The sequence below is a fragment of the Microcystis sp. LE19-131.1A genome (assembly GCF_027532015.1).
In the GTDB taxonomy this organism is placed as follows: domain Bacteria; phylum Cyanobacteriota; class Cyanobacteriia; order Cyanobacteriales; family Microcystaceae; genus Microcystis; species Microcystis ichthyoblabe_A.
This window is the reverse complement of record NZ_JAPZSS010000054.1, coordinates 1-112726: the sequence shown is the minus strand read 5'-3', so window position 1 is coordinate 112726 and position 112726 is coordinate 1. Positions and strand designations below refer to the sequence as shown.

Genomic DNA, 112726 nt, shown 5'->3' with positions numbered 1-112726 from the left:
TTAGAAAAAACAAAAGACCACATTTCATCACATTCTATAACCAATTTACCTTTTGGTTTGTCCAAAACCTTTATTTGACGGGGGACAGCCGCCAGTTTATTGTTGACATAATTTTGTAACCATGACCAACTTACCCCTGTTACTCTAGCAATTCCTCGTAAGAAAATTCGTTCGAGCAGGAGTTTATCAATTAATTGTTTGGTTTCGTCAGAGACGGTTTTATTAGTGGGATTGATCACAAACGGTTGACCACAATTTTTACACTGACGTTTCGGCTTGCCATTATGTGTAGAACCATTTTTGATGGTATGATAATAACCACATTTAGGACAACAAGATGTTGAAGTTTGTGAATCTTTTGTCAGAAGACAATGTTCTAAATCTTCATCGTAATTGGCTCTTCTCGACTTTGTGTGATAATTTTTGCTTATAGAATCATGAAATGCTTACTGGGAAAGATTTTTAGGACTATTTTGCTGAAGAAACTATCAGTATAGACCCCGTTTCCACACAGAAACCAGAAGAGCCCGTAATTTAACCAAAGTTTAATTATCCAAGAGAAAATATTGATAAAAATAGCAATCATAAAAAGCAAATCCCCAACATTTATCAAGCAATTATTTTTATTAGTAAATATTCTACACGACTCAGGCCAGATAAGCAAGATGGCTTACCACTACTACCGAATCACTACCCGAAAAAGGACAAGTTTTTGCTCTCGGTGTCGGTGAAATAGTAGAAGATAACGGCAAAAAATATCACGCCTTTCAGAATGGCGTACAATTTACCTTTGAGTAGGCACTAAACTAAACTGGTAACTTGAGGCAGATAATCACGGCAAAAAAATGCGTGCAAACGTTGACGCTCAGAAGTTAGAACGCCTAATGCAAATCTTAGGTAAAGAAGCTCAGGGTTCAGGCACTATCTACTTTACACGTGGAGCGAGTGCCTTACTGGTGGGATGGCGGAATTCCACAGTCGATGTGGATATCCGTCTAGATCCCGAACCGCCGGGCATTTTTCAAGCGATCGCCAAGCTGAAAAAAGAATTGAACATCAACATTGAACTGGCATCTCCGCAGGATTTTCTGCCCCCTATTCCGTAGGGGGATGGCGCTAATCGTCTAGTTTACGGCGATCGCCTTCCACCGGCAAGGAATGCGTTTGGAAGGGTTAGCCATATCAGAACCGACAGCTTTTTCTGTTTATCTGGTGATCGCAACTTAATTTTCTGTCATGATAATTGAGGGTATCTTTACAGACGGCTGTTCACCTCAACGATGCCAAAGTTGCGGGGGAACACTGATCCATTGGACAATCGTATAACGTCGTCGTTCAATAAACTGGGCAATATTATCCAAAATCAAGGCAAGGGCGATAATCCCGATCGCTGCGGCAAAAGCTCTTGGAATATTGTACAGATTACTAGCACGAAGAATCAGATAACCTAAACCTTCATTTGATGAAATATATTCTCCAATAAATGCCCCCAATAATCCAAATCCAACATTTAACCGAATAGAGCTTAATACCCAATCTAAGGAACCAGGAATGATTACTTTTTGAAAAATCTGGGAACGAGACGCATTCATTCCTTTAAGTGTGTCAACATATTCTAGGGCTACAGAATCGGCTCCTTTATAAGCTTGGTTAAAGGCTACAAACACAGTTGAAAAAACTGCGATGGCTACCTTCATACCAAAACCAACACCAAACCAAACAATCATCAATGGAGCTAGAGCAAAGACAGGCAATGCACCAAGCGCGGTCACAAAAGGTTTAGCGATAAAAGCAGCCGATTCAGAAAACCATAAAGAAAGTCCAAGAACTGTCCCAATTAAAGTACCAATTAATAAGCCCACAACTGCTTCTGCACCTGTTATGAAAAAATTGCCGATGAAATTACCTGCAATGAGAAGTTGCCAAAACTCACCTGCGACAGCTAGAGGAGTACCAATCAGAAAGAAGATATTTTCAGAACTTCTGCCTAATCCTTGCCAGATCAGGGCAAAAAGTAGGATAATTAAAGTTTGAATAAATAGAATTTTCCATTTTTGATGTTTGTTATTCATAATTTCCTTTAAGATTTTCCCAGATTTTTTGAAACAAATCTTCAAACTCAGGGGATTCCCTACATTTAATAGCATCGTGAGCATTTTTTGATAATTTCGGTTCATAAATTTTCATAATTTGTCCAGGGCGTTGACTCATGACAGCAATTTTGTTACCAAGGAAAATCGCTTCTTCTATGTTGTGAGTTACAAAAACCGTAGTTGTTCTTGCTATTGTACAACGATGTTTAAATTCAGTATTTAATTCAAAACGATTAACAAAATCAATAGAGGCAAAGGGTTCATCGCAAAAAAGAAGTTGAGGCCCACTCGCTAAGGCACGAATTAACTCGACTTTTTGCTTCATTCCACCAGAAATTTCTGTAGATAAATGTTTTTCAAAATCACCCAATCCAAATTTACTAATGTCAAATTTAAGAGTATCTTGTCTATCTTTATTTAGTTTTCCTTTAATTTCTAAACCTAATGCGGCGTTTTGTAGCAAAGTTCTCCAGGGTAATAGAGAGGGAGACTGGGGTAAATAAACCATACCAGCTTTTTTCCGTTCTTCTGAAATATGGACTTCTCCAGTGGTTGGCTGTAAAAATCCTAACAGAGTTTTAAGTAAGGTAGATTTTCCGCAACCGCTAGGGCCAACAATGCAGAAAAATTCACCACGCTTAACTTCAAAATCAACTCCATCTAGCGCAAAAAAAGACTTAGAGTTTTTTTGAAATTTGACACTCAAATTTTTAACTTTAATATCAATTGTAGAATTACTCATTTAATTTTTCCTTTTTTGAAATTGTTTTTCAGGAATATTAACTTCATTCCCAAGATGAGATATTAAAAGTAAATCAAAAGATTCTATTTTGTTGAATAAATCTTGATGCTTTACTTCACATTTAATTGTCTTCTTAGGAAGAAATACTGTAAAATTCCCTTCAGAGTTAGTCCTTGTTGCCGCTTCTTCAATTGGTTTTGCACCATCAAAAAAAGTAATGTAAGCATTTTGAATTGGCTCGTTAGTACCTCTCCATTTTAGTCTCATAGAGACAGAAACCATCTCTTGTATTGGAGGAGAAAGGTCAGGATTTATCGGTGAAGGATTAGAAGGATTCAAAGTAAGAACCCAATTCTTAAAATCAATTATTATTGAATAAGAACCTCGAATAAGTAGTATTGCTAGAATCAACAATACCGGAATTAAAAGATATTTTAGATGATTTGGTAAGTTTGACATTATGGATAAAATTTGTCTCAGTGTAAAAGTATCATTCTGGATGGGGACTTTAGACATAGTTCTTAAAACAGCCTTAGTCGCGTTTCGTGAATAATCACAATAAGGTTGTATATTGTTTTCATAAATTCTCTTGGCTGTATTTTCTACTTCTTGTGTAAACTCCTCTCCTTTTGATCGCCAAAATGCCTGTGCAGCCCTTTTCCATTGAGCTTCTGTAATTGTAATTGCCGCGGGAAAAACACGACAACAGTTTGCACGGTTTAGCGCACTTCTAAGTATTTCTTCTGTTTCTGGAGTTTTTTGCTGCAAAGGATGAAGAGCCGCAAAATGATCAGCAAATTCTACTGAACCCTCATCATCAATTTGGACAAGATAGCAAGCCCTCTGAATACCCTTGAGAACTTCCTTAACAAGTTCTGGATGATGATCAATAACATCACGGCGGGTGATAAGAGCAGTAATTAAAACCTCATCAAATTCGGTCGTACTTCCAACATTCAACTTAACTTGGTATTCATTATTATTAAACAAAGTCTTTTCTAATCCTACAAGATCAGGAGTAAGAACTATAACACTTTCCTGTCTGTTACCTTGAGTTAAAACCTCTATTTCTGTTTTTGGAGGAACCGATTGTGTTTTTTGTGGATTAATAGTTCTAGCTATTCGATGACTTGTTGTTCCTTCTCCATAAGCAACAATTTTGTCAAATTGATCTAAGTGCTGTAAGTTTTCTACTGTATGATTATCATGATCGACTGCCCAGAATGCGGCATTGGTCAATAATGCGGCTAAAATAACAATATCTTTAGCGTCATGTTGAGCTTGATATTCAAAAATTGAAGCGGGATCAGCAATGGCAAAGACAATATCTGAGCCATTGCTATTCATAAGACGCTCAATTACCTGTTTATCTGTTTTAGCTAAATCATTAGTATAACTAAATCTATAGTTATCTAGCTTACTAGACCAGAACTTATTACTCGTGGCGTAATAAAAGGGTAAATAAACAAAGTAAAAATCAATTTGTATAATTTTAACTTCTCGATTAACTTCTTGAAGTTTTGCCATAGGTATCTCAAAAGGTAATGATTACAAATACAAAATTAAGGATTTGAAGGTGGAGAATAGCGACAATCTTTTTCCGCTTTTTCCGCAAATGTATTATCTACATATTCCCCAAAGGGTTTAGGATTTTTAATATCTCCAGCTTGAACCCTTAACTTAATTGCCTTATCCCAAGCAGTTTGCTGAGTAATAGCATTTGCGGGAATAATTTTTTCGTTGACTAGCCTTTTTAATGCTTCTTCTGCCACTTTAGGATCGACTTCTGGAAAGCGTTTTTGAAGAATTGCTAAAGCAGATTTAGGCTCTTTAAAAATTATTTCGTTAACCTACCAAAAGCCTCTCCTAAGCTTCAATATCTCCCTATGCAAGAGTCTTTTGCATCGGTATTGGCTATAATGTGGAGGCTTCTTTCGGCAGTGTGATGGAGCGGGTAGATAGGGATTTCACTACCCTATTCAGAAATCTTTGTCAAGTACAATTTATACCAAATTAGATGAGCTTACCCTGCATAAAGGGTGTCTTTTTCCTTTATCTTTCCGAAAGTCCTTGACTTGTTTCAGTTTTTCTATTAAGCTCAACATATATTTTAAAGGTAGGCGGTCACTTCTCATTTTACCTGACAGTGATCGCTTTTACTTTTGATATTCTGATGGGAGAATGAAACAGCCCTACCCTATTCCGGGATGGCGCGATCGAAGCGTATTCATTGGCAAACGAGGTCAAATCTCTTTCTATCACTATGATTTTACAGCCCAAGCTCTTTCTAAACTATCGAGAGGGTTTGACCGTGACTTGAAAGATATTGAGGCTATGTACGAACACAAATTATTCTCTTTGAATGAGCTAGGGGAATGCTTTGAAGCGATTGCACCGGAACTAATCCGATTCCCCTCCCTTAACCCTGATGTGCTGAGAAGCAGAGTCGAGAACTTCATTGAACGTTTTCAATATCCACCAGAGGAGAAACAATCATGAATCTCAATGAGTTGCCGGGGGCCGAGATCATCTTACCCGGACTGAGGGATCTTCACAATGGTGAGTCTAATACCATTGGGGCGTTGCTAGTTGCGATCGCAGCGACGCGCCTAACGGAAGTCGGTTTCGATATCCCTAAAAATCACCTAGCTGCAGAGCCAGAGCTAACCTTGTATGCCTATCTCCAAGAGGAACGGGATGATGCTTATTCTTACTATAATGCTTTGCTGAATCGCCTCAATAGCTTTTGCAATGCACTCGAACTCGGTTATAAAATATTATGACAATTTCCCCCAGTTTAATTTCTCCCGATCTCAGTTTGGCCGATATTCCCCTAGGGGAAACCCTCTCTTTAGGAGTGATGGCTTCTGGTAGTGGTTCCAATTTTGCTGTTTTGGCGGCAGCGATCGCCAAAAAACAGCTAAATGCCCGAATTCCTGTCCTCATCTACAATAATCCCGATGCCAAGGTAAAAGAAAAAGCCGCTGACTACAATATCCCTGCGGTTTTCCTCGATCATCGTCAATTTAAACCCAGAGAAGAACTCGATCGGGCAATAGTAGAAACTTTCCAGGAATACGGGGTAAAATGGGTAATTATGGCCGGCTGGATGCGAATTGTCACCCCGGTGTTACTGGATGCTTTTCCCGATCGCGTGATCAATATCCATCCTAGTTTACTACCCAGTTTTAAAGGTGTGCGCGCCGTGGAACAAGCTTTAGCCGCGGGGGTAAAAGTGACCGGATGTACTGTGCATATCGCTCGCGCGGAGGTAGATAGTGGCCCAATTTTAATGCAAGCAGTGGTTCCCATTCTCCCGGATGATACCGCGGCTAGTCTCCACGAACGCATTCAAGTGCAAGAACATCGCATTTTCCCAGTAGCGATCGCTTTAGCAGCGAAATTGAGCCTATAGAGATCGATTTCTGGACTTCCTTGGCGAGAATACTGGCAAAAAAACGAAAATTCAAGGCAAATCGTTGAATAGGGTTTGCGGCAAAAAGTTTGTTGGTGGAGTTAGGAGTCAGTAGCCAGTAGTCAGGCTTCGGCAAAAACACTACACGCGGCGGAAAAAGAAAGTGACAGGGTACAGCAAAAAAGAGTGGAATACTGGTCTCAAGTGCGGGAAATTGAGGCATCAAAACTAATTTTCATCGATGAATCGGGGGTAAATTTAGCCCTTTTAAGACTCTATGCTAGAGCCTTAATTGGCCGAAGAGCTTGGGGAAGAAAACCACAAAAAAGAGGGAAAAATATTTCAATAATTGGTGCTATAAGCTTAGAAAAAGTTGTGGCATCAGTCAATATATACGGTGCAGTGGATGCGGTAACATTTGAAGGATTTATTCTGAAGGAAGTGCTGCCAAAAATTAAAGAAGGAGACTGTCTGATCATGAATAACGCCAAGATTCATCTCGGAGAAATGGTCAGAGAAATAATCGAACAAGAAAAAGCTAGACTTATCTATTTACCTCCTTATTCTCCCGAATTCTCTGCTATTGAAAACTTTTGGTCAAAAGTGAAAGCGATGTTAATAAAACTGAAGGCGAGAACTTACAAAGACTTAATAGAAGGGATTGAATTGGCTATGTTAGAAGTTACTCAAAAAGATATTCGCAATTGGTTTACTCACTGTTGCTACTGTACCTCATAAGTTAGAGAATTGCTATATACTCACTGCTGTTGTTGTCTGACATAGGCATCTACAAGATTACGAATCAGGGATTGATAGGAAGCATTATGACGTTGAGCTTCCCGTTTAAAATACTCAATACTCTCCTTAGAAAATTCCATCGTTATCCTGACAGTATTTTGATTCGGTATTAGCTGCTCTGGTGGCGGTAAAAAGTCTTCGACAATTGTCACCTTACCAATCGGTTTTGCGGGATCAGGGGTTATGTTCTTCATAGAATTTTCTCCATTTACGCCATTCAGCTGCGCCAAATATACGAATCACTCCATCGCGGTAAGTAAAACGCACCGTTAAAACCCGGTCTTTTACCTTACCAATACAAAACCAACGTTCCTCTGAGTCACTATGTTGGACATCATGGACAATCAAACGATGTGGATCGAAAAACGCATATTGAGCAGTCTCAAAGTCCACACCATGTTTAGCCTTATTGTCAGCTTCTCTTCGACTATCCCAATCGAAAGTGCTTGTCATGTCACTCTAGCATATTTTAGTTTGTGTCGCTAAGTATAGAAAAATGAACCAGAAAATAAAAAACAAAACAGGAATAGAACGAGCCGGGAAAATCCCGACCCAATGAATCCAGGGATGTTTATTGTCAACAAACCTTGCTTTAAAAGTAGAAATATTTCCTAAATACTTATCCTGCTTAAGGATGCGTTTTTTTTCTGTCTTAAGTTGATCCATAGCTTTGATAGCCGCATAAAGCGAAGCTCCAATAATAAATGATGTCAGAATCCCTAGTATTGGTAAAAATATAGATAGAAACCCAAGTCGATAATTATTATTACCAGAAACTGCAAATGCTGCCATTAAAAAAGACTGGGAAGTGACATACCAGTTCATTCGATTGGCAATCAGATTGTGTTCACGATGGATCTCTTGGTCGATTAATCCGTAATACTCAATCGACTTGAGGTTTTCCTCGTCATTCCACCATTTCCACCAGTTCTCTTGCTTTTTTTTAGAGTCATTCCGCTTTTTAAAGTCATCCCACCATTTCCACCGGTTCTCTTGCTTTTTTTTAGAAGATTTATCCATTAATTCATCTCCCCATATAGCTTATTGAATTGAACTAAATCACCATCTTAAGTAGGTGTTTGGAATTAAATCCGACATTCCGCACATCTTCATATAGCTTTATATATTTTTACATTCCCCAAGATGTTTTGACGAAAAAGCTTCATTGTAGAAACTACTATTGAGAACATTTTCAATAATTGATTTTTTCTGAGAAAACAAATTACAATTCTTCACCTTGATGAAAATCGATCATTGTAGCTACAATCTTTACTGGCAAAGGGTTGTAAGCAATGTATTAGTAAAAATTATCAATTGAATGTTAAGAAGTGCGGAAGGTGGGTTAAATATAAAGATGAATCTCCTTGAAGGACTTGCTGCAACTCAATTTCCTAGAAAATTAGTTGCCCCATATTTTTCCAGTTAAATTGAATCAACAACGATTATCGAACCATTTAATTAGCACATGGCATAAAAGCAAGCTGTGACTGGGTCTAATTCTTGGAGATGTCCATTAATTATACCGCTCCCTGCTGTCAACTCCGACGCTCATAGACAGTCTTAACGAGTAATTTAGAGAGTCAACCGCTTAGTGGTCTGTCAATCTTGAAATTGTGGATAGGGGAATGCTGCCAAATTATTCGCCCCCAATCCCTCAAAATCATCTTAACAGACCAGTAGAATCACCCTTAATTTTTGTCAATTGTCGGACTCTAACTATATTCTTCCCCGACACTGAGATTAAAGAGCATTTGTAGGGATTGTAAACAGCGCTTACGCGCTTCGATATCCTGTTGGGCCCGCAGTTGTACCATGGGTTCGTGAAGGATTTTATTAACGATACCGCGGGTCATTGCTTCGATAACTTCTTGGTGTTTTTCGGCGAATTCCGTCCCCAGACGGGAGAGGGCCTTTTCTAATTCCTGTTCGCGAATATCTTCAATTTTGCTTCTTAAACAGCTAATTGTCGGTACAGTGTCCAAAGAACGCCACCAAAGCTCGAAAGCTTCCACTTCCTGCTCTAGGAGTGCCTCTGCTTCCCTGGCCATCTGACGGCGACTTTCCTGATTGGCGGCAACCACCGCTTTAAGATCATCGACGTTAAAAGCTTGCACTTGTGCCAATTCCTTCACGTCGGTGTGGACGTTACGGGGAACAGAAATATCGATTAACATCAGCGATGTAGCAGTAATCGTCACTTCTGTCAATAAATTTTTAGTTAAAATTGGTTCCGTGGCTCCGGTACTGGTGAAGACGATATCCGATGCCACTACGATGGACATCATCTCTTCTAAGCCATATAGTTGGATTGGTACGTTAGGAAATTCACGGGCCAACTCCTGGGCCCGTCTTTGGGAGCGATTGACGATCGCAATTTGCTGAGAACCCTTAGCCAGAAGGTGAGTAACTAATAATCGGGACATTTTCCCTGCCCCGATAATAGCGATTTTCTTGCCGCTGAGGTCTGCCACCTTAGCATGGGCTAACTCCACCGCCGCCGAACTGATCGATACGGCCCCCGTGCCAATACTGGTTTCCGTGCGGACGCGCTTACCGGCAGTCATCGCTTGTTTAAACAGGCGATCGAGTAATTGGCTAATAGTATTGTACTTTTGAGCTAATTTATGGGTATTTTTAACTTGAGCGAGAATTTGCCCTTCCCCGAGGACAAGACTTTCTAAACCGGCGGACACCCGGAGCAGATGACGGACAGCATCCTGATGCAGTAGGGTAAACAGATAACGACGCAGGACATTAAGGGGAATATGTCCGATTTCAGCGAGAAACTGGGTAATTTCCACCACGCCCTTTTCCGTATCCGTAACCACGGCGTAGATCTCCAAACGGTTACAGGTGCTGATAATCGCCACCTCTTGGATGTGGGGATAACCCTTGAGGTGGGTAAGAGCGGACTCGATTTTCGCTTCCGGGATACTCAATTTTTCACGAATTTCCACCGGGGCTGTCTTGTGACTCAAGCCCACTACAGCAATATTCATTTATGTTCTCCTACAAATGTTGCTCAGGCTACAAAAATTATTGATAAAGATCAGTGCGTTATGTCTCTAATTGTTGCAATTTAGTCCCAATCGGGATGCAAATAAAAGATGTTTGAAAAAAAACTTTATATATTTTTACCAATGGGGGCGAGGTGAGCCATACCCACCCCACCGCGTCAGGGAATTATCTCAGTTGAATGTATTTGGGTTGGTCGAACAGGTGAACGGTATCAACAAAGCGAGCGGTTTTCGATTGGGTGGAGATAACCAAGCTTTGGGTTCGAGCGCCACCATGAAAGAAGCGGACCCCTTCCATCAGGGTGCCGGGGGTGATACCACAGGCGGCAAAGAGGACGGTTTCGCCACTGGCTAATTCTTCGCAACCGTAAACGCGATCGGGATTGGTGATGCCCATTTCTTGCAGACGAGCGAGATTACCCTCGCGGCTTTCGCCGATTAAACCGGTTTTGACCACTTCGGGATCATAGATTAATTGTCCCTGGAAGTGACCGCCTAGACAACGCATAGCCGCCGCCGAGATTACCCCTTCTGGAGCGGCACCGATACCCATGAGAGCATGAATATTAGTTCCCGAAAAAGCGCAGGAAATAGCGGCCGATACGTCACCATCGCTGATCAGACGAACTCTGGCCCCGGCGTTGCGGATTTCTTGGATTAATTCCTTGTGACGGGGACGATCCATAACCACTACCACCAGTTCTTCGATGGAACGATTGAGACAATCGGAAAGAACTTTCAGGTTTTCCGTCGCCGATTTATTAATATCCACATGACCTTTAGCTGCTGGGGGAGCGGCTAATTTTTTCATATAAAAGTCAGGAGCGGCGAATAATCCACCTTTTTCGGAGATCGCTAACACGGCCATAGAACCATTTTGACCGTAGGCAACCAAGTTAGTGCCTTCGCAGGGATCGACGGCGATATCAATTTCGACTAATTCGTCGGGATTACAATATTGTTTGGCATCAACTTGGGTACAGATACCCACTTCTTCGCCAATATAGAGCATGGGAGCCTCGTCTCTTTCCCCTTCTCCAATAACGATGCGACCGCGCATATGGATTTTATTCATCCGTTCACGCATCGCTTCCACAGCGACGTGATCGGCGATATTTTTTTCGCCTTTACCCATCCACTTCGAGGAGGCAATGGCAGCCTGTTCGACCACTTCGATAATTTCTAACCCTAGCGTACTTTCCACTCGATGATCCTCCCTACAGCTGATCTATGATTTATCTAGTGAGTTTGTTTCCTTAACAGTCAAAAGTCTATCACCAGACGGGGATCATTCTTAAGTTTTTATGTAGATCATCTGGAGGAGACCGGTATAGCTAGGGAATTTTTGCCAGCACTGTCGCCCCCATCTCAGTTATGGAGAGCTTGTTCGCTGATTTGGTCTGGCGATCGCATGAAAGAAGGTTCTTACCCCTGTTGTGAATGCTAGACAAGGGCAGCTTTGTCAATACTAAACATCTGGTGCGGTTTTGCCGAGCAAAATTATAACGTTATCGGGTCAGGTTTTAAAATGAGCCATTTTAGTTGACTGTCTTTCTCATAAAGATGCAGTATAACCTAATTTGCTATCGACGACTGACTCCCCAAGGGGAAAATTTCCTACCTCATCCTTAAGATAAGCTAAGTAGCTGGTTATAATTAAATTGAAGATAGATTTTGGGTTCGATCCCCCCTGCCCCCTTGATAAGGGAGCATTTGATAATTTTTAACGCCTACGTACTTAAGACGCATTTTAACCGCCTATAACTCGGTTTGTTAACGAAGCCAATAAACTATAGCGATAATAATACTCAGAATTACCACAGTCTGGCGCAGATAACTAGGAGAGATAATTCTAGCTAGTTTTCCCCCCAATACTCCCCCCATTAAAGAGCCAATTGCTACCACTATCGCTGCCGACCAATATACATGATTAGAAAAGAGAAAAAACCAAGATGCGGCCACATTAACCACCAAAGAAAGCAACTGTTTTAAAGCATTTAATCTCGTGAGATTATCCTTGAGAAATAAGCCCAAAATTGCCAACTCAATTACCCCTAAACCTGCGCCAAAATAACCACCATAAACTGAAGCAAGAGCGATGGGTAAAACCGCCAAAATTTCTGGTATATGACCATTTTCGTCCCCTTGTTGCCGATGTAGCCAAGAGCGTAAAGTATCTTGAAAAGCCAATAAAGCCGCCGCTAAAAGAATCAGAAAAGGAATCAGGCGCTCAAATACTTTATCACTACTATTTAACAGCAAAATACCACCGATAATGCCGCCAATAACTGCCGGTGGTAGTAATAATCGAATCCGTTTTTGTTGCCCGTGCAGGTCTTTTTTTTGGGCGAGGGTTGCCCCCAGATAACCGGGACATAAAGCGACGGTATTAGTCACATTTGCCATTACTGGTGGGATACCCACCGCCATCAGCGTCGGAAAAGTAATCAGACTACCGCCACCGGCAAGAGCATTAATTAAGCCGGCAGCCACGGCAGCGATTACCAAGAAGCCATACTGAATAGGCGTGAGCATTTAGGTGTTAGGGATAGTAATTAGCGATAAATCAATTTTTTCCTCGTCAACTTGCTTAATTTCGGCTCTAATTCCTGGTCCAAAATATCTTTCGATTTTTTCCTGTTTTGCCAGCCACTTTTCTAGGGGTAAAAGGGGCGATTCAAATTCTAGGGTGAAACAATAGGCGGAATCAACAGCAGTTTCACGAATTGCCACTAAAGTCGGTCTTTCCTCGTCTGTGGGGCTTAATCCCAGCTTTTCTAGGGCTTCATCCAGATGCACTTCCTGTCCGTAGCGATAGCGGGTGACATCGTTGCGAAGTTTGGTTTGGGTGACAGTGGCCTGTTGTTGGCGCAATTGCAAGATTTCGGGGCTAGTGGGTTGACTGAAGGGTATCGGTTTGATTTCTGAAGCTTTTAGGGCTAAACCTCCCAATAATAACGGTAATCCGTAGAAAAAACCCGCTAAATTGACCGTGGCGTTACCTTGGGCATAACCGATGATCCCGATAACCGTTAAAATACTGCCTAAAATTAAGCCAAAGTATGATAGTCTAATTTTTCTGAGCATGAAATAATTTTTTTCTTGAGTACGCTAATCCTTTAGAGATTATACAACTCAAGAGAATCTTTTTTGCAGATGGGCAGTGGGAAGATTTTTCAGTTATCAGTAAACAGTCATCAGTCATCAGTGAAAAGAAAGCGGCGAACTTGACACTTAATAAGTAAGTAATCTCAATTTTGATGTTTTAATAAGGTCGAGGTTGAAAATTATCAGGAATATCTAATTCAAATACTTGGTCATGAATCCGAGCCACATAAAACCCTTCTTGCAGAATTTTTTCGCGTAATTCTGGAGATACATGAACCGCCGCTAATATGCCATAGAGTTTTTTATCTTTGTGTTCAGGGAAAAAGCTGCGAAACCGTTGCAAAATACTTTTTAATTGTGTAATAGATTCCTCTCTAGCATGACTTTTAACCTCGACGATATAGGCAGTATTTAGCTCACCATTAGTATAGGCAAGAACATCAATTTCTAGGTGTTTTCCATCTTCGCTTGCTCGGACACTGGGACTAACAACTTTCATGCCGAACCGTTGTCTGAGAATCGTTTCCATTGAGGGAAGGGCAAGTCCTTCGGTAAAGCTGCCGAATTTAGCACCGAGTCCCCCAATTTGCTGTCCTAATTCTTTGAGTTGTCGGTCAGTTTTCTTCTGTTGTTGGGCGTTTTCCTTCTGTTGTTGACTAACTTCCTTCAATATTAGGTCAGTCTCCTTTAGTTGTTTGTCAGTTTCTTTTTGAGCAGCAGTTAATTCGGCTTGAGCAGTGGCTAATTCGGCTTGAGCAGTGGCTAATTCGGCTAAGATTTGCCATACGTCTTCGGATGTAGTTGCCATAGATAATTTTTTCCTGATGTCACCTATTTACTATTTTATTGGATTTCTGCGCTTGCTGAAGGCACTGGGGAGCAGACTGCTGATTCAATTGGGTAAGGTGGAGGCTAATTCATAGAACAAGAATCACCGCCACCACTGACTAACATCCCTAATTCCCTGATACACTTCTCTTAAAGCGACCTCCCCCCCAAAATGAAGGATTAAAGGCGCTAAGTTGGGAATAGTTTCGAGGAAATTAGAACGAGTGAGAGTTCCCAAAGCTTGAAGGTTTTTTTCCAGAAGGATAGATCAACATGGTTAGGCGTTAACACCTGAGTTATAATTAGAACGAAAATTAACTAAGGCAGTTGTTCTCAAATGAAATTAAAGGAAAGGTGTATCACCGATGGGCAGGGTAATCGAATAGGTGTTCTTTTAGATAACCTAAGTTGCTACCTATGGGATTAAGCAAAAAAAGCTGCTACAAAAGATAAAAGACGAGTAGCAGCCAAAAAACGCACCCTCCGTTTTACTATTGCAAGAGTGCCTATTGCCTATGTACTCGCAATTTCTCAATCAATTGAGATAATTTCTCGTCAGAAGCGGCAGTAATAAAGTCTAATTTAAACTTTTGTCCCTGACTGAGATATTCTGCGTAACTAGACAGGAGAAAAGGACGAAACTTGTCATTATCAGCAATATAAACTTCAAAAAAAGAGACCAATAAAGCCCCCGCATAATCCTCGATTAAATTTTGATTGGGTAAAGTGATATCGACCACAGACTCTAGGGTTTTTTGCATTCCTGCATCCAATTCCGTAAAATTTACATGAGCTTGTCCCTCCACCATGGCCAGATATTTATCTAGCGTTTTTAACCAAGTAAAAGGAATGGCCTGTTCAAAAATCGGATTAGCTGCTGGGTCATAACTTCCGGAACCCAAGAGGACAGGAATCGAGATTTTACTTAAACCTTTTTCTCCAAAAATACTGCGGTTAACGGGATTAGCTGCAAAGACAGCCGCGACTCGTTCATCACGAAAATTATAGACCTGTCTAGGCAATTCCAGGGCGCGACATTCCAGTACAATGGCGATATTAATACCGGAGTAAGGAAGATTACAATCTTGGGCGAGATTATCAAAATCAATTTGTGCGCCAGCAACAGCTAGAGATGTATAACCTCCAAAGGAATGACCCGCTACTCCCACATTAGTGAGGTCAAGTTGACCTTGAAATTGACTAGGATTACGTCTTGCTAATTCATCGATGACAAAGCTAATATCTTTGGGTCGATTAATAAACTCATTGCCATCAAAAATATTGCGATAATACCCCCCTAACATTCCTTGTAGGTATTGGGTATCACTGCCGGGGTGTTGCGGTGCCGCTACTAAAAATCCGTAGGAAGCTAGATGTTCAATTGCTTGGGCATAATCTTCTGGTCGCGAGGCTAATCCGTGGGAAAAAATAATTACAGGTGTTTTACCTTCTCGGAAAGTTTGCGGGATATAAACATCCACATATAAACTGCGATTGCGACTGCTATCGGTTAGGTTCCAAACTTCTTTTTTTACCTGAAAGCTACCGCGCTGACGCAGATCGGGTAAACTGGTATAATTAATCGGTGGTTTAACGGCAGCGGCTTCCTCGGCTGTCCAGAGGCGCATATCTTTAATAAATATTTCCGCCACATAAACTGCATAATCGATGGTTTTAGCTAATCCGAGGATTTCTTCCCCCTGTAACTGGATATTATTGGGGAATTTTTTCAGCACATTTAAAAGGGTTAATCCCCCCGGCTCAAAAGCGGCACTAACAATCGCACCCCGCAGGGCATATTTACCATTAATTCCCCCTTCAATGGTGATGCCTTTGCCCAAACGAGAGAGCATATCAGCACCCATCACACTATTAAAAAAACGAGATAGTAAAACAGGATTAATGTCAATTTTTGTTAATAAAGCTTCACGAAACTGCTCTCTTGCTTCGGGAGTTACTCTGGCTAGAAATTGTTTTAAATTAGCATCAATTTTGCCTTCTTTAGCAAAGGTTTCTAGGGATGCTACCGATACAGAAAAGACGAGGGGAGTATAGACAAATTCAACTTCTTCGGCGGCTTTTAGGGGTAAAGCGGTCATAGTGGCGGCGAAAAGGCCTAGTAGAAAAGCTCGCAGCCGACGGGTGGGATTATTTCTGGGAAAACGATTTTGTAAACTGGTGATAATCATGGAATTTTTAGTTAGGGTAGATGACAGCAATTAAAGGAAAAAAGTCGCACGGCGATTGATGTCTAAGTTCAACAAAAATCGATAAAGTGCCAAGCAAAGTATAACCAACAAGCATGAGCAAAACCTCGATAGATTAATCTGAGCGATTTCGATTCTAAATTACGAGCTATTTCCTGAACATATTACCTAGTGTGGATTTTATATTAAAATTGTTTTTTTGTCAAGACACTGGTTATTAACAAAAAAACGATAAATACATAAATTCAATAAGTGAAAGTGATATATTTGGAGATGAAAATAATCAGATAAGGTTTTTGACCAAGATAAGTACCTAAGCAAAATTAACTAGACATTTTGATAAAGCTTTTTAACCAATAAATTAATTTTGCACGACTACTTAAATTGCTAATTATTGCGAATATGAATATCTTGCTGCGGAAAGGGAATCTCGATATCCTGTTGAGTAAACCTATCAAGAATAACACAATTAACATCACTAATTACTCGCTTTTTCCTGTTAACATCATCCAACCAGAACTTTAATTCAAAGCTTAAACTAGAATCACCAAAATTAATAAAAAAGGCTACTGGTTGCGGGTTTTTAAGTATGTTAGGATGTTGATCAGCAATGTCTAGCAATAAATTCATCACCTGTGGTGCGTTGGAATTATAACCAACTCCGATAACAATTGAACAATAAATCAAGTTATCACTACCCGTATAGGTGGTGACATCCTCAGTAAAAAACTTTTGATTGGGAATAATTTTTTCGGAATTGTCTGTGAGGATTTGCACTGTTGTCGCTCGAATACCTAGCTTTTTTACCTGAGAAGTCTGTCCTTCAATATTAATTATATCACCGGGTTTGAGAACTTTTTCAAATAATAGTAAAATACCGCTAATAAAATTACTTACCACTTGCTGCATACCGAAACCAATACCCACCGATAAACCGCCAGTAATTGCCGCTATTGCTGTTGCATTAACTCCCACATAACCCAAGATGAGAATAAAACCTAAGACGATGAAAAAATAACGTCCTAACAGTAAAGTTGCTTCAATTTCACCGCGACTAGCTTGCTGATTTAAATGAGCAATACTCAAAATTATAGTCTCTATAAGATCAACAACAATTACCAGAAAATAGGGAGCTATTATCAAAATAAATATGCTTCCCAATGTGATCGGACTATTGAATAAATTGAAAGGAGATACTTTGGCGATTTCCTGAATATTATTGTAGAAACCAATCATGATTCTCAGGAGAAATAACACCAATAAAGGTGCTAAAAGCCGGAAATGATAATATTTAATTTTATTGACGGAAAACTTGGCGTATAGTCCAGCTAATAAACCACGATAAACTAAATAAAACCACAGGAGTTTTATAGATAAACTAATCATTCCTCTTGTCCAATTTTGACTGAAAAAAATTAGATAATTTAAATTCAGTAAAATTATACTAATAACTGGAAAATTAAGAAACTCTATCAGAATAGCAAAATATTGACGGATGGTTAATTTTTTATCACTATGGATAAAAGTGGTGACGTGAGGAAATCTTTTTTCTAAGTAAGACCATAACCATTTTGACAATAACCAAGCAAGAATTAAACAGAGAAAAATAATCATTAATTGATTTTGAACATTTCTGCGTCCTAAAAATAATAATTGGTTAGCAATTATTTCCGAAAGAGAGGGAATATTGTTGTTCATAATTAATTCATTTTCTTGACTTCCTGATCAAGACCTGATTGAATATAAAGTGTCAGTTGGTGGGCTGCTGTTGAGGAAGATATTTCACCAGCGATCGCTCTTTCATACCAAAATTCTCCCTCTTCTAAAATTTTATTCAACTTTTCCCAATCATCCAGAGGAACTGCCACGGCATTGTGAGATTGTTGTAATAATACCGATTCGATCGGTAGTAAATTTCCTTCGATCTGCACCCGTCGATTAGTGGGAATAAAACTTTCTGTTTGGATAATTGCTTGCAATTGTTGTTCGGGATTAGTGAGAAATTTTCCTAAAGCTAATCCCAACCTATTTTCATTATCACTATTATTACGATTAAATACCATCACCCGTGTATAGAGAATTGGCGCTGCTTTACCTTGAGTGTCTTGGGGAAGTAAAGCGACTCTGAGATCATCTTGGAGGCTGTTTTTTAAATCGGCAATTTCAATAGAATTACACACATAATAGGTTAAGCGGCCTCTAGCAAAGGCCTCATGAAGCAATTCCCGTTGACGATTGAGGATAAAATTAGGCTGTGACGAGGCAAATTTTAGCCATTCTAGCCATTTTGCCCAACCATCCAAGCGAGGTTGCAGCCTACCCTGATCATCCCACAAATAGCTGCCAAAAATTGCCATTCCCCAAAAAGTATCTTCAAAAGAGGAAACTATCCCCACAGAATAACCTTTGCGCGCACGTTCTACTAATCCCTCTAAACTGGTGGGAGGTTGCTTCAGCAGCGGATCGGTACTAACTTGTAATTTTTTTTGATTGTAACACAGTACACGAGTACGAGAACCTAAGGGAATGCCATAGATTTTTCCTTGATAGCTAACTTGTTTCAGGGTTGGGGGATTATAGATAGATAAATCTAGATTTTTTCGGTCAATTTCCCCCAGTACTCCTTCAGATACTAATCTGGGTATATTTCTCGAAAAAATTAGAATAACACTCGCACCCAATCCGCTTTGAGATTGTTTAAAAAAACGTTCGGGTATCTCATCGATAGGAATAGCTTGTTCAAGAATTGTCACCTGCGGATTTAATTTTTCAAACTCTTGGAAACCGAGACCTACTAGTTTAGTTAAATTGCCCTCTTCTGGATACCAAACCAAAAGGGTTCCTTGCCGTTGCTCCGATGATTGGTTAGGAAGATCACTAAAACAAGCATAAAGAAAAATTGGCATCAAGATAAAAAGCAATAGGAACGATATAATCGTCCTTGCTTTTTTGCTTCTCCAAGCAGTTTTAACTCTGAGCCTTAGGGATTGCATCGATCGTGATCCTTCAAAAATATTGCCATAGATCCATAGTACATGAAAAGGTGACTAATAATCTTCATCAGAAAAATAATTAACATGATCTTTTCTCCATAGCCACCAGTATAGCAACAATCCCAGTTAAAAATTTGTGCGAGTTAAACTGCTGACCTATCTAAATTATCTGTTAAGACCAGATGAGAGTAGGGAAAGTCGAGTTTTATAGTTTATTTTCTAACACTCTAATACTCAGTTTAAATGGGTAACAGCTTAGGGAAACTATGCTTGGTATGAGTGAGATCTCTGTTATTAATAATTATGTCATGACGAGAGAGTGATACCTGCATTAAACTGTATCAACCAAGAACCCACCGAAGCAATTTTTACTGTGTGATTATACTCTAAAAAGCGAGGTACTTTATGAAACTATTTACAGCAATTATCGAAAGAGATATAGAGACTAATTTCTATGTTAGTTATGTTTCTAAGTAGTCGTGCAAAATTAATTTCCTAGTGAAGATAGGCAAGAGGCAAGAGGTGGTTAGATATGTGTAATTAATTTTGCTTAGGTACTTATCTCTCGAAATATTACAAAAACAAGATACAACAGAGTATGGCGATCGCTATCGTGCTTATGTTAAAATCAGGGGATATTCCGGTAAATTACATCAAATTCGTACTGTTTGGATTATCCTGACAGGAGAAGATGTGGTGAGATTTGTCACAGCAGTACCTTCTAGTTTCAATCAATAAAAGTTTAGAGTAATAAAAATGAGTAAGTTTAAATTATTTGATGATATTCAACTAACGGAAGATATTCCCTTAACCGATGGCGGAATTGCGCCTATCGGTACAGTTGGAGCAATTGTAGAAGTTCTGAAAAATAGGGAGGCTTATCTAGTAGAATTATTTGGGAATTGGGTTAAATATGATGAACAAGGAAATTTTGTCTCAGCCACTCAAGCAGAAAAAGAAGCATTTATGGAGACAATTGGCGTAGAAATTGTTTATCCTAATCAATTAGTGTTAGCTGTTCCCGCTAAAGAGATTATGCAAGTTACGGCTTAGATCATTACTAAAGTTGTCATATCGCCTTCTTCTCGATCAGAACCAAAAAGCCCAAAATAAATAATGAAAACGTCAGCCAAGAAGCAATTTTTGCTTTATTATAAGACTAATCCCCACAAACCGTAAGCGATTTATGTATCAAGTTACCGTTGATTACGCCAAAGCCAACCTAGAAGAACTCTGTGATCGCACTGAAAAAGAACCCGATGGAGTAGTGATCGTTCGTGAAAATCGCAGTTATATTCTCATTACTCAAGAAGAATGGGAATCCTTAGCTGAAACCTCCGAACTCATGCAAGATTCCAAACTATTACAACACATTGCATCAGCACGACGAGAATATGCCGCAGGAGAAACCCTCACAATGGAACAAGTATTTGGATGACAACCTACACAATTGTCTTTTCTAAACAAGCGCGAAAAGATACCGACGAACTCACCCAAAAACAAAAAGTCAAACTTAAAGAAATTTTAACTAACATAATTGCAATTAATCCCTATATTGGCAAATCCTTAAAAGGCGATTTAGAAGGCTTGTATTCCTATCGCCTAAATCGAAAAGATCGTCTGCTTTATGAAATTTATGAAGACGATCAAACTATTCTGATTATTCGTACCAAAACACACTAGGGAGATTAGGTAAGAGCAGTCATAACGCCTGAAGTCATCCCCGTTTAGAATATAAGTACCTAAGCAAAATCAATTACACATATCTAACCCCCCCTTTGCCTCTTGCCTCTTGCATGAGTGCCTTTCTGCGCTAGAAAATTTATTTTGCACGACTACCTACTTATTTCACATTTATTCAGCAAACCCTAGTTAAATAATCTTTGCAGAAAAGTGCTTTGATCCCGCAGAAAAACCTGAGCGCAATTACGCCCTGGCATTCCCGAAATTGAGCCGCCGGGGTGAGTTCCTGCCCCAGTTAAATAAAGGTTTTTAATGGGGGTTTTATAGTTAGCTATTTCCGGTAAAGGACGCAGGAAAATCATCTGATCTAAGGTCATATCAAGATGATAGTAATTACCTTTATAGGAACCCAAACGATTAGCTAATTCGGCCGGACTTTCCACCCGACGGGCAATGATCGAAGATTTGAGATTGGGAGCATAATCGGCCAGTTTATCAAGAACTCGATCGGCCACGCGATTTTTTAATTCTTCCGTCCATCCCGTGCCGTTTAATCCCGTTCCCTCGGCCCCGGCAATCTGATAGGGGGCAAAAAATTCGATCCAGAGGGTATGCTTGCCCTGGGGAGCCATGGAGGGATCGAGAATAGTGGGGACATCTAGGTACATCGAGGGATTTTCGTCGGGAATCTGCCCTAAAATCGTTAAAGCGTGGGCTTGTTCAACGTGACGCACGGAATCGGCGATGAGAATCGTTCCCTGTAAATACTCCTCTTTGTGATCGTAAGCCTCGAACCTTGGCGCTTCGGCGAGAGCGCAGTCAATTTTAAGAATTGTTTCATTGTTATTGACAATTCGCCGTTCTACCCTTTCTCGCAATTCTGGATCGGCGGCATCCACATCGGCGGGAGCGACTAACTGTAAAAAAACTCGTCTAGCGTCAATATTAGAGATAACACCCGCTTTTGCCAGATATTCACCTCCAGAGTCCACCCTAACCCCGATCGCTTGTCCTTCCTCGATTAGAATCTGTTTAACTTTCTGCTCGGTTAAAATCACCCCACCGAGACTGACAACACATTTCACCAGAGCCTCGGTTAGTGCGCCTGTACCACCACGAGGGCGGGCCACCCCGGGGGAGTGACGCATCGCCATCATCATCATCCCGGAGGTAATACCTTTTTGGGAGGGAGGAGCGCCAATTTCTGCCGCTAGACGAGCCAGGGGTGCTTTGACAAATTCGCTCTCAAACCACTCATTGAGGACATCTTCGGGGGAAGTAATCATCGTGCGGATGAAGTCGAGCAGTTTCTTTTTCGAGCCGATCGCTTTCCAGACACTAGCTAAGGCACTAGAGTTATAATTGCGGGCGATTCTGAGCAAATCTTGAGGTGGAGCGTTAAACCAAGGCCCGATCGCATTCATCAACTGTCCCCAATAGTCGATAAACTGAAGGTAGCGATCGGCATCTCGCGGACAAAACTGGGCAATTGCGGCGTGAGTTTTTTCCAGAGAGCGATAGGAAAGAAAATATTGGCCAGAAGGATGGGGACAAAAAACGGTAGGATCGAAGAATAAATACTCTAATCCGTGGCGTTTTAGCTCTAATTCCTCAATTACCGGCCCCAAAAAAATAAATTCGTGATCGATCGCACAGAGATTAAACTTAAAATCGGGGGCTAGATCTGGGATAACCGCTTCTGTGGTAGCCGCTCCTCCTGGTACGCTACGCTGTTCGAGAAGGAGGACGCGATAACCAGCTTTGAGGAGATAGGCGGCACAAACTAAACCATTATGCCCCGCACCGATGAGGATGACATCGTAACTTTCCATACAGTTTCAAAAATTCCTATTTTTAATTTTGCGCTTTTCTTGACCCTAATATGTTAAAAATAGTTAAAGATTGGCTGCTATCAGCAGATTTCAGCGAGCAGTTATCAGTGAGCAGGTAGAAAACATTTAATTTTTCCTTTTTTTTATGAGTTCTTCCATCAAAGTTATTCAACCATCCGGTATTTTAGATGGCAACCAAGCCAGCGAATTTCGCCAAGAAATTGCCGAAGCCGTGCAGGGAGGTTCCGAGGTTATTATCGTTGACTTTAAGGATGTCACCTTTATGGATAGTTCTGGTTTAGGGGCGCTAGTTTTATCCTTAAAAACCGTGCGTTCTGCGGGGGGTAAACTATTGATCTGCTCGATTAATGATCAGATCAAAATGTTATTTGAATTGACTGATATGGATCGAGTTTTTGAAATTTTCAATAACCGAGAAGAATTAGAACAAAAAATTTTAGGAAGTTAATCAGCGAAAATCCACCTGCATAATCGAAAGATCATCCTTAAAATTGCCATCAAATTGTAAAGCTTGAATTTCTCCAATAAAATTATCGAGATTTTTAGCCGAATTACCGTGATAATTTCGTAAAGATTGAATAAAGTTTTCTAGTCCCCACATCCTACCATCAGCACAATCGATCTCGTAAATTCCATCGCTAAAAAGATAAAGACTACTGGGTAAATTCAGGGATTGAACATGATTAATATATTCTGCTTCTAGAAACATCCCGATGGGAAAACCGGGGGTTTTCAGTCTGGTTTCAATCATCTGGCCAAAAGGTTTTTGAGTCAGGAGAACTGCTGGGGGATGACCGGCACTGGCATAGGTTAACTGTTGTTGTTTCCGATCATAAATTCCGTACCAAATAGTAAAATATTTATCATTCTTAGGACTGATTTGATAAACTTGATTTAACCCTTGTAAAACCTGATTAGGTTCATAGTAATTCACCTGACTTAACCCACGGGAACGGAGTAAATTAATTACGGAAAGGGAAGGTAAAGCCGCTCGTAAACCATGGCCCGCCACATCTAAAAGATATAACACCAAATGGTCATTATCTAACCAATAATAATCAAAGCCATCGCCCCCCAATTGACGAGAAGGAAGGAAGCGAAAATCGATAGCAAGTTTTGGAGAAATAAAAGGTTCTGGCAACAGCGATCGCACATAGTCCGCCGCCTCGGCTAACTCGATTTCTAGTAATTGTTTTTGTGCTTGCAGATCATGACTTAATTGATGCAAACGCATTCCCGCTCGCACACGCGCTTTTAACTCATTAATTTCGATCGGTTTACACAAAAAATCATCGGCCCCCGCATCCAATCCCTTCACCCGATCCTCCACCGATCCCAAAGAAGTTAAGAGGATAAAAAAAGTCGTTGACAGTTGGGGATTAAGCTTAATTTGCCGGCAAACTTCCAACCCATCGATCCCCGGCATCATCCAATCACAAATAATCATCGCCGGTTTTAGTTGCCCCGCTTGCTTTAATCCTTCTTCCCCATCACTGGCAACAAAAACCTCGTATTCCTTCTGCAAAGCTCGTCTCAGGAACGTTTGAATTACTCCATCATCATCAATTACTAGAATTCGTACCATCTTTTTTGTAACTCGACTATCTCAATCTTACTGCTTACCTCGGACTCCCTGACGGATGACTTTGCTTGTCCCTCAAGAGAAGATTAAATCCAGAATCGAGCTAACACATCATTCATAGTTAGGGAAAAATGGTATAACTTCTAGCGTAAGGCATTGCAGAGGTAAGCCGGGGGTGAAGATTTCTTTTCAGGTAGATAGCGATCTCAGGTCCTTAGATACCGTTTTAAAATATTTTCAGCAACTTGAACCGACGGGCATTCCCCAAAAAGACTGGCTCCAGTGTCAGCTTGCTCTTGCCGAAGGTTTTACCAATGCAGTCCGTCACGCTCACCGACACCTCCCCCCCGAAATCCCGATCGAGATCGAGATTGAGATTACCTCTCACCAGATGGAAATTCGCATCTGGGATCGGGGTTCCGTCTTCGATTTAGAGGACTTTATCGAGAAAAACGCCTATCATGACTATAGTTTCTCTGGTCATGGGCAAGGACTGCCGATCCTCCAAAAAATCGCCGATCAACTCAGTTATACTCGCAGCGAAGATCAGCGCAACTGTCTGTTAATTATTAAACAATTTTCCCGCCATGAATCCGATCGCACCCCTCGTTTCTCCTAGTTGGTTACTAACTAATCTCGATCGCCCCGATCTGATGGTTATTGACTGTCGTTTTCAATTAAACGATCCCGAGCTCGGTTATCAAGAGTATTTAGCCAATCATATTGAAAATTCCTTCTATTTACACCTCGATCGCGATTTATCGGCTCCCATTGCCCGTCATGGCGGCCGTCATCCTTTACCGAATCCGCAGACGATAGCCGCTAAATTAAGCTCTTTAGGGGTGATTTCTGGTCAAACCCATGTTATCGCCTACGATTCCTCCCGTTTTGCCTTTGCCAGTCGTCTCTGGTGGTTATTACGTTATCTCGGCCATGAACGAGTCAGCATTCTCGATGGTGGTTGGCAAAATTGGTTAAATGCCGGTTATCCCGTCTCTAATCAGATACCTGTGCCGAAAACCGGCTCTTTTCTCCCCCAAGTTCAACAGGATTGGGTAGTGACGATCGAAGAGGTAAAAAGGCAAAAAGAGCAAGGGGGAGTGGTGTTAATTGATGCCAGGGAAAGCGATCGCTATCGGGGTGAAAGGGAACCGATCGATCCGATCGCGGGCCACATCGAGGGGGCGCTTAATTATCCCTGGTTGGAAGTCACCGATAGTCAGGGTTTTTCCCAACCCCAGGACCTGCAAACACAACGTTGGCAAGAGCGGCAAGGCGATCGAGAAATTATCCTCTACTGTGGTTCAGGAGTGACAGCCTGTGTTAATATCTTTTCCCTGACCCTAGCCGGATACGAGAATGTTAAGCTATATTCTGGAGGTTGGAGTGATTGGTGTTCCTACCTGATCTAACCAGCCTTGTTGATGCTCATCTATCGAGAAAGATTATCAAAATGACCTAATTACTGTACAATCCCCCTATTATCACTTTTAATTATTCCGAAACTATTATCTAGTTTGTCTTCTAAGTGGGTGGGTGGAATTAAATATAAGATGAACGTAGGTTGGGTTGAAGCATGAAACCCAACGCCCGATTATGTTACGCTACCGCTAACCCATCCTACAAATAATTGTGCCTCCCTACTTAGACAAAAAAGCTAATTTTTATTTTAGTTGCTATCTTTTTGCTCTCAAATCACCGCTATTCCTCAAAGAATAGTTATTTTCCCCCGTAAAATTACTTTTTAGTAATTTTATAGTTAAACTCTATAAAAAATTAGGTATGTATTTTGTATGACAGAAGCCGGTCTTTGTCATTGTAATGGTGGCACCCGTCCGAAAGATCGCCTTTCGATTTTTGTGGATGGCAATAATATGTTTTATGCTCAACAAAAAAATGGTTGGTTTTTTGACCCGCGCAAGGTGTTAAATTACTTCACCAACGACCCGAATATTATGTTAATTAATGCCTTTTGGTACACGGGTTTAAAAGATTCCCAAGATCAAAGAGGTTTTCGCGATGCTTTAATTAGTTTGGGTTATACGGTGAGAACAAAAATTTTGAAAGAATATTATGATGATAGTTCCGGTCGTTTTTCCCAGAAAGCTAATTTAGACATCGAAATTGTCGTCGATATGTTTAATACCGTCGATCAATACGATCGAGTGATTTTATTTAGCGGTGATGGCGATTTTGAACGAGCGATCGAACTATTGCGCTCTAAAAATACTCATATTACCGTAGTTTCTACGGAAGGGATGATCGCTAGGGAATTACGCAACGCTACCGATCGCTATATTGACCTGAATGATATTCGCAAAGATATCGAAAAAAGTGATTATTAATCGGCCGTTTTGTCTTTAAACCGACTATTTATCCCCTTTTTCTTTATTGGTAGTCCTCACCCCAAACCTTCTCCCAGAAGGAGATAGGTGAGGCAATTAACCATCTCTTGTTTATTTTTCCTTGAGTCGAAAGAGTAAAAACTGATTGACCTGATTCGGATTAAAATTATCATCACTGACTAAAATCAAAGAGCGACTACCATCAGCTAATCTTGGACCGGGGGTCATTGCTTCCAAATTATCTAAATCAATCCCCAAAGTCCCTAAATCTAGTAATAATTTTTTCCGCAAGGGTTGCACCTGTAAAGCTTCTAATTCCCCCGGTATTCTGGCGATTTTCGAGGTATCAGTGGCACTCCCATTAACTACCTGAAATAGTTTCGCTCCAAAACCTTCTAAACCAAAAGTTCGCTCTAAACTAAGAAAATAACCCTCTTTTTCTAAAGCTAATAATTCCGTTAAACCGTAGTATCTCGCACTACTGGGAGGCTCATCTAAGACATACAACTGTTCCGATACTAACACAGGCGCACCAATCGGATCAATCACATAATGAAGAAGTCGCACTCTGAGATTTTCTGCTCTTTTTCCCGTGGGACTATCTTGAATTAAAGCGCTTTCTGTGGCAGTAAACAAACGAAAAGGATCGTCTTTGAGGGTGCTGGTAATCCCTAAAGTTAAGGATTCAAACCCTAAATTATCCTGTATTCCTTTTTGATTGGTATCATCCGGTAAAAAGCGATTAGGAATTAATAAAGACTCCTTTAATTGTCCCTGCAAATCAAATTCAGCAATAAAAGGAGCAATTCCCTCTTTAACCGCACCTTCACTGGAAATAAACAAAGTTTGTCGGGGCGAAAAAGCGATACCTTCCGGGTCGATCGATCCCTTTTTAAACGTTTCTCCCTTGCCATCTTTTAGGAACTTGACTGCCTCTAAATTCACTTTTTCGATTTTTTCATCATTTATCTGCAAACTAGCCCGATAAAAGCGGGCTGGAGCTTTCTGAGAACGATCATCACTGAGGAGATAAAAGCGGTTATTGGTGCGATCATAGCTAATTGCCGATAATCCCCCCACCCTTGTCCCCTGATAATCCGCTTGTGGTAATTGATATTCTCCCAAAAACTCGATCGAGAGGGGTAGAAACATTCGTTGTTCTGCCAAAACTTGTGGGGAGACACCACAAGCCCCCAGACTAAAGGTTACAATTAAACTAGCAATTAAACCCAAAATTGGCAAACGGCAATTTTCGGCAGTCAGTCTCTTATAGAATCGATCGATCACAAAATATCATCCTCTACTACGCTCTTATCAATCTATTATGCTACGTTTTTCTCTCAGTTTATGGCTCTGTTTGATCGGTACTTCCCTTCCTCTCCTAGCACAAACAGAAACCCCTGCACCCAATCCCCTCGAAACTCCCCTAAAAAGTCCTTTATTACCCGCAATCGATCGCCCTTTAACTCCCTTGGAGCATCGTCAACTGTTATTATACATCGAGCAACGGGATGCTGAAGCTCAAGCTAAATACGATGCGGGATTAAATGAGGAAGCTTTTCCTATCTGGTATGAAGTGATTAAATTAAATCGTTATTTAGGAGCCAAAGAAGAAGTAAAATCTTTGGGAAAAGTGGGGTTAGCAGCTTGGAATCGAGATCGAACCGAGGATGTTAAATTAATTACTGCTCGTTTAAAAACTGTGCAACAAACCGCAGAAATTAACCAGACAATGGACGGGGAATTATTAGCATTACTAGGTACATCCTATCAACAGGTACGAGCTTTTAATGAGGCGATAATTGTCTATGATAAAATCCTAGCTAATGCCAGAAAATCTGGGGATAATCTGGCAGTAGAAGCAACTTTAAATCAACTTGGTCAAATTCATTTATCTCGTTTTGATTATCAAAAAGCCGCCCCAGTTTACGAGGAATTATTAACTATTTCTAAGGCGCAGAATAATTCTTTAAATCAAGGAATTTATCTGCAAAGACTAGCAGAAATTTATCGAGAATCTCTGCAACCAGCTAACGCAGTAAAAATTAAAGAAGAAATAGCTGAAACCGAGATCAGAAATCAGCAAATACAGTTAATCCCCGATCTAAAAATTCAAATTGGTTTGGATTATCAAGCTTTAAAAGATGCAAATAAAGCCAGCCAAAACTTTCAAGAAGCCTATTCTCTCGCTTTTGCTTTACAACAGTACGGCACCGCAGGAGAAGCTTTAAATAAGTTAGCGGAACTTTATAAAAGTTATCAACAGGTGGATTATGCTTTACAAATCTATCAAGAATTAATTAAAGTCCATGAATTGGGTTACAATTACTACGGTTTAATGAACACCTACGATCAAATCGGTCAAATTTATCTAGAGAGAAAAAATTATTCCCAAGCTTTACTCGCTTTCCAAAAAGGTGCGGAATTAGCCCAAGCTATCCGTTATCGTGAACAATATTTTCAAACCCAAATCACTCAAATTAATCAAGCAATAAATAATCCTGATACTAAATCCAGTTATTAAAAACTGATTATTTATTCTCCGTTTTGCATGAGTGCATGAGTAGAAAACGGGTTTCTCGGAGAAACCCGTTTTCTGTGCGTTACTCAACGGATTTAGTATGAATAGTTTTGAAACCATGATCGCATATCACATTTGCAGAAATACCGACAATCAGTCAGCAATTATTAGTGAATCTTAAAACGCCAATTCAAAAATGAAAAGCATCAACCTCAAGATTTGACAAAGAAAGGCTCCTCAGTTACTGAAAGAAAAATCTTTACTTATGACAAGGCCAAAGAATTTTGTGGACATCAAGAGTTGAGTCAGAAACTAGGAGCAGATTTTTATTTTGCTACTCCTTATCATTCTTGGGAGAGGGGATTAAACGAGCCTACTAATGGACTATTGAGATAATTTTTTCCCAAGGGAACGAATTTGAAAATCGTTGAACCAGAGGAGGTAGAAAGAGCCGTAAACTTAATTAACAATCGTCCTCGAAAATGTCTTGACTATCGTACCCCGAATGAGGTATTCTATAAAGGTAGATTAGACAGGGATGCAATTCAGACTTAAATTGATCAATTTTTTGCCAAATATAATCTTTGTCAAGTTAGGAAATTTGAAAAGATTTGATGCCTTTTCACAACTCATTTAGGTTTGCTATATTATGACAAAAGATGCTAGTCTTTCCGACAATTACCAGTAGTTTTTGCTGAAATCATCACAAATTACTGACAAGTTTAATTATTAAAAGAGGGTGAGCGCCCATGGTCAAATCCGAAACCTAGCTGCTAAGAACCGAAAAAGTTGAGTTAGTATGAGGGGAGATTACCCTCTGAGGAGTTGCACTAAATTATATGGACATCAAATTAATCCTGTTGGCATTAACGGCTGTATTCACCGTCTCCTGTCTCTTTTTCGGCACCCGCAACGGTTTTTATGATAGCGATAACTACGATGGCAACGGTTCGGCTCACTAACCAGTCATCATAATCAGGGTTGCCATGGTTCAACGCTCTACTGCTGTCTGGGGGTCAAAATCCCTTTTATCCTGTTTACCTTTTGGTGTCGGTCACGCATCGGAAGGGGTTTGTCTCCTACTGAAAATCGGTTCCTATCGCATACTTTTAGATTGCGGTTTGGCCGATATGCAACCCCTGACCGAAAACAAAAAACCACCCGTAGATCTGGTGTTCTGTAGTCATGCCCACAGCGATCACATCCGTGGGTTAATGGCTCTCCATCAGACGTATCCCCAGTTGCCAGTTTATGCCAGTGAGGTGACAGTACAACTGCTGCCCCTACAATGGCCCGATTCTGCCGAGGAAATCGGCAGTTTCTGTCAGGGTTGGCCATGGCGATCACCGATCACTCTCTTTGATGATCTCACCGTCGAGATTTTTCCGGCCGGCCACCTACCCGGGGCCGCCGTGGTCTTATTCACCTACAAAACCCCCAAACGTACCTATAAAGTCCTCTATACCGGCGATTTTTCCCTATCTAATTTTCAACTGGTGGAAGGATTATCGATCGATCTGCTGCGGGGAATATCCCCCGATGTGCTGATTATTGAAGGCAGTTACGGCACAGAACGCCATCCCCACCGACGACAGCAGGAAAAACAGTTGATGAATCGCATCTATCATGCGATCGCTGAGAGGCAAAATGTCTTACTACCCGTCCCCGCTTTGGGATTGGGTCAAGAAATTTTAAAATTACTGCGATCGCATCATCAATTCACGGGTCGCGATATTGATATCTGGGTTGGGGGCAAGATCGCTAAAGCTTGCGATGCCTACCTAGAAATTTTACCACAATTTCCCGCATCTGTCCAGAATTTTGCCAAACATCAGCCCTTATTTTGGGATGAGCGCATCTGTCCCCGGTTGCGAAGGTTGCCAGAAAAACCGACACCTCTAGGGGGAACCACTCCGATCATTTTACTAATCGATCGCCTAGAGGAGGTGAGTAAATATCTGCAAGGGGATAAACCTTGGTTAATGTTAGTTCCCCAACACCTGCACGATATCAACCCGGAGAATCCCCGATTAAAAGCGGCACAGCGTTCGCGATTAATTAGCCAAGAAACCTATCTACTGGCTGAACATAGCGATAGTCGCAACACCACCCAACTAATCCATAACCTGCGACCGCAGCATATCATGTTCGTCCATGGCTCCCCCCTATATCTAGCGGATTTGACCAGTTTAGAAGAATTACAAAGCCGTTATCAACTCCATTCTCCGGCCGTGGGAACCCTGGTGGAATTGCCTATTGGCGATCGCTTTATGCAACCGACACCCCCGGCCCCCAGTCACTATGAGGGAGAATTAAATGAATCGGATTCGATCGTCACTATCACCTTACCAGAGTCGATCACCCGGGATCCCCGGTGGAGTAATTTCGCCGATACGGGACTGGTAGAAGCACGCTGGCAAGGGGAAGAATTATTATTGCGGGGAGTCTCCCAACGGGAATTATTAAGCGAGAGTCCCAATCGCATCACCAAAGCTTTAGAGGAGATGGATTGCTGTCGTGTCTGTGTCCACTACAAAAGTCAGCGCTGTTGGAATCCCGCTTCTCCCCTCTACGGTTTTAAAGTGGTTGCCGAAGGCTATTGTCCCGTTTTTGAAGCCAATATATAATTAGGGTTTGCTGAAAAAGTTGGTAGCTGGGGTTAGGAGTCGGTTTTTAGGAGTCACTATTCTGGGACTTCCTCCCTACAGAAATACTAAAAAACTAACAAAACCCTTAGATTTTAACTAAGAGGATGTTTGAAAAGGGTCACAGGTAGCCTAGTTGTCTAGGCAAGCCGCCTCAACATGAGTCGAATCATGCCGAGATAAATAAACGCCTCGAACTGTTCAACGTAGCTCAGGGGAAGAGTTTCGGGTCAATCCTCGTAGTCTTTGCTTAATCGTCGCCAATAGACCCCTTGCATAATTTTTTTATGGTAAAACAGACGGTTTGGCTTTTTTATTGATTTTTAGATAGAAGTTAAAAAAAGAATATAGTCATTTCAGATAAGTCTGATACAATCTAGACCAACAAAATCCTTATGAACTCTGGGATTGATATTCTCAATCTTAATTGAAATGACTATAGAACATATCTTCACATTTCTTAAAAGTTGCCAAACATTAATCCAGTGAAGGAGAATTGTAATTAATCAGGAGAATTTATTCTCAATTATAAAAATTAAGATAGTTTGTGCCGCTCAAATAAAGAGGTTTTGATAACCAAATTAAAGCATATCTAAAGAGTTTTGAGTTAAAAGTAAAACTTCAAGTTTTTATTTAAAACAAACTTAATAACTAACTAATTTTTCCAAAAAAATTAGTTAAACCACCACTATAACATATAATTAATTTACAATAATTCTACTGATAACTGATAACTGATTAAAGCCCACCCTAAAATACTATCTAAGCGATTAAAGATTTAACTTTACTAATGATACCAACTGGGTCAATACCTTGGTGGGGGAATTGTTCCCATAAACCGCCACAACCTTCATGGTGAGTACCGATGTAGGCGTATTTAGGAGTTAAACCGCGTTCGAGTAACCAAGAACCATAACGGCTACCTAAACCCGTGCGACGGTTAAATGCTTCTACCACTAAAACAAAGGGAGAATTACCAACTTTAGCGATAATTTCTTCATCCACCCCATTGAGAGTCGGTTTATTAATTAAACCCACGTCGATCCCTTCTTGTTTTAGACGTTCCACTGCATCTAAAGCGCGGTATAAACCATCGCCAAAGCTGATGATATAACCGGCAGTGCCTTCCCGAATTACTTCATCTTTTCCGGGAACAAAGGTGTAACCATCGCCAAAGAAATTATGGCCGTTAGTATCAAGAATATTGGGAGTTTTAGAACGAGTCGAGAAGATAAAACGTAAACCGGGTTGATGGAAAGTTGCCTCGACACAAGCGGTCATTTGTGCCGCATCGGCCGGGAAATAAAGACGGGTTTCGTAACCGTCATCGAGTCCATTATCGGCAAAGAAATTATTCAAACCAAAGTGACAGGTATTATCGGCCATGTCATCGATACCGGAATGGGAAAAATGACACAAAAGATTAGAATAATTCAAGCGGGCCATGGTGATTTCAGAAATACACATTTCTAGAAAAGCGGCAAAGGTGGCGAAAATTCCCTGTTTACCTTTTTCCATACCAAAACCAGCGGCTGCCGAAAGATTGCCCCGTTCCATAATACCAGAAGGAATAAACACTTCGGGATGTTTATCGTGGATAATTTTCAAACCACAGGAACCTTCTAAATCGCTATCTACTACTAATACCTTAGCCTTGCGTTCTTCCTCGCTCATTTTGCCTAAAAGACTGACTACTGCTTCGCCGAAAACATTGCGGTTAGAACCCCATTTATCCCCAGAACCGAGGAATTTATAGTCATTAGAAGGCTTCTTAATACTGTTGAGATATTCCACAGCGGCACTGTGTCCTTTTGCCTCTAAATATTTTAAAGCCAAGGGGACAGAAATCACATCATGACCGTGGTTAGAACCTTCTAAACCTTCAATACCGGGACACATGGGACGTTTATTAATAATCGCAATCGGGCCCGGAGTATTAATTGCTTCACAGATATTGCGATACAAACTATCGATATCTTCCCCATCTCCCACTAACACTTTTAGACCATGACCGGTGAGAGTTTTAGCCACATCATAACCGGGTAAATATTTGGAAGGATTACCGGCAATCGTCACATCATTATCATCAATAATCAGCTTAACATTAATGTGTTGAGCCACGGCTAAACGGGCAGCTTCCGCGTCATTGCCTTCCTGTTGAGAACCATCGGAACCTAAACAAAAAACGGTTTTTCCGGGGTTAGCTAAAGCGACACCGTTAACGTAGGGCCACATATGTCCTAAACGGCCAGAACTAAATTTGACACCGGGGGTTAATCCTAATTCCGGGTGTCCGGGGAGTTTAGAATTGGCCTCGCGGTAGTGCATTAATTGTTCTGCGGGTAAAGAACCTTCTAACGCAGACATGAGATATTGAGTACCGACGCGGTGTCCTGCTTCATCGAAGAAGATTGGTACAAATTGACTAGGTTGACTGCGGAAAAGAGCATCGAGAATCACCACTTCCGGGACGGTATCGTAGGGACCGCCGGTGTGTCCACCCACACCCCGGGCCGCACCCGTGGCAGTAAAAAAGATGATAGCATCGCGACAAAGTTGGATATTGGCTTTTAGGGCGCTTCTTTGGTCGTCGGTGAGGGTGGGGTTACTGGGGTCGAGACTGATGGGTTTATAGGCACTCAAATCGATGGGAAAGGTTGTCATCGTAGATTTTCCTTAATGTAGAGAAATAACTATAGTCAGGGAAATCATAGCCTAGAATGTCACCCGATCGATTGATTGAATAATTTCTTATCATTGGTGTAGTCCCTAATACAAAAGTTTTACCCCTGCTGGGATAGCGTCCACGGTCCAGGACGGGGGAAATCTTAAAAAAGATAGGAGAAAAAAAGCTGTTCTTGAGGGCAATAGTCCAGAATGGCAGCTAGGACCAAGTAAAAAGGATAACCTTTGACTCGGTTTTCCTTTTCGGGAGGCGGTCGTAGGTCGTCAATATCAAATTAGGTTATACTTCATCTTTATGAGAAGGGCTGTCAGTTGATATTAATGCAATCTCTAGCCCAAAAATCGGCGCATAATTAACAAAAACTAGATTTAAGGTAAAAACTATGTGTTTAGGCATACCGGGACAAATTACGGCAATTATTGATGAAAACCGTCATCTCGCTCTCGTCGATGTGGGGGGTGTAAAAAGAGAAGTAAATATCGCTTGTATTGTTGATGAAGACCATCCCGCTAATACTTGTGTAGGGGATTGGGTATTAGTTCATGTGGGTTTTGCCATGAATCGAATCGATGAAGATGAGGCGCAAGAAACCCTAAATTTATTAACACAATTAGCGGAATTAGAGTTAGAATTTAATCATAATTAATGTTCTTAAAGTAGTCACCCATAAATTAATGCTGTTGTCTATCTATAAGAAATGTAAATTACGGCAATTATCACTGACTACCGACAGCTAAAAATTATAATTAAAGGAGATAAACTATGAAATACGTTGATGAATTTCGTGATCCAGTTAAAGCGTCGGGATTAATTCAACAAATAGAACAATTATCGATAAGAATCTCTGAAAAGCGGCAAAAAGTTACTAAAATTATGGAGGTTTGTGGAGGTCATACCCACTCAATTTTTAGATACGGTATCGAGGCAATACTTCCAGAAACTATCGAATTAATTCATGGTCCTGGATGTCCCGTTTGTGTGATGCCGCGAGGTCGTTTAGATGATGCCATTTTTCTCGCACAAAAACCGAACGTAATTCTGACAACTTTTGGCGATACTATGCGTGTTCCCGGTTCCCATTTGAGTCTGCTGCAAGCACGAGCAAAAGGTGATGATATTCGCATGGTTTATTCTCCTCGCGATGCCTTAAAAATTGCCAGAGAAAATCTCGATAAAGAAGTAATATTTTTAGCATTAGGGTTTGAAACAACCGTTCCTAGCACCGCTTTAACCGTTTTAGAAGCACAAAGAGATGGCATCACTAATTTTAGTTTATTTTCTAATCATGTGGTGATTATTCCCGCTCTGAAAGTTTTGTTAGATAACCCAGATTTACAGTTAGACGGTTTTGTTGGTCCCGGTCATGTTAGCATGGTAATTGGCACAGAACCCTATCAAGTTATTGCCCAAGAATATCATAAACCTGTGGTAGTTTCTGGGTTTGAACCCTTGGATATTCTCCAATCAATTTGGATGGTATTAAAACAATTAGATGAGCAGAGATGTGAGATAGAAAATCAGTACGATCGAGTGGTACAAAATCAAGGAAATAGAGTCGCTTTATCGGCAATCAAGCAAGTTTTTGAACTGCGGGATCAGTTTGAATGGCGAGGTTTAGGAGAAATTGCTCAAGGAGGATTAAAACTGCGAGATGAGTACAGTAATTTTGATGCGGAGAAAAAATTTACCCTACCCAATCAGCGTGTTAAAGATCACAAAGCTTGTCAGTGTGGCGAAATTCTTAAAGGTGTTTTAAAACCCTGGGAATGTAAAGTATTTGGTACTGCTTGTACTCCCGAACACCCCATCGGTACTTGTATGGTTTCTAGTGAAGGTGCTTGTGCCGCTTATTATAAGTATGGCAGACATCGGTAAATTTTTTTACTGATTAGTGTCCTTTCCCGCGAGGAAACGCTAGACTTTTCAGAGAAAAAATTAACAATCTCTCGGTAACAAAAAAGGATGAAAATCAAAAATAATCTGGGTTTATTTAGCTTAACTACCTCTCTACTGCTAGTTATCGCTTCAGAAATCGTTCTTGCTTCCCAAGAACAAACCCTAGAACTGCCACCAAGTCAACCCCCCAGCGCCGATTTTTTCAAACCCGTCACCAATCTAATTAAAGATTTAAACCATCAGGGAGTAACCATCACCGATCCTAATGATCCCATGGCGGTGCGCTACCGAGTCAATTCCCCCTGTCGCGGTTGTGCGGTTTATCTAGGCACGGGAGTTGCCAATCCTCGCACCCAGACTAATAATAATGGCATGGGAATCAATTTTGGTCTTGGTTTCACCATGCCTTTTTCACCCTAAATACCGATGACATATTTACGCCATTCGTGATTGTGATTCCCCCTGGTGTGCTTTAATAGCTCAAAGTGGAGACTGCTGTAGGGACGACGTGGCTGGGCGAGTAGGGACATATTGGCCTCTTTTGGTGTACGATTGCCCTTATGCACATTACAACGCACACAAGCCGCCACTAAATTCTCCCAAGTGTCACCCCCTCCGCGAGAACGGGGAATCACATGATCAATGGTTAATTGTTCACCTCGGTAGAGACAGTATTGACAGGTGTGATGATCTCGTTCGAGAATATTACGACGGGTTAAAGGAATTTCCTTGTAGGGAACACGGACGTATTGCCTAAGACGGATAACGGAAGGTAGGGGTAAGTCACGACAAACCACTTTTCCGTTATGTTCTAGGGATTCAGCTTTTCCTTTCAATAATAAAACGATCGCACGCCGCCAACTGGTAATATTTAGCGGTTCGTAGGAGGCATTCAACACGAGAACCTTGCTCATAGGTGTCTGGAGATCGCTTGAATTTACCCCGAATGGTAACACATATCACTGGGATTGGGACCTATTATACTCAATCCGTTGAGCATAGGCTACATATCAGGACAGCCGAACGGCAAGAGGCACTCATGCAAAAGGGTCTTGAGGTTGATGCGTTTCATTTTTGAATTGGCGAAGCTAGTTCGAGAGTTTGAATGCTCAGGACGCTGCCAAAGCAGCAATGCCGACCTCTAGTTTAGAATGGGTTTGTAGGGGGAACGAAAAATACTCAAGAATCTGATTGAAATTGATGGTGCTAAACAAGTAATGATAAATCCAAAGAGGAATTATAGTGATAGATAAAATACTATATCTCCCCGATCCGTAGGCAATTTTGGACAATTAGGCATGGCGGAGAGACACTTGATTTTTAGCGACTATTCTATCATCATTACTTCTTGAGGACTACCGTAAAAAGCAAAAAGCGGCCAGATTTGCCTTTTGTTCCCTCTTATCTATTCCTCTCAATAATTTCGACTCAAATCATGAAAAAACGCTTACAATGGCTAGGTTTAATCCTGATCACCCTGATAGGTGTCCTAGCTTTTCGTTCCCCAGCAATTGCCCAAACCCCGCGACATTTTACCGATTTAACTTTTCCTCCCCTTCCTGAAGTTACAGTTCCCCAATACGAGCGCTATCAACTAGATAATGGGATGGTGGTTTATTTAGTGGAGGATCGGAGCTTACCTTTAGTAAGTGGTACGGCGATGATTCGGACGGGAGGAAGATTAGAATCCGGGGAAAAAGTCGGATTAGCCGATATTACTGGAACCGTGCTGCGTAGTGGTGGCACGGAAAAACATCCTTCTAATGTCTTAAATCAGTTATTAGAACAAAGAGCAGCCCTAGTAGAAACCTCGATCGATCTTAACGCTGGAACTGCTAGTTTTAGCGCTCTTAGTGAAGATTTAGAAACCGTTTTTAATCTCTTTGCTGAGGTTTTGCGTTCCCCAACTTTTGAAAATCAGAGAGTGGAATTAGCCAAAGTTCAGGAAAAAGGAGCAATTGCCCGACGTAATGATGATCCCAGTGATATTGCTAGTCGGGAGTTTAAAAAGCTAGTCTATGGTGATAATAGCCCCTACGCTCGTACTGTAGAATATAGCACTTTAGCTAATATTGATCGTCAGGATTTAATCGATTTTTATCGTACCTATGTCCGTCCCGACCAAATAATTTTAGGAATTATCGGTGATTTTGATTCTCAGTCGATGAAAGCATTAATCAATAAGACTTTTGGCGATTGGAAAAATCCCGCCACTGCCCCTAAAATTGTCACCCCTTCTGCAACCCAAAAAAATCTTCAAGGTGTCTTTGTTGTCAATCAACCCCAATTAACCCAGAGTAGCGTTTTATTAGGTCATCTTGGGGGTCGGTTGGATAGTCCCGACTATCCCGCTTTAACGGTATTAAATGAGATTTTAAGCGGTTTTGGTGGTCGTTTATTTAATGAAGTGCGCTCCCGTCAAGGATTAGCTTATTCTGTCTATGGTGTCTGGAATAGTCGTTATGATTATCCCGGTTTATTTATTGCTGGAGGTCAAACTCGCACCGATGCTACCGTACCTTTTATTAAGGCAATTTTAGGCGAAATCGAGCGCCTTCGCAATCAACCCGTTACTGCCAAAGAATTAGAAGACGCTAAAAATGCTATTCTCAATTCTTTTGTTTTTAAGTTTGAGAAACCTGCTCAAAATTTATCGCGATTGATGACTTATGAATATTATGGTTATCCCCAAGATTTTATCTTCCGTTATCAACAAGCGGTAAAAGGGGTGACAACTGCCGATATTCAACGAGTGGCCCAACAATATCTACAACCGAATCAAATTGTGACTCTAGTAGTGGGTAATGAACAGGAAATTCAACCTCCTCTATCCAGTTTGGGAACTACGGTTAAAACTGTTGATGTCACCATCACACAAATATAAATAACTGTAGAGATGTCGGGTGTGTTACATGACGCTAACACACCTGAGAAAAATTTCCTTTTAAATGTTGACAAATTGCCTATCATAAAAGCATAGTCTTCATCAATTCCCCAGAGACTTTTAGGGTTAGTATGTAATGCTCATCGAATTTAGTGTCGGTAATTATCGGTCTTTTAAGGATGTAGTTACTCTCAGTATGGTGGCTGCAGATGAAGCAGCAGATAATGATGAGCTTGATAAAAATAATGTTTTTAAGGTTAATCAGAATTTTAGTTTACTAAAAAGTGCTGCTATTTATGGAGCAAATGCTAGTGGTAAGAGTAATTTGATTCTGGCCTTATATTTTATGCAAAGTTTTGTCATTAATTCCTCGAAATTACAAATTACAGATAAGATAGATTTAGAAAAATTTCGATTAAGTTCTGAAACCGAAGATAAACCTTCTTTTTTTAAGATAGTTTTTTATCTAGATAATAAGACCTATGAATATAGCTTTGAAGTCACTCAAGAGCGAGTAATTTCTGAGGGGTTATCTTGCACGCCCAAAACTCGTAAAACTAATATATTTAGTCGTGAAAAAGATAAAATTAAATATAGTAAAAGTCTGATGAAGGGCAAAGATGTCAAAGATTTAACTAAAAAAAATACCTTATTTCTATCGATTGCTGCTCAGTTTAATGATCCGTTAGCAGGTAAGATTTTACTCTGGTTTAGTAGGTTAAAGATTATATCGGGTTCGCAACTTGAAAATTTAAGACAGCTATCTATTGACTATCTTTCTAGAGAGCAAAATCTTAAAAATGAAATCGTTTTCTTAATTAAAAAATTAGATTTGAGTATCAAGGATATGAGTATAGAAGTGGGACGGAAACCCCTAGATAATTTTCATAAGGATATTCCAGATACAGTTTACAACTCCATTGAAACCTATCATGAAAAGTATGATTTAGAGGGAAAGGTAATCGGGTTAGAAAGCTTTCAACTGAATAAACATGAGTCGCGTGGCACTCAAAAATTATTTGCTTTATTAGCACCTATTTTATCGGTTTTAAAAGCAAGTGAGGTATTAATAATTGATGAACTGGATTCCCTACTGCATCCCTTAATGGCAATAGCAATTATTGGATTATTTAACTCTCAACAAATAAACCCTAAAAATGCTCAACTTATTTTTGCTACTCATGATGTTAATTTACTTAGTAATCAACTGTTTAGAAGAGATCAAATCTGGTTTACCGAAAAAAATCGCCAAGAAGCAACGGATTTATATTCTCTGGTCGAATTTGATATTGATAATAATGCTTCCTTTGAACAAGATTATATTCAAGGTCGCTATGGTGCCATACCTTTTATTGGTAATTTAAGCAAAGTTATCGGTGATTATTATGGCTAAAAAAGATGGTAATTATAGTTATTTAAAACGTCAAGCTAACAAGAGACAGCCAAGGGAAACATTTTTGATTGTTTGTGAAGGAGAAAAGACTGAATACTATTACTTTACTTGTTTGAGGGAAGATTTAAAATCTAATAACATTAAAATAAAAGTTAAGGGAGAAGGTCAAAATACCTTGAGTTTAGTCAAGAAAGCAATTAATATTAAAAACAATGAAAAATCAGCATCTTACGATCAAGTTTGGTGTGTTTTTGATAAAGATAATTATACCAAAGAGCAATTTAATCAAGCTGAGGGACTTGCCCAAAAAGAAAATATCAAGATTGCCTATTCTAATGAAGCCTTTGAAATTTGGTATATTTTGCACTTTCAATATCTTGATACTGCTACACCTAGAGATAGATACGGGAGTATTTTAACTAATCAAATGAGAAAACTTGGATTAGTTGGCGAGAAAGAAAAATATGAAAAAAGCCGAGAGAATATCTATGAAAAATTAAAGCCTTATCAGCCTACAGCGATTATCAACGCCGAAAAACTTATTAAACGGCGAGATGAATTAAAACAACATCCTTTTGATCCCCATCCTTCCACTACCGTACATGAATTAGTGAGGGAACTCAATAAAAATAGTCGATCTTAAACTTAACTATTTTGAGATAACTAAGGCTATCATTCAGGAAAGTTACTGTTGAGACTCCTGATTAGTTTGTTAATTTTTATGTCAAGTACCTAGACAATTAAACCCTTTAGAGATAGGGTGAGCGTGGCTGAGTTGGCTATTGTAGAGTTTTGTAAATAAATATCAAACTCAAGGGTTTTTGAAGATGGTATGTCGCTAAACTGAAAGTATAAAGTACAGAGGTAAAAATACTTATGATGCTACTACAAGATGTTGCGAGAACCTCTAGAGAACAAGCATTAATTCTGTGGTTTGAAGAAGTAGACAGCAAAGATGTGGGATTAGTCGGTGGCAAAAACTCCTCCTTAGGCGAAATGATCCAACAATTAACCCCGAAAGGGATTAATGTCCCCACAGGATTCGCCACCACCGCTTACGCTTACCGTCACTTTGTCGAAAAAGCCGGACTAGACGCACAATTAAGACAAATTTTCCAAGATTTAGACGAAAACGATGTGCAGAACCTGCAAGAAAAAGGTAAACAAGCACGCACATTAATCCTAAATACACCGTTCCCCGATGATTTAAGTCATGCGATCGCTATTGCCTATCGCCGACTCTGTGAACGTTATGGCGATGATCTCTATCATTCCATCGATGTGGCCGTTCGATCGAGTGCCACTGCCGAAGACTTACCAGAAGCGAGTTTTGCCGGACAACAGGAAACCTATCTCAACGTGCAAGGGGTGAGGGGAGTTTTAGAAGCTTGCCATAAATGTTTTGCCTCTTTATTCACCGATCGCGCTATTTCCTACCGTCATCATAACGGTTTCGATCACTTTGCCGTCGCCCTTTCCGTCGGTGTCCAAAAAATGGTGCGTTCAGATCTAGCCACCTCCGGGGTGATGTTTTCCATCGATACGGAAACAGGGTTCAAAAATGCCACTTTAATCACCGCAGCCTACGGTTTAGGGGAAAATGTCGTGCAAGGAGCCGTTAACCCCGACGAATATCTGGTTTTTAAACCCACTCTTAAAAACGGTTACAAACCCATCCTCGACAAACGCCTCGGCAGTAAAGCCATCAAGATGATCTACGATGATGGAGGATCGCGTCTAACCAAGAATATCCGAGTTAACAAGCTAGAACAGGATCAATTCTGCATTAGTGACCAAGAAATCCTCACTTTAGCCCGTTGGACGACCCAAATCGAGGAACATTACTCGCAAGTGCGCGGAACCTACACCCCCATGGACATCGAATGGGCAAAAGATGGGATCACGGGAGAACTCTTTATCGTTCAGGCCCGTCCAGAAACCGTACAATCCCAAAAAGCAGCTAATATCCTTAAATCCTACGAAATTAAAGAAAGAAGTCAAGTTTTAGCGGTGGGACGGAGTGTAGGTGCGGCAATCGGTCAAGGAAAAGCCAGAGTCATCCTCAGTGTAGATAAAATCAACAACTTTAAACCGGGAGAAGTTCTCGTCACCAATCGCACGGATCCCGACTGGGAACCGATTATGAAACAAGCAAGCGCGATCGTGACTAATCAAGGTGGTCGTACTTGCCATGCCGCTATTATCGCACGAGAAATGGGTATTCCGGCGATCGTGGGTTGCAATAATGCCACGGAAACGATTAAAACCGGTCAGGAAGTCACCGTTTGCTGTGCGGAAGGGGATGAAGGGAAAGTTTACCTCGGATTGCTACCCTTTGAAATTCTTGAAACTCCCCTGGACAATTTGCCCCAAACTCGGACAAAAATCCTCATGAATATCGGTAATCCCGAAAAAGCCTTCGCTTTTGCCGATATTCCTGCCCAAGGGGTCGGTTTAGCGCGTCTAGAGTTTATTATCGCTAACCACATTCAGGCCCACCCCAGCGCCTTGCTGAAATTCCACGAATTGGAAGAAGGAGACGTAAAAGACCAAATCGCCGAATTAACCAAACACTACGAGGATAAACCCCAATTTTTCGTCGATAAATTGGCCCGAGGAATTGCCATGATTGCAGCCGCATTCTACCCCAAAGATGTAATTGTGCGGATGTCCGATTTTAAATCCAATGAATACGCTAATTTATTGGGTGGCAAACCCTTTGAACCCAAGGAAGAAAACCCGATGATCGGTTGGCGCGGCGCTTCCCGTTATACTGATCCTAATTATCGCGAGGCTTTCGCTTTGGAATGTCGGGCGCTGAAAATGGTCCGGGAAGAAATGGGATTAACTAATGTGATTCCGATGATTCCTTTCTGTCGTACCCCCGAAGAAGGGATGAGAGTCCTCGAAGAAATGGCGAAAAATGGTCTCGAACGCGGGGTTGATGGTTTGCAAGTTTATGTGATGTGTGAGTTACCAAGTAATGTAATTCTTGCCGACCAATTTGCTCAGGTGTTTGACGGATTTTCGATCGGTTCTAATGATTTGACCCAATTAACCTTAGGATTAGATCGGGATTCTGCCCTAGTTGCCCATCTTTTTGATGAACGGAATGAGGGAGTTAAACGCATGGTGAAAATGGCTATTGAAACCGCTAAAGCCCATAATCGCAAAATCGGTATCTGTGGTCAAGCTCCCAGTGATTACCCCGAATTCGCTCAATTTTTAGTGGAATTAGGCATCGATTCCATCAGTCTTAATCCTGATTCTGTCCTCAAAACTTTATTGATGGTGGCAGCAGTGGAGCAAGGACAATAGTTTAGTGACAAAGGTGGGCAAGTCCCACCTTTTTTTGTCTTGATATAAGTAGGGTTTGCTGAAAAAGTTTGTTGGTGGGGTTAGTAGCCGCCGACAGGTCAAAAGCCTTATTTTAAAAGGGTTTTAGCATTATTCAGCAAGCCCTAAATAATATAAAAATTTAGGGTGTATTACTCTATGCTAACACACCCAAAACTCAAGATTTTCTTGCAGTCTTTAAACCCCCGCTAATTGTTGTAATTGCAAGAGAGGAGCAAAGGTATTGATATTAACATTAGTCATCACTGTTTCTTCTCCTGCGGCACATTCATAAACCACATAAGTCCAGATACCTGGATTATCTTCCTCGGCACTTTCTCCCTCATAAAAAGTGATTGTACCGTCATCTTCGCACTCGTAATAAGCGGAATAAACATCCTCCCATTCGCAATCGGAATCATTCATGGTTTCCTGAATTACCGTTAGTACCCCTGCGATGTGATGGGGTTGGGTTTCCACCTGCACTAAACGTTCTTCTTCCCAGATAAAATTATGCAGTTCTAGAGTCATATTTCTCCTTAGATATTAACAAATAATTAATTAAAATTTCCAACAGTGATTAGCATCCTTTAACGCGGCTTTTACCATCGATAATTGACTGAAATTTTTAAAGAAATAGAGCAAAATAAGATGATAATTTCTTCTAAAGTTAAGGCAAGTTTTTGATTATCACCAGAGGATAAAGAGCGATTCACCAATTGATAACATTCATAGATTTTCAAGAATAATTATTAGTTTTCTAAGAGATGGCGGTACTTTTCTTCGAGATTTTCCGTTGCTTTGGTTAATTTTCCCTTTTCGTCTAGGATGGGTAGTTTCATGATTTCCGATGAAGCTTTAATTAAAAGTAGCAGCTCCCGAAACTTGGTTGCATCTTCCTCTAGATGAGGATTAAAATTAGCTCGTGACTCCAGTTCAGTTAAACTCTTAATAGCTCTACTATTCAGACTATTAACCAGGTATTGTAACTCCTTAATTCTGCGCTGAACTTGTCCTAAAAAACTCTTACTTTTATCTAACTGAGCTATTTTATTATCCACTTCCTTGGCGTATTCGATAGCTTTAGTTAGGGCCTTTTTCCCTTCTCCTCCTAAGACAAAACCACCAATCATTAAAGCAGGTCCGACGGTAATACCTCCTAAAACCACTGTTCCCAAAGCCATACCACCACCACCGGCAGCTAAAGAACCACCTCCTAACCATGCTAAGGTAGCATTCCAAGCAGCTGCCCCACTAAGTCCACTAATTGCTGTTCCTGTACTAGCAGTACCGAAAAGGCCAATTAATCCTAGGGTTCCCTGACTGGCTGCCGAAGCGACTCCCACTACTTTTAAACCCCCCACAGCCAAACTTTGCGCGTCTAACACTTCTGCTTTAAATTCCTTGAATTGTTCGGCAGAAAATCCCTCAAACCCTTCTAAGAAGCGTTGATGGGATGGGGAGTAATTTTGACCAATTCTTTGACTATTTCTTTGATCAATTCTGCTAATAAACTTAACAAATCTGCCGATGGTGTTGATTTTGACATTAATTTGCAGTTGACCGTATTCTTCCGCGAATTTTTGGGTAGCTTGAAACTTTTTTTCTAGGGATTTGTTGGCTTTTTTATATCTTTGTTCGGCACTTTTGCCAATTTTTTTCGCCTTTTGTAGCTTGGAGACACCATCAGCACCAGCACTAACACCTACACCAGCAGTAACTAAGGCAGCCGCACCAAGAATAATCGGGATAATAAAGATCATGACCAAAAATCTCCTAGTCTATCCAGTTTTGTAAAATTCTACCAACATAGTTAAAAAAAAATCAAGGATTGTATCGGTAGAATCACTGAATAGCTGATAGCTGGTAGCTGAGGGTTTATAACTTGCGTTCGTAACTTAACAAGGTATTTTTTAATAACATTGCCACTGTCATCGGACCGACACCACCCGGTACAGGAGTAAGATAACTAGCTACTTCTAAAACTCCAGCATAGTCCACATCCCCCACCAAACGGTCAGCGACGCGATTAATCCCCACATCCACCACTACCGCACCAGGTTTTACCATATCCGGGGTGATTAAATTCGCTTTACCGACCGCAGGTACTAAAATATCAGCACTTCTGGTTATTTCTGCCAGATTTTCCGTGCGCGAGTGAGCAATAGTTACCGTAGCGTTTTCCTCCAATAACATTAAAGCTAAAGGTTTCCCCACTAGAATACTGCGACCCAGCACCACCGCGTGCTTACCGGCTATGGGAATATTATATTCTTTCAGCAGTGCCATTACCCCCGCAGGAGTACAACTGCGGATACAGTCCTCACCCCGCACTAAACCGCCTAAATTGAGAGGATGTAGGCCATCAGCATCTTTTTTCGGGTCAATTTGGTAGAGAAGGGAAACCGCATCTAAATGCTTGGGTAAGGGTAATTGAATTAAAATCCCGTCCACCCGCTCATCTTGATTGAGACGGACAATTTCCGCTAAAATTTCTGGTTCACTTGTATTGGTAGGAAAATGACGACCAAAAGAGGCCATACCGATTTTAGTACAAGCTTTCTCCTTATTGCGGACATAAACGGCACTAGCGGGATTATCCCCCACCATCAACACCGCTAACCCCGGAGGTCGTCCCATTTGAGATTTTAGCGTCTGGATGCGCTCTCCTAGGCCAAGCTGGATTTTTTGAGCTAAGGCTTTCCCGTCGAGAATTTGGCAAGTAGTTACGGACATTCTATGATAATACCGAGAACAAAAATCTTTCGGATCTATTCTATTGTCAGAAAGATTGGCTAATCGCACTCGTTAAGGTTAAAGCAAGAATGTCTATCCAGACTCGTCTAGGGCGCATCGGCAGTTTATTATTATTGCTAGGGTTATTCGGTTGTAGTACCCTTGCTGACCTCGGTATTGCCGTTCCCTACATCGGTGATCCTCCCCTAACAGCGATCGAGCAATTACAGGAAAAACCAAAAGGCGCTTTAGTTTATCTTAGGGGAACTGTCAGCAATTATGCCCCTTTTTTAGCGGGAGGAGCCTATCTTTTGCAGGATGGGTCTGGTAAGATTTGGATTCGCACCAATAGCAATAAATTACCCCGTCAAGGCGAAGAAATCGTCATTAAGGGCAAAATTGACTTTGAGGCTATTCCCCAGGGTTCTCAAACCGTTAACGAAGTGTATGTAGTGGAATTAGAACAGATGGATGCAGTAGCGGTTAATTCTCTTCCTACTTCTTCCCCGTCCCCAGAAATTAAACCTTCCCCCACCTCAGAAGTTAAACCCCCAGAAAATAATTCTCCCCCAGTCTCCACTAAACCCCTGGAAAATCCCCGACAGGTGACAATTCCCAGCGCAGCTGAAACAAAACCCCCAGAAACTCCCGTCGTTACCCCCGTTAAACCCAATCCCCCCGCGCAACCCGTCGCGGAAGCGATTCCCCCCAAACCCTCCGCAGTGCTTAAACCCATCCCAGATCCCCTCGATGCTTTCTTTTTACCCCATAAACAAAACGAGAAATAGCTAGGGTGTGGGGTGTGGGGTGTGGGGTGTGGGGTGTGGGGTGTGGGGAGAATAAATAAAATAGTCTCCTGTCTCCTGTCTCCTGTCTCCCGATAACTGATAACTGATAACTGATGATATTTGTTGCTTTGGCGATTTTAGAACAGGACGGTCGCTTTTTAATGCAGTTGCGCGACGACATCCCGACGATTCTCTATCCGGGGGTGTGGGGTTTATTTGGTGGTCACTTGGAAGCGGGTGAAAGTCCAGAAATAGGGTTAAAACGAGAGTTAAAAGAAGAAATTAACTACGAAGCCCCTAGTTTACGCTATTTTCGCTCTTATAACGATGATAATCTCTCCCGTTATCTTTATCATGTACCCCTGACCGTGGCATTAGAAAAATTAGTGCAAACGGAAGGGCAAGATTTAGCATTATTACCTCCGGCTGCCATCCGTCAAGGGGAATACTATTCCCAGAAGATTAATCAGACTCGTCCTTTAGGAAAAATTCATCGCCAGATATTGCTCGATTTTATAGAACTAGAATTATAGTGGATACTAGAGCCAGACAAGGAACTCCCTTATCTATACGAAAGTCGTAGTTAACACTGCTCCTCACCTCCCTCGAAGGCAAAATGCTCCCGCTTTTTGAATGGCTTTATTGAAACGTCAATCTTATTTTGGCTTTGTCTTTATGAACCAGTCGCGTCCCTCGTTCGTTTCCGTGCAGAAACTCCTATCTGGAGGTGCGATCGCTACCCTAGCAGTTAGTTCCCTGATGGTCCTTACCCCCGCAGCCAAAGGGGAAAAACCCTTAGAAGATAACCCGAAAGCAGTCATCGACCAGGTTTGGCAAATTGTTAATAATGAATTTGTAGATCGTAGTTTTCATCAAATCGATTGGCAAAAAAAACGTCAAGAATTGTTAAGCAGAAATTATACTAATCCCCAACAAGCTTACACAGCAATTCGCGAAGCTTTAAAGGAATTGGATGATACTTATACCCGTTTTTTAACTCCTAGGGAATTTTCTGTCCTCACCAGTCAAACTTCCGGAGAATTATCGGGAATTGGGGTACGTTTAGCTCTCGATAAACGCAGTAACGATCTGGTTGTTGTCGATACGGTGAAAAAATCCCCCGCCAAGGAAGCGGGAGTGAAAAGCGGCGATCGCCTGATCAGAATTAATGGCAAACCCACCGCTTTAATGACCCTAGAACAGGCAATGGAGGCACTACAGGGAGAAGTGGGTACTAGCGTTAGTTTACAGCTTGCCCGTCCCGATAAAGGGGTATTTGAAGTGACTTTGACCCGGGTAGATATCGAAATCCCCTCCGTTAGCTATACCCTTAAACAGGAAGGTGGGGTGAAAGTTGGTTATATTAAACTGGATGAATTTAGTTCCCACGCAGCCGAACAAATGAAAGAGGCGATCGAGGAATTAAGTCAACAACAGGTATCCGGCTATGTTCTCGATCTGCGGGGCAACCCCGGCGGGTTACTATTTGCTAGTGTCGATATCGCTCGTATGTGGATGAAACAGGGCAAAATCGTTAGCACTATCGATCGACGTGGTGGAGATCGTCAATTTATCGCCAATAACACCGCTATTACCGATTTACCCCTAGTAGTCTTGGTTAATAAAGGTTCAGCGAGTGCCAGCGAAATCCTCGCCGGAGCGCTAAAAGAAAATGGCCGGGCGACTTTAGTAGGTACATCGACTTATGGCAAGAGTACCGTCCAATCGGTACACACCCTTTCCGATGGTTCTGGTTTAGCGGTGACAATTGCCCGTTATTATCCCCCCAACGGCGAAAATATCTACAAAAAAGGCATTAAACCCGATGTGCAGATCGAGTTAACCCAAGAACAACAGCTGCGCTTCCGGGATGATCCTTCTTTGCTGGGAACGAAGGATGATCCCCAGTATCAACAGGCGATCTCACTCCTACAATCCCATAGTGTTAAACGTCCCGGCACTGGCAATCTCAATAACCCTTTGAGTAGTCGGGCCGAATAATTGTCCTCAATAATGTCTAAGTAGGTAGGTGGAATTAAATATAAGATGAACGTAGGTTGGGTTGAAGCATGAAACCCAACGCCCGCTCATGTTACGCTACCGCTAACCCATCCTACAAATAATTGTGCCTCCCTACTTAGGGTTTGCGGCAAAAAGTACGGGCGAAGCATTCGGATAGAAAATCTACGTTTCACCGATAGGTTATGCCCAAATGCTTCGCCCCTACAGGACACGGGCCGATGAAGACGCAAGGTGTTGAAGCACGATTCTTTCAAAATCTTGCACCTGTTTCACGAGAAAAGCCACAAAACCCTTACCTTGCCTACATTTCACATTTATTCAGCAAACCCTACTTAATCCCAACCTTGGCGAGATTTTACAATTCCCGACGACCTTCTAAAGCTCTCGCTAAAGTTACTTCATCAGCGTATTCCAGATCGCCGCCCATGGGCAACCCGAAAGCGATACGGGTAACTTTGGTGAAGGGTTTCAGTAAACCCCCGATATACAAAGTCGTGGTTTCCCCTTCGACACTGGGACTGATAGCTAAGATAACTTCCTGAATTTTTTTCTGGCTGACTCTGGTGACTAAAGACTGTATATTTAATTGATCCGGTCCAATCCCATCCATAGGTGAGATAACACCCCCTAAAACGTGATATTTGCCCGAATATTCCCTAGTTTTCTCCAAAGCAATCACATCTCTGGAGTCAGCTACCACACAGATAGTCCCCGTTTCTCGGTTAGGATTGCGGCAAATTTCACAAATCGGTTCGGCCGAAAGGTGAAAACAAACCTGACATAATCCTACTTGTTTTTTAGCCGCTACGATCGCCTGGGCTAATTCGATCGCATCTTGTTCCGGTCGTTTGAGAATATACAGGGCCAAACGTTGGGCGCTTTTGGGTCCGACTCCAGGTAATTTTTGTAACTGCTCGATCAAACGAGCTAAAGGCGGTGTATAAATAGCAGTTAATCCTTACTCAAAGAAAAAAGGGGAAAATAGAATCGTATCATTTCTCATCTCTACTTCAAGAGCATTTGGTTAATTCTATCATAACATTGTTAATAAAAAAAATATAAGGTTTCCCTAAAGCTCAAAAGAAGTTATAGCAGAAATCTAGGAAATTTAAACCATAATAAAATTAGCAAAGATAGGCTGCAAATGGAGATTGCCACACCCAATTTAAAAGCACCTGTCCAGAGATAACGAAGTTCGACAATATGAGAACCAGGTTCTAGTTCTATTTGGATAGTACCATCTGGTGCGACCGTGCTAGGATGAGGTTTTTGATTGACATACAAATGCCAAGCTGGATAGTAGTAGGTTCTAATCTTAATCACTGATCTTTGTGAAGCCGATGCCTTGAAAATTCTTCGGTAGCTATCCCATTGTTCTACTTCAAGAGTTGCCTGTCCACTAACTCTAGTAACATGAGCTTGACCAAGTAAAGGTTGGGGAGCGGGGTTCCCCGTGGGTAGCAGAGGAAGATATTCGGGTACATCTCTTAGTCTATCTGTGTAGGGATCTTTTAGAGCTAGTTTAATTTCTTGAAAGCGGTAATAGGGATCATATTGCGGTTTAACCTTTGCATTGGGGGCAAGATCACCTGGATTATTAAATGAACGAGACCGATGTGCAATTTGATAGTCATAACTTACATTCCCAAACATAGTAACTAATATAGTTAAAACAACAATCACTTTCAGCGATAATTTTTGGCTAACTAATCCACTGATTGCTATGGCAAATATAGATGCAAATCCAAAAGAGAATAGACCCATCAACCGCCAGGGGAATTGCACCATTTGTAGTATCCGACTATATTGCCAGATTCTCTCAGAGGGATAGGTCATTAAAAATGCCAATATTAGGAGAAAAATCAGCCAATAAACAGTTTGTCTAATTTTGCCACTATCCTGACGATAACAAATAAAAATCATTGCCGCTAAAGTTATAATCAGGAGGCTTTGTTGGATAAAAATGGGCTGGATTTCAGAACGCATGGTTTTACTCGCCCAACTTACGGTCGTACCAATTAAATTGGCTTTGAACCCTCCACTTACTATTCTCTGACTATCAAGATTGACAAGAGATTTTTCTAACACTGTGGGGAGCAAATAGAAAGAAGAAATACCAAACCCAAGCAAGGCACTGCCAATGGTTCTAGCGATGGCTTTCCAGGAATGTCCCTGCAATAAAAAACTCAAGACATAGAAAACCCAAAAAATCGTATAAACTAGCAGACTAGGTAAATGAGTCAAAGAAAGAATCGCAAACAAAATGGCTAGTAATAAGCTCCACTTAGGTTGACAGATCGCTTTGTCAGTTAACAGGAGACCTACGGGCAGCCACACTAAAGCCAAGGTTTCCGGTAAAGCTCCCCTAACATAAATATTGAGGAATAGATAAGGTGAGGTTATGTAAACTATCGCCGCTAGACAGGAGACTGCCTTACCCCAACGATTACGACTGTAGAGATAGAAACTCAGTCCTGCACCGAAAAAGATTAACGTGCAAAGGGCAATAATGGCTTTTTGAGTGTCTAAACCACTAATTTTAAGGAAAGACCCTAGATAAAAAAATAAGGGAGGATAGAAAACAAAAGTAGGGCTACCGTAGCCATAGTTCATTCCCGCTAACCAGCGAGGGTAGATAATACCTTCGCTGAGTTGCTGACTAAAGTGTTGTAACCATTGGACATGAAAGAGGATGTCATGAGCGTTAAATATAATGCCACCCTGAATCATTTTATAGTTAATGGCGATCGCTGTAAGAAGTAAAATCGCAATAATGCTAATTTCTCTTTTCCTGAAAATCCTGATAATCATGTCCTGTTTTTCGGCCGAAATTTCAAAAATAGAGATTAGCTATTAAGCATAGCGAAGATTCGGAAGTGATCCCCCAAAATGTTTCGGGCTAATTTACTTTAGATACAGTTTGATTTTTTACACTCCCCCGATCACTGTTTAAGACCTTTTTGGTAAACGGACATCGATAACACTGGTGTTGAAATTATAATTATCTCCTTCCAACTCGATTAAAGTGCCAATTTTCACCTTTTGACCGCCAACAACCGCACCAGTGTCGGTAACTTCCGCTTGACCACTGAGAGTCATAATCATATCTTGAGAATAGTTTTCCGTGCGGGGATCCGGTAGGACTTTCACACTACCATCCGGCTGCGGAACTAAGACATTTCTCGATAAAGGTTTAACATTTTTTATATCCACTTGACCGGCCGGTTGATTACGAATAACAATATTAGTTTTCTTCTCGGTATTGAATTGATTAATCAAAGCATTGGGATTGAGAACACTTAAACCCCGGACAATAACATCCACTTCTATGGGTTCTTTGGTAACTTGAGCGATCGTACTTTTACCACTTGTCCCCGGTACAACAAAAATACCGATAATTGTCAATAAAATTACTAAGGCCGCTCCGATATCAAGCAAGCTAAATTTACCGAATAAACGTCCTTTTGAGTCTAATAACTGCATAGCCTTGAATTTATATAGATGACTATTCCTAGAGATCGAGCCTAGAGAGTAAATTCTATCACGATCGGAATCTTGGTCGCAGACAGGAAGTCTGACTTAAGATAGAAGATCGGAGTCTCACACGGAGCGATCGATAGACAATGGCGGGTAAAACTCAACTTAAGAAACAAGAAAAGCAATTATCTCCACTCGATCTGACCCCTTCTGACGGTAACAACCTCGAAAAAGTTGCCCCCGTTAAACATTGGTCGATCGAAGATAGCGAAAATCTCTATCGCATCCAAGGCTGGGGAGAACCCTATTTCTCGATCAATGCCGCAGGAAATATTACCGTTTCGCCCCAGGGAGAAAGGGGCGGTTCTTTGGACTTATACGAGTTAGTTTCGGCGATTAAGCGGCGAAATATCGGTTTACCCCTGCTAATTCGGTTTAGTGATATTTTGGAAGACCGGATCGAGCGCCTAAATGCCTGTTTTAACCGAGCGATCGCCCGTTATAATTATGCCAATGTCTATCGCGGTGTCTATCCGATCAAGTGCAATCAACACCGTCACATCGTCGAGTCTTTAGTGCGTTTTGGCAAACCCTATCAATTTGGGTTGGAGGCTGGTTCAAAACCTGAGCTAATGATTGCTTTAGCGACCCTAGAACCTGCCTTAAACGGCAAAAATGACAAAACACAACCCTTGCTAATTTGTAACGGCTATAAGGACAAAGAATACATCGAAACTGCTCTTTTGACCACTCGTCTCGGTCATCGGCCTTTGATTGTCATCGAACAATTGGAGGAATTATATTTAACCCTGCGCGTCAGTCGTCAGTTAGGAATTGCCCCTCATTTGGGAGTGCGTGCGAAACTGGGGACAAAAGGGGTGGGCCGTTGGGGATGTTCCACGGGAGACCGGGCCAAATTCGGTTTAACCGTCCCGGAAATCTTAACGGTGGTGACGGAATTAGAACAAGCGGGGATGTTAGATTGTCTGCAACTGCTGCACTATCATATCGGGTCGCAAATCTCCGCTATTAGCGTTATTAAGGATGCCATTCGCGAAGCTAGTCAGATTTATGTGGAATTAGCAAAATTAGGGGCAAATATGACCTATCTCGATGTGGGGGGTGGTTTAGGGGTGGATTACGATGGCTCAAAAACTAACTTCTACGCCTCAAAAAACTACAATATGCAGAATTATGCCAATGATATCGTGGCTGAGGTCAAGGAAGCTTGTGAAGATGCCCAGATTTCACCCCCAATTCTCATCAGTGAAAGTGGCCGGGCGATCGCTTCTCATCAATCGGTGTTAGTCTTTGATATCTTGGGAAGTAGCGAGGTTCCCCAAAATCCCCCCGATCCCTGCAATGGGAAAGAACACCTCATCCTCCGTAATCTCTGGGAAACCTACACGGGTATCGATGAGCGCAATTATCAGGAAGCTTATCACGATGCGGGACAGTTCAAAGAGGAAGCGATTAGTCTGTTTAATTTCGGTTATCTCAGTCTCAAGGAACGAGCTAGAGCCGAACAATTGTACTGGGCTTGTTGTCACAAAATTCTGCAAGTGGCCCGACAAGAGGATTATGTTCCCGATGACTTGGAAGACTTAGAGCAAATTATGGCCTCAATTTATTATGCCAATCTCTCGGTTTTTCAGTCAGTTCCCGATAGTTGGGCGATCGATCAACTATTTCCAATTATGCCGATCCATCGTCTTGATCGAGAACCTACTCAAAGAGGAATTCTCGCCGATTTAACCTGTGATAGTGATGGGAAAATTGCCCAGTTTATCGATTTGCGCGGGGACATAAAATCAGTTTTAGAATTGCATCCGTTGGAGTACAAAAACGGGAAACATTCTCCAGAACCCTATTATCTAGGAATGTTTTTGGTGGGTGCTTATCAAGAGATTATGGGCAATTTACATAATCTTTTTGGCGATACTAACGTGGTACATATTCAGATGAGTCCCAAGGGGTACGATATCGAGTATCTAGTCAAAGGAGATACGATCACGGAAGTATTAAGTTATGTGCAGTATTCTGCGGAAGACCTGTTAGAAAGAATTCGTCTTCGTTGTGAACAAGCTTTGCAGGAAAATCGCATGACTGTGGAAGAATCCCAGTTACTACTACAGGATTATGAACGCAGTTTGCGACGTTATACCTATCTAGTGGGTGGGGATTAATAGAGGTTACTTGTGGGGGAAATTTAGCTCATTTTCCCTTTTTAAAGCATTGATCGCAGAATTTTGGGCTAATGCTACCTCTGGTAGTACATTTATATGTATTTTCTCACTCCTTTCTTGCCGTCCCGCAGGAGGGAAGCGACATCAACATCTATTTCGTAAAAATTTAGTTACAAATACTTTGCGATTTGTGTCAATAACTTGCTACCTGCTACTTTTGCTACAGGAAATAGGTTACAACCCACATTCCGCATTTCTTATCATTCAATTGATAATTTGATAATTATTACTAATACATTGCTTACAACCCATTGGCAGGAAGGATTATAGCTACAATTATTGATTTTCATCAAGGTGATATAAAAATATATAAAAATATATAAAAATGTGCGTAATTTCGGTTACAACTAATGATGGAATAGAGTAAGTGGGTGGGTGGAATTAAGTATAAGATGAACGTAGGTTGGGCTTCGGCCGTGAGCTTTTGCCGAACGGTTGAAGAATGAAACCCAACTCCTGCTCATGTTACGCTACCGCCAACCCATCCTACCAATAATTTTGCCTCCCTACTTAAAAGTCTTTACTCAAGGAGAAAAAAGATGCTTGACCAAAGTTTCAACCTATCAGACAGCAATGTTTTAGATGATATCTTCCAGTTACCAACCCTTGGCGTGGGATCAGGTTTGGGACGCTCCGACTTGATTACCCCTTTTGTCCGCAAAAGTCTCCAGGGACTGGATTATGACTTTTTAAGCAATTCTCTGGAAGAATACCAGCTAGAACTGAAAAATCGCTGGCAATCATCCGAATCCCTTTCCTCTTGGCCTCAAGACGGTGATTTTTTAACAGGTCAAAGTAGTTTTGTGGGTCTTGTCAGTTCTGTTGACCTAGCCGGCAATACCCTCGCCACTGCCAGAGCGATTACCGTCGGTTCCAGCACCACCAGTTACACCGATTGGGTAGGAAGCACCGATACCAACGATTACTATCGTTTCACCCTCGCTAATTCTAGTAACTTTAATCTCGGTCTCACCGGACTGACCGCCGACGCGGACGTGCGACTGTTAAATAGTAGCGGTTCTTTCATTGCCTCCTCTACTAACGGTGGTACGGCTTCTGAGAGCATTACCAGTCAGTTGAGTGCAGGCACCTACTACATTCGTGTCTATCCCTATCAAAGTGCTAATACCAACTATAATCTCGCTGTTTCGGCTACCAGTGACGGTGGTGGAACTGGATTTAACTCCACCTATGGTTACGGTTTAGTTAACGCTGCCGCTGCCGTTGCTCAAGCAATTAGTCAACCCACTTTTGCCGATGTTCCTAACTTGGGAGGTAATAACTGGGGTAATGATATGGTTAACGCCCCTGAAGCTTGGGCAAGAGGTTATACAGGACAAGGTGTTACAGTGGCTGTAATTGATTCTGGTGTGGACATTTCCCACCAAGACCTGAGCAATAATATTTGGGGCAATACAGGGGAAATTGCCAGTAATGGCATTGATGACGACGGAAATGGCTACATTGATGACATCAATGGCTGGAACTTTGGTGTCGGTCAAAATAACAATAACGTTCTACCCGGAACCAATTCTTCTGGACAAGGACACGGAACTCACGTCGCTGGGACAATTGCCGCCGCTAATAACGGCATTGGTATGACGGGCGTTGCCTATAATTCCCGAATTATGGCGATTCGTATGGGAGATGTAGATTCACAAGGTCGGTTTACTAATGGGGGCAACCTTGCTCAAGCCATCCGTTATGCAGTGGATAATGGCGCTCGTGTCATTAATATGAGTTTGGGATGGACTGATTCAACTGCTTTAAGCGATGCCCTTGCCTATGCCGCTAGTCGCAATGTGATTACGGTTAGTGCAGCTGGCAACTCTAGCTTGTCTTCTCCCGGAACACCTGCATACTACGCTACCCAATACGGTCTTTCCGTCGGTGCCGTCGATAGCAGCCGGACAATTGCTAGTTTCTCCAATCGTGCCGGAACTAACAGCAGTATGCAGCACGTTATGGCTCCGGGGGTGAATGTTTATTCGACCTTACCGGGCAACCAATATGCGAGCTACAGCGGAACCTCGATGGCGGCTCCCCATGTGGCAGGAGTAGTGGCTTTAATGCTCGGGGCTAATCCCAACTTAACCCATGCTCAAGTCCGCAGTATTCTCACTAGCAGTGCTGTCCGTCTTCCTTAAAACGCTATTGATGCTCACAACCCAGAGCATTCCTAGTTAACCAATGCTGAAGAAAGTCTCTGTTGGATTCTGCACGAGGCTTTTCTTCAGCAAAAATAACAGCCAAATCGCCAAAACTATGATTTATCCTAACTTTCGCTGGTTCCTAAGTTTGACCATTATTCTAGTTACAATGATGAGCTTTACTGACCCGAATTTCTCTCAATCAAAACAGGGTATTTCTGGTACTATTCTTCGTCTTAGCGGCGACCAAATGCCCACTATAGACACAACATCCTTGAGAACAAAACCTGAACCTATTAAAACAACTATTTGGATTTTTTCAGGTAGAATTCCCGCTCAAGGAACCAACTGGCCAGTAGCCCAAGCCCAAAAACATTCTCACCTAATCAAGCAAATAAGTAGTGATTCTCAAGGTAATTTTTTGGTGGAATTGCCCTCAGGGGAATATACTCTCCTCGCTCAATATGATGACAATTTGTACCTCAATAATTTTTTAGGGGACGGCAGCTATGGAACCGTACAAGTGACTAACGGTCAAATTGTCAATATTCAGTTAATTAACACGGAAAAAGCTTATTTTTAGCAATTATCGTCCCAAAACGCTCAAGAAATAACATTTCTTGAGAGTGAGATAGAAGAAAATAATTTACTATCTTGCTTGATTACGTCTGCATTTCGCCAGTATTTGAATTGGCGAATTCCTAGTCTTTTTAATTACGATAGGTCTGGCTCTGTAATTTCTTCGGCGATGTTCTCTAGCATTCTTGGAATCTCTTCTTCCGTTACGTCATTTCTTCGGCTAACATTTAAAATATCACCTTCTTTTAATTGTTCGAGTATATTCTCGGCTAGTCTTTTCGTATAAGTTCGTTTACTGGCGACAAAATCTAACTCTTCGCTCAAGGGTTTCCGACAATTATCGCACTTAAATTGACGACGATTAACTTGTGGGTACACTGGTTGTCCTGAGAGCGGCGAATCTTTGACTAAATGGGGTTTGCTGAATAAATCTAAAAACCTTGTTTGATAAGACTTTTAGACTTTTTTGAAATCCAAAAGTGGTGGACATGGGAGTGATCAGGGGGAAAATTCGGCTCTTCTAGGTTCTGTGTGATAAGTTTAACTCACTATATGATCGATCTTTGTGTCCTTTGTGTCTTTGTGGTTCGTTCCACCCCCTCGCTAGGAGTAATGTATCTTAGAATACATTTTACCCACCAAACCTGGGAGAGCCAAAATCCCAGGACTTTTTCCCTGAAAATTAGGTAATTGACCCCCTCAAAATGGGTAAAACCCCACACTCTACCCCCACGAAAAACTTTTTGCCGCAAACCCTATCTAGTGGGTGGGGATTGATGATTGCTCTTGCCGATCGAGTAATCGATCGAGGATGATAGAAAATAGACAAAATAGATAGGCAGTAAGGGGAAGCAGTGGAAAAGGGAACGCTGGTAGAATTTCGCGTCCAAGGAGAAAGGCGCTTAGGGGTGATCGATCGCCCAGAAGGGAAAAAAGATTGGATCGTCATCGATCAAGGGGGAAACCCGCATAAACTGCGTCCCCAACGCTTCGATTACATTATCAAAGCAGGTCCGTCCAACTATAAAGAGATCGGCAATTTTCTGCGAGAAGTCCAACCCTATCTAGACCCTAGTGGTTTAGAAGTGGCCTGGGAATTATTGGCCGGGGAAAATCAGTTAGTCACTCCCGAAACCATGGCCGAGATCCTCTTTTCCGATCGCGGTCCCCAGTTTTGCTATGCAGCCCATTGTCTCTTGAGTGAGGATAAAGTTTATTTTAAAAATAAAGGGGATGGTTACGAGGCCCGCTCTGAAAATCAGGTAGAGGAAATCAAACACCAGCTAGAGGTGGAACAACAGCGTCAACGGGAAAAAGTCCAATTTCTCCAACGTCTCCAACAGGCCCTGGCCGGTGAAACGGTAGAATGGTCAGAAAGCGATCAAATTCGTCTGGAGTCTCTAGAAAAATTTATCCTCCAACCCGAACAAAAATATCCGGCAGCCACGGACATACTCTCCCTGTTGGGCCGTTCCCAAACCCCCGAGGCTGCTTTTGAATTGTTAGTCGATTTGAAATGGTGGAGTAGTCACGAAAACCTTTTCCTGCGACGCAGTTCCTACCCTGTTCAATTCTCGAAAAAGGTACTTGATGTGACGCGTCTTAATTTACTCAATCCCCCTGCGGATGCGGATGTCAACAATCGTCTCGATTTAACCCACCAAAAAATTTATACCATCGACGATGAAAGTACCGAGGAAATCGATGACGGATTATCGGTGGAAATGCTCGCGGATGGTGGTCATCGTCTCTGGATCCATATTGCCGATCCTAGCCGTTTAGTGCGTCCCGATGATGAATTGGACCTAGAAGCGCGTCGTCGCAGTACCAGTCTCTATCTTCCCACGGGAATGGTTCCCATGTTTCCCCTAGAATTGGCCGCAGGTCCAATGAGTTTGGTACAGGGTAAACTTTGTCCTGCCTTGAGTTTTGGGGTAATCCTCGATGAAACGGGAGCGATCGCCGATTATCGTATCCATCCTAGTACAATTAAACCTACCTATCGCCTCACCTACGAAGATGTGGATGAAATGTTACATCTGGATCTGCAGCATGAACCGGAAGTGAAGATTCTCAACCGTTGGGCCAAACAACGCCACGCATGGCGCAAATCTCAGGGATCGATTAACATCCAAATGCCAGAATCATCCATTAAGGTGAAGGCTAACGACGAAATTATCATAGAATTGCAGGAAGTGTCCCCATCTCGGCAATTAGTGGCGGAAATGATGATTTTAGCCGGAGAAATCGCCGGTCGCTACTGTCAGGAACACGAGATTCCCGTGCCTTTCCGGGGACAACCACAACCAGAATTACCCCCCGATGAGGAGTTAATTTTACTACCCGCCGGCCCTGTGCGTTCCTGTGCCTTGCGTCGCTGTATGCCGCGCAGTGAGATGACGACGATTCCTAACCGTCATGCTAGTCTGGGATTGAATACCTATTCCCAAGTAACTTCGCCAATTCGCCGTTATACTGACCTTTTGACCCATTTTCAACTAAAAGCCCATCTCCGGGGCGATCAACTGCCTTTTACCCGGGATAGAATGCAGGAAATTCTCTATAGTGTCGCTAGTTCGGCCCTGGAAGCCACCTCGGTGGAACGACAAACTAATCGTTATTGGAGTTTGGAATTTTTGCGACGACAGGGAGATCAAGTCTGGCAAGCTTTGGTATTGCGCTGGCTGCGGGAAGAGGAAAATTTAGGCTTGATTTTATTGGAGGAATTGGGGTTAGAATTACCCCATCGTTTTGAGCGATCGGTATCTTTAGGCGATCGCTTTCAAGTACAAGTTAGTCGCTCTGATCCCCACCGCGATGAGATCCGTTTTCGCGAGTTATCGGGTTTTGTCTCCTCCCAAGCAAGTTAATCTCTCGCGGAGACAGAATTCAAGAGTCGGGAGATAGGGGTTTAGGGAAATTTCAGCCAAATGCTCCACTCCCCTCTACCCTCTCCTTGAGTTAGCAGGTTCGTCATCTGATCCGTCTATTTCGGGTGCGGAACCTCTTGGCAGACTTTAAATACCGAACAATTTATTATACTAAATCCGTTGAGTATAGGCCACATATCAGGAGAGGCACTCATGCAAGAGGCAAAAGGGAGAATAATCGCTCTTCTGGAACTTTCGGAAATCCCCGACCGAATCCAGATTCTAAAACCCTTGCTTGACAAGTGATCGCTAACTTTTTTTCTAATAAAAACTCAAATTTGGCTATCTTGGATTTGGTGGGTAAAATGTATTCTAAGATACATTCCTCCTAGCGAGGGGGTGGAACGAACCACAAAGACACAGAGGACACAAAGATTGATCGATCCTATGTAAGTTAAACTTATCACACAGAACCTAGAAGATCCGAAGAGCGATAAGCCGTCAGCTTTTTGCTGTGATCAGTAAACAGTGAACTGAAAACTCAAATCCGATCCCTGATAGGCTAAGACGCATTTAAACCGCTTATTCTTAGACTAGCCGAACCTCCCCCAATCCCTTTACTGTTGCCTTTTACCTCTTGCCTTTTGCCTCGTCTCAACAAGCAATTTAAATTACGAACAGCTTAGCTGTCTCCTGACTCCTGACCCCACTAACAAACTTTTTCAGAAAACCCTACTCACTTTTCACCCGATCTGCCCGGTCTTGCTATTGTTAAAAGTATAGAACCTCCGAAAAAGGTCTCAACTCTGTGCAGTTAAAACAAGTCATCATCGCTCATAAGGCCAACCATCCCCAAAGTAAAGCATGGGCGGAAAAATGCGCTAAACAGTTAGAAGCCCGTCAGTGTAAAGTTTTAATGGGACCCAGTGGCTTTAAAGATAATCCCTATCCGGTATTTTTAGCCTCAGCATCGGAAAAAATCGACCTTGCCATCGTTTTGGGGGGAGATGGAACCATTTTAGCTGCCGCTCGCTATTTAGCTCACGAAGACATTCCGATTTTAGCGGTGAATGTCGGCGGCCATCTGGGATTTTTAACGGAACCCTTTGATATTTTCCAGGATACGGAGACGGTCTGGGAGCGTTTACAATCTGATCACTATGCGGTACAACAACGGATGATGTTAACGGCCAGAATCTATGAAGGGGATAAAAGAAATCCGCAGCCAGTGAGCGAGGCATTTTATGCCCTGAATGAGATGTGTGTGAAACCCGCTAGTATCGATAGGATGCCCACCTCAATCCTCGAAATCGAAGTGGACGGGGAAATAGTAGATCAGTACCAAGGCGACGGACTATTAGTGGCTACTCCCACGGGATCCACCTGTTACACCGCTTCCGCTAATGGCCCGATTATACACCCCGGCATGGAAGCGATCGCTGTCACCCCGATTTGTCCCTTGAGTCTCTCCAGTCGGCCGATTGTCATTCCCCCAGCATCTCTGGTCAGTATTTGGCCTCTAGGAGACTACGAGTTAAATACTAAACTCTGGATGGATGGTGCTTTAGCCACTTCCATTTGGCCCGGGCAATGGGTGGGAGTTACTAAAGCCGAAAAATTCGCCCAATTTATTATCCTGCGGGAAAGTTATTCTTTTTATCAGACTCTACAGGAAAAACTGCAATGGGCCGGGGCGAGAATTCATTATGATGGCAATCGTCATAATTAGGGTTTGCGGCAAAAAGTTTTTCGTGGGGACAGGGTGTAGGGTGTAGGGTTTTACCGATTTTGAGGGGGTCAATTACCTAATTTTCAGGGAAAAAGTCCCTGAATTTTCCCCCCAATCACTCCAAAGGTCGACACTTTTTGAGGGAAAAAAAGTCTAAAAACCTTATCCAACAAGGTTTTTAGATTTATTGAGCAAGCCCTAAGTATATCTTCTAAAATTGGTCATTACTTCCGATTTTATCAGTAAATCTAGGCTTTTGGGGGTAGAACCCCCCAAACCCAGAAGCGCATTTGCTGATTGTCGGTATTTCTGCAAGAGAGGGTCAAAAGTTGTCAAAATATTTGACAAAGTTGCCACTTTATGGTAAGAAATTGGGTTATTATTATCCCTTAAATTTTAAATTTCATCCCATCCAGTTAAGCCAGAAGACATAACATAACTGGTAACAGTTGCTTCAAAAAAGTTAGCTTTGGTGTGGCCTTCTTTTTTGGTATCGGAAAAGCGTTCCAGATGGTTATAGGGACTTTTGTTATACTTTTCTTCCCTGTATAAAGGCTCAAGTCCGATCGCTTTTAGCCGAATATTAGCGAGGTATTTAGTGTACTGTTCGGTACTGTATTCGGTAATACCTAAAATGTCGTTGCCAACGATGTGATTTGTCCAGCGACATTCGTGTTTAACGGCACTATCGAACATCTCATAAATCTGTTCAACGGAATGGGGAAAAATTGCCATGGCTTCGGGAATAAGTTTTTGATACAAACGGACGTGACTTAATTCGTCCCGGTTGATCATTTTGAAAACGTCAGCACTACCGGACATTAGCTGTCGAGAAGCGAGATTATAGAAAAAGATAAAGCCGTTATAAAAATACAAACTCTCCAGTAAATAGTCGGCAAGAAGAGCGATAAAATAGCTTTCAGTAGTTTGTTTATCGATGTATTGCTGGTAGAGACTAGCAATAAATTCACAGCGATCCTTGAGAACTTTATCGGTGCGCCAAAAGTCATAAACTTCGCCTCTGCGATCCGAGGGAATAATCGTTTCAATTAAGTATTGATAACTTTGATTGTGCATGGCCTCTTGAGAAATTTGTTCCGCCATACAAAGACTAATTTCTGGCGCAGTGACGCTACCTTTTAGGTGGGGAATATTACAGGTTTGCACGGAATCAAGAAAAGTTAGATAGGACAAAATACCATCATAAGCATATCTTTCTTCGTCGGTAAGATGCCCGTATTCAGTCACGTCTTGAGTGATATCTAAGCGTTGCGGGATCCAGAAATTTTCCCGCATTTGTTGATATAAACCCACCGACCAGGTGTAGCGGACATCGTTTAACTGCATCAGGTTGGTGGTGTTACCAAACCAGATCGAACGGTTTTCGATCGCATCATCTCCCGACGGATTGAAGATCGGGGAAATGGGCATCGAATGGCAAGAATTAACTAAATGTAAGGACATGACTACTTGGACATTAAGGCACTTTTAGGTTATAATAGGTTTTCGGTAAAAAGTCAAATGGTTTGATTAGGGATAAATTCAAAATCTAGGGCTTCTGCCAAAGTAAATGGGCAATCGTTCGGGAATTTCTCTAGGTTTATCCCTGTTTCAACAGCGGCTTTTTTTCTAGCCTTATTATAGCATTTTTTGAAATTTTCTTCTGTTAAAAAACTCTTAAGACTAGGGCTATTTTCTAAATCTTCTTCGATTCTTTCGCGATGCTCAAAAAGGTTTAATGCCCAGCTTCTGGTTTGTTTTTCTGGCTCTTGTAAGTATTTTAGTAAATGCCATAAAATCACGCTCAGATTGCTTTTTAATGCTTTCTGTTGACTGATAGATATAGATTTTATTTCTTCAATTAAATTCTCTAAATCTAATTCAGAAAATTGATGATTTTCTAGCAAAAATATGGTTTTATCTATCCAGAGATAGTAGTCTTTTTCGTATAAGTTCTTTTCCATAATTCGCCAATTTAAAAATGAAACGCATCAACCTCAAGAGTTGACAAAGAAATGCTCATCAGGTACTGTCTGATCATTAACAAAAACAAATCAGACCCAAAAACGAAGCCCCCAACATCTTAACATAGAACAAAGAAACTTGCTCTACCAGCTTAGTCAAGAGGGAAATTTATCGTATAACTGCTAAAATAGCAATGACTAAAATATCGGTTAATAAATGTTTTTGGGTTGGGGACACTCTCGGTTCAGGAATATCGGCTCTCCCAGGTTTGGTGGGTAAAATGTATTCTAAGATACATTCCTCCTAGCGAGGGGGTGGAACGAACCACTCCAGACACAAAGGACACAAAGATCGATCAATCCTATGTAAGTTAAACTTATCACACAGAACCTAGAAGAGCCATTAATTTTGCTGAGATACTTAAAAAGTAAAAAAGGGGTTGGGGGAAGAACCTCGGCCTGACTGTAGCCAATTTGACAGAATTAATCGATAGATAAGAGTAAATGGAAGTAACTAGGATAAGTTCGCAGTTTTTAGCAATCTTATCCCGTTTTTTCCCTGTAAATGCTGTATCTGTGCGGCTTTTCCCAATTATCTCCCTCAACACTCCTACCACTTAATTTCCATGCAGGGTTATAATTGTATTAAGATGTGTAACAATTCTCTGGCAAACTCTTGACAAAGGATAACAAATCTGCTCTACCAAAAAACAGGAAAGGTTTTATTTCTATGACATTAATTCAAACCGCCCAATTATCGCTAGAAACTTTGGCTTTAGCCTTTTTTAAGCAGACAGAAGGACGCTGGCAATCCCAGAGACGTTATTACACCCTCACCCAAGAAACGGAACCCCAAGAAGTTATCAGCGCCATCGAGATTAAATATTTACCCCAGGGCAGCGAACCATTAATTCAACTTGCCCGTTTACATAATCTGGAAGATACAGCTTTATTAGGTGGTACGGAAGTGACTTGGCAAAGTAATTATCTCCGTCCCCAGAGTAAAAAACCCTCCAACGGTTCCACTATATTCGGTATTTTAGATAATATTCTCTATCGCGATCGGGGATTTGCGACGGATAAACCCGTTAGTGCCATTTATACCTTTCCTAACCCCTCTACTCTCTGTCTGAGAACAGAATACGCCGGTTCTGTCTTTGAAGAAGAAATTAAACTCATCGGTCAACAATATCGCACCCGACAAACTATTATCTCTCGCGCCGGTCAAGAATTGATGATCGGTCAATATCTAGAAAAACGGGTCAATTAGTCAAAAAAATGGCGGCTATTCCCATAATTTTGACTTCTATGCTAGGAATAGGGCTGAAATCAAATCAGCCCTTCCCATAACTCCCCTTTAAACCGGGGTTAAATTGTCTTGATTCTGACTAGCGAGAAACTTCTCTAATTCCGTAATTGCATCGGCATCGACTTTAGTTTGCATGGGACAGAATTTCGGTCCACACATCGAACAAAACTCCGCAGTCTTATAGATATCTGCGGGTAAAGTCTCATCGTGGTATTCCTTAGCGCGATCGGGATCCAAGGATAACTGAAATTGACGATTCCAATCGAAATTATAACGAGCAATGGAGAGTTCATCGTCACGATCCCGCGCTCCGGGACGATGACGGGCGATATCTGCCGCATGAGCCGCTATTTTGTAGGCAATTAAGCCATTTCGCACATCTTCAGCGTTGGGTAAACCGAGATGTTCTTTCGGGGTGACATAACATAACATCGCCGTCCCGTACCAACCCGCCAGAGCCGCCCCGATCGCCGAGGTGATATGATCGTATCCTGGGGCAATATCGGTGACAAGGGGACCGAGAACATAGAAAGGTGCTTCGCTACACTCCTCCATTTGTTTTTTCACATTAAATTCAATTTGGTCCATGGGAACATGGCCCGGTCCTTCCACCATCACCTGTACATCGTGTTCCCAAGCGCGACGCGTTAGTTGGCCGAGGGTTTTCAATTCCGCTAATTGGGCTGCATCGGAAGCATCGTGGGTACAACCGGGACGTAGGGAGTCACCGAGACTAAAAGAAACGTCATAACGCTTGAAAATCTCGATAATTTCGTCGAAATGGGTGTAGAGAGGATTTTGCTTGTGGTGGTGTAACATCCACTTAGCAATAATACCACCCCCCCGGGAGACAATCCCGGTCAGACGGGTTTTGACTAAGGGCAGGTGTTCGATGAGGATTCCCGCGTGAATCGTCATGTAATCCACCCCTTGCCCGGCGTGTTTTTCGATAATATGGAGGAAATCTTCGGGGGTGAGTTTTTCAATATTGCCGTGAACGCTTTCCACCGCTTGATAGATGGGTACAGTACCGATGGGGACAGGAGAAGCATTGATAATCGCGGTGCGAATTTCGTCCAAATTACCGCCACCGGTGGAAAGATCCATTACCGTATCGGCGCCGTATTTGACCGCTAGGTGTAATTTTTCCAGTTCTTCGTTAATATTCGAGGAGTTAGGGGAAGCCCCGATATTAGCATTAACTTTACACTTAGAAGCAATACCGATCGCCATGGGTTCGAGGTTGAGGTGATTGATATTAGCGGGAATAATCAGTCTTCCTCGGGCGATTTCGCTGCGAATCAATTCGGGAGAGAGATTTTCCCGTTTTGCCACATACGTCATCTCTTCGGTAATTATCCCCTGACGGGCGTAGTGCATTTGCGATACATTTGCTTGTCCGCGCCGGGGGGCAACCCATTCTTGTCTCATAATTTTATTTCCTCTGTAAACAGCTTCCCTACGCTGGAATTACCCAGTCTCAGGTTCTAAGGGTCTTTCTCAGCCTGATTGTCTCAGACACCCCTAGCTATGACGGCAATTGTATCACTGTTGACGACTGAGGAGATCAAGCTTAAGATTGTTGTTTGATTAGGCGGTTATCAGTTATCAGTTATCAGATGTGAGTTTTGGCTCTTCTGGTTTCTGTGTGGAAACGAGGTCTATACTGATAGTTTATTTAACAAAATAGTCCTAAAAGTCTTTCCCAGTAAACATTTCACGATTTCATAAGCAAAAATTATCACACAAAGTCGAGAAGAGCCGAGTTTTCAGTTCACTGATTACTGTTTACTGTTTACTGTTCACGGCAAAAAACTTCCCACTTCCCCACTCCCTTGCTGATTCCGAAAAAAAGGGGCAGGCAAAAGCCTACCCTAGGATTAATTATCAATCAAACCTTAGACATCGTAGTAGAGAGAGAACTCGTAGGGGTGGGGACGTAAGCGCATCGGGTTAACTTCGTTATCGAGTTTGTAGGTGATCCAGTTGTGGATAAAGTCTTCGGTAAAAACACCAGAATCGGTCAAAAAAGCGTGATCTTTTTCGAGACTTTCTAGTGCTGCTTCTAGAGAACCGGGGGTAGAGGGTATTTTTGACAATTCTTCGGGACTGAGTTCATAGATATCCACATCGAGAGGTTCTCCCGGTTCAATTTGATTTTTAATCCCATCGATACCAGCACAGAGCATAGCTGCAAAAGCGAGGTAGGGATTAGAAGTCGCATCAGGACAACGGAATTCTAAACGTTTAGCTTTCGGGTTGCTTCCCGATAAAGGAATCCGAATCGAAGCGGAGCGATTACCTTGGGAGTAGGCCAGGTTTACTGGGGCCTCAAAACCGGGGACGAGACGCTTGTAGGAGTTGGTGGTGGGGTTAGTTAAAGCTAAGAGAGCGGGAGCGTGTTTAAGCAAACCACCGATGTAGTACAGTGCCATTTGGCTGAGTCCGGCGTATTTATCCCCGGCGAACAGGGGTTGACCATCTTTCCAGATAGACTGGTGAACGTGCATCCCGGAACCATTATCGCCAAAGATGGGTTTAGGCATAAAGGTGACGGTTTTACCGTATTTCTTAGCCACGTTCTTAATGCAGTATTTGTAGGTCATCAAGTAGTCGGCGGCCCGTACTAGGGTAGAGAATTTAATCCCTAGCTCGTTTTGACCACCGGTAGCGACTTCGTGGTGATGTTTTTCGATGGGAACTCCGCAGTCGGCCATGGTTAAGAGCATTTCCGTGCGAATGTCTTGAGAGGTATCGGTGGGACTAACGGGGAAATAACCCTGTTTGTAGGCGGGTTTATAGGCAAGATTTCCGTCCTTTTCGTCTTTACCGCTATTCCAACGACCTTCGACACTATCCATGTAGTAATAGCCGGAGTTGGCGGTTTGGTCGAAACGAGCGCTATCAAAGAGGAAAAATTCTGCTTCTGGTCCAAAAAATACAGTATCACCTAAACCGGTACTGCTCAGATAATCGATCGCTTTCTGAGCAATAGAGCGAGGATCACGGCTATACCATTCACCGGTTCTTGGTTCTTTGATGCTACAGATCATGCTTAGGGTGGGTTCCTTGTAGAAGGGATCGATCCAAGCGGTGGTAGGATCGGGAACCATGGCCATGTCGGATTCGTTAATTGCTTTCCAACCGCGAATACTGGAACCATCGAAGGCAACACCATCGCTGAAAGAGCTTTCATCGATTTGGTCGTAGTAGAACGAGCAGTGTTGCCAGATACCGGGCATATCAATAAATTTTAGGTCAATAATCTTAATATTGTTGTCCTGAATCATTTTCAAGACTTCTTGTGGCGTTTCGGGCATGGAAAACTCCTTTGACGTATGGATCGGTTCTTAAGCTTCTCAAAAAACCCATCCTAAACAGTCACTTTGTCCAGTTTTGTATTTTTCGATACAAAATCTTTGATCCTAGCTTGAAAAAATCTGTAATTTTCTTGTTGAGTTCGGTAATCGCCCGGAATGGCGATTTGCCTATCAGCTTCTACTGCCTCTTGCCACACCTCAAGGAGGTTCGTTTGTGCAAACATTGGCCGTCTGGAGATTTTCTGCTCACTGAAAAGCTTCCAGGGTAATGATTTGGTAGTAGTGGCGTAGCCCTCTTGCTTACCTGGGAGGAAGTGTGTAAAGTATTTATTAATAAAAATAATTGGAACCCGATCAGTCTTTGAACCTCCTCAGAAAACTGGTGATTTTCTAGTAAAGATATGGTTTTCTCTATCCAGAGATAGTAATCATGTTCGTATAAGTTCGTTTCCATAATTATTCCCATTATTTTGATATTTCAGGAAACCAATCCTCATTTAACGCCTGTTCTATAGTACAAATTGGAGCTAAACTGACCAAATTTTCAGCCATTCCCGATAATTCGATAAAAGAAATACGAGCTTCTTGAAAAGAGTTGTTAAAAATTTCAATCAGATAAGGCTGTAAACTAGGACTATCGGCAATAATTTTTTTTATGGCACGACGAAAATTCCTAATTTCATTTTTCCATCCTCTTTGATTATATTCTAATTACGACTGCCAGTAAACCAGTTTTAGCAAATGTTCTAATAAGCGAGTTAAATAACTTTCTAAACTTCGTTTCTCACTTTTACCAATGCTGCTAATTTCTTCAATTAAATTCTCTAAATCCAAATCAGAAAACTGATTATTTTCCAGTAAATTAATGGTTTTTTCTAACCAGAGATAGTAGTCTTTTTCGTATAAGTTCTTTTCCATAATTATCCCCCATTATTTTGATATTTCAGGAAACCAATCCTCATTTAACGCCTGTTCTATAGTGCAAATTGGAGCTAAACTGACCAAATTTTCAGCCATTCCCGATAGATCCAAAAATAATTTACGAGCATTTTGATAACAGGGCAAGAAAATTTCCGATAGATAGGACTTTAAACTGGGACTGTCTTCAATAATTTGTTGAATTCCTAGGCGAAAATTCCTAATTTCATTTTTCCATCCTCTTTGATTATATTCTAATTCTGATTGCCAGTAAGCTAGTTTCAGCAAATGTTCTAATAAGCGAGTTAAATAACTCTTTAAGCTTTGTCGTTGACTTTTGCCAATGTCGCTAATCTCCTCGATGAGATTATCTAAATCCAAATCAGAAAACTGGCGATTTTCTAGTAAAGATATGGTTTTCTCTATCCAGAGATAGTAATCCTGTTCGTATAAATCACTCTTCATTGCTTAATCCTCTCCGAGAAACTCAGGAAACCAATTTTCATCTAAAATTTGGTTGATTGATCCAATAGGTGTAGCACTTAAAAGTCTTTTATCGATGCCAGAACCTTCGACAAATAGATGGCAAGCATCCTCGTAACATTGATCGAGAATCTCGGTGAGATAAGATACTAAGTTTGTATTATAGTTTCCATCCTTTTTGTTGCTAATAATTCTTTTTATTTGAATGCGAAAATTTAAAATCTCCCGTCGCCACTTGTTTTTATTGTAATCGCGCTTAGATTGCCAATAAGTTAATTTAAGTAAATGTTCCAAGAGTTTAGTTAGTAAACTCTCTAACTTCTGACGTTCTCTTCTGGACATATCTTTTATTTCTTCAATTAAATTTTCTAAATCCAACTCAGAAAACTGGCGATTTTCTAGTAAAGATATGGTTTTCTCTAACCAGAGATAGTAATCCTGTTCGTATAAAGTCTTATCCATAGCTGTGATTAGGTGATCAATAAAACTCACCTTTAAATTATATAAAAAAATTAAGGTGGGCATTGCCCACCCAAGTTAACTTTAATTAGCGCAACTAGAACAACTATCGTCAGACTCTCGAAAATTGTCCTTTTGTACGGTGCGGACATAATAAATCGCTTTACACCCCAATTCCCACGCCATGATTAGAGTATCAAAGATATCTTTAGCAGTGAGACAACGGTTAGGTTCTGCGGGAAAGTAAACCCCTTCATTGAGGTTGAATAATAACTCCATAGAAATCCCCGTATCGATCCATTCTTGCATAGTAGCGATCGCTTTTACCACCTGCTGCTGTTCGAGATTTTTATTCTCTGGATAAAACCAGAAAGCTTCTTCAATAAAAGGTGGTGCGATGGGAACGGTTCCCTTTGCCCATTTATCGTAGAAAAAGCGACTATAAACCGGCAAAACACTAGCGGTACATCCCTGTACCAAACTGGAGGAAGTATTAGGAGCAATGGCGGTAATATGGGAATTACGGATGCCAAATCGTTGAATATCTGTTGCTAATTGTTGCCATCTTTGCGGTTGCACTGCATTAGTTAAAAACCATTCCACTGGTTTAGCACCGATTAATTTACCTTGACTCCATTCGCTACCCAAGAAAGCTTGATAAGCGCCGCGTTCTTTGGCTAATTCCATCGAGGAATAGGTACACCAATAGCCAATTTCTTCAAATAAATTACTAATTTCTGACAGGTTATTGTAGGATAATTTCCGTTTAGCTAACCAGTCAGCCAATCCCATCGCCCCTACCCCAATAGTGCGATATTTATCGTTGTGGTTTTTAGCATTATCAAAGGGAGGGTTAGTGATATCGATAGTATTGTCGAGAATTCTGACAGCGATTTGACAATTAGACTCGATTTCTTCCTTGTCGATGTTGGCTAAATTAAGGCTAACTAAATTACAGCAATGGGCAGTTTTATCCGGGGTGACATTCGAGAAACTCTCCGTGCATAAATTTACACCGGGGATATAGCCATCGTGTTTATTAGGATTAGCGCGATTGATGGTATCTTTGAAGGCAATGTAGGGCATTCCTGTTTCTACTTGGGAACGCATGATACTTTTAAATAAGTCCCGGGCATTGATTTTTTTATAGAGGAGAACCTCTTTATCTAAATTAGCCTCTACTAAACGATAAGCCTCTTCGAATTCTTCCCCCCATAGTTCCGCTAATTCTATACCTAATTTTGTGCGAACTTCGTAGGGATCTACTAATGTCCACTCGGCTTTAGTTATCACCCGACGCATAAATTCATCGGTGATAACTAATTGGGGAAAAACATCATAAGCTTTGCGTCTTTGATCACCGTTTTCTGTCTGCATTTCCAGAAATTCTGGCACATCTAAATGCCAGATGTCAACACCGATAGTTACTGCCCCGGCGCGTCTTCCCCCCTGATTTACTGCAATAGCTGTATCGTTGAGTAATTTAATCCAAGGAATAATCCCCCCAGAAGCATTAGCTTTCCCCATTACCCAGCTACCAGTGGAGCGAATTCTACTCACATTCACCCCGACACCGCCACCATTTTTGGAGATGCGGGCAGCATTAGTAATCTCGCTGAAAATGCTTTCTAAACTGTCATCAATGGAAAGTATAAAACAACTGGTTAGGGAACCTTTGGGTGTGCGTAAATTGGCTAAAATTGGGGTAGCAAGAGAGATTTTTCTTTGAGCAATTGCTTGATAAAATTTCTTAGCCCAGGGGAGTCTATTAGCCGGCTCTTCCACAGTGGCAAGCAGTAAGGAACAGGTTAATAATGCCTCTTGGGGTAACTCATTTTTGAGTAAATAACGGCTAGTGATTAACAATGCCCCAGCGTAATCATAATCGATATCCCAATCGGGATTAATCCAAGAACCGGCTTCTTTTAATTCTGCTTCGGAATAGATGAGAATCCTTTCGTCGTACAGCCGATTTTTAACTTGAGTTTTGACGGTTTTCTCGTAATTTCCGTACTGATAACCTCGGACTACTAAGGTATCTTTCCACAGACTCCAAATATGCAATCTTCCCGCTACATAGCGCCAATCCGGTTCCTCGGGACTACACATTTCTAGGGCGCAATTGATTAAATTATCCTGTATTTCCCTAGTGGTAATCCCATCCCGCAGGCGTGTGGTTAAACCCGCTTCTAAGGCGATTGAATTGACTTTTTTACCTTCACAAGCCCACTCTACCACGTCGCGAATTTTGCCGATATTTAAGCTGGTGGTGGAACCATCGCGCCGAATCACTCTAATTCCATGGCTGCCCATATTAGCTAAAGGGGTAGAACGAAAGGGTATTACTTCGTTATTTTTGTGAATGGAGACGGCAGTAGTCAAGGGCTTCGATTGCATAATTGGGAAATTGCGGCGTTAAAAAACTTGACAAATTAATCTATTTGTACTAGAGCATTCTATCAGATTTTCTGGGAAAACACAACATCTAGCGTGTTAAATAATTTTATCACTCTATATGTGGTATAACCAGGATTATTTTGTTCCCTAAAAACCGTGTTTTGGATGACATTTTCTGGAAAAAATTCTCGATTCTCTCTCAAAGTGGTTCTTTTGTATGCTTGACAAAAAGCTTTTTCTTTGATAGCAAAACAGACTGACTGCTGAGGAGGTTATGGTGAGATTTTATTTGTTCTTAACTTTTCGATAATTTAAGACAAGAGTGGATTAAAAGTCAAATTTCCTCTGAGAACCTCTGAGAGAGTAAAATTTCTCTTTTCGCTATTTAGTGGCTTACCGCTAGAATAATAGGACAAAACGCTATATATAGCGTCTAGCCAGTAGAGGACAAGGATGAAATATTTAGAAGAATGGCGTGGTAGCGGGGTGGATGCGGAGTTAATCGCTCTCAATGTCACCAGTTTAGCGGGGTTATCTCCCAGTGAATACCTACTCTACTCCCAAGAATTACCGCGACGCAATGATGGCAGAGTTAGGGATAGTATTCTCAAGCGTTATGAACATACCAGTCAAGGCGGTTGGTGGTGTTCAGGAATTGACTTACTAACGGGCAATTATGACTCTTGGGGCTGTTTTAAGCCCGATTTTCCCCGTTTAAGCTTCGATAATGCTAAACCGATTAAGTACGAACATCCTCCCCAAACCCCCACGGGAGTCTTTGCTTTGCGGGTTCCCCTGAAAATTTGGCAAAAAGTAGCCCACCATATCAGTATTAATATTTTAACTGAAGAAGTGGATAATAAGCAAGAGGATCTCGGTTTTTGGTCCTGGGTAATCAAACATCCAGAGATACCTATTTGTCTTACGGAAGGAGCGAAAAAAGCGGGGGCATTACTAACAGCAGGTTATGTGACAATTGCTTTACCCGGGATTCACAATGGTTATCGTACTCCGAAGGACGAACTAGGTAGGAGAATCGGTAAATCTCATCTAATTCCGCAGCTAGAAAAATTAGCTAATTCCGGACGAAAGATTTATCTAGTTTTCGACCAAGAAACTAAACCGAAAACCCAGCAAGCGGTTAATTTAGCTTTACACAGAATGGGTTATCTATTCACCCAGGCTAACTGTGAGGTAAAGGTGGTTACTTGGGATGCTGCTGACGGTAAAGGAGTGGATGATTTACTAATCAATCGAGGAGAAGATTACTTTAAACAAGTCTATCAAAAAGCTACCTCTTGGGAGATTTGGAAGGCAGCAAGTTTAAATAGTTTAACTCTCCCACCTCATCTAGAGTTAAATAGCCGTTACTTGCCAGATATTTCTGTTCCTACATCAGCACAGTTAATAGCGATTAAATCGGCTAAAGGTACGGGAAAAACTGAGTTTTTAGCCAAGATAGTTAAACAAGCTATTGCCAATCAACAAAAAGTTTTAGTTATTGGTCATCGGGTGAAACTGGTAGAGGAGTTGTGTCAACGCTTTGGTTTAAACTATATCAGCAAAATTAGAGATAATCCTGCGGCACAAATTTACGGTTATGGTTTATGTATTGACTCTCTCCATCCCCAATCACAAGCTAAATTTAAAGCAGAAGATTGCCAAGGAGCTATCATTATTATCGATGAGATCGAACAGGTTCTATGGCATGGGTTAAATGGGGATACTTGTAAAACTAATCGTGTGGCAATTTTAAAATCCCTAAAGTCCTTGCTGCAAACTGTGGTCAGCAGTGGGGGTAAAGTCCTAGTCGCTGATGCTGATTTAAGTGATATTTCCCTAGATTATTTAACTTCTTTAGCTGCAATTAAACTAGAAACTTTCTTGATTAGTAACGAGTGGAAACCTAGTTATCAAGAAGCTTGGCGAGTTTATAACTACTCCGATAATACTCCCCAACGGCTAGTTAATGATTTGGTCAAACATATTAAAGACGGAGGAAAACCCTTTGTTTGTCTATCAGCACAAAAATTAACCAGCAAATGGGGAACAATTACCCTAGAATCTTATCTAAAAAAGCAATTTCCTCATAAGAAAGTTCTGCGGATAGACTCAGAGTCATTGCAAGATTCTAGTCACGCTGCCTATCAAGCGATTGGCAATTTAAATCAGTTGTTACTTAACTATGATATAGTTCTAGCTAGTCCCGCGATCGAAACGGGAATTAGTATTGATATTCAGCAACACTTTTCCTCGGTTTGGTGTCTAGCACAGGGAATTCAAACTCCCACTTCTATCGCTCAATTTTTAGGGAGAATTAGAGAGAATATTCCTCGTTATATTTGGTCAGCAGTGTACGGATTTAATCAGGTGGGCAATGGATCCACTTCTATCCCCAAACTTCTCACCTCTGGACACCGATTAACCGAGGTTAATATTCGCTTACTACACCAATCAGATTTAGAATCTCTGGAGGATTTAGATACAACTTTTCAAGCGGAATCTCTCCTCTGTTGGGCAAAAATGGCCGTAAGAGTCAATGCTTATATGCTTAATTATCGTCAGTCAATTCTAGGGATTTTACAAGCAGAAGGTCATAGAATTAAAGAACGAAATCAGGAAGAAGAACTAGACATAACTAATCAGTTAACGGAAGCAATTGAAGAAATTATGGAACATAATTATCGTTCTGAATGTGATGCAATTGCCAGCGCAGCCGAGATAACGGAATCAGAGTGTCGTCTGCTAAAAAAACAGTTAGTTAAGTCAGTAAAAGAAAGGAGAATTATCAGGAAATATGACCTATACAAACGCTATGGAATCCCCGTCACACCACAATTAGTAATTAAAGATGATCAAGGATGGTATCAAGAACTACGCTTACATTACTTTTTGACAATTGGGCGACAATTTTTGTGTGATCGAGATGCTTTAATTGCGCGTAAACTGATAGAATCAGGTCACGGAAGTTTATTTATTCCCGATTTTAATAGTAGTCAATTAGGAGTGATTATCGGGACGTTAGAATTGTTGGGAATTCCCGTATTATTAGCTAATCCTGAAAGAGAATTAAATAATCATGATGCCGATTTACAAAAAATGGCGGAAATTGCCATTAAAAACCGTAACGAGATTAAAACTATCACCAAGATTAACCTCGCTAATACTTCCCGTCCTCTGACGATTATTCGTAATTTTTTAAACTTGTTAGGTTATGAATTAACCGACAAGGGCAGCCAGAGAATTGCTAAAAAATCTCTAAAAGTTTATCAGATTGTTGCACCTTATGACGGTAGAGAACAAGTGTTTCAACAATGGTTATTTAGAGACGAAAAATGTGCGGGAAGTTCCGAGTTTTGGTATGAATAAGGTTCTTAGGGACTTGTTATACAATTAACCAAGGCAGGATTCCGTTTTTGTAACGGGGATTTATACCCCGCTCCAAAAACTTTTCGACTTAAAAGACAAGGTTTTAGACCCAGTTTTTTCGATAATTAATTTAAAGAATCCTCTAGGTTATTTTTCGGTACATTCAAAACAGGATTTTGGTCAAAGAAACCCCAAGACATAATCTTAAAACCAGCCGGATGTACGGTCATAATCGGCCATTCTTCGGGACGAGGAATATGGGTAACACCGTAGGTGTACCAGACGACTAAATCCTCATTGTCGAGAGATTCATTATCAGCAGTATATTGCGGTAAACCTCGGCCTTTTTTGCCTTGATTGGGATAATCTCCCGCTGCATAAAGCTCGTTCGCTTTGTAACGAGTTGCCCAAAAATGATGGGTAGCAAATTCACCCCGTTGACGAGAATCCGCTTGGAAATTGGGATAATAAATTGAATTTGCCGATGGCATTAACATATAACTTGTCGGCATTCCTAGGGAGTTTTTCTGATTCTTATTCATTACCATCCAAGCGCGACTTTCAGCTAAATTCACATCACGAATTGCCTCCGATTCTTTCTGAAGCTGTCTTTGGGACATAGTGAAGGCATTACCAAAGGGATTCTTTTCTGGTGATAGAGTAGAAACCTTCATTTCAGTAACAGAATTTTTAACCCCATCCACATCGAAATCAAGACGAAAATTTAAGAAGTGCTGATGATTAATCGCTTCCACATTTGCCGCTACTAATGTTCCAAATTGATCGCCATGATTATGAGCATTAGTGAGATCAGGAGTCGCTTTAGCTAACATAATTCCCGTTAAATCGCTGCGCTGTTCTAAAGTACCATCTTCGTGAAAAATCCAGTTAATTCCATAGTCATAATTACCGATAGCAGCCACGGTATTAACCACTAATTGACGGGCGCGACGACCTTCAAAAGTTTCTGTGTTAAAATCATAATGTCGCCAGAGAATTCCCGCATCTTTTTCGTAAATACCGATGAGATTTTCCCCGAGATAAGGTTCCCCATTATCATCAGCAAACAAGGCATTTAACAAGACAGTATTTTCGGGAACATCATTACCTTTATCCAAGGGAGTAGATAGCCAACCAAAACGATATTCTCCCACATCAAAAGCACTACGAACCGCCCATTCTCGCGAGGTATCGGAGTAGGGAACTAGCATTTCTGAGAGTCCTGCACGATACAAAATTATTCTATCTTTACCCTTATCATTGTAGGTAACTAGATAAAGAACTAATCCCTCTCTTGGGTGCATGAGATAACGAAATTTCCAATTTTGCCAGCTAACTTCGTTACCCCTAATTTGAAAAGTTGTCCCCTGCGGTTGTTGAATTCTTAAAGGTTTTAGAGCTTTTTGAAGGGGTGAAAGGGTTTTTTCATCATAATCAAAATTAGCTTTTGAGAAAGGTACAATCCCAGTATCTCGCACTTCAAATACTTGGCGATTATTTAAATCTACCGTCACCGACAAACCTTCAATTGGTGCGCCATAATAATTACTGCGATCCTTGCCTTTATAGTAAGTAATTCCGCGAATTAATCGCTTTCCCGATGCTTGTTCTTTCTCGCTCATCATCCCAGTTGCCCAACCGTCAATGATGACGTTTTCAAAGTCAGCAATCCCGCGTTTTTTCATAGCTTCTTGCCAACGAAGATCGGCTTTGGCTAATTGATCGAGAATTTCGTATTCTTCATCTAACAATGGCGGTTGCCCCGTCGATACTTCTTGCCATGAGAGAATTTTACTCGCTTTGGTATCGACAATAGCCTCATAGGTTTTATTCAGTCTGGGTTCCAGAATTACTAAAAAAGCCTGACGAGAAATAGCATCTCCTTTTTTAAAGTTTAAAACAGTTTGCTTATCGGGTTCTTGTAAAGAAATATTAGGAAATCTGGCGAACTCTGTCAGGGATTTGTCTTTTTTCACCACAGTTACCGCCATTTTAATCTCATTTTCTGTGAGGGGGTCGAGAGGATGGCTAATCGCTGGGGATTGGGCGAAAGTTTTCCCCAAAATTAAGATCACTCCGCAGCTGATTACAAATAAAATCGTCAGTGGCCGCCACCATGAGTATTTTTTCAGCATAGAAATCTCTCGATAAGGCTAAAAGATGGTCAATCCTAGACATGATAATCTGGGATGTCATAATTAACCTTATATCTTTTCAAAAAATTAACATTGATGTGGGCTGTATTAGCGCAGCTTGATGCACATCAAATTGTTAATTTTGCCACAATACAATATTAGAAAAATCGGCGTTGCTGAATCAAGCTATGAATGCCAACCGTGCCATCCTATCTAAAAGTTAGTTTGCCAGAAGCTTCCTATCTCAAATCAGCAACGCCAACCCCTGCCAACCGAAACCGATAGCAACTCCTCAACCACCGGACAAAACAGCGATCGAAACGAGATTAAATCCAGTTAATAGAGTTTAGATTTGATAGGGATTACCCAAGCGATCCACAAAAACATTGTAATCTAAAGGTAAACGCCCCGGATTAAGCCGTGGTTCCGCCGCGTAACCGATGGGAACGACAACAGCGATCGCCAGATCGGGATGATCGGCAGCACCGATCACAGCTTTTACCTTGTCCTCGATCCAACCGTTGAGAAAACAACTAGATAAACCGAGACTTTCGGCAGCTAAAACCAGATGAGTAGCGGCGATCATGGCATCTTTAATCGCGTATTCCCGGGTTTTTTCGCCCAAATCCTTTTGAAATCCCGGGATTGCCTGTTTAAAATATTTTACCGTGCCTTCGCTCCAGGCACCTGTACTGAGAGCCTGTTCATAGATAGGAGTTAGCTCTCCTTCTCCTGCGGCAGCATCGGCAGCGAAAACAAAAGTAACTGGTGCTTGGATAATTTGCTTTTGTCCCCAAGCGGCCTCGGCTAAAGCGGCCTTTTGTGCCTCATCTTGTACTAAAATAATTCGCCAATCTTGGATGTTGAAACTACTAGGTGCGGCAACGGTTAATTCTACTAGGGTTTTCAGCAGTTCTGGGGCGATCGGATCGGTGGTAAAATTTTTAATAGAACGACGTTGATTAATCGCCGTGGGAACATCGAGAGGCAAGGTCATAAAGTCAATGGATCAAGTTGAATACTTCTAATTATTATAAGGTCAAGCTATCAGCCTCAGTCTTAGGTGTGAAAAAACAGAAATAGTAAAACATCAGGGTTAAATTGTGGCAGTCAGGAAAAGATCGACTATACTGTTAAACTTAAACAGGTCATAACCCAATGACCATCTAGCTATAATCATGTCACCGCCACAAAAATCATTTTATGCTTTCTGAGCCGGAACCGAGGGACACTCTCACCACTGCCACCGTCAATATGGGCGATCAAAGTGCCGATATTAAGCCAATTTTAGCCTTAAAAGAGTTGGTCGCCAGTTTATATCGTGAACAAAACAAAGTTCAAAATCTCTTAAGTTCCCTCGGTTTTGCCCTGCGGAGTTTCAATAATTTAAACCAATTCCTCGATCTTACCCCCTTGATGGCCGCACGAGTGGCAGACGCGGAGGGAGGGGCGTTGATTTTGAGTAAAAATAACGGTCAAGTGGCGCTTGATCAACTGTATTGCCAAGATAATCAAATTAATGGGGAACTACGCCGACAATTAGAGGCAATTATCCGACAATTAAACCAAGAAACGCCACTTGAGAATAAAAATAGTCGATCGCTTCTCGATAGTCTCGACCATCAAATCCGGCAAACTCTCGGACAGGGTACGCAGATTTATAGTACACCAGTTTTGGTAAAAAATAGTGAGCGGGGACGTTTATACGTTTTCAGTCGCGATCCCGATTATGGTTGGACACCCACCCGTCGTAAACTGTTGCAGCTAGTGGCCGATCAAACGGCGGTAGCTATAGCTAATAATGAATTAACGATCGAATTACGGGCCAAGGAACGTCAGGATCGAGAGTTAGAAATCGCTTCCGAAATCCAAAATCGTCTTTTACCCCGGCAATGTCCGAAAATTCAGGGGGTAGAATTGGCAGCCCACTGCAAAACGGCTAATCGCGTTGGTGGCGACTATTATGATTTTATCCCCTGCAACTACGATCAATTTAAACCGGCAACGGAGGCGGAAAGGGAAGCTAGTACCGCTCCTTGGAGTATAGTCATCGGTGATGTCATGGGAAAAGGTGTCCCAGCAGGATTATTGATGACCATGACCCGGGGAATGTTGCGAGCGGAAGTGTTAAATCGTCACTCCCCGGCCCAGATTTTGCGTCATCTCAATCGGGTTATGTATGCCGATCTCGATAATTCTCATCGTTTCGTGACATTATTTTATTCCGAGTATGATCCCCTGACGCGCCGTCTTGGCTACAGTAATGCTGCCCATTATCCCACCCTCTGGTGGCGGGCTAAAACGGCAGAGTTAGAGTCTCTTGACACGGAAGGGACATTAGTTGGTTTAGAGGCCGATTCTATCTATGATGATGCCCAAGTGCAATTAGAAGCGGGAGATACGCTGATTTATTATACCGATGGCTTTACCGATGCAGTCAACTCGAAAGGGGAAAGATTTGATCAGAAAAATTGGCTATCGGCAGTTAAAGAAGCCTGTCAACAGTACAACGATCCCGAACATATTCTCGAATATTTATTTGGAAAAGTGGCCGCTTTTACTGGGTTGGGAAATGACAGTAGTGACGATATGACTTTAGTAGTTATGCGAGTGAAATCGGAAGAATAAATCATCATTACCTAGCTCATAAATTAGCCTAATTCGGCTCTTGCCAAGGAGCAAATAAAGGCAATAAAGCTAACCCAGGTAAAGCGGCAATTACTGTGATTAAAAAGAACCACTGCCAACCGATCGCCGCTGCTAAAACTCCGGCGGGAGCGACTAAAATATCGCGACTAAAAGCCATTAAACTCGATAAGAGGGCGTACTGAGTAGCAGTAAAACGAGCATTACAAAGACTCATTAAAAAAGCCACAAAAGCGGCAGTACCTAGACCGCTGCAGAAGTTTTCAATATTAATAGCTAAGACCATAAAAGGATAATTTTGCCCTAAATTTGCTAAAATAAAATAGGCTAAATTACTAATAGCTTGCAAGCCGCCAAAAATCCAGAGCGATCGATTAATTCCCCAACGACTTAACAGGGAACCACCTAATAAAACTCCCACCATAGTTGCTATCATGCCCATGCCCCCTTGAATCGCTCCGATATCGGTTTGACTGAAACCAGTTTTTAAGAGAAAAGGAGTCACCATATTATTAACTAAAGCATCCCCTAAACGATAGAGAACAATAAAGGCGAGAATACCGATTCCTTGACCGAATCGATAGCGTTGAAAAAACTCCCAAAAAGGCAACCAAACCGCCTCTAAAAGAGTTTGGGGAGTATCATCTCTAGGGGGAGTAGCTGGGGCGAAAAAAGACCAAATAATCGTTAAAGCCATCAATCCAGCTAGGAAAAGATAGACAAGGGGCCAGGGAAAGTGATCGGCTAAAATTAAAGCGATCGAACCAGTTAAAATTAAAGCCAAACGATAACCTAAAACCCCGATCGCCACCCCAGCACCCATCTCCCATTTTTCTAAAATATCTGTGCGATAGGCATCGTAGGCAATATCTTGAGTGGCACTAAAAAAAGCGATCAGTAGAGCATTAATTGCCAATAATTCCAAAGATTGTTTTGGTTGTTGAAAAGCCATGGCTGCAATCGCTAAAGTTAAACAAATTTGAGCGATTAAAATCCAACCGCGACGACGACCAAGCAGCGGGGGAAGATAGCGATCGAGTAAGGGAGACCAAAGAAATTTAAGAGAGTAGGGGAGAGCGACTAAACTAAATAAACCGATCGATTTCAGATCAACTCCTTCGGTGGTCATCCAAGCTTGCAGGGTGCGACTGGTGAGCAATAAGGGTAATCCAGAAGCAAAACCTAAGAATAACAAAGCCGCCATTTTTTGACTGCGGAACACTTGCAAATAAGCGGAAATTTCCTTGATCATAGAGGGGGGTAGGAGGATAGATTAGATTAAAGAATATAGTTAATTGACCCAAAAAGAAAGAAATTAGTTCTGACCGGCATCATCCCCCTCTTAACCATGGCCCGGCGATCAAAAAAAATTCCCGAAAAATAGCGGTCTTTCCCCCAGCCGTGGCTATAGGCAGTAGAATAGATGAGATTTTGATTCAGTAGTCTTGAAAAATTGCGGTCTTCTCCCTAAGATAGATGCTTGATTCCCCCAACTAAATCCCACCCCTATTTACCCTTCCTAGATAAGGACTGCCATCCCCACCTTCCCCGCCGACTCCTGTGATTAAAGTGGACTCCTGTTTTATCTCATACCTATTGTCTCATCCCTCCGACTCGGAAGCGATCGGTGACACTGCCGCCATTACCGTCGAGGTGCGTTTGGCCCAAGGCCAAGATCTCAAAAGTTTGGCGGAGATTCTCACCGATAGTTTTTTCCCCACGGCCAATTATTGGTCTTTTCTGCGTCCCGTCTTTAAATTAGGCATTTACGAGGACTTACGGGGACGATTGCGCGCCGATACCCCTTACTACCACTGTCTGGTAGTCAGTCAAACCAGCGTCACTGCCACGGGTCCTGAGGAAATTATTGTCGCTACGGCGGAAATCGCCTTAAAATCCAGTGCTTTTTTAGCTGTTCCCATTCCTTATATCTCTAATTTAGCCGTTAGTCCCGATCACCGGCGTGCCGGTCTGGCCCGGAGATTGCTGCTCAAGTGTGAACAGATCGCTAGAGAATGGGGTTTTGAAGAACTTTCCCTCCATGTTCTCGATAATAATCTAGCAGCCCAGTCACTGTACTTAAGTAGCGGTTATCGTCTGCAAAAAACCGACGGTTGGTTGAGCAATTGGTTATTTAATCGACCACAAAAGTTATTTCTGCACAAAAAAATCAGCCATTGAGGAGTCAGGATTCAGGAGTCAGGAGACGGTAATCAGGAGTCAGGATTCAGGAGACAGTAATCAGGAGTCAGGAGTCAGGAGATTATTTTTATTTATTCTCCCCATTTCCCCACACCCCACACCCTACACCCCACACCCCACACCCCACACCCCACACCCTACACCCCACACCCTACACCCTACACCCCACATCCCACACCCCACTTCCCCACTTCCCCACCAGCAAACCCTAGATATTTCGACAAAATTGCCATGCAGAACAACGATAAGGAAAAATTCTGCTATATTATCTGCTAACTCTCTAGAAAACCCAATTAGTTTAATAATCTTTTCCGGGTATCTGAGAAAAAAAATAGTTCATCCCTTTAAAATATGGTTTTAGGGAGATATTTAGTGATTGTGTGAGGCAATTTGTGGTTAACAAGACAAAATCAAGGGCTAAAAGTAGAAAATCAGGCAAATTAGCAGCTAAAACTGTTAAAAAGCGGCGATTGTCCAGTAAATGGTTCCTGACAGCCCTAGGCTTAACTGGCTGCGCCCTAGTTTCCGCTACGGCCGGTGCTATGTTGGCTGTGTCTCTCTCCTCCACACCTTTGCGACAAGCTGCTCTTAGTCCTCAAGAAGCCGCCGCTTTTAACAATCAGCAGGCCATATCCTATGAAAATCTGCAACTTCCCGCCCTCAACCGCCCCGTTAATATTCTGGTAGTCGGCGCGAAAGTGTTGACATCCGATGTCAAGGAGGCAGAAACCCCAGATTTGGGTTATCATGCCCCGGTTAATTCCTTGGAGGGTTTAACCGATACCATGCTGTTACTGCGTTTTGACCCCCAAAGACAGAAGTTAACCATGCTTTCCATCCCCCGGGATACCCGCACCGATATCGAGGGTTACGGGGAGAAAAAAATCAATGAAGCTAACGCCCTCGGTGGACCTGCTTTAACGGCGGAAACGGTTAGTCATCTTTTAGAGGGAGTCGCTATCGATCGCTATGTTCGCATTAATGTGCAGGGTGTGGAAAAATTAATTGATGCTTTGGGGGGGGTGACGGTATATGTTCCCAAAGACATGAAGTACCAAGATTTTAGTCAACACCTCTACATTGACCTGAAAAAAGGGGAACAACACCTCAACGGCGAGAAATTCCTCCAGTTTGCCCGTTTTCGTTACGATGCTAAAGGCGATATCGGTCGTATCCAACGACAACAGCAATTAATGCGGTCTTTAGTGGAACAAACCCTAAAACCAGCAACTTTATTGAAAATTCCTGATATTATCGAGGTTATCCGCAATAGTATCGATACTAATCTCAGTTTAGAGGAGTTACTCGCCCTAGCCGGTTTTGCCTCCAAAACTGAGCGCGCTGATGTGCAAATGCTACTCCTACCAGGAGACTTTAATGGTGATGGGCGGCAAGGGATCAGTTATTGGTTGCCCAATCAAAGTAAAATTCAAGAGCTAGTGGCTCAACATTTCAACCACGGCTTTTTTATGGCTGACACTGAAGAAACTACGCAACCGACTCGCATCGCTGTGGAAGATAGCACCGATAATCCAGAAGCGGTGCAAACTCTAGTCAGATATCTGCGCTCATTGGGTTATGAAAATGTTTTTGTCTCTAAGTCTTCATCGCCAATTCTAGAAACTACCAAAATTATTGCTCAAAAAGGGGATAATTCCCTCGCTGCTGCCCTGCATAATAGCCTTGGTGTCGGGGAAGTTTTGGTGGAAAGTACAGGGAATCTCGCTTCTGATGTGACAATTAAAATTGGTCAAGATTGGCAAGAAAAATCAGCTAATCTTTCTGAGCTATCCCCTGGCAACTAAGAGAAAAATCAAGTTTATCTGAGTTAGGAGTTGAGTTACCCATTGACAAAAAACTCATCCATTATCAGTTATCATTGATTAGTGATTCTGTTTACTAATTACTGATTAGTGATTACTCTCCCATGATTCCTTTTTTTGAGAAACTAAAAACTCCTTTAACTAAGCAAAAAATCTCGGTTCTGCAAATTAATTTAGGGAAAAGATGTAACCTTGCTTGTAGCCATTGTCATGTGGAAGCTAGTCCAGTTCGCACCGAAGAAATGACTCCAGAAGTATGCGAACAAATTATCGAACTGATCGCAAGATTTCCCCAAATTAAAACCGTCGATCTGACCGGCGGCGCTCCCGAAATGCTCTACGGTTTTAAACCAATTGTGGAAACCTCTAGAAAAGCGGGAAAAGAGGTAATTGTGCGCTCGAATTTAACTATTTATTTTGAGAAAGGATTTACTGATATTCCTGAATATTGCGCTGGTCATCAGCTGCGGGTGGTGGCTTCTTTACCCTGTTATCTTGCCGATAATGTGGATAAAATGCGCGGTCTTGGAGTCTATGATCGATCGATCAATGCTTTACAATGGTTGAACCGTCTTGGTTACGCTCAAGAGCCGAATTTGATTGTGGATTTAGTCTATAATCCCCAGATTCCTAAGTCAGAGAATTTTTCTCTCACACCGGATCAGGTATCCCTAACACGGGATTACAAAAAGTTCTTGCAAGAACATTTTAATATTTCTTTTAATAATCTGTTTACTATCACTAACTTACCCGTCGGAAGAACCCGTTTCCATCTGGAACACCGGCAACTCTATCAACCCTATCTTCAATTCCTCGAAGACCATTTTAATGCCGATACTGTCGAACATTTGATGTGTCGTAATCAGCTTTCCATTGATTATTTAGGTAATATCTATGACTGCGATTTTAATCAGATGGAGGCTCTGGCTGCTTGCACCAGTCAAGGCCAAAAATTAACCCTGCCAGATTTATTACAAGCGGATAGTTTAGATCTAATTGCAGAGGTACAAACCGCTTCCTATTGCTACGGTTGCACTGCCGGGAGCGGTTCCAGTTGTGGAGGAGCTTTGATTGCAAGCTGAACAAGTGTACTGGATTGACAGCCTGTCTCGGGAAATTTAGTACAAATGCTCGGAATAGCTCTCCCTGCTGCCCACTCCGGCGCTGTCTTAACGGGGTAGGGTGTAGGGTGTAGGGTGTGGGGTGTGGGGTTTTACCGATTTTCAGGTGGTCAATTAGCCAATTTTCAGGGAAAAAGTCCCTGAATTCTCCCCCCGATCGCTCCAATCGCTGGCACTTTTTAGTCAAAAGTTGGACTATTGATTAGGGACCGGAAAAAACCGCCGATTCGATATCTTGACGACTAAGGGAGTATTTAAAAGCGCGATTGATGTCACTGCCATCATTGGCTGCCCGAAAGTAACGAACGGTGATTTCTTCGATATCGAGGCAGATTTCCGCTTTCCATGTCAGTTTTTCCACAGTCCAACAGTGGACATTCTCGGTATTTTTCCGACAACCTAACTTAACTAGCCATGCTTCGATCGCCGGTAAGGGATGATTATAGAGGGGAGTATCAGCAGTGGGAATCTTCATCGCATCTAAATCAAAAATAATTGGGCTACAGTGACAGCATTCTCTCCTCGAAGCATAGCAATAATCACCGCCAGTAACAAGCAGCCGAGCAGGGTGAGTGCCAAGATAAACAAAGCAAAAATCTCTCCCGAAGATAGGGGGCGATCGGTCGGATCGAGATAGGCGCTACGATTAGCTATGGGTTCATCGCTATCGGGGATAGTTTGGATGACATTCCAGCGCGAGTAACCTATCTGTAAATCATACAGGGAACGGCGATCGGGATTACTCAGGGTGGCATAAGCTTCGTTAAGACGCTGGAATTTAACCGTTGCCACTTCGGGGCTGAGTTCGGTAGTATCGGGGTGGTATCGTTTGCTCAGTTCCCGATAGGCTCGTCGCACTTCGATCACCGAGGCACTCGGATGTAGTCCTAGAATGGCATAATAGGTATTGGCAAAGCGCGAGTTAGCGGCAATGACTCGCGGGGTGGTTGGGGAATTATCGCGCTCGAAGGTCACAATATTTTTTACCGAAAAATTGTCTTAATATTCTAACTCTGTTGATCATGAAATCTCGTTATCGCCTGCGTCTTCGGATCTGTCTTGTCTTTCTTATTATGGCCCTGACGAGTTTGTCTCCTTGGCTAACCCCTAGCGCCTACGCGGGGATCGATGACGATCGCCTCGATGGTAATATTTTTGTGGTCTATGCGGGTAATGGTTCCCTCGTACCACCGCGTTTAAATTTAGCGGAAACTTTTCAACGGAAAATTCCGGCTATTATTGTCTATTATCTGGATGATAGTAGTGATTGTAAGCGATTTGCGGCGATTGTCTCCCGTTTTCAAGAGTTTTACGGTCGCGCCGCCAGTATTATCCCCGTTACTGTCGATTCTATCCCCTTAAAGTCTTCCTATCGTCCCGATGAACCGGGTTACTATTATCGCGGTGGGGTTCCCCAAACGGTGGTTTTAGACCAACAGGGTAAAGTGGTTTATGATGGTTTGGGCAATGTTAAATATGAAGATGTGGATGATGTCTTAAGAAAGGTTTTTGAGCTTCTGCCTCGATCAGAATCGGTAGAGTTAAAAAGACGCTCTTTTAACGAGTTTAACGCTGAATTGCGCTAGTTACCTCTTTTTTATCCTCAATTGAACCAAAAATAATCATTTAGAGATGCTGTCAGCAGCGTCTCTATCTTGTTTTTAGGAACAATAAAATTATTTACTTATTGCTTTTATTATCATTTAAGATTTATTTTAATCAATAAATGCTAGGCAATTCAGATTTTATCTAGAGTAACATTTGAAAAATATTTGCAACAGTGCCAGACTAGAAAAAGTTTGCTAACCTAATTATACTGAGAACAATAATCATTCTTATAGGTGTAGGAGACAGCAATGAAAATCAAGCAAAATTTCCTAACAGCAGCGATATTACTGGGTTTTTCTAGTCCGGTACTGGCTAATAGTCTCGAAAACCTCTCTAGTAACCCCATGGCACAGGTAACAAGTGTCAATCAATTGCGGGATGTTTCTCCCACCGCCTGGGCGTTTGAGGCCTTAAGAAGTCTCGTGGAGAGGTATGGTTGTATAGTAGGTTATCCTGACCGCACTTTTCGCGGTGAACGCGCTTTAACTCGTTGGGAATTTGCCGCCGGGTTGAATGCCTGCTTAAATACCCTAGAAAGATTGATTCAAGAAGGAGTAGCGGTATTAAAAGAAGATCTAGACAAAATCAAGCGATTAGTCAAGGAATTCGAGACAGAATTAGCGGCATTGGGTGCTAGGGTTGATAACTTAGAAAATCGAGTCGCTTTTCTGGAAAATAATCAATTTTCCACCACTACTAAATTAACCGGGGAAGTGGTGATGGCATTATATGGGGTAGCCACAGGAGAAAAAAACGGTGGTGAAGGGATTCCCCAAGTGCCAGCTTTTGGTTATCGGGCCCGTTTAGAATTAAATACTAGCTTCACAGGCAAAGATTTACTCTATACCCGTCTAGCAACAGGAAATATTGCCGATTTAGCCGATACCACCGGAACTTTTGCCAGTACCTTAGCCTTTACCCAACCCGACGGCAATGATTTATTGCTAGAAGTTTTAAACTACAGTTTCCCCGTAACGGAAAATATCTACCTCTGGTTAGAAGCGACGGGAGGTGCTAAAGATGACTTTACCAATACCCTCAACTTTTTGGATGGAGATGGTGCTAGTGGGGCGCTTTCCGCTTTTGGTACCCGCAATCCCCTTTATTTTGCTCCCGGACAAACTGGACTCGGTTTACAGGGTAATTATGGGGCTTTGCAATTCAGCGCCGGTTATCTTGCCGGGGATGCTAACGATCCTAACCCAGGAGCGGGTTTATTTAACGGTTCCTATACTGCCCTAGGGCAGCTGGGTTATGTTCCTAACGAGAATTTTGGTATTGCTTTATCCTACCTTCATGGTTATAACCAATTAGATACGGGAACGGGAAGCCAGCGCTCGAATTTCCGATTTTTCACCGAAGAACTATTCGGGGAGGCTGTCCCGACAATTAATAATAGTTTGGGGTTACAATTTACTTGGCGAATTGTCGATGGTTTTGTCCTCGGTGGTTGGGGTGGCTATACAAAAGCTATCACCCTTAGCACCTTAGATGGACAACTAGAACGCGGGGATTTAGATATCTGGAATTGGGCGGTAACTTTGGCTTTTCCTGATTTATTTAAGGAAGGAAATACGGCTGGTATTATTGTTGGTATGCAGCCCTGGGTATCTAGTTCTAGTATTAGATTAAATGATGGTAGTGCCACTAATGATCCCGATACTTCCTTTCATATCGAAGGATTTTATGAGTGGAAACTCACCGATAATATTGCCCTTACTCCGGGGGTAATCGTGATTACTTCCCCTAACTCAAATAACAACAATTCCACCTTAGTTATCGGTACCATCCGCACGACTTTTACTTTCTGATTTGTCTAGGCAGCCAGTCAGAAATAAAGATAAAGTATGACGGGATTTAACATCATTTCTCGACAACTGGCTGCCGTTCCGCACTCTCAACTAACTGAATTAAGGGGGCATTTATGGTATTTTTAGAGACAATTTACCCTACTTTTGTGGTTTCTTTTTCGGTGGATTTAGAGGGTTTTAGTTTACGCTTCAGGGTTGAAGTTGTGGCGAAGAGGTCGAGGACGATTTGAGGAACACTGTTAAATGTGATTAAATAGGGTACAATGAAAGTTGAAGATACACCTAGTTAAGCCATGAAACAAGTTCTCAAAAATATTAAGGTATCGGAGATTCCTGCACTAATCGCTCAGTTAGGTTTTTCTCCTGAACAAGAAGTTAATCTGACGATTGAGGAAAATTCAGAAAGTCTTATCTCAATTATGGATAAAGTCGGCAAAAAAGCTCAAGCTAAAGGTTTGACAGAAGATAAACTAACAGAACTATTAGTAGATGAATCCTAATCGAGTTGTTATAGATACAAATGTTTTTATTAGTGCTTTACTCAATCCCCTAGGAACACCCAAAAAAGTAATCAATATAACAGTCAGTCAATTTACTATTCTCCAGAGCGAGGCAACTTATCAAGAATTGGCAACGAGAATAAGTAAAAAGAAATTTGACAAATATTTAGAAAAAGATGATAGGTTAGATTTCTTGTCGTCTCTTAGAAATAGGAGCTTATTTGTTGATATATCGCATGAAACGAGAGTTTGTTCCGATTTAGATGATAATAAATTCCTAGAATTAGCTGTATCTGGAATGGCACAATACATCATAACAGGCGATAATGCTCTTTTAATTCTCAATACTTATCAAGGGATTCCAATTATTACTCCAGCAGAGTTTTTAGTGATTTTCTAGTGTCCTTGAGAATTTTTTGAGGGAGGAATTCAAAAAAATAAACCTACTCAAGATTGAATGAAGGGGCATTTATGGTATTTTAGAGGCAATTTAGCCTATTTTTGTGGTTTCTTTTTTGGTTGATTTAGAGGGTTTGAGTTGGCGCTTGAGGGTTGAAGCTGCGCCGAAGCCGAAAGGGATGATAATTAACACATACCGCTCGAACTGTTATCTTTTGATGATGAGTAATTTGTTTAGCTTCCTCTTGCTGCTAAATCGGTAGTGATACTGGCATTATATCTGGATAATGTTATGATCCCGACAGGGGTAAATTTTATTGCGATTGCGTTAGCGCAAATACAATGTTGATAAAAATTAATGTAGTAACCATAATATAGCTACATTTGGAGAGTAAAATTGAAGTGGACATGGGACGACAACAAAAATCGGACAAACAAGCGCGATCACGGCTTGAGCTTTGAAGCCGCTCAATATGTTTTTGCCGATTCTCTCGCTGTCAGCCGTCTTGATCCATACCCAGAGGAAGAACGCTGGCAGACTATCGGACTGATCAGTAAACTGACTGTATTTGTGGTGCATACTTGGCCAGAGTCTGATTCAGTGACAGGAGAAGAAACGGGACGAATTATTAGCGCACGCAGGGCAACAGCCCATGAAAGGAGGGCTTATGAAGAAGGGAGATTCTAATCCAGTACCGCCAGAGATACAGGCTGAAATTGACGCTCTAGACGCATCACAAGAGCCTATCCGCACAGATCTGATCCCAGAGGCTGCGGGAGATTGGAGCAGGGCGCGGCGTGGTGTATTTTATCGTCCGCTCAAACAGCAGATCACTCTAAGCCTTGATGCTGACCTGATAGACTGGTTCAAAACCCAGGCCACACAAGAGGAGGGGTATCAGACCAGTATTAATCGCGCCCTGCGAGAATATGTGGAAACACGGGCAAAAAAATAAACCCCTTCAAGATTGATTGAAGGGGCATTTATGGTATTTTTAGAAGCAATTTAGCCGACTTTTGTGGTTGCTTTTTCGGTGGATTGGGACGGTTTTAGTTGGCAACTGATAATAAAGCCTCTTCTATTAGCTTTGGTAACTCAATAGCACAAAACCGATTCTTAATGTGTAAAATGTGTAAGAGGAAAAGACGCAAAAAATAAACCCCCTCAACCGACTAAATGAAGGGGGTTATGATATTATTCCAATAGGAAGGGATAGATAGGGTTATAGCCATGAGTATTGATATCTCCGATGAAATTCTCAGTGCAACACGCATGACTGAAGCTGAGATGAGGCAGGAAATTGCGGTCATGCTCTTTCAAAAAGAGAAGCTCACCCTTGCTCAAGCGAGTCGATTTGCAGGAATGAATCGTATTGCTTTTCAACACCTACTTGCAAGTCGTCAAATTCCAGTACACTACGATGTCGAAGATTTTGAACAGGATATTAAGAACTTGCGGGAGATGGGAAGATTGTGATTGTTGTCAGTGATACATCCCCTATCAACAATCTTGCCGCCATTAATCAACTTCATCTGTTACAACAACTTTACGAAATAGTTTTTATTCCTGAAGCAGTTTATCGAGAATTAACTGAGCCTGATTTTCCAGTAGCAGGTTCAATAGAAGTCCAAACCTTAGATTGGATTCAAACTCGAACGGTAACTAACCACACAGTGATTAAAGCTCTTGCTGATGAACTAGATAAGGGAGAAGCTGAGGCTATTGCTTTAGCACTTGAGTTGGGAGCAGATCAAGTTTTGATTGATGAGCGTCGTGGTCGTAGGATTGCTGCTAGACTTAATCTTCGATACACAGGAATTCTGGGCATTTTGGTTGAGGCGAAGAATCAAGGGTTAATCTCTGAGGTGAAACCCCTACTAGACGCTTTGATCAATCAAGCAGGATTTTGGGTTGATGCGCCTTTATACAGCAGTGTTTTACAGATGGTTGATGAAGGAAAAAACAAACCCCCTCAAGATTGAATGAAGGGGTATTTATAGTATTTTAGAGGTAATTTAGCCTACTTTTGTGGTTTCTTTTTCAGTGGATTGAGAGGGTTTTAGTTGGCAACTGATAATAAAGCCTCTTCTATTGGCTTTGGTAACTCAATAGCATGAAACCGATTCACAGAAAAAGCGTAATCTTCACCACTTTCATCAATAACCCGAATTAGACTGTTTATTTCTGCTGTCTCATCAGGGATAACGCGGTATATTTTGCCCACCTCTAGTGAAGCTTCGTAGCCTTCATTATTGAGACAAACTGCGAACTTATTTGTTGGAGATGACTCTATTTTCATGGTCAATCTAGAAACGGTAACTTGAGCTTAAATTCTTTTTTGCCGATGCCATGAGCTTCATACCAATGGACTTCAGCTAACCTTACTATACCATTGGCAAGCTGAAATTGGGCTATGCCCTTTAATTTTCTCCATTTACCTTTGCCATACTGTTTTTGCAACCGTTCCCGATTACGAATTCCTGTTCCTGTGGCAATAATCTCGATATTCGTAATATCGCTGATAATCTCAAAGTCCACGATCAAGCAAGCAATCTTAAAGAGTGGCCTTTCATTATAGCATCTATTGCCAAAAAAGAGATATAAAAAAACAAACCCTCCTCAAGATTGATTGAAGGGGTATTTATGGTATTTTTAGAGGCAATTTAGCTTACTTTTGTGGTTGCTTTTTCAGTGGATTAAGAGGGTTTTAGTTGGCGCTTCAGGGTTGAAGCTGCGCCTAATGTTCCGAGGGTGATGATACTCAAACTGTTATTTTTTGTACTGTAGATTTTGTGGTTATTTCCTTAGGATGTCTGAACAATTGACCTTCATTTTGGTAGAAAACTTCATAATCCGGGGCCAGTTCAAGACGTAACTGTTTCCATAAACTAATTCCTTCTTGTTTAAAATCCATTTCAGCTTGCTGATTAGGAAAATCTGATAAAGGTGGATAGTCTTGATTTAAAGTCTTATCGTAAGTATCCTGCCATGCGTTTAAACGTTGAATGGTTTCTTTACTTAATGGTAATTCTTCAGGAGCAATGTTATCAATTTCATCTACTCCCCAAAGTGGGTAACTTCCATAATCTGCCCAAAGTTTGATTCTGATTGCCATAACTATCATTCCTGAATAAGTTTATTAATTAATCGCGTTGGAGTTGGATTAGCACTCACTAAGTAACCATTATGACTAATTTCTAGAGAAACATACTGAATAATTCCATTGATTTCTACTTGATAAATTATGCGACTTTTTCCTTGTATGCCAATAATTGTCCCCTCACTAATAGCTGTTATAATTAAATCAGGAATTTGTTCTTCGGCAATACCTCTCTGGAGGAAATCTTCTCGATGATTTTCTAGAATATGCAGTAATCCAGAACCTCTCTCTCCTCCTTTTCCTGTTTCTAGAAAAACAATTTTCCCGCTAGGATCTTTAGTAATTCTGATAATATTTTCTGGGGTATGTTTGATTGCTGCTTTTCTAAGTTCAGCAATCAGCAGTTTTTTCTGATCGTTTTTCGGATTCGACCTCATTGCCGATTATAGCTCAAGATTGTGTAAGTTGTAAGTTGTGGTGTACATAGTTGTTGTTTCTCTCAATCAATAATAAGGTTCAGTATTCAGGAAAAATGGGTAGGGTGGGCATTGCCCACCCTACTGTTCCTATATTAAAGTGCGAGCGGGCGAAAAAAACCTGTAGGGGCGAATTGCGTTCGCCCCTACTTAATGCTGCTGCCACAGGAAAAATCTTCAGGTAGAACCTGAGAACGAGGTAATATATTACCTCCATTCAACTGAGAAATTAGAACCTACTAATCGCAGATAAGCGATTCTTCCGGGCAAATTTCCTTTAAAGAGAATTTTTCCGTTAATGGGGACTCTAGAAGGCATATCCCTAAATAGTAGTGCACCACCTGGACCTATTGCTCCAATAATGCCCTGCGATCCCTTCAATTGCTTGCCGGTAGAATCAATGATGATAGAGTCTGTGGGAGAAAAATAAAGATCTCTGACTTCCCCTAAGTTTGCAACCATAAAAGTACAAACTACAGAATTATTGTCTTTATTACAATTCTGAATCTCGAAAGCAAAACCATTGCTTACACGTCTTAAATTACGAGCTTGAGCAATATCATCGTGATTCTGATAGAAGTTAGAACATAAAGCTGTAGTTAAGGCTAAAATTGGTAGCCATCTGAAAAATCTTTTTTTCATCACCATTCGCTACGCAGTACATAAGTGTTTGCCCCCTCGCAGCCAGGTTAAGCAACAGCCCAACCCAACCATAAAGGAAACCAAAAACAACAATACACACTCCCCCCCCCACAACTGTATTAAAAGCTACAATTTAATAAATCTTTACATTTCTCTCCCTAACCAGCGATCGAGATTTTGGGGTTTCTGGGGAGTTCAAGAGCTTGGAATTGTACAATAAGGTTGTACAAGTATCCCCTAAAAATCATGTTAAGCAAAGAAACCACCTACTCTCAGGCGAGAATGAATTTAGCCAGTCTCTTAGATCAGGTGTGTGAGGAATCTCAAATTATCGTCATTAAGCGTCGCAATCAGAAAAATGTGGCGTTAATTGCTGAAGATGAGCTTTCCAGTTTATTAGAGTGTGTTTATTTATTGCGATCGCCAGAAAATGCCAAACGCTTATTTCGCTCTTTAGCATGGGCCCAGAGAGAAGATGCAACTCCTCAAACATTAGCTGAATTAAAAGAGGAGTTAGGAATTGAGTCCTAAAAGAGAAAATAAGCCAGATAAACCTAAAAACAATCCTATTCATGGTTATTTGCCCGTTTTTAGTCCTGATTTCAAAGCAGATTTAGCTTGGTGGTATCGGAACGAACCGAAAAAAGGCGATAAAATTTTAGACTTAGTGGCAGATATTTTGGATGGCGATCCGTTTACAGGATTGGGTAAACCCGAACCTCTTAAGTATATTGCTGCCGACACTTGGTCACGACGGATCGATTTAGAGCATCGTTTGGTTTATAAAGTCACGGGAAATAAGGTTTATTTTTTACAAGCTCGCTATCATTATCAATCAGGCTAAACTCAGACAAACCTATTAAGAACTGTTACAGGAGAAAGGGGACAAAGAACGTAGAGGGGGACAGTGAAACAACAAACATTTTCTACTCCAAGTCTGTAGCCTAAGCTACAATTTAATAAATATCTACATTCCTCCTTTCTCCTGTCGATCCTAGACATCATTCTAAAAGTCGGCACTTAAAGGGGTACGGGGGAAAGGAATCACATCGCGAATATTGGTCATTCCCGTCATGAATTGTACCAGACGCTCGAATCCTAAACCAAAACCGGCGTGGGGAACGGAACCGTAGCGACGCAGGTCTAAATACCACCACAAATCATCGGGATTCATTCCCTGTTCCTGCATTCTTTGGATTAATACATCTAATCGCTCTTCCCGTTGGGAACCGCCGATAATTTCGCCGATCTTGGGTGCTAAAATATCCATAGCGGAAACGGTTTTATTACTGTCATCTAGACGCATATAAAAAGCTTTGATTGTCTTGGGATAATTGGTGACAATCACGGGTTTTTTAAATAGTTCCTCCGCTAGATAACGTTCGTGTTCTGACTGTAAATCTACGCCCCATTTTACGGGAAACTCGAACTGACGATCAGCTTTTTCCAATAACTCGATCGCTTCGCTGTAGGTAATCCGGCCAAACTCACTATTAACGATATTTTCGGCCGTACTTAACACCGTTTTATCGATACGTTCGTTAAAAAACTGCAAATCTTCGGGACAATTTTCTAAAACGAATTTAAAGATATATTTGAGGAATGCCTCCGCTAAATCCTGATCCCCTTCCAAGTCACAAAAAGCCATTTCCGGTTCCACCATCCAAAACTCGGCCAGATGACGGGAAGTATTAGAATTTTCGGCGCGAAAAGTCGGGCCAAAAGTGTAAACATTAGATAAAGCCATGGCCATTACTTCCGCTTGTAATTGTCCACTGACGGTTAAATAGGCCCGTTTACCGAAGAAATCCTCGGCAAAATTGGCGGGTTTTTTTAAATCTAAACTGGTGACAGTAAATAATTCTCCCGCACCTTCGCAGTCGTTAGCGGTAATAATGGGAGTATGTACCCAAATAAAGCCCTTTTCTTGGAAAAAAGTGTGGATAGCGGTAGCGCAAGCGTTTCTAACCCGCATTACTGCTCCTAGGGTGTTGGTTCTTGCTCGCAGATGGGCAATAGTTCTCAGAAATTCAAAGGAATGACGTTTCTTTTGTAGGGGATAATCCGCAGGACAGTCACCATAAAGGGTGATTTCGGCCGCTTTTAACTCGATATTTTGCCCTTTACCCGGGGAAAGAACCAAATTTCCCGAAACAGCGATCGCCGTTCCTGTACTAATTGTCTTTAGTACATTTTCATAATCGGGTAAAGTCGGTTCGAGGATAACTTGTAAGTTGGCCAGGGATGAGCCATCATTAACTTCCAGGAAAGTAAATTCTTTTAATTCTCGTTTTGTTCTCACCCAACCCTGCACGGTGACGGATTGATCCGGTTGTCCTGTTTGAAAGATTTCCTTGATTCTGCTAGTCATTGCTTATCCCTATGTTAAGTGGCTGAGTGGAATTAAATATAAGATGAACGTAGGTTGGGTTGAAGCATGAAACCCAACGCCAGATTATGTTACGCTACCGCTAACCCATCCTACAAATAATTGTGTCTCCCTACTTAGAACCAAAGAGTATTTTAGGATAGAAGGTTCAGATCAGGCTAAAATCAATCTCGAACAGGTCTCATGCTTCTGGTGGAAAAATTATTAAGTAAGCCCAAAAGCCGTAAATTAGCGATTTTTCTGGCTTTTATCGGCAGCATTCTCGCTTTACCCTTTCCTATCGCCGGTATTCATAAATTCTATCTCGGTCAACCTCTCTGGGGAATTATCTATCTTCTGCTCTGGCAAACTCCGATTCCCCGGGTGGCTTGCGCGATCGATGCGGTGTGGTATTTAATCCAAGATAACCAATTTTTCGCTAACTATTTTCCCACTGCCACCACTGCTGCCACTGTCCCCAGTTTAGAGCCTAAACAAGTAGAGGCGATCGGGGCAGCTTTAAGGGAATTAGAGCGCCTCCGGCAAGAAGGATTAATTTCTGAGTACGAATTTGAAGAAAAACGGCGACAATTACTACAATGACACCGCAAAACTGGTTAGGGCGCACTTTTAACCCTTTAAAAGCCAAAATTAGCAATGATCCCTATTATCGCTTCCGTTCCCTCGATGAGATCGCTATGGCGGCACAATTGGGCATTAAAATTAATGTCAGTCAAGCGGGTGTGGATGATTGGCTGCGATTGCCAGGGATATCCATCCATCAAGCGCGAATGTTGGTGGAATTGCTGGGTATGGGGGTAGAATTGCTTTGTCTTGAAGATCTAGCGGCTGCTTTGAGTGTTCCTGTGGCTAGATTGAAAGCTTGGGAACCGATTCTAGAATTTGCCTATTATAGTCCCGAAAGTCACCTCGCACCCCCTAAAATCAATCCTAACACCGCCTCGATCGAGCAGTTAACCACCCTGCCCCTGATCAGTGATAATTTGGCGGCTGCCATTATAAAAAGCAGAGAAGAACAGGGATTATTTAAGAATATTGTGGATTTTAAAGGGCGTTTATCCCTAGAAGCGCAGGAAATCTCCCAATTAATGCACTTTTTTCAGTTTTAATCCCAAATACTCAGGAAAGGAGATAGGAGTCAGGAGTCAGGAGACAGAAGATTATTTTTATTTATTCTCCCCACTTCCCCACACCCCACACTCCACTTCCCCACTTCCTGGCAAATCTAACTGTCTTCAGATTCCGACCCATCACTAGGGGGAACTAGGGCCACCGCAGCGATCGCATCGTCCTCATCGAGTTTTTGTACCCGGATGCCTCCGGCCGATCGCGATTGAGGAGTAATAGCATCGACGGATTGACGGATGATAATACCCCGTGCGGTGATAATCATAAATTCCTCGTTGGGGTTAACAACGTGCAGAGCCGCTAATTTATCGTTCTTTTTGCGGAATTTAATCACTCTGACTCCTAATCCCGCCCGATTTTGCAGACGTAGGAGGGTAACGGGAACCCGTTTTCCTAGTCCTGCCATGGTAATCGCTAACACCCAGGGGCCATTATTAGCCACTTCGGGGTTAATTTCTTCGCTTTCGTCCTCGGTTTCTTCTTGGTTAGATTCAGCGATTTGGGCGACAATTTGACTAGGCAGAATGTCCATACTAATTAATTCGTCACCTGAGCGCAATTTCATCGATTTTACGCCCTTAGTTGCCCTTCCCAGGGAGCGCAATTGTTGACCATCGGCCTTAAAATGAATTGCCATCCCCTGACGAGAACCGATAATGACGCTATCTTCCTCTTTGGCCAAGCGAACCCAACGTAGTTGATCACCGTCTTCGAGAGAAATGGCGATTAAACCGTTTGATCGAATATTACTAAAGGCAGCGAGGGCGGTTTTCTTGATAAATCCCTTTTGTGTGAGCATAATCAGGTAATTATCCTCGCTGAACTCGCTGACTGCCACCACCGAGGTGATTTTCTCCCCTTTGGGAATCTCTAACAGTTGCACGATGGGAACCCCGCGAGCGGTACGGGAACCGGTGGGGATATGATAGGCATTGAGACTATAGACAACCCCGCGATCGGTGAAAAAGAGAACGCTATCGTGATCGCGGCAGGTGATAAAGTGATCGATGCCGTCGTCTTCTTTCATTTTCGCGCCAGCTTTGCCCCTTGTTGCCCGATTTTGGGACTCAAAGGTATTAACGGGCATTCTTTTGATGTAACCCTGTTCGGTGACGAGAATTAAGGCCTGTTCGTTGGCAATCAGGTCAGTTTCGGCGATTTCTCCTTCCCGTTGTTCAATATGACTGCGACGGGGGGTAGCGTGAATCGTTTTGATCTGTTGCAGTTCTTCCTCGATAATGCTGTCGATCCGTTCTTTTTTGGCTAAAATATCCTGAAGATCGCCGATTTTTGTCAGTAATTCCCCGTGTTCTTGCTGAATTTTCTCCGATTCTAGGGCGGTTAACCGTCGCAGCTGCATTTGTAGGATTGCGTCCGCTTGCACCTCTGAAAGACCAAAATTCTGCACTAATCCCTCTTTTGCACTAGCTGTGTCGGCAGCACTGCGAATCAGGGCAATGACTGCATCGAGACTAGCGAGGGCAATTAGTAAACCCTGAAGGATATGATCCCTTTCCTCGGCCTTGCGGAGTTCATAACGGGTACGACGGGTGATAACTTCTACCCGAAAATCGAGGAAAACCCGAAGAAACTCCCTTAAAGTCAGTAATCTCGGTTCGTTATCGACTAATGCCAACATATTCGCCCCAAAATTCGACTGGAGGGGCGTTTGTTTATATAGATTGTTGAGGACGACGCGGGGATAGGCATCCCGTTTCAGTTCGATCACTACCCGGATGCCGTCGCGATCGCTTTCGTCCCGCACATCGGAAATACCGTCTATTTTGCGATCATTGACCAAATCGGCGATTTTTTCGATTAATGCCGCTTTATTGGTTTGATAGGGCAGTTCGGTGATGATAATAGCATCTCGATCGGGTCTTCCCCTTTGTTCGATGGTTTCAAAGGAGGCGACTCCCCGCAGGGTAATGGAACCGCGGCCGGTGGTGTAAGCTTCCTGAATGCCGTCTCTGCCAAGGATATGCCCCCCGGTGGGAAAGTCCGGCCCCGGGATATAACGCTGTAATTCCGTATCGGTGAGATCGGGGTTATGGATGAGGGCAACGGTTCCATCGATAATCTCGGCCAGGTTGTGGGGGGGGATATTGGTGGCCATACCGACGGCGATACCCGATGAGCCATTAATTAGCAGTTGTGGGACTCTAGAGGGTAAAACCACGGGTTCCTGTTGGGAACCATCGAAGTTATCGGCGAAATCGACGGTTTCTGACTCGATATCCTGTAGTAGGGCGTTGGTGGCCAGGGTGTGCAGACGACACTCGGTATAACGCATGGCTGCTGGGGGATCGTTATCGATCGATCCGAAGTTACCATGACCGTTAATCAGGGGATCGCGCATGGAGAAATCCTGGGCCATGCGGACGAGGGCATCGTAAACGGCAGTATCCCCGTGGGGGTGGTATTTTCCTAATACTTCCCCGACGACTCTAGCGCATTTCCGGAAGGGGCGATCGGGGGTTAATCCTAGTTCGTACATCGCATAAAGAATGCGCCGGTGTACGGGTTTCAGTCCGTCCCTAGCGTCGGGCAAGGCGCGCCCAACGATGACGCTCATGGCGTATTCTAGATAGGAACGGGACATTTCATTGCTTAAGTCTGTGGGGACGACATGATCCTGGGCGGCGGTCATAGGGGGGTTAACTCCAATAACAAGGCAAAAAAAGCGTTTTTGTGATTAAATTCGCTAAAAATCGGGCTTTTACCCTTTTGATGTGCAGAATATGCCCATTTGTAGGACTATTTTACCATAAAATCCCTCTTTTTTGGGGTTTAGAACAGTGCCAAGTCAGTAGTGATCGCAGATACCTTGGCTGGGATGGGGGGGTTAATGGTTTGCTATCCTCTTGACAGAGATTGCAGAAAGTCGAGAAGATCTTTAAAAGAAGGACAACAAGTGGCACAAAGTTCTAAATTTAGCTTTTGGGCTAGTTCAAGATTCATGTTGGTACTATAACGGGGTTTTCTATTTTCACCGATTGACAATTTGATCAATTCTTCTTTCGGTTTGATAATTAGGTGAGGGTTTGGGTGAGCTTTTCCCTTGCCTCGTCCCACATATTTAACAACTTCTGGATCAGACCAAAACCAAGCCTCTAATTCTTCTATTGGGATGCAGATATATTTCCTGATACCATTAATATTAGAACAGCTTAATTCCAAGTGATCTCGCAATCGTTTTTCATCGTTAAGAGAGTTATTCTTGGGATTACGATCTAAATCATGAACAATGATAAAAGCATCACATCCTTCCCTTGTCATCACTTTAAGTTTTGCTGACAGTTTTCTCTTTAATGTACTAGAGGATTTAGATGCCCAAGATTTTGTCCTAGTATTTGTCCCCAGCACGCGATGGATAATTTGACGAAACACATCGCAGTCCGTCTCATCTTCGGCAATTATGGCGATCAAGTTACTACTCATCGAGAATACCACTGTAAATCCAGTCTCCTAAATCTCCTTCTTCACAGAGGTACTCGACAACTTTTTCAATCTCTCCTTCTTCTAGTTTCCTAACACTTGTCCGTCCCTGGTTACGATAAACTAAGCTAATATTTTCTGGCTTTGTCCAAGCTACTACTTGTGGTGAATGAGTTGATATAATTAAATTTTCATCCCAAGTATAGGATTTAATTTCATTTAATAATTTTGCTAACATTGCGGGATGTATTTGTGTTTCTGGCTCCTCAATTATGGTTGTTGCATTAGGATGGTGAGCAATTATTTCGATCAGAATTGATAAAACTCGCAAGGTGCCATCGGAGAGTAATCCAATATTGACTCCATCTAATAATACTGAAGCGATGTACTCTTCGTCTTTATCTTGGCCTGTCTGTCCAGAATGCTCACTCAAAACGAACTTCTGCACAGTGATTTTCTTGGCAAGTCTTATTCGTTGACAAACATTTTCTAGTTCATCAAAATCATCCGTACCCACCCAACGAAATATTCTCCGAGCTAGAGTATCTGCTAGATCAAATCGACTGGCAGAAATCTTCTTACTTGTCACCTTTAATAAAGAAGGCTGTCGTCTTGATGTGCGACGGATAGGAGCTTTGCCAAGAAGACGAATCCCTTTTAAAATAGCATAAACCCACTGCATTTCTGGAGGTAAATTTAGCGATGAATTTCCAGGTATATTTGACTGTCGCAGCGAGGTAGTATTGCCAAGAATAGCAAATATTGGCTCACCATTATTATTAAAGCTTGTTAGTCCAAATTCGGTTTTCCAGAGAAGTTCTTGATCTCCATCAATATACTGACAATAATCATTCCAAGAAAAGGAATTTTCCAAGGAATTATCGTTAGTGGTATCATCTATGTCTGTATCTAGATCGTCCATAGAAAAGGGGATGATTAGCTCATACCTGTATCCTAAGCGCCGGTTAGTCGGTGTTAGAATTTCAACCTGCAAAATTGAGGGAATGCTATCACTATCAATCATCCGAGAGCCGATCGATCTACCGATAGCACAGGATGAGATGGCTTCAAATCCTTCTAGGATAGCGGATTTCCCCGCACCGTTTCTCCCCACTAATACCCCAACTTGGTTAACTAGGGATAGGGAAACTGGACCACCTAGCACACCCCAACCATCGAGGGTAAAAGATAATAGTCTAGGCTGGTTCATATTAAAACAATTCTAGTTTTTGGGACCATACAGGGCTTTATTAGTTAATTATATCCAATCTATCTGATCTTCCCTCAGTTTTCTGGGCTGGTGGCTGGCGATCGCATCTGAAGACCACTTTTAGCAGTTTTTCCCTCGATAATTTAGGATAAAATAAAAATGCGATCAAGAGTTAATACTATGGCCCGATCAGCAGCTCGAGAATCGATGATAATTGAGATTAATGATCCCTTAACTCCAGCGAAAACTATTAACCTGATTTTCCCAGCTCAAAAATTCCCCAAAAATGCTTAATCCTCTCCTCTGGCAAAGTGCCAATCCCCACCCCGATAATCTGGAGAATTTCCAAATTATTAGCCAATGGTGGCAAGATTTAAATCTTAAGGAAGTCTTCTGGCAACAGCGTTTAATTCCCGATACTGGCTCTCTGGAAGATATTAATTGGGAGCAGCAAGGTTTTGATGAAAAGTTTAGCCTCCAAATGCCCCAAATTCGCGGGATTACCCTCTATTGGCATAAATCTACTTTTGCTGACGAAAGAAGCATGACACCTAAACAATTAATTTTAGATCGGGAACGGGAGCAATTAGACATTTATCCCCAATCCCAAGCTAGTTTAGTTATTCGGGTGACGAAACCCCATCTAGTTTATCAAAAATTCGAGCTAAAAAATCCTCTCCTAGTCGGCAAAAAAGCGGAAAGTGAATATATTTTACTGATCAGGGATAAAGAACAGAAAATAGAAGTTAAAATTAATCTCAGTCCTGAAAATTATCGGCAATTTCTAGAAACCATGACTGAGGAGCAATAATGTGGCAGGGAAACCTAGAACTAATTTACACGCAAAAAAATCTCGCAACCCAGATTAATCACGTCTATGCTACCGCCCCTTTAAAAGTACAAAGACCTTTTTATCCCGAGGGAAAAAACCTTTGTCACACGGTGATTTTACACACTGCGGGGGGAATAGTTGGGGGTGATGTTCTTCAACAAAAAATTCATCTCCAAGCCGCTACTAATGCCCTGATTACCACTGCTTCTGCTGGAAAAGTTTACCAGAGTAATGGTCAGATGGCACAGCAATTAATCGAGATTAAAATCGATGACAATGCCGGTTTAGAATGGCTACCCCAAGAAACAATTATCTTTAATGGTGCAGCATTTCGCCAACATTTACGAGTGGATTTAGGGGAAAATAGCAGTTGGTTGGGATGGGAAATTACCCGTTTTGGTCGCAGTGCGCGAGGCGAGAAATTTTTAGCGGGAGAATGGCATTCTAATTGGGAAATTTGGCGATCAGGACAACCTTTATGGCTCGATCGATCCTTCCTGTTGGGTGGTAAAATGATCGAGGGATTTTCTGGTTTAAATGATAGCGCCCTGATCGGTACTTTAGTTTATATCGGTCAACCGGTGGGCAGAAATTTAATTGAGAAAGTGAGAGATTTTTCCCTAGAAGGAGAGATGGGAGTTACTAGCACTTTAGGAGATGGTCTTTTATGTCGTTATCGGGGTAATTCTAGCGGTGAAGTGCGACAATGGTTTCAGCAGGTTTGGCAAATTTTAAGGCGAGAAATGAGCGATCGAGAGGCAATTATTCCGCGAGTTTGGTTATCTTGGTAAAGGCGGTCAATTTTAATTTTCTCAAGTCACTTGAATGCCTGTATCGGTGATTGGGGCTATCCAAAATTGTAGATCGGGAGCGACGAGAATTTCCCGGGCCTCTTTAACGATAGTTTCCGCCACTTCTTGAGATGAACAGAGAGTAAAAACCGTCGGGCCAGAGCCTGACATCATCGTTCCCAAGCCGCCTAAATCGCCCAGAACCTGTCTTAACTCGGCTACGAGGGGAAATTCGGGTAAAACCACCTTTTCGAGGTCATTGTGGATAAATTTGCCGATAGCGGCTGGTTTTTTCTGGGCGATCGCTTGTACCAAAGCCCCGGAACTCACCTGCTGACGGCGGTGATGAAATTCCTCTGGAGAAGACAGATAGGTATCCTGAAATTTTTGCCGATAGCTTTGGTAGGCCCAGGGTGTAGAAACGGATAAATGATCGTATTTGGCTAAAATCACCCATAATCCAGTGAGAGGAGCGATCGGATCGAGAATTTCTCCCCTTCCCGTACAGATAACCGTTCCTCCTGTCACACAAAAGGAAGTATCGGAACCCAATCTTGCCGCTAAAGTTTCTAATTCCGGACGGGTTAAACCTAATTCCCAGATTAAATCGATACCGACTAACACCGCCGCCGCGTTGGTGGACCCCCCCGCTAAACCGGCAGCCACGGGAATATATTTCTCGATGGTGATATCGATACCGCCGTAATTGGCAAAGAGACGGGGGAATTCCTTCGCCATCAAAGTGGCGGCCCGATGGGCGAGATTACTGCTATCTTGGGGGACGAGGGGATGAGAGCAAAAGAGGCGGAATTCCTGCAATCCGTTGGGCCGGAGAGTGATGCGATCGCATAATTCCACCGTCTGCATCACCATGACTAACTCGTGGAAACCATCAGGGCGATCGCCAACGATTTCTAGATATAAGTTAATTTTAGCGGGGGCTAGAAGGGTATAACTGTGCATTTGTCAAGGAAAAAAATCTAAAATTTTGGCAATTGACCTAATTTTTCCGCCAAGTCAATCCATTGCGATAAACTGAGATCTTCGGCGCGAGCGAGGGGATTAATTTCTAATTGTGTCAGGATTTGGATTAATCGATCGCTATCTAGACAATTTTTTAGATTATTGCGTAACATTTTGCGCCGGTTGGCAAAACCAAGGCTAACTAAAGTGGACAAAAAGGCCGCATTACTGACATTATTCGGCAAAACACGGGGTAAAAGCTGAATTACCGCCGAATCCACCCGGGGAGGTGGGGAAAAAGCCCGCCGGGGGACATCACAAATCCATTGACAATCGGCAAGGTATTGAATGCGGACGCTGAGAGCGCTGTAAGCTTTGGTGGAGGGGACAGCGACTAATCTTTCGGCGACTTCTTTCTGGACTAAGAGGGTAATACTCTGGTAAGGGGGAGTGCAGGGATGGGCGATCGAACCGAGGAGCTTTTCGAGGATCGGGCCAGTGATATTATAGGGAATATTAGCCACTACCTTATTAACTGGCGGCAGTTGCTCGGGTTTAAGGGTAAGAAAGTCCCCTGGGATGAGATGAAAGTTATCTTGTTGGCCAAATTTTTTATTTAAAATTGTCCATAGATCTCGATCGATTTCTACAGCGACAACCAATTGAGCGCCATCGAGAAGACGACGGGTTAAAATGCCTGTACCAGGGCCGATTTCTAATACCCGATCCTCTGATTGTAAATTAGCAGCGCCGATGATGCGATCGAGTATCGATTCATCTTTTAACCAATGTTGTCCAAAACGTTTACGCGGTTGAATTTTCATAGCTCTATTTTAAAATCAGAGGGTTGTCCTCGACAATAACACCCCTGAAAATATAGGCCATGCGATCGATAACCGCATCAATTATCATAGAGCCTAGACAAAGATAGCAAAAAAATTAGAGACAATGTCAGATTTGAACGATGTTTTCGCAATTGTAGCCGGAGCGGTTCCGGGGGCGTTATCTCGTTATTATATTACCGAATGGACAAAAGCAAAATTCGGCTTGCGCTTTCCATCTGGAACCTTTATTATTAATTTAACTGGCTGTCTAGCTATCGGCTTTTTTTGGGCTATTTTACCCAGTGTTCCCTTTTATTCCCACGCACTAGATTTAATGGTTAGAACGGGATTTTTAGGAGCTTATACCACCTTTTCTACCTATAGTTTAGATATCTTGACCCTCTGGCGCAATCAGCAAAATTTTCTCAGTCTTTTTTTTGCCGTTGCTAGTATAATTTTCGGATTGATTGCCGTGAGAATCGGGGCAGCTATTGCCCAATTTTTTCTAGGTTAAGTAGGTAGGCGTTAAAAACTATCAGATGCCCCCCTTATCAAGGGGGGATTAAGGGGGGATCGAACCTAAAATCCATTTTTAATTTAATTATAATCAGCTACTTAATTCTCCAATTTATTGACTATTGAAGGGCAGGAGAGACAGCATGAATTTTTTCAGGGGACGTTATAGTTTATTCGTGGCGATTGGGGCTATTTTTGGGGCTTTGAGTCGTTTTTATATCGGAGAATTAATTGACAGTATTTTCGGTCAAGAATGGGGATTTTTGGGGACATTTTTTGTTAATGTTTCTGGTTGTTTAATTATTGCCTATATTTTTACTATGGTTAGGGAAAATATTCGCATAATTGCCCCAGAATTAGGATTGATGATTGCCACGGGTTTTTGTGGTTCCTATACAACTTTTTCCACCTATAGTTTGGAGGTCAACAAGTTTTTAGAGCAGGGAAACGTGACTTTCGGTTTAATTTACTGGTTGGGCAGTGTTCTTGGGGGGATGATTGCGCTTAAAATTGGAGTTATTTTAGCAAGAACAGGTTTTCCTAGATGAATTATTAAGGGCGCAAAAATAGATAAATATCTAAGCACAATTGAGACCATCTTTTTCCTTTCCTACTCAGTGTTAATAAGTAATGTCTCCATTGGTTTGAAACCAATCGATGGCATCGGCTAAAGCTTGTCTAATCGGCGATTGGGGTAAGCCTAGTTCTTGCACTGCCTTCGAGGAATCGTAGTACATGGACTGTTTTGACATTTTCACGCCATCAAGGGGTATAGAGGGGGATTTTCCGAGGACAGGAAGAACTTTTTCATCTAACCAAGATATTAGTAAAGGAATCCAAAAAGGTAAAACAATTTTCGGGGCATTTATGCTGGTAATTTCGGCTAATTCTGTCAACAAAGTTTTTAAAGAAGTGTTTTGATGACCTAAAATATATCTTTCGCCAGTTCTGCCCTTTTCTAAAGCTAATAAATGTCCCCAAGCCACATCGCGCACATCAATTAGATTTAATCCCGTATTCACATAAGCGGGCATTTTTCGCCGCAAAAAACGGAGAATAATGTCGCTGGTGGGTGTAGGCTTGATATCAAATGCTCCTATGGGCGTACTAGGATTAACTATAACGATGTCCTGTCCTCTTTGTACTGCTTTGAATGCCTCCTGTTCTGCCCAATACTTCGATTTTTTATAATAACCCACTAATTGATGGGCGGGACTTTGATAAGTTTCATCGACACTTTCACCCTTTTTACCTACTCCAATAGCCGCCACAGAACTGGTATAAACTATTCTGGTAATTCCCGCTAAATGCGCCGATTCCAGGACATTTCTTGTACCTAAAACATTGTTTTGGTAGAGTTGATATCTATCCTTTTTCCAGAGAGAATAGTGTGCCGCTACATGAAAAAAAACTTCGCATCCGACCATTAATTTCAATAAGTTCTCATCATTTAAATTACCCCAGACAATTTCGAGATCTAAACCCCACAAATTTCTGAGATTACTCTGGGGACGGACGAGGACGCGCACTTGGTAGCCTTCGACTAAAAGCAATCGCACCAAATTCGCCCCGATAAAACCTGTTCCACCCGTCACAAAAGCACGCATTGCTCAAACTTTCCCCTATTTTTGCTTCCTATCGGTAACTGACATTTAATCACCTTAACTTCATCATTACTATACCTTAATCTTAGTCAAGATTTAAGCTTTTCTTGATACAATTTCAGGGCGGGTTATCTTAGACTAAGAGCAGTCGATTTTTAGTAAAAACACTCCTATGAATCCATCTCCAGAGTCAACTTTTGTTTGTCCGATTATCATCGAAGACGACAGAACAGGATTAGACACAGAAACTATCCGACGGGCTTTAAGGGATAATTTACTCTATATTCAAGGTAAATTACCGGAATTAGCCAGCAAAAACGATCTTTACCTGGCCCTAGCCTATACAGTCCGCGATCGTTTATTACAGCGTTGGTTAACCACCCAACAAACCTATCTAAAAAAAGATGTCAGAACCGTTTGTTATCTCTCGGCCGAATTTTTAGTCGGTCCCCATTTGGCTAATAATTTAATTAATCTCGGTATCTACGAACAGGTGGAGAAAGCTGTCAGCGAATCGGGATTAAAACTAGAAGAATTAATTGCCCAAGAAGAAGAACCGGGGTTAGGAAATGGTGGTTTAGGTCGTTTAGCGGCCTGTTATTTAGATTCCCTTTCTACCCTAGAAATTCCCGCTATTGGTTACGGTATTCGCTACGAATTTGGTATCTTTGATCAAAGAATTCACGACGGTTGGCAGGTGGAAATAACCGATAAGTGGTTACAGTATGGAAATCCCTGGGAAATTGCCCGACCGGAAGCGGGAGTAGAGGTAAAATTTGGCGGTTATACCGAATCCTATACCGACGAAAATGGTAATTATCGCAGTCGTTGGATTCCCGATTATGTAGTCAAAGGAATTCCCTACGATACCCCAATTCTCGGCTATCGAGTTAACACCGCTAATACCATGCGTCTCTGGAAATCAGAAGCTTGTGAATCTTTTGATTTTGGTCGCTTTAATCGCGGCGATTATTATGGTGCGGTGGATAATAAAGTTCACTCGGAAAATATCAGTAAAGTTCTCTATCCGAACGATGAACCAATTCAAGGCAAAGAACTACGTTTAGAACAGCAATATTTCTTTGTTTCCTGTTCCCTACAGGATATGATTCGTATTCACTTGTACGAGAACCCCAGTCTCGATAATTTTCATCAAAAATGGTCGGTACAATTGAATGATACTCACCCTTCCGTCGGTGTGGCCGAGTTAATGCGCTTGTTAATTGATGTGCATCATTTCGATTGGGATAAAGCTTGGTTTATTACTCAAAATACCTTCGCCTATACCAATCATACTCTTTTGCCAGAAGCTTTAGAAAAATGGCCTTTGAGTATTTTTGGTCGTCTTTTACCCCGATTAATGGAAATTATCTACGAAATTAACTATCGTTTCTTGGATAAAATTCGCATTATTTATCCCCATGATGATGGCAAAATGTCCCGTTTATCTATAATCGATGAAAGCGGCGAAAAATATGTCCGTATGGCTCACCTTGCCTGTGTGGGTTCCCAGGCAATTAATGGGGTGGCAGCCCTCCATACAGAATTACTGAAAAAAGATGTTCTGCGCGATTTCTATGAACTCTTTCCCGAAAAATTTAGCAACAAAACCAATGGAGTTACTCCCCGGCGCTGGATAGTTTCTAGTAATCCCCGCTTGACTTTTGCGATTACAGAAAAAATCGGCGAAAGTTGGATTAATCATCTGGAGGATTTACGCAGTTTAGAAAACTATGTCGATGATGGGGTATTTCGGGACTATTGGCGACAGATTAAATACGATATTAAGGCAGATTTAGCCAATTATATCGATAAAAAAGTCGGCATTAAAGTTGATCCTAGTACCCTCTTTGATGTGCAGGTAAAACGCATTCACGAATATAAACGGCAACATCTCAACGTTTTACATATCGTCACTCTCTATCATCGCCTCAAAAATAATCCCAATCTAGATATTACACCCCGTACTTTTATTTTTGGTGGTAAGGCAGCCCCGGGTTATTTTATGGCGAAATTAATCATTAAATTGATTAATTCTGTGGCAGAAGTGATCGACAATGATCCGACGATTGGAGGACGTTTAAAAGTGGTTTTTCTGCCCGATTATAATGTCACCTTCGGTCAACGGGTTTATCCGGCTGCCGACTTGTCCGAACAAATTTCCACGGCCGGGAAAGAAGCTTCGGGAACCGGTAATATGAAATTCTCCATGAATGGGGCCTTAACTATCGGCACTCTCGATGGGGCAAATATCGAAATTCGTGAAGAGGTGGGGGCAGAAAATTTCTTTCTTTTTGGCTTGACAACCGAGGAGGTTTATGCTAAGAAAGCCCAGGGTTATAATCCCCAAGAATACTATTACCATAACGAAGAATTGCGGGCAGTATTAGACCTCATTGGTTCGGGATTTTTTAGCCGGGGTGATAGTAGTTTATTCCGTCCGCTTGTGGATAATCTTATCTACGATGATCCCTATATGTTACTGGCTGATTATCAGTCCTATATCGACTGTCAGGAGGGTGTCGGTCGCGCCTATCAAGATCAAGAACATTGGAGTCGTTTAGCGATTCTTAATGTGGCCCGCATGGGGAAATTCTCTAGCGATCGATCGATTCGGGAATACTGCGAGGAAATCTGGCGGGTACAACCGGTAAAGATTGAATTACCCGATTATATTCAAGCTAATGCCGGTTTATCGGTAAATTAGAACCAATCTAGGCAGTAGGAGCCTGTTTATTCATCCTACTGCCCACAGGTTAACTGTCCTTGGGCGACCCTAATACGGACTTTTACGGGATTGACGGGGCTCGAACCCGCAACTTCCGCCGTGACAGGGCGGTGCTCTAACCAATTGAACTACAATCCCATTTTTGCTACAATTCCAATTGTAACTTCATCATCAGGGTTATGTCAAGCACCTCTGGGAAAATTTTTTTTGAGGGAGTGGGGAGAGAGGAGATGGGGAGAGGGGGGAAACAATTCATAACTGGGTTGTTAAAGTTGGATTGGGAGTTAATCGTACTATTGATCAAAAACGGATTTGCTATACTTCCAACGGTCAAAATGCGAGTTTTTGCGGCTCTTCTCGACTTTGTATGATAATCAGTGCTGATCATTCCTAGTAGTCTTGCTAGGCAAGGATTTGAAGACTATAGTTCTGGAAAATTATCCCTGACAGGGGGACAAGCGAGCTAGAAACCTTGCCAACAAAGGCTTATGGCTTCTCTCACTAGAAATAGATCTAGCAATTCTAGGCAAAAAGCTAACGAAAGAACTAGGGATAGGGGCCAGCTTACTAGGAATTATTATTAATAAGTGAGAGATGGTGCGGCAAACTTTGTCGAGCTAAAACAATGAAAAGCTTACGATATATGGATTTCAGCCTTCTTGTCCCCCTGTCAGAAATTATCCCTATTCTTCTTCCTTCCACACAGAAACGAAAAGAGCCGTTAGTTAAAGCCAAAAAATCCCAATCAAGTCAATCAGGAAAAATGTAAAGAATTATCAAAAAAAGTCCTTGGGCTAACACCCGCAGCAAAGACTTTGAGCTAGAATCTAGTTGTGGACAGACTAAGAAGGAGGTTTCTAAGTACCTAGGCAAAATTAATTACATACTCGCCTCCAAAATTGTCCAGCACTTTTTTAACGTAAGCGAGGAGGCTCTTTCGGTCTTTATAGGCGCTAAATTCAATCCATTCATATTTTAAAAATCTCCATAATATTTCA

The 112726-nt window shown here is 41.9% G+C and carries 103 protein-coding genes, 1 tRNA gene, 6 pseudogenes and 1 riboswitch; of the genes and pseudogenes, 55 read left to right on the top strand and 55 right to left on the bottom strand.

What is annotated here, in order from left to right:
• Positions 1-332, bottom strand: a pseudogene (locus O9323_RS05035) (IS1/IS1595 family N-terminal zinc-binding domain-containing protein); the annotation flags it as partial.
• 513 nt (positions 333-845) lie between these two features.
• Between O9323_RS05035 and O9323_RS05030 the strand changes: the two are divergent.
• On the top strand, positions 846-1106 hold the full coding sequence (locus O9323_RS05030; RefSeq protein WP_002756329.1) for a hypothetical protein: 261 nt from the start codon (positions 846-848) through the stop codon (positions 1104-1106).
• Positions 1107-1274: 168 nt separating this feature from the next.
• Here O9323_RS05030 and O9323_RS05025 read toward each other — a convergent pair whose 3' ends face one another.
• From O9323_RS05025 to O9323_RS05010, 4 genes are read right to left on the bottom strand one after another with little or no spacing between them, the layout of a single operon-like run.
• Positions 1275-2072 carry an ABC transporter permease gene (locus O9323_RS05025; RefSeq protein ID WP_149106961.1) on the bottom strand — a complete coding sequence of 266 codons (798 nt, stop codon included), beginning with the start codon at positions 2070-2072 and terminating at the stop codon, positions 1275-1277.
• Positions 2065-2835, bottom strand: coding sequence for an ABC transporter ATP-binding protein (locus O9323_RS05020; RefSeq protein ID WP_002756326.1), 771 nt, complete (start codon positions 2833-2835; stop codon positions 2065-2067). The genes O9323_RS05025 and O9323_RS05020 overlap by 8 nt, the downstream gene beginning before the upstream one ends.
• Positions 2836-4362, bottom strand: coding sequence for a substrate-binding domain-containing protein (locus O9323_RS05015; protein WP_288124770.1), 1527 nt, complete (start codon positions 4360-4362; stop codon positions 2836-2838).
• Positions 4363-4397: 35 nt separating this feature from the next.
• Positions 4398-4607, bottom strand: a complete 210-nt coding sequence (locus O9323_RS05010) for a hypothetical protein (protein ID WP_002756323.1) — start codon at positions 4605-4607, stop codon at positions 4398-4400.
• Positions 4608-5016: 409 nt separating this feature from the next.
• Here O9323_RS05010 and O9323_RS05005 point away from each other — a divergent pair, with 409 nt between their 5' ends.
• From O9323_RS05005 to O9323_RS04990, 4 genes and pseudogenes are all read left to right on the top strand, one after another.
• Positions 5017-5334, top strand: coding sequence for a hypothetical protein (locus O9323_RS05005; protein WP_149106962.1), 318 nt, complete (start codon positions 5017-5019; stop codon positions 5332-5334).
• Positions 5331-5618: a hypothetical protein gene (locus O9323_RS05000; RefSeq protein WP_002756319.1), complete on the top strand. Its 288-nt coding sequence runs from the start codon at positions 5331-5333 to the stop codon at positions 5616-5618. Before O9323_RS05005 ends, O9323_RS05000 begins: the two co-directional genes overlap by 4 nt.
• Positions 5612-6250: a phosphoribosylglycinamide formyltransferase gene (gene purN / locus O9323_RS04995; RefSeq protein ID WP_130756496.1), complete on the top strand. Its 639-nt coding sequence runs from the start codon at positions 5612-5614 to the stop codon at positions 6248-6250. Before O9323_RS05000 ends, purN begins: the two co-directional genes overlap by 7 nt.
• A 135-nt stretch (positions 6251-6385) precedes the next feature.
• Positions 6386-6988: pseudogene (locus O9323_RS04990) on the top strand (IS630 family transposase); the annotation flags it as partial.
• 20 nt (positions 6989-7008) lie between these two features.
• Here the strand turns inward: O9323_RS04990 and O9323_RS04985 are convergent.
• The 11 genes from O9323_RS04985 to O9323_RS04935 form a co-directional block, all read right to left on the bottom strand.
• A complete protein-coding gene (locus tag O9323_RS04985; protein ID WP_002756314.1) occupies positions 7009-7242 on the bottom strand; it encodes a hypothetical protein in 234 nt (77 codons plus the stop codon).
• Positions 7223-7501 (bottom strand): BrnT family toxin, encoded by a 279-nt coding sequence (locus O9323_RS04980; protein ID WP_002756313.1) that lies wholly within the window; start codon positions 7499-7501, stop codon positions 7223-7225. Before O9323_RS04980 ends, O9323_RS04985 begins: the two co-directional genes overlap by 20 nt.
• Positions 7502-7507: 6 nt before the next feature.
• Positions 7508-8068 carry a hypothetical protein gene (locus tag O9323_RS04975; RefSeq protein WP_002756312.1) on the bottom strand — a complete coding sequence of 187 codons (561 nt, stop codon included), beginning with the start codon at positions 8066-8068 and terminating at the stop codon, positions 7508-7510.
• 692 nt (positions 8069-8760) lie between these two features.
• Complete coding sequence (locus O9323_RS04970) at positions 8761-10047, bottom strand: glutamyl-tRNA reductase (RefSeq protein ID WP_002756311.1); 1287 nt, start codon at positions 10045-10047, stop codon at positions 8761-8763.
• 184 nt (positions 10048-10231) lie between these two features.
• Entirely contained in the window at positions 10232-11269 is a 1038-nt protein-coding gene (glpX, locus tag O9323_RS04965) for a class II fructose-bisphosphatase (RefSeq protein WP_002756310.1), read from the bottom strand.
• 569 nt (positions 11270-11838) lie between these two features.
• Positions 11839-12600, bottom strand: coding sequence for a sulfite exporter TauE/SafE family protein (locus tag O9323_RS04960; protein WP_002756309.1), 762 nt, complete (start codon positions 12598-12600; stop codon positions 11839-11841).
• The gene (locus O9323_RS04955) at positions 12601-13152 is read right to left on the bottom strand and encodes a DUF2854 domain-containing protein (RefSeq protein WP_002739647.1); all 552 of its coding nucleotides are present in this window, start codon (positions 13150-13152) and stop codon (positions 12601-12603) included.
• A gap of 178 nt (positions 13153-13330) precedes the next feature.
• Complete coding sequence (locus tag O9323_RS04950; protein ID WP_130758589.1) at positions 13331-13981, bottom strand: DUF3782 domain-containing protein; 651 nt, start codon at positions 13979-13981, stop codon at positions 13331-13333.
• A 526-nt stretch (positions 13982-14507) separates the two neighbouring features.
• Complete coding sequence (locus O9323_RS04945; protein ID WP_002751956.1) at positions 14508-16190, bottom strand: alpha/beta hydrolase; 1683 nt, start codon at positions 16188-16190, stop codon at positions 14508-14510.
• Positions 16191-16595: 405 nt separating this feature from the next.
• Entirely contained in the window at positions 16596-17906 is a 1311-nt protein-coding gene (locus O9323_RS04940; RefSeq protein ID WP_288124769.1) for a mechanosensitive ion channel family protein, read from the bottom strand.
• Between the two features lie 2 nt (positions 17907-17908).
• Positions 17909-19201 (bottom strand): sugar ABC transporter substrate-binding protein, encoded by a 1293-nt coding sequence (locus O9323_RS04935; RefSeq protein ID WP_002751952.1) that lies wholly within the window; start codon positions 19199-19201, stop codon positions 17909-17911.
• Positions 19202-19747: 546 nt separating this feature from the next.
• On the opposite strand from O9323_RS04935, the gene O9323_RS04930 reads away from it, so the two are divergent.
• From O9323_RS04930 to O9323_RS04915, 4 genes are all read left to right on the top strand, one after another.
• A complete protein-coding gene (locus O9323_RS04930; protein WP_002751950.1) occupies positions 19748-19939 on the top strand; it encodes a DUF6883 domain-containing protein in 192 nt (63 codons plus the stop codon).
• Positions 19940-19957: 18 nt separating this feature from the next.
• Positions 19958-20254, top strand: coding sequence for a DUF4926 domain-containing protein (locus O9323_RS04925; RefSeq protein WP_002751949.1), 297 nt, complete (start codon positions 19958-19960; stop codon positions 20252-20254).
• A gap of 133 nt (positions 20255-20387) precedes the next feature.
• On the top strand, positions 20388-20639 hold the full coding sequence (locus O9323_RS04920) for a type II toxin-antitoxin system Phd/YefM family antitoxin (RefSeq protein ID WP_002751948.1): 252 nt from the start codon (positions 20388-20390) through the stop codon (positions 20637-20639).
• Positions 20636-20884 carry a type II toxin-antitoxin system mRNA interferase toxin, RelE/StbE family gene (locus O9323_RS04915; protein WP_002751947.1) on the top strand — a complete coding sequence of 83 codons (249 nt, stop codon included), beginning with the start codon at positions 20636-20638 and terminating at the stop codon, positions 20882-20884. Before O9323_RS04920 ends, O9323_RS04915 begins: the two co-directional genes overlap by 4 nt.
• Before the next feature lie 185 nt (positions 20885-21069).
• Here O9323_RS04915 and crtO read toward each other — a convergent pair whose 3' ends face one another.
• Positions 21070-22716, bottom strand: coding sequence for a beta-carotene ketolase CrtO (crtO, locus tag O9323_RS04910; protein WP_002735781.1), 1647 nt, complete (start codon positions 22714-22716; stop codon positions 21070-21072).
• A 145-nt stretch (positions 22717-22861) separates the two neighbouring features.
• Here crtO and O9323_RS04905 point away from each other — a divergent pair, with 145 nt between their 5' ends.
• The gene (locus O9323_RS04905; protein ID WP_002751946.1) at positions 22862-23185 is read left to right on the top strand and encodes an STAS domain-containing protein; all 324 of its coding nucleotides are present in this window, start codon (positions 22862-22864) and stop codon (positions 23183-23185) included.
• On the opposite strand, the gene O9323_RS04900 is transcribed toward O9323_RS04905, so the two are convergent.
• Positions 23186-24322, bottom strand: coding sequence for a SpoIIE family protein phosphatase (locus O9323_RS04900; RefSeq protein ID WP_002751945.1), 1137 nt, complete (start codon positions 24320-24322; stop codon positions 23186-23188).
• Positions 24323-24494: 172 nt separating this feature from the next.
• On the opposite strand from O9323_RS04900, the gene O9323_RS04895 reads away from it, so the two are divergent.
• The 3 genes from O9323_RS04895 (at position 24495) to O9323_RS04885 (ending at position 26664) form a co-directional block, all read left to right on the top strand.
• Positions 24495-24938: an ATP-binding protein gene (locus O9323_RS04895; protein ID WP_002738125.1), complete on the top strand. Its 444-nt coding sequence runs from the start codon at positions 24495-24497 to the stop codon at positions 24936-24938.
• A complete protein-coding gene (locus O9323_RS04890) occupies positions 24907-25731 on the top strand; it encodes a sulfurtransferase (RefSeq protein WP_002751944.1) in 825 nt (274 codons plus the stop codon). The genes O9323_RS04895 and O9323_RS04890 overlap by 32 nt, the downstream gene beginning before the upstream one ends.
• Positions 25732-26112: 381 nt before the next feature.
• Entirely contained in the window at positions 26113-26664 is a 552-nt protein-coding gene (locus tag O9323_RS04885) for a LabA-like NYN domain-containing protein (protein WP_002751943.1), read from the top strand.
• Between the two features lie 111 nt (positions 26665-26775).
• Here the strand turns inward: O9323_RS04885 and O9323_RS04880 are convergent, their stop codons facing one another.
• Complete coding sequence (locus O9323_RS04880) at positions 26776-27951, bottom strand: esterase-like activity of phytase family protein (protein ID WP_002777757.1); 1176 nt, start codon at positions 27949-27951, stop codon at positions 26776-26778.
• 37 nt (positions 27952-27988) lie between these two features.
• Here O9323_RS04880 and O9323_RS04875 point away from each other — a divergent pair, with 37 nt between their 5' ends.
• From O9323_RS04875 to O9323_RS04860, 4 genes and pseudogenes are all read left to right on the top strand, one after another.
• Complete coding sequence (locus tag O9323_RS04875) at positions 27989-29188, top strand: tetratricopeptide repeat protein (protein ID WP_288124768.1); 1200 nt, start codon at positions 27989-27991, stop codon at positions 29186-29188.
• A gap of 243 nt (positions 29189-29431) precedes the next feature.
• A pseudogene (locus O9323_RS04870) lies at positions 29432-29740 on the top strand (IS30 family transposase); the annotation flags it as partial.
• 284 nt (positions 29741-30024) lie between these two features.
• Positions 30025-30147, top strand: a complete 123-nt coding sequence (locus O9323_RS04865) for a DUF8629 family protein (RefSeq protein WP_002737208.1) — start codon at positions 30025-30027, stop codon at positions 30145-30147.
• A gap of 24 nt (positions 30148-30171) precedes the next feature.
• Entirely contained in the window at positions 30172-31812 is a 1641-nt protein-coding gene (locus O9323_RS04860) for an MBL fold metallo-hydrolase (RefSeq protein WP_288124767.1), read from the top strand.
• A gap of 780 nt (positions 31813-32592) precedes the next feature.
• On the opposite strand, the gene O9323_RS04855 is transcribed toward O9323_RS04860, so the two are convergent.
• A complete protein-coding gene (locus tag O9323_RS04855) occupies positions 32593-34494 on the bottom strand; it encodes a thiamine pyrophosphate-binding protein (RefSeq protein WP_002751938.1) in 1902 nt (633 codons plus the stop codon).
• Between the two features lie 404 nt (positions 34495-34898).
• Here O9323_RS04855 and O9323_RS04850 point away from each other — a divergent pair, with 404 nt between their 5' ends.
• The 3 genes from O9323_RS04850 to O9323_RS04840 all read left to right on the top strand — a co-directional run bounded on the left by O9323_RS04850 (position 34899) and on the right by O9323_RS04840 (position 36832).
• On the top strand, positions 34899-35162 hold the full coding sequence (locus tag O9323_RS04850) for a HypC/HybG/HupF family hydrogenase formation chaperone (RefSeq protein WP_002748045.1): 264 nt from the start codon (positions 34899-34901) through the stop codon (positions 35160-35162).
• Positions 35163-35278: 116 nt separating this feature from the next.
• Complete coding sequence (gene hypD / locus O9323_RS04845; protein WP_002751926.1) at positions 35279-36391, top strand: hydrogenase formation protein HypD; 1113 nt, start codon at positions 35279-35281, stop codon at positions 36389-36391.
• An 87-nt stretch (positions 36392-36478) separates the two neighbouring features.
• Positions 36479-36832, top strand: coding sequence for a hypothetical protein (locus O9323_RS04840; RefSeq protein WP_002751924.1), 354 nt, complete (start codon positions 36479-36481; stop codon positions 36830-36832).
• On the opposite strand, the gene O9323_RS04835 is transcribed toward O9323_RS04840, so the two are convergent.
• Positions 36829-37326: an HNH endonuclease gene (locus tag O9323_RS04835; protein ID WP_002751922.1), complete on the bottom strand. Its 498-nt coding sequence runs from the start codon at positions 37324-37326 to the stop codon at positions 36829-36831. The genes O9323_RS04840 and O9323_RS04835 overlap by 4 nt on opposite strands.
• Positions 37327-37847: 521 nt before the next feature.
• Between O9323_RS04835 and O9323_RS04830 the strand changes: the two genes are divergently transcribed.
• From O9323_RS04830 to ppsA, 4 genes are all read left to right on the top strand, one after another.
• Positions 37848-39296 (top strand): M16 family metallopeptidase, encoded by a 1449-nt coding sequence (locus O9323_RS04830; RefSeq protein ID WP_193977083.1) that lies wholly within the window; start codon positions 37848-37850, stop codon positions 39294-39296.
• A 136-nt stretch (positions 39297-39432) separates the two neighbouring features.
• Positions 39433-40689: an AAA family ATPase gene (locus O9323_RS04825; RefSeq protein WP_002751918.1), complete on the top strand. Its 1257-nt coding sequence runs from the start codon at positions 39433-39435 to the stop codon at positions 40687-40689.
• Entirely contained in the window at positions 40682-41332 is a 651-nt protein-coding gene (locus tag O9323_RS04820) for an RloB family protein (RefSeq protein WP_002751916.1), read from the top strand. Before O9323_RS04825 ends, O9323_RS04820 begins: the two co-directional genes overlap by 8 nt.
• Before the next feature lie 233 nt (positions 41333-41565).
• Positions 41566-44007, top strand: a complete 2442-nt coding sequence (gene ppsA, locus O9323_RS04815) for a phosphoenolpyruvate synthase (protein WP_002751914.1) — start codon at positions 41566-41568, stop codon at positions 44005-44007.
• A gap of 216 nt (positions 44008-44223) precedes the next feature.
• Here ppsA and O9323_RS04810 read toward each other — a convergent pair whose 3' ends face one another.
• The 3 genes from O9323_RS04810 to folD form a co-directional block, all read right to left on the bottom strand.
• Entirely contained in the window at positions 44224-44556 is a 333-nt protein-coding gene (locus O9323_RS04810; protein WP_002738007.1) for a hypothetical protein, read from the bottom strand.
• Positions 44557-44777: 221 nt separating this feature from the next.
• Entirely contained in the window at positions 44778-45788 is a 1011-nt protein-coding gene (locus O9323_RS04805; RefSeq protein ID WP_288124766.1) for a hypothetical protein, read from the bottom strand.
• Positions 45789-45903: 115 nt separating this feature from the next.
• Positions 45904-46761, bottom strand: a complete 858-nt coding sequence (folD, locus tag O9323_RS04800; RefSeq protein WP_024969530.1) for a bifunctional methylenetetrahydrofolate dehydrogenase/methenyltetrahydrofolate cyclohydrolase FolD — start codon at positions 46759-46761, stop codon at positions 45904-45906.
• An 89-nt stretch (positions 46762-46850) separates the two neighbouring features.
• Here folD and O9323_RS04795 point away from each other — a divergent pair, with 89 nt between their 5' ends.
• The 3 genes from O9323_RS04795 to ctpB all read left to right on the top strand — a co-directional run bounded on the left by O9323_RS04795 (position 46851) and on the right by ctpB (position 49550).
• Positions 46851-47549: a single stranded DNA-binding domain-containing protein gene (locus O9323_RS04795; RefSeq protein WP_288124765.1), complete on the top strand. Its 699-nt coding sequence runs from the start codon at positions 46851-46853 to the stop codon at positions 47547-47549.
• Positions 47550-47662: 113 nt separating this feature from the next.
• A complete protein-coding gene (locus O9323_RS04790) occupies positions 47663-48082 on the top strand; it encodes an NUDIX hydrolase (RefSeq protein ID WP_130757200.1) in 420 nt (139 codons plus the stop codon).
• 142 nt (positions 48083-48224) lie between these two features.
• Entirely contained in the window at positions 48225-49550 is a 1326-nt protein-coding gene (gene ctpB / locus O9323_RS04785) for a carboxyl-terminal processing protease CtpB (RefSeq protein WP_043997463.1), read from the top strand.
• A 376-nt stretch (positions 49551-49926) separates the two neighbouring features.
• On the opposite strand, the gene recR is transcribed toward ctpB, so the two are convergent.
• The 3 genes from recR to O9323_RS04770 form a co-directional block, all read right to left on the bottom strand.
• Complete coding sequence (gene recR / locus O9323_RS04780) at positions 49927-50517, bottom strand: recombination mediator RecR (RefSeq protein ID WP_043999193.1); 591 nt, start codon at positions 50515-50517, stop codon at positions 49927-49929.
• Positions 50518-50657: 140 nt separating this feature from the next.
• Entirely contained in the window at positions 50658-52382 is a 1725-nt protein-coding gene (locus tag O9323_RS04775; RefSeq protein WP_130757202.1) for a 6-pyruvoyl-tetrahydropterin synthase-related protein, read from the bottom strand.
• 138 nt (positions 52383-52520) lie between these two features.
• Positions 52521-53054, bottom strand: a complete 534-nt coding sequence (locus O9323_RS04770) for a DUF4330 domain-containing protein (protein ID WP_002737551.1) — start codon at positions 53052-53054, stop codon at positions 52521-52523.
• A 140-nt stretch (positions 53055-53194) separates the two neighbouring features.
• Between O9323_RS04770 and speA the strand changes: the two genes are divergently transcribed.
• From speA to O9323_RS04755, 3 genes are all read left to right on the top strand, one after another.
• On the top strand, positions 53195-55234 hold the full coding sequence (gene speA, locus O9323_RS04765; RefSeq protein WP_024969595.1) for a biosynthetic arginine decarboxylase: 2040 nt from the start codon (positions 53195-53197) through the stop codon (positions 55232-55234).
• 599 nt (positions 55235-55833) lie between these two features.
• Complete coding sequence (locus O9323_RS04760) at positions 55834-57441, top strand: S8 family serine peptidase (protein ID WP_288124764.1); 1608 nt, start codon at positions 55834-55836, stop codon at positions 57439-57441.
• A 172-nt stretch (positions 57442-57613) separates the two neighbouring features.
• A complete protein-coding gene (locus tag O9323_RS04755) occupies positions 57614-58027 on the top strand; it encodes a hypothetical protein (protein WP_288124763.1) in 414 nt (137 codons plus the stop codon).
• A 134-nt stretch (positions 58028-58161) separates the two neighbouring features.
• On the opposite strand, the pseudogene O9323_RS04750 reads toward O9323_RS04755, so the two are convergent.
• A pseudogene (locus tag O9323_RS04750) lies at positions 58162-58437 on the bottom strand (ISL3 family transposase); the annotation flags it as partial.
• Between the two features lie 440 nt (positions 58438-58877).
• On the opposite strand from O9323_RS04750, the gene O9323_RS04745 reads away from it, so the two are divergent.
• Both O9323_RS04745 and O9323_RS04740 read left to right on the top strand, forming a co-directional pair.
• Complete coding sequence (locus tag O9323_RS04745; RefSeq protein WP_288124762.1) at positions 58878-60893, top strand: ribonuclease catalytic domain-containing protein; 2016 nt, start codon at positions 58878-58880, stop codon at positions 60891-60893.
• Positions 60894-61701: 808 nt separating this feature from the next.
• Complete coding sequence (locus tag O9323_RS04740) at positions 61702-62622, top strand: NAD(+) kinase (protein ID WP_002751885.1); 921 nt, start codon at positions 61702-61704, stop codon at positions 62620-62622.
• A gap of 396 nt (positions 62623-63018) precedes the next feature.
• On the opposite strand, the gene O9323_RS04735 is transcribed toward O9323_RS04740, so the two are convergent.
• Positions 63019-64086 (bottom strand): ribonucleotide-diphosphate reductase subunit beta, encoded by a 1068-nt coding sequence (locus O9323_RS04735; protein ID WP_016515829.1) that lies wholly within the window; start codon positions 64084-64086, stop codon positions 63019-63021.
• Between the two features lie 53 nt (positions 64087-64139).
• Positions 64140-64586, bottom strand: coding sequence for a DUF29 domain-containing protein (locus tag O9323_RS04730; RefSeq protein WP_002751881.1), 447 nt, complete (start codon positions 64584-64586; stop codon positions 64140-64142).
• Between the two features lie 730 nt (positions 64587-65316).
• On the opposite strand from O9323_RS04730, the gene O9323_RS04725 reads away from it, so the two are divergent.
• Entirely contained in the window at positions 65317-65856 is a 540-nt protein-coding gene (locus tag O9323_RS04725) for a phycobiliprotein lyase (RefSeq protein ID WP_002751878.1), read from the top strand.
• A gap of 87 nt (positions 65857-65943) precedes the next feature.
• Here O9323_RS04725 and thiC read toward each other — a convergent pair whose 3' ends face one another.
• From thiC to O9323_RS04690, 6 genes and pseudogenes are all read right to left on the bottom strand, one after another.
• On the bottom strand, positions 65944-67326 hold the full coding sequence (gene thiC / locus O9323_RS04720) for a phosphomethylpyrimidine synthase (protein ID WP_002751876.1): 1383 nt from the start codon (positions 67324-67326) through the stop codon (positions 65944-65946).
• Positions 67327-67334: 8 nt separating this feature from the next.
• Positions 67335-67431, bottom strand: a riboswitch (TPP riboswitch).
• A gap of 362 nt (positions 67432-67793) precedes the next feature.
• Positions 67794-69215, bottom strand: a complete 1422-nt coding sequence (glnA, locus tag O9323_RS04715) for a type I glutamate--ammonia ligase (RefSeq protein WP_194014717.1) — start codon at positions 69213-69215, stop codon at positions 67794-67796.
• A 465-nt stretch (positions 69216-69680) separates the two neighbouring features.
• Positions 69681-70133 (bottom strand): annotated as a pseudogene (locus O9323_RS04705) (DUF29 domain-containing protein).
• 12 nt (positions 70134-70145) lie between these two features.
• Positions 70146-70598, bottom strand: a complete 453-nt coding sequence (locus tag O9323_RS04700; protein ID WP_002751871.1) for a DUF29 domain-containing protein — start codon at positions 70596-70598, stop codon at positions 70146-70148.
• Positions 70599-70601: 3 nt separating this feature from the next.
• The gene (locus O9323_RS04695; RefSeq protein ID WP_002777793.1) at positions 70602-71078 is read right to left on the bottom strand and encodes a DUF29 domain-containing protein; all 477 of its coding nucleotides are present in this window, start codon (positions 71076-71078) and stop codon (positions 70602-70604) included.
• A gap of 81 nt (positions 71079-71159) precedes the next feature.
• The gene (locus O9323_RS04690) at positions 71160-73472 is read right to left on the bottom strand and encodes a ribonucleoside-diphosphate reductase subunit alpha (RefSeq protein ID WP_002751870.1); all 2313 of its coding nucleotides are present in this window, start codon (positions 73470-73472) and stop codon (positions 71160-71162) included.
• Positions 73473-73925: 453 nt separating this feature from the next.
• Between O9323_RS04690 and O9323_RS04685 the strand changes: the two genes are divergently transcribed.
• A complete protein-coding gene (locus O9323_RS04685) occupies positions 73926-76841 on the top strand; it encodes a plasmid replication protein, CyRepA1 family (protein ID WP_288124760.1) in 2916 nt (971 codons plus the stop codon).
• A 125-nt stretch (positions 76842-76966) separates the two neighbouring features.
• Here O9323_RS04685 and O9323_RS04680 read toward each other — a convergent pair whose 3' ends face one another.
• The gene (locus O9323_RS04680; protein ID WP_002751868.1) at positions 76967-78976 is read right to left on the bottom strand and encodes a primary-amine oxidase; all 2010 of its coding nucleotides are present in this window, start codon (positions 78974-78976) and stop codon (positions 76967-76969) included.
• 346 nt (positions 78977-79322) lie between these two features.
• Positions 79323-79973, bottom strand: coding sequence for a nitroreductase family protein (locus tag O9323_RS04675; protein ID WP_002751866.1), 651 nt, complete (start codon positions 79971-79973; stop codon positions 79323-79325).
• 206 nt (positions 79974-80179) lie between these two features.
• Between O9323_RS04675 and O9323_RS04670 the strand changes: the two genes are divergently transcribed.
• The gene (locus tag O9323_RS04670) at positions 80180-81604 is read left to right on the top strand and encodes a PP2C family protein-serine/threonine phosphatase (RefSeq protein WP_288124759.1); all 1425 of its coding nucleotides are present in this window, start codon (positions 80180-80182) and stop codon (positions 81602-81604) included.
• Positions 81605-81632: 28 nt separating this feature from the next.
• On the opposite strand, the gene O9323_RS04665 is transcribed toward O9323_RS04670, so the two are convergent.
• Positions 81633-82874, bottom strand: a complete 1242-nt coding sequence (locus tag O9323_RS04665; protein WP_288124758.1) for an AmpG family muropeptide MFS transporter — start codon at positions 82872-82874, stop codon at positions 81633-81635.
• Between the two features lie 308 nt (positions 82875-83182).
• On the opposite strand from O9323_RS04665, the gene O9323_RS04660 reads away from it, so the two are divergent.
• From O9323_RS04660 to arsS, 3 genes are all read left to right on the top strand, one after another.
• Complete coding sequence (locus O9323_RS04660; RefSeq protein WP_016515820.1) at positions 83183-83803, top strand: GNAT family N-acetyltransferase; 621 nt, start codon at positions 83183-83185, stop codon at positions 83801-83803.
• 413 nt (positions 83804-84216) lie between these two features.
• Positions 84217-85629 (top strand): LCP family protein, encoded by a 1413-nt coding sequence (locus O9323_RS04655; RefSeq protein ID WP_002777809.1) that lies wholly within the window; start codon positions 84217-84219, stop codon positions 85627-85629.
• 122 nt (positions 85630-85751) lie between these two features.
• Positions 85752-86729, top strand: a complete 978-nt coding sequence (gene arsS / locus O9323_RS04650; RefSeq protein WP_002777811.1) for an arsenosugar biosynthesis radical SAM (seleno)protein ArsS — start codon at positions 85752-85754, stop codon at positions 86727-86729.
• Positions 86730-86970: 241 nt separating this feature from the next.
• On the opposite strand, the gene O9323_RS04645 is transcribed toward arsS, so the two are convergent.
• Together O9323_RS04645 and O9323_RS04640 are read right to left on the bottom strand one after the other, a co-directional pair.
• A complete protein-coding gene (locus O9323_RS04645; protein WP_002737741.1) occupies positions 86971-87243 on the bottom strand; it encodes a DUF3143 domain-containing protein in 273 nt (90 codons plus the stop codon).
• A 5-nt stretch (positions 87244-87248) separates the two neighbouring features.
• Positions 87249-87743: a J domain-containing protein gene (locus O9323_RS04640; protein ID WP_002751861.1), complete on the bottom strand. Its 495-nt coding sequence runs from the start codon at positions 87741-87743 to the stop codon at positions 87249-87251.
• Between the two features lie 47 nt (positions 87744-87790).
• Here O9323_RS04640 and O9323_RS04635 point away from each other — a divergent pair, with 47 nt between their 5' ends.
• From O9323_RS04635 to O9323_RS04600, 8 genes are all read left to right on the top strand, one after another.
• Positions 87791-88354, top strand: coding sequence for a thylakoid membrane photosystem I accumulation factor (locus tag O9323_RS04635; RefSeq protein WP_002751859.1), 564 nt, complete (start codon positions 87791-87793; stop codon positions 88352-88354).
• A gap of 270 nt (positions 88355-88624) precedes the next feature.
• Positions 88625-90187: an iron uptake porin gene (locus O9323_RS04630; RefSeq protein ID WP_002751858.1), complete on the top strand. Its 1563-nt coding sequence runs from the start codon at positions 88625-88627 to the stop codon at positions 90185-90187.
• 293 nt (positions 90188-90480) lie between these two features.
• On the top strand, positions 90481-90687 hold the full coding sequence (locus tag O9323_RS04625) for a hypothetical protein (protein WP_002737474.1): 207 nt from the start codon (positions 90481-90483) through the stop codon (positions 90685-90687).
• Positions 90677-91087, top strand: a complete 411-nt coding sequence (locus tag O9323_RS04620; protein WP_002751856.1) for a putative toxin-antitoxin system toxin component, PIN family — start codon at positions 90677-90679, stop codon at positions 91085-91087. Before O9323_RS04625 ends, O9323_RS04620 begins: the two co-directional genes overlap by 11 nt.
• 396 nt (positions 91088-91483) lie before the next feature.
• Positions 91484-91774 carry a BrnT family toxin gene (locus tag O9323_RS04615; RefSeq protein WP_002751855.1) on the top strand — a complete coding sequence of 97 codons (291 nt, stop codon included), beginning with the start codon at positions 91484-91486 and terminating at the stop codon, positions 91772-91774.
• On the top strand, positions 91755-92042 hold the full coding sequence (locus tag O9323_RS04610; RefSeq protein ID WP_002751853.1) for a BrnA antitoxin family protein: 288 nt from the start codon (positions 91755-91757) through the stop codon (positions 92040-92042). The genes O9323_RS04615 and O9323_RS04610 overlap by 20 nt, the downstream gene beginning before the upstream one ends.
• A 275-nt stretch (positions 92043-92317) precedes the next feature.
• A complete protein-coding gene (locus tag O9323_RS04605; protein WP_002748168.1) occupies positions 92318-92563 on the top strand; it encodes a UPF0175 family protein in 246 nt (81 codons plus the stop codon).
• Positions 92560-93069: a PIN domain-containing protein gene (locus O9323_RS04600; RefSeq protein WP_024968471.1), complete on the top strand. Its 510-nt coding sequence runs from the start codon at positions 92560-92562 to the stop codon at positions 93067-93069. Before O9323_RS04605 ends, O9323_RS04600 begins: the two co-directional genes overlap by 4 nt.
• Before the next feature lie 77 nt (positions 93070-93146).
• On the opposite strand, the gene O9323_RS04595 is transcribed toward O9323_RS04600, so the two are convergent.
• The 5 genes from O9323_RS04595 to O9323_RS04575 all read right to left on the bottom strand — a co-directional run bounded on the left by O9323_RS04595 (position 93147) and on the right by O9323_RS04575 (position 95311).
• Positions 93147-93386 (bottom strand): hypothetical protein, encoded by a 240-nt coding sequence (locus O9323_RS04595; protein ID WP_002751846.1) that lies wholly within the window; start codon positions 93384-93386, stop codon positions 93147-93149.
• 2 nt (positions 93387-93388) lie between these two features.
• Positions 93389-93625 carry a hypothetical protein gene (locus O9323_RS04590; RefSeq protein WP_288124757.1) on the bottom strand — a complete coding sequence of 79 codons (237 nt, stop codon included), beginning with the start codon at positions 93623-93625 and terminating at the stop codon, positions 93389-93391.
• A gap of 223 nt (positions 93626-93848) precedes the next feature.
• Positions 93849-94202: an immunity protein CdiI family protein gene (locus O9323_RS04585; protein WP_002751842.1), complete on the bottom strand. Its 354-nt coding sequence runs from the start codon at positions 94200-94202 to the stop codon at positions 93849-93851.
• A 5-nt stretch (positions 94203-94207) separates the two neighbouring features.
• Positions 94208-94624, bottom strand: a complete 417-nt coding sequence (locus O9323_RS04580; RefSeq protein ID WP_287764924.1) for a hypothetical protein — start codon at positions 94622-94624, stop codon at positions 94208-94210.
• Positions 94625-94870: 246 nt separating this feature from the next.
• Positions 94871-95311 (bottom strand): hypothetical protein, encoded by a 441-nt coding sequence (locus O9323_RS04575; protein ID WP_353851586.1) that lies wholly within the window; start codon positions 95309-95311, stop codon positions 94871-94873.
• A gap of 240 nt (positions 95312-95551) precedes the next feature.
• Here O9323_RS04575 and O9323_RS04570 point away from each other — a divergent pair, with 240 nt between their 5' ends.
• Positions 95552-95836, top strand: a complete 285-nt coding sequence (locus tag O9323_RS04570) for a type II toxin-antitoxin system Phd/YefM family antitoxin (RefSeq protein WP_288124755.1) — start codon at positions 95552-95554, stop codon at positions 95834-95836.
• Positions 95826-96149 carry a Txe/YoeB family addiction module toxin gene (locus tag O9323_RS04565; RefSeq protein ID WP_002771556.1) on the top strand — a complete coding sequence of 108 codons (324 nt, stop codon included), beginning with the start codon at positions 95826-95828 and terminating at the stop codon, positions 96147-96149. Before O9323_RS04570 ends, O9323_RS04565 begins: the two co-directional genes overlap by 11 nt.
• A gap of 162 nt (positions 96150-96311) precedes the next feature.
• Here O9323_RS04565 and asnS read toward each other — a convergent pair whose 3' ends face one another.
• Positions 96312-97676, bottom strand: coding sequence for an asparagine--tRNA ligase (asnS, locus tag O9323_RS04560; protein ID WP_288124754.1), 1365 nt, complete (start codon positions 97674-97676; stop codon positions 96312-96314).
• A 201-nt stretch (positions 97677-97877) separates the two neighbouring features.
• On the opposite strand from asnS, the gene O9323_RS04555 reads away from it, so the two are divergent.
• Together O9323_RS04555 and O9323_RS04550 are read left to right on the top strand one after the other, a co-directional pair.
• Positions 97878-98276, top strand: a complete 399-nt coding sequence (locus O9323_RS04555) for an NINE protein (RefSeq protein WP_002751830.1) — start codon at positions 97878-97880, stop codon at positions 98274-98276.
• Entirely contained in the window at positions 98273-98803 is a 531-nt protein-coding gene (locus O9323_RS04550) for a ComEA family DNA-binding protein (RefSeq protein ID WP_002751828.1), read from the top strand. Before O9323_RS04555 ends, O9323_RS04550 begins: the two co-directional genes overlap by 4 nt.
• A 116-nt stretch (positions 98804-98919) precedes the next feature.
• Here the strand turns inward: O9323_RS04550 and gyrA are convergent, their stop codons facing one another.
• The 3 genes from gyrA to O9323_RS04535 form a co-directional block, all read right to left on the bottom strand.
• A complete protein-coding gene (gene gyrA, locus O9323_RS04545) occupies positions 98920-101472 on the bottom strand; it encodes a DNA gyrase subunit A (protein WP_002751826.1) in 2553 nt (850 codons plus the stop codon).
• A 206-nt stretch (positions 101473-101678) separates the two neighbouring features.
• Positions 101679-102263: a DUF4276 family protein gene (locus tag O9323_RS04540; RefSeq protein ID WP_002751824.1), complete on the bottom strand. Its 585-nt coding sequence runs from the start codon at positions 102261-102263 to the stop codon at positions 101679-101681.
• The gene (locus tag O9323_RS04535) at positions 102256-103470 is read right to left on the bottom strand and encodes an AAA family ATPase (protein ID WP_002751823.1); all 1215 of its coding nucleotides are present in this window, start codon (positions 103468-103470) and stop codon (positions 102256-102258) included. The genes O9323_RS04540 and O9323_RS04535 overlap by 8 nt, the downstream gene beginning before the upstream one ends.
• Positions 103471-103756: 286 nt before the next feature.
• Here O9323_RS04535 and O9323_RS04530 point away from each other — a divergent pair, with 286 nt between their 5' ends.
• Together O9323_RS04530 and O9323_RS04525 are read left to right on the top strand one after the other, a co-directional pair.
• A complete protein-coding gene (locus O9323_RS04530; protein ID WP_149107500.1) occupies positions 103757-104281 on the top strand; it encodes a hypothetical protein in 525 nt (174 codons plus the stop codon).
• Complete coding sequence (locus tag O9323_RS04525; RefSeq protein WP_002751820.1) at positions 104281-105093, top strand: urease accessory protein UreD; 813 nt, start codon at positions 104281-104283, stop codon at positions 105091-105093. The genes O9323_RS04530 and O9323_RS04525 overlap by 1 nt, the downstream gene beginning before the upstream one ends.
• A 21-nt stretch (positions 105094-105114) precedes the next feature.
• Here the strand turns inward: O9323_RS04525 and ispE are convergent, their stop codons facing one another.
• Together ispE and rsmA are read right to left on the bottom strand one after the other, a co-directional pair.
• Positions 105115-106056 (bottom strand): 4-(cytidine 5'-diphospho)-2-C-methyl-D-erythritol kinase, encoded by a 942-nt coding sequence (gene ispE, locus O9323_RS04520; RefSeq protein WP_288124753.1) that lies wholly within the window; start codon positions 106054-106056, stop codon positions 105115-105117.
• Positions 106057-106073: 17 nt separating this feature from the next.
• On the bottom strand, positions 106074-106880 hold the full coding sequence (gene rsmA / locus O9323_RS04515; protein WP_024968769.1) for a 16S rRNA (adenine(1518)-N(6)/adenine(1519)-N(6))-dimethyltransferase RsmA: 807 nt from the start codon (positions 106878-106880) through the stop codon (positions 106074-106076).
• Between the two features lie 124 nt (positions 106881-107004).
• Between rsmA and crcB (O9323_RS04510) the strand changes: the two genes are divergently transcribed.
• The gene (gene crcB / locus O9323_RS04510; protein WP_002751817.1) at positions 107005-107394 is read left to right on the top strand and encodes a fluoride efflux transporter CrcB; all 390 of its coding nucleotides are present in this window, start codon (positions 107005-107007) and stop codon (positions 107392-107394) included.
• A 145-nt stretch (positions 107395-107539) separates the two neighbouring features.
• The gene (crcB, locus tag O9323_RS04505) at positions 107540-107944 is read left to right on the top strand and encodes a fluoride efflux transporter CrcB (RefSeq protein ID WP_002777844.1); all 405 of its coding nucleotides are present in this window, start codon (positions 107540-107542) and stop codon (positions 107942-107944) included.
• A gap of 72 nt (positions 107945-108016) precedes the next feature.
• Here the strand turns inward: crcB (O9323_RS04505) and hpnA are convergent, their stop codons facing one another.
• Entirely contained in the window at positions 108017-109003 is a 987-nt protein-coding gene (gene hpnA, locus O9323_RS04500; RefSeq protein WP_288124752.1) for a hopanoid-associated sugar epimerase, read from the bottom strand.
• 169 nt (positions 109004-109172) lie between these two features.
• Here hpnA and O9323_RS04495 point away from each other — a divergent pair, with 169 nt between their 5' ends.
• Positions 109173-111707: a glycogen/starch/alpha-glucan phosphorylase gene (locus tag O9323_RS04495; RefSeq protein ID WP_288124751.1), complete on the top strand. Its 2535-nt coding sequence runs from the start codon at positions 109173-109175 to the stop codon at positions 111705-111707.
• Between the two features lie 85 nt (positions 111708-111792).
• Here O9323_RS04495 and O9323_RS04490 read toward each other — a convergent pair.
• Positions 111793-111866 (bottom strand) — tRNA-Asp (locus O9323_RS04490).
• A 727-nt stretch (positions 111867-112593) separates the two neighbouring features.
• Positions 112594-112726, bottom strand: a pseudogene (locus O9323_RS04485) (IS630-like element ISMae24 family transposase); the annotation flags it as partial.

What these genes read in the sequence shown, in the direction of transcription:
- O9323_RS05030 (WP_002756329.1), top strand. Translation starts at nt 846, where the DNA reads ATGCGTGCAAACGTTGACGCTCAGAAGTTAGAACGCCTAATGCAAATC.
- O9323_RS05025 (WP_149106961.1), bottom strand. Translation starts at nt 2,072, where the DNA reads ATGAATAACAAACATCAAAAATGGAAAATTCTATTTATTCAAACTTTA.
- O9323_RS05020 (WP_002756326.1), bottom strand. Translation starts at nt 2,835, where the DNA reads ATGAGTAATTCTACAATTGATATTAAAGTTAAAAATTTGAGTGTCAAA.
- O9323_RS05015 (WP_288124770.1), bottom strand. Translation starts at nt 4,362, where the DNA reads ATGGCAAAACTTCAAGAAGTTAATCGAGAAGTTAAAATTATACAAATT.
- O9323_RS05005 (WP_149106962.1), top strand. Translation starts at nt 5,017, where the DNA reads ATGAAACAGCCCTACCCTATTCCGGGATGGCGCGATCGAAGCGTATTC.
- O9323_RS05000 (WP_002756319.1), top strand. Translation starts at nt 5,331, where the DNA reads ATGAATCTCAATGAGTTGCCGGGGGCCGAGATCATCTTACCCGGACTG.
- O9323_RS04985 (WP_002756314.1), bottom strand. Translation starts at nt 7,242, where the DNA reads ATGAAGAACATAACCCCTGATCCCGCAAAACCGATTGGTAAGGTGACA.
- O9323_RS04980 (WP_002756313.1), bottom strand. Translation starts at nt 7,501, where the DNA reads ATGACAAGCACTTTCGATTGGGATAGTCGAAGAGAAGCTGACAATAAG.
- O9323_RS04975 (WP_002756312.1), bottom strand. Translation starts at nt 8,068, where the DNA reads ATGGATAAATCTTCTAAAAAAAAGCAAGAGAACCGGTGGAAATGGTGG.
- O9323_RS04970 (WP_002756311.1), bottom strand. Translation starts at nt 10,047, where the DNA reads ATGAATATTGCTGTAGTGGGCTTGAGTCACAAGACAGCCCCGGTGGAA.
- O9323_RS04960 (WP_002756309.1), bottom strand. Translation starts at nt 12,600, where the DNA reads ATGCTCACGCCTATTCAGTATGGCTTCTTGGTAATCGCTGCCGTGGCT.
- O9323_RS04955 (WP_002739647.1), bottom strand. Translation starts at nt 13,152, where the DNA reads ATGCTCAGAAAAATTAGACTATCATACTTTGGCTTAATTTTAGGCAGT.
- O9323_RS04950 (WP_130758589.1), bottom strand. Translation starts at nt 13,981, where the DNA reads ATGGCAACTACATCCGAAGACGTATGGCAAATCTTAGCCGAATTAGCC.
- O9323_RS04945 (WP_002751956.1), bottom strand. Translation starts at nt 16,190, where the DNA reads ATGATTATCACCAGTTTACAAAATCGTTTTCCCAGAAATAATCCCACC.
- O9323_RS04940 (WP_288124769.1), bottom strand. Translation starts at nt 17,906, where the DNA reads ATGAACAACAATATTCCCTCTCTTTCGGAAATAATTGCTAACCAATTA.
- O9323_RS04935 (WP_002751952.1), bottom strand. Translation starts at nt 19,201, where the DNA reads ATGCAATCCCTAAGGCTCAGAGTTAAAACTGCTTGGAGAAGCAAAAAA.
- O9323_RS04925 (WP_002751949.1), top strand. Translation starts at nt 19,958, where the DNA reads ATGAGTAAGTTTAAATTATTTGATGATATTCAACTAACGGAAGATATT.
- O9323_RS04920 (WP_002751948.1), top strand. Translation starts at nt 20,388, where the DNA reads ATGTATCAAGTTACCGTTGATTACGCCAAAGCCAACCTAGAAGAACTC.
- O9323_RS04915 (WP_002751947.1), top strand. Translation starts at nt 20,636, where the DNA reads ATGACAACCTACACAATTGTCTTTTCTAAACAAGCGCGAAAAGATACC.
- crtO (WP_002735781.1), bottom strand. Translation starts at nt 22,716, where the DNA reads ATGGAAAGTTACGATGTCATCCTCATCGGTGCGGGGCATAATGGTTTA.
- O9323_RS04905 (WP_002751946.1), top strand. Translation starts at nt 22,862, where the DNA reads ATGAGTTCTTCCATCAAAGTTATTCAACCATCCGGTATTTTAGATGGC.
- O9323_RS04900 (WP_002751945.1), bottom strand. Translation starts at nt 24,322, where the DNA reads ATGGTACGAATTCTAGTAATTGATGATGATGGAGTAATTCAAACGTTC.
- O9323_RS04890 (WP_002751944.1), top strand. Translation starts at nt 24,907, where the DNA reads ATGAATCCGATCGCACCCCTCGTTTCTCCTAGTTGGTTACTAACTAAT.
- O9323_RS04885 (WP_002751943.1), top strand. Translation starts at nt 26,113, where the DNA reads ATGACAGAAGCCGGTCTTTGTCATTGTAATGGTGGCACCCGTCCGAAA.
- O9323_RS04875 (WP_288124768.1), top strand. Translation starts at nt 27,989, where the DNA reads ATGCTACGTTTTTCTCTCAGTTTATGGCTCTGTTTGATCGGTACTTCC.
- O9323_RS04865 (WP_002737208.1), top strand. Translation starts at nt 30,025, where the DNA reads ATGGACATCAAATTAATCCTGTTGGCATTAACGGCTGTATTCACCGTC.
- O9323_RS04860 (WP_288124767.1), top strand. Translation starts at nt 30,172, where the DNA reads ATGGTTCAACGCTCTACTGCTGTCTGGGGGTCAAAATCCCTTTTATCC.
- O9323_RS04855 (WP_002751938.1), bottom strand. Translation starts at nt 34,494, where the DNA reads ATGACAACCTTTCCCATCGATTTGAGTGCCTATAAACCCATCAGTCTC.
- O9323_RS04850 (WP_002748045.1), top strand. Translation starts at nt 34,899, where the DNA reads ATGTGTTTAGGCATACCGGGACAAATTACGGCAATTATTGATGAAAAC.
- hypD (WP_002751926.1), top strand. Translation starts at nt 35,279, where the DNA reads ATGAAATACGTTGATGAATTTCGTGATCCAGTTAAAGCGTCGGGATTA.
- O9323_RS04840 (WP_002751924.1), top strand. Translation starts at nt 36,479, where the DNA reads ATGAAAATCAAAAATAATCTGGGTTTATTTAGCTTAACTACCTCTCTA.
- O9323_RS04835 (WP_002751922.1), bottom strand. Translation starts at nt 37,326, where the DNA reads ATGAGCAAGGTTCTCGTGTTGAATGCCTCCTACGAACCGCTAAATATT.
- O9323_RS04830 (WP_193977083.1), top strand. Translation starts at nt 37,848, where the DNA reads ATGAAAAAACGCTTACAATGGCTAGGTTTAATCCTGATCACCCTGATA.
- O9323_RS04825 (WP_002751918.1), top strand. Translation starts at nt 39,433, where the DNA reads ATGCTCATCGAATTTAGTGTCGGTAATTATCGGTCTTTTAAGGATGTA.
- O9323_RS04820 (WP_002751916.1), top strand. Translation starts at nt 40,682, where the DNA reads ATGGCTAAAAAAGATGGTAATTATAGTTATTTAAAACGTCAAGCTAAC.
- ppsA (WP_002751914.1), top strand. Translation starts at nt 41,566, where the DNA reads ATGATGCTACTACAAGATGTTGCGAGAACCTCTAGAGAACAAGCATTA.
- O9323_RS04810 (WP_002738007.1), bottom strand. Translation starts at nt 44,556, where the DNA reads ATGACTCTAGAACTGCATAATTTTATCTGGGAAGAAGAACGTTTAGTG.
- O9323_RS04805 (WP_288124766.1), bottom strand. Translation starts at nt 45,788, where the DNA reads ATGATCTTTATTATCCCGATTATTCTTGGTGCGGCTGCCTTAGTTACT.
- folD (WP_024969530.1), bottom strand. Translation starts at nt 46,761, where the DNA reads ATGTCCGTAACTACTTGCCAAATTCTCGACGGGAAAGCCTTAGCTCAA.
- O9323_RS04795 (WP_288124765.1), top strand. Translation starts at nt 46,851, where the DNA reads ATGTCTATCCAGACTCGTCTAGGGCGCATCGGCAGTTTATTATTATTG.
- O9323_RS04790 (WP_130757200.1), top strand. Translation starts at nt 47,663, where the DNA reads ATGATATTTGTTGCTTTGGCGATTTTAGAACAGGACGGTCGCTTTTTA.
- ctpB (WP_043997463.1), top strand. Translation starts at nt 48,225, where the DNA reads ATGAACCAGTCGCGTCCCTCGTTCGTTTCCGTGCAGAAACTCCTATCT.
- O9323_RS04775 (WP_130757202.1), bottom strand. Translation starts at nt 52,382, where the DNA reads ATGATTATCAGGATTTTCAGGAAAAGAGAAATTAGCATTATTGCGATT.
- O9323_RS04770 (WP_002737551.1), bottom strand. Translation starts at nt 53,054, where the DNA reads ATGCAGTTATTAGACTCAAAAGGACGTTTATTCGGTAAATTTAGCTTG.
- speA (WP_024969595.1), top strand. Translation starts at nt 53,195, where the DNA reads ATGGCGGGTAAAACTCAACTTAAGAAACAAGAAAAGCAATTATCTCCA.
- O9323_RS04760 (WP_288124764.1), top strand. Translation starts at nt 55,834, where the DNA reads ATGCTTGACCAAAGTTTCAACCTATCAGACAGCAATGTTTTAGATGAT.
- O9323_RS04755 (WP_288124763.1), top strand. Translation starts at nt 57,614, where the DNA reads ATGATGAGCTTTACTGACCCGAATTTCTCTCAATCAAAACAGGGTATT.
- O9323_RS04735 (WP_016515829.1), bottom strand. Translation starts at nt 64,086, where the DNA reads ATGTCCTTACATTTAGTTAATTCTTGCCATTCGATGCCCATTTCCCCG.
- O9323_RS04730 (WP_002751881.1), bottom strand. Translation starts at nt 64,586, where the DNA reads ATGGAAAAGAACTTATACGAAAAAGACTACTATCTCTGGATAGATAAA.
- O9323_RS04725 (WP_002751878.1), top strand. Translation starts at nt 65,317, where the DNA reads ATGACATTAATTCAAACCGCCCAATTATCGCTAGAAACTTTGGCTTTA.
- thiC (WP_002751876.1), bottom strand. Translation starts at nt 67,326, where the DNA reads ATGAGACAAGAATGGGTTGCCCCCCGGCGCGGACAAGCAAATGTATCG.
- glnA (WP_194014717.1), bottom strand. Translation starts at nt 69,215, where the DNA reads ATGCCCGAAACGCCACAAGAAGTCTTGAAAATGATTCAGGACAACAAT.
- O9323_RS04700 (WP_002751871.1), bottom strand. Translation starts at nt 70,598, where the DNA reads ATGAAGAGTGATTTATACGAACAGGATTACTATCTCTGGATAGAGAAA.
- O9323_RS04695 (WP_002777793.1), bottom strand. Translation starts at nt 71,078, where the DNA reads ATGGATAAGACTTTATACGAACAGGATTACTATCTCTGGTTAGAGAAA.
- O9323_RS04690 (WP_002751870.1), bottom strand. Translation starts at nt 73,472, where the DNA reads ATGCAATCGAAGCCCTTGACTACTGCCGTCTCCATTCACAAAAATAAC.
- O9323_RS04685 (WP_288124760.1), top strand. Translation starts at nt 73,926, where the DNA reads ATGAAATATTTAGAAGAATGGCGTGGTAGCGGGGTGGATGCGGAGTTA.
- O9323_RS04680 (WP_002751868.1), bottom strand. Translation starts at nt 78,976, where the DNA reads ATGCTGAAAAAATACTCATGGTGGCGGCCACTGACGATTTTATTTGTA.
- O9323_RS04675 (WP_002751866.1), bottom strand. Translation starts at nt 79,973, where the DNA reads ATGACCTTGCCTCTCGATGTTCCCACGGCGATTAATCAACGTCGTTCT.
- O9323_RS04670 (WP_288124759.1), top strand. Translation starts at nt 80,180, where the DNA reads ATGCTTTCTGAGCCGGAACCGAGGGACACTCTCACCACTGCCACCGTC.
- O9323_RS04665 (WP_288124758.1), bottom strand. Translation starts at nt 82,874, where the DNA reads ATGATCAAGGAAATTTCCGCTTATTTGCAAGTGTTCCGCAGTCAAAAA.
- arsS (WP_002777811.1), top strand. Translation starts at nt 85,752, where the DNA reads ATGATTCCTTTTTTTGAGAAACTAAAAACTCCTTTAACTAAGCAAAAA.
- O9323_RS04645 (WP_002737741.1), bottom strand. Translation starts at nt 87,243, where the DNA reads ATGAAGATTCCCACTGCTGATACTCCCCTCTATAATCATCCCTTACCG.
- O9323_RS04635 (WP_002751859.1), top strand. Translation starts at nt 87,791, where the DNA reads ATGAAATCTCGTTATCGCCTGCGTCTTCGGATCTGTCTTGTCTTTCTT.
- O9323_RS04630 (WP_002751858.1), top strand. Translation starts at nt 88,625, where the DNA reads ATGAAAATCAAGCAAAATTTCCTAACAGCAGCGATATTACTGGGTTTT.
- O9323_RS04625 (WP_002737474.1), top strand. Translation starts at nt 90,481, where the DNA reads ATGAAACAAGTTCTCAAAAATATTAAGGTATCGGAGATTCCTGCACTA.
- O9323_RS04620 (WP_002751856.1), top strand. Translation starts at nt 90,677, where the DNA reads ATGAATCCTAATCGAGTTGTTATAGATACAAATGTTTTTATTAGTGCT.
- O9323_RS04610 (WP_002751853.1), top strand. Translation starts at nt 91,755, where the DNA reads ATGAAGAAGGGAGATTCTAATCCAGTACCGCCAGAGATACAGGCTGAA.
- O9323_RS04605 (WP_002748168.1), top strand. Translation starts at nt 92,318, where the DNA reads ATGAGTATTGATATCTCCGATGAAATTCTCAGTGCAACACGCATGACT.
- O9323_RS04595 (WP_002751846.1), bottom strand. Translation starts at nt 93,386, where the DNA reads ATGAAAATAGAGTCATCTCCAACAAATAAGTTCGCAGTTTGTCTCAAT.
- O9323_RS04585 (WP_002751842.1), bottom strand. Translation starts at nt 94,202, where the DNA reads ATGGCAATCAGAATCAAACTTTGGGCAGATTATGGAAGTTACCCACTT.
- O9323_RS04580 (WP_287764924.1), bottom strand. Translation starts at nt 94,624, where the DNA reads ATGAGGTCGAATCCGAAAAACGATCAGAAAAAACTGCTGATTGCTGAA.
- O9323_RS04575 (WP_353851586.1), bottom strand. Translation starts at nt 95,311, where the DNA reads ATGGTGATGAAAAAAAGATTTTTCAGATGGCTACCAATTTTAGCCTTA.
- O9323_RS04570 (WP_288124755.1), top strand. Translation starts at nt 95,552, where the DNA reads ATGTTAAGCAAAGAAACCACCTACTCTCAGGCGAGAATGAATTTAGCC.
- asnS (WP_288124754.1), bottom strand. Translation starts at nt 97,676, where the DNA reads ATGACTAGCAGAATCAAGGAAATCTTTCAAACAGGACAACCGGATCAA.
- O9323_RS04555 (WP_002751830.1), top strand. Translation starts at nt 97,878, where the DNA reads ATGCTTCTGGTGGAAAAATTATTAAGTAAGCCCAAAAGCCGTAAATTA.
- O9323_RS04550 (WP_002751828.1), top strand. Translation starts at nt 98,273, where the DNA reads ATGACACCGCAAAACTGGTTAGGGCGCACTTTTAACCCTTTAAAAGCC.
- gyrA (WP_002751826.1), bottom strand. Translation starts at nt 101,472, where the DNA reads ATGACCGCCGCCCAGGATCATGTCGTCCCCACAGACTTAAGCAATGAA.
- O9323_RS04540 (WP_002751824.1), bottom strand. Translation starts at nt 102,263, where the DNA reads ATGAGTAGTAACTTGATCGCCATAATTGCCGAAGATGAGACGGACTGC.
- O9323_RS04535 (WP_002751823.1), bottom strand. Translation starts at nt 103,470, where the DNA reads ATGAACCAGCCTAGACTATTATCTTTTACCCTCGATGGTTGGGGTGTG.
- O9323_RS04530 (WP_149107500.1), top strand. Translation starts at nt 103,757, where the DNA reads ATGCTTAATCCTCTCCTCTGGCAAAGTGCCAATCCCCACCCCGATAAT.
- O9323_RS04525 (WP_002751820.1), top strand. Translation starts at nt 104,281, where the DNA reads ATGTGGCAGGGAAACCTAGAACTAATTTACACGCAAAAAAATCTCGCA.
- ispE (WP_288124753.1), bottom strand. Translation starts at nt 106,056, where the DNA reads ATGCACAGTTATACCCTTCTAGCCCCCGCTAAAATTAACTTATATCTA.
- rsmA (WP_024968769.1), bottom strand. Translation starts at nt 106,880, where the DNA reads ATGAAAATTCAACCGCGTAAACGTTTTGGACAACATTGGTTAAAAGAT.
- crcB (WP_002751817.1), top strand. Translation starts at nt 107,005, where the DNA reads ATGTCAGATTTGAACGATGTTTTCGCAATTGTAGCCGGAGCGGTTCCG.
- crcB (WP_002777844.1), top strand. Translation starts at nt 107,540, where the DNA reads ATGAATTTTTTCAGGGGACGTTATAGTTTATTCGTGGCGATTGGGGCT.
- hpnA (WP_288124752.1), bottom strand. Translation starts at nt 109,003, where the DNA reads ATGCGTGCTTTTGTGACGGGTGGAACAGGTTTTATCGGGGCGAATTTG.
- O9323_RS04495 (WP_288124751.1), top strand. Translation starts at nt 109,173, where the DNA reads ATGAATCCATCTCCAGAGTCAACTTTTGTTTGTCCGATTATCATCGAA.